Source organism: Legionella moravica DSM 19234 (assembly GCF_000423305.1).
GTDB lineage: Bacteria > Pseudomonadota > Gammaproteobacteria > Legionellales > Legionellaceae > Legionella > Legionella moravica.
In genome coordinates this window covers 57,672-156,729 of sequence record NZ_AUHS01000018.1, presented here as the reverse complement: position 1 = coordinate 156,729, position 99,058 = coordinate 57,672, and the positions used below count along the sequence as shown (strand labels likewise).

Below are 99,058 nucleotides of genomic sequence, written 5' to 3'. Positions count from 1 at the left end.
AAGCTTTCAACATGCACTGACCGTTATACCAGTCTGTGCGCTTGTTGGCAGTGTGCTTATCTATCTGATTCATGTACGTGTGAAAAATCGAATATCCAACCACTCTCTCAATTTGGATACTCTTTCTGGAACTTAATTGAGAGAAACGTGCTCTGCGGAATAAAGTCCATGGATTCGAAATGGCGAATACAGCGCCAATTAAGATTCCCTGGACTCGCTAGGCGCAAATCAGGGTTTTAAATCATTCTCTGCGATTTGCACTATATTCAATTCAATCTTCCGGGCAATCACATCAAGGTTTAATCCGTTATCGCACACCTTAAAAGGATCCTCCAACTCCTCAGAGAGAATTTCCAAACCTAATAAAACATAAACGATCATGACCATCATGGGAATGATCAAAATCCCGAAGGTCTGGACCCATCCAAAAGGGAACATTAACGAATAAAACAACAATGCCTGTTTCACAAAAAAGGCAAAAGCAGGAGGAACCCGGGTGTTTGCTATACGTTCACAGCCTCCGGACATATCAATTAAAGCAGCTAAATGGTTTTCCAACTGATTGCATTGTTCCGCTCTGTCTCGAGTGCCATTGCGTGACGAGTTGATAATTCGATACCTTGGCAGAGTTACCAAAAGAACAGAATTTTTTTAATGAATAATTTTTGGGGGGAGCATTATAATTGGGGCAAGATTCGGTCCAACCATTTAGGTAAATACCAATTCCAGCTTTTGAACAGCGTCATGGTCGCTGGCACCAGAGCAGTCCGTATTAAAAAAGCATCGACAAATACCGCTACTGCAATGCCCAGACCAAAGGCTTTGACCATTAACACATGCGCCACCAGAAAGGAAATGCAAATAAAAATAACGATGATTGCGGCACTGGTAATAATTCGACTGCTTTTTTCTATACCAAAAATGATGCTTTTTTCATTGTCTCCAGTTTCTTCATAGGCTTCTTTGATGCGGGATAATAAAAACACCTCATAATCAATAGAAAAACCAAATAAAGCGCAAAATATAATAACCAGTAAGCTGATATCCAGCATTCCCTGAGGCTGAAAGTCCAGCAGTTGGTGTAAATATCCATCCTGAAATACCAGCACCAGGGCACCATAACAGGCGCTAAGGCTGAGAATGTTCATGATCAGCGCTTTTAATGGCAGAAATAAGGAACGAAGTAAAACCAGTAATATGAGGTAGGTCAGTACCATGATCCATAAAATAGCATAAGGCAGTAGTTTGGAAATCGTATTTAATACATCGATATTAATAACAGGAGTACCGGTTATCTGCATTGTCATTCCATAGCCAACCGGAGTATGACGAATTTCATCGACCAGATTTGTTGTTTGAGGTGAATTAATCGAGTATTTGCTGATGATGGTCATGATGGTTAGATATTGACGGGTTGAGGTATCCAGCATTTTTTTGATGTCTGCGTTCATATCCTCTTTGGGCTGATGATATAAATTGTAATATTGTTTTTTATTGAGCTTTGAGTTGGTTGTGACGATGCTGATTACCTTTTTGATTAAAGGATTGTCATTCAAATTTTGTGCTAAATCATACAGACGGGCGATGTTTTTGGGGGACAGTATCGGGCTGGGTTTCGATTGTATTAAAACGAGAATGGGGCTGAGTTCATTGACATTAAACTGTTTTGCATAGGCATCATAAAAATCTCTGTGTTTTGAATGTTCGGGTAGAATATGAAAATCGGATACTCCAAATTTTGCAGACAGGAAGGGATAACCTAGTGACAATAAAAAGATAAGCGTAACAATAAAGGTCAGATGGGGCCTTCTGACAATTTTTTCAGCGATCCAGTGCCAGTAACTAAAGCGTTTATCTTTGTTTTTTGTTGAGAGTGTTACAGGAATTCGATTGATGTTGTTTTTAAGCAGGGAGAGAATCGCGGGTAAAATAATAATGGCAGTTAAAACAGCAACAAAAACGGCGGTCAGCCCTCCTACAGCAACGGAAAACAGTATATTGACTGGAAATAATAATAAAGCGCTCAGGCTGGCAAAAACCGCCAATCCACCAAAAAATATCGCTTTTCCAGCAGTGGCTTGAGTTACTGCAATGGCCTGGATAATATCCTGATTTTTATCCAGTTCATCACGAAAACGGTAAATAATAAACAATGAATAATCAAGACTAAGGCAAAGCCCCAGAAGTAGGGCAATATTTAAGGTAAAAATGGAAAGAGTAAACAGATGTCCTAGAAAATAGAGTGCCGTCAGTATAATTAATGCGCATCCTCCGCCCAGGATAATGGGAATCACTGCCGCAACCAACGAGCCGAAGACAAGAATTAGAATAATAATTGCTAAAGGAGTGGCGATAAAGTCAGCTCTATAGAGATCCGTTTGAGTTTGTTTATTGACGCTTTCCACAAAGACTGGTTCTCCACCGAGATGCATGGTCATGTTCTCGGGGGTTTTTATCGAGCCTTGAAATTGTTCCAGTAATTGGTTATTGACGGGATCTTTATTTTTGATGATGACTACAACATAAGCGGTGTGTTTGTCCTTTGATATTTGGTTTTTATTGTTTTCAGGATAAATTATTTCGAGATCCAGGGGAAAATTGTCGAGAGCTTCCAGGGATTTTTTTATCTTGTTTTTATAAAGCTGGCTTGTCGCCAAAAGATTGTTGCTGTGGTACAGGATCATAAATTTATTTTTATTATTATAACCCAGTTTGTTATTCATCAATTCTTCTGCTTTGGCACTTTCCGAGTATTCATCAATAAAGCCGGTAGTCTTAAAGGGACTGATAATATTAGGGAGAAAAGGAAGACAGGATAAAATGATTAGAACCCATAATACGAGGAGTACCCATCGGCAGTGATAAATCAATGAACCTAATCGGTAGAATTTGGTTTCTTGCATGAACAAACCTTCCTGGTTAAGCCAATTGAATAGCTATTATTCATTTTAGACTTAAAAAAGGCGAATTGCTTTATTTTTATTGATTTGTGAGGATTTCCCTGGGATGACGTTTCAATTCTGAGAACGTTAACCTGAATGTAGTGCTGTGCTGGCTTAAAAAGAGCCATCGCTGTGCTCAGGATGACTTCATGATGGGGTAATGAGCTTAATTTCTATTTAAAATAAATAAGCCAGTCGCAGAGAGACAGAATACAGAAAGGGAATGTAAGTGTTTGTTGGTTCTAATTGAGACTCACCAAATCCGGCAGTGTAATTTGCCCCCAACTCAGTCATAAAATGCTCTGAGACGTGAAAATTGATACCAGCCCCAAAAGTTGGGCTCATAAGCCATTGATTAACCAAAAGATCATTTCTGTGCACGTCGGCAATTCCCGCACTTGAATAAACGCGAAAATTGGAATTGGGGAGGATGAGCATTATCTTTCCCATCAGATTGACCGTTTCTGTTTCAGTTTTAAATTCACGTTGGCCATCATTGTTAAAACTGAATAAACTCATGGAGTCAAAATAGATTTTTGCATCAGGGTAGCGCATATAACTTGTTTCAATAGCAAAATAAGGGCTTAATTCATAGCCGGCCAGAATCCCCCATACGCTACCCCCTTCTCTAACCTCTATCGGAGTTGACATCATCAAAGCCATATTCTGATTTTTTGAATCAGGAACCAATCCTTTCCAGGTTGTCGAGCCAAAACCGCCCAGAACGCCAGCATAAACTGGGTGGCGGTTTTGGACAGTTTCCATTGAACCTGCATCACAACCTGATGATAAAAAAAGGAACGCGGCAACCAAAATAAACGGAAACTGTTTTTTAAACACAATAAAGTACTCTAGGTTAAATGGGTTATCGACAGGCTTGACGGGTAGAGCTGCATAATCTGCCACGTGAGTCCACACCACCAAACAGATAGCAATTCCAATTATCCAGGCAATCCTGGGTACTTGTATACCGCTGGAATTCGCACGCTTTTTGTAAGGAACCAAAAGTACTTAACATGCGATTGTATAAAGCGTTCATGTCCTGACACATACCAGCAGGAAGACCCGATGACGTACAATAACAGGTTGCTACAGATTTGAATGAAGTACAAAACCCGGGGTGGTCTGTTGGTAAAGCGTTGGAACAGGTAAATCCGGTTACACTAAAAAAGCACAGAACTATAACTAAAATCTTTTTCATCATTCCTTGACCTTATAGTTTACATATACAGGGTATCTGACTGTATCAGAAAAAATGCCATTAAAAAATACACGCTACATGAAAAATAAATTTTACTTTATTTTTCATTTGTAGAAGCTGCTAGACGTGAAAAATGATTTAAAAATTGGTGCAGGCAGTGGACGTTAAATTTGGTTGAACATCAAAGTTCAGAATGGCGTGGCCTATATGAAGAAATTTGCTTTTGATTCAGATCGCCTGGATGCCGCGAACAAGTCCTGAGAGATGGTCACAAATAGTGACCATCTCTCAGGAACAAGTCGCGGCACGTAGTCTGCGGAGTCGAATTGTAAACACGCTCTTTTGGTTAAAGAATTAAAGGAACTATTTTATAGGGAACCAGCTCACAATATCTCACCCAATCCTTGCCGTATTTTTGGGAACACCGTTTGTCATCACGAAAGGCTCTGTCTATGAGCAATATCGACAGAAAACAAACATAGAAATAGGGGGATAGATTGGTAAACAGGGCAGGAACAGACCAGAAGAAGGCCGCTGCAATTTCAGGAACATAGTGAAAATGACGCGCTATGCCCCACCAGCCTGAAGCCAGAAGCAAGGTTTTTTCGGCTTTACCAAGCTCGGTTGTATAATGAGCCTCCAGTGTTTTAGGTTTCTTACCCCAAATTCGACAATTACCCTGCGTTTCTCTGGCGATAATTCGTTGTTTGTCGGCCCAATAGTTTACCATAATGCAGGTCGTGCCCAGGACAAAGATCAGACTTGCCCATCCATAGCTTAAATGAATCGGATGAAGGACAAGGTACATGCTGGGGGATGTGTAGATACTGGGAACCCAAACCATGCAGCCCCAACAAATATAAAATCCAGCCCGATCATGCATGATGTCCAGAGAGCGTAAATAACCCGTCTCCCATGCGAAAAATTTGGCTATGTAAATCAATTGCAATCCAACGGATACCAACATCGAATTGGTTAAGCCACCCAGTTCTGCTTGTTTTGCGCAGTAGGAGAGCAGTAATATCCCCCAACTCATCATTCCGAATCTGCAGGTGATGAATTTTTTAATATTCCAGCCAAGGAATTGGGGGTAGAGTTCAGTACCCCAATAATAATCAAAAATGAGGTTATTGGTCGTACTTGCATCAGAAGAGGAAGGTGCGAATCTTCCTTTGAAATACAATATGATACAAAAGATCAGGCTGGATAGATTAAGGGCTGCAAACAGGCTTCCCAGATTATCGTAGAGTATTGAGGCCGGAAATAGATTGAGTCCAAAGCTGGCAATGGAGAATGTGACAATGCTGGTAACAAATGCCAAAACTCCATTAGCCTTGTAGACTGGAACATTTCCTTTAGGTGTGATGGGTCCATAGAATGTTTTTCCAGGCAGAATGCGCATTAAAGCCAGTTCAAATACAACGAAAACCCCAATAATAATCCAGGCGGTGCTGGAGCCCCAGAAGAGGGGTTGCCAAATGGTGTAAATCGTTGAAAAAAAACCGGTTTGATTCATCATGTTCCATAGATGGGTAAATGAACCATCCAGCTGAGTATTGGTATACCACATGAGCATGGCAAAAGGGGGACATACCAGGGTGAGAAATAATGGTCCCAGAGTATTACGAATTTTGACCCACATAATAAATCCTTATTTTAAGGGGTTAAGAAAGTGTCATCGGACAGGAGTCATTGCGATTAAGTTGAGGAGTGTTCCTCACCGGTTTACTTGAGTGGGCGAGCGATGATGCATATCAACTTAATGGCTTTGTGGACTGGAGTAGGCTCACACCTGATCCTGTTTACGGATAACGCGAATTATCTGGAAGTACTATACCATTTATTGGCAATTGATCCAGGGGTAGTTGGCATAAGCTCTATCACCTGAATGAGCGTGCTTTTCCGGGCAAGTATATAAACCCCACCTTAAACCCTCCCCCCAAGCTACGCGTGGGGTGGAGGGGATTTTATCGAAAGAAGATCGATTTTCCAGGGCAGAGTAGTTCGCTATCGCGAGGATGATGTTTCAACGCACAACTTCCTCCGGGGCAAATAATGTCACCTGATCGGAGATAGATGATCAAAACACTCTATTTTTTGCTATCAATCAACTGCTGTTGTACCTGTTTTATTTGATCCTGGAGTGTTGTTTGTATTTTTTGCATCTGATCCTGGGTCTGGGCGTTTACTTTTTGAATTTGATCCTGCAGCTGTGTTTGCATTTGTTTGATTTGATTTTGTAATTGGGTGTTCAGGGCATCGACTTGCTGTTTTTGTGTGGTCTGAATTTGCAGTAATTGTGCTTGTAATTGCGAATTTAATTGTTGAATTTGTTCGCTTGGGGTTCCAGTTAATTGTTTCGGACCGGCATCGTCAGCAAAAGCCAGATTAAAAAAGGAACCGAGCATAAAAACTGAGAGTATGGATAGGATGGCCTTGTTCATTGTGTACTCCGTTGGTTAATAAAATCCTACTCTTTACTGTAGCTAATTTTATGTTGATTGCAACTCAGTGTTATCCCATTCGACTTGAACTGGTACTAACTCATGATTGAATGGGAGGGCTGACAATTGAATTTATTCATGTATTGATTTATGGGGAGTTAATATGTATTAATGGTTAATAAGGTGCCAATTATTCTGAAATCTAAGGTCAACTCATGAAACTGGAAATTCATAAAACAGGATGCAACGAAACCATAACCTTGAATATTGAACCAACAGCGACAGTTTGTGATTTAATGCGGCAATTATACGACAGTCGAGATGCCTTATTAGAACCAGTACCCTTTGATGCTTTTCAACAAGTGATTTCAGTGAGTAGCGTCAATCTTTATTCTGAACACTTTGCGACAAAACTGGTTCCGGGAACACCGTTGGCTGATTATGCTTTAGATGAATCGAGTTACATCATCCTGGATAATTTTAGTGTGGATAATTTTTATTCCATTCTGAATCAATTAAAATCACGCCATCATTCTATGGATTCAGCCATTCTGACAACGCGAACCCGATCTCATTTTTTTGGAGACGGTACTACTACAGAAGCCTGTCAGGAGCATGAAGACAATAAAGCGTTATTTGAAATGAATGCAGGAAGTTAATGAATTCCAGTTACTGCATTGAGTTTCCTATTGGGTAGAAAACAATTCATTCTGATGAGAAGCCCTGGAGCGCCAAGGTTTCTGCTTCTAAAAATCCAGGTTTTTCTTCATTCCATGATCTTTTTTATTGGGATGTGATTTTTTAATATCGTTCCTGGTTTTATGTCACTCAATCCTCGTTTATGTTTAATACGCGCACTGAATATAAAAGATCTGTTATGGGATAGCTCCTTTTTAATAAATTCTCATGAAATTTTCCCCATTTTTATGTCCCTTTTTGCTCTCGATACTATTATTTGTGAGGCAATCCGAAAGATCTTTACGGGATTGTATTTTAGTTGTAATTGATTTAAAATTAAACAATATGGCTTTTGTATGGGTTTTCTTGGTTCCATAAATGCATTGTATCAGTTCAGTACTTTGATTAAGTGTATCCAAGGGTATAGATGTAATCAGGGATGTGGGCTTTTTGGTAGAACTGCCTTGAGCGCTCTTCAGGCCAACCATGTTTTTTAGTGAGGAATAAGTATGATTAATGACGTGTCTACCAAAGAAGAGGTTCTTAAGGCTATTAAAGCTGATCCTTGGATGTTCATCTATGCCAGCAAAGACCTTCAAAATGATCCCGAAGTTGCTATTGAGGCATTTAAGGGTGCTGGAATCTTGCTCCAATATGCAGCAGAAACTTTAAAAAGTGACGCAGTAGTTGTTCTTGCTGCGGTCCAGCAAAATGGTTTGGCCCTTCAATACGCTGATAAAACTTTAAAAGAAAACGAATCAATTGTTCGTGCTGCGGTGCAGCAGAATGGCCTGGCGCTTCAATACGCTGATAAAACGTTTAAAGAAAATGAATCAATAGTTCGTGATGCGGTACAGCAAGATGGCTTGGCACTTCAATACGCTGATAAAACATTTAAAGAAAATGAATCAATTGTTCGTGCTGCGGTACTACAGAATGGATTTGCTCTTCAGTATGCACATGAACGGTTCAAAGAGGATAGAGATATTGTTCTTGCAGCGGTAGAGCAAAATGGAGCGTTCATTAGACTTTTAAACAGAAAGTTCCATGATGACAGAGAGGTTGTTCTTACTGCAGCAAAAACATTTTCTGAAGCGCCTAGATTTGCAACTAGCCAATTACGAGAAAATCGGCAGTTCCAGCTTGAAGCAGCCAAGATAAATTCAGGTGTTACAAAATATTTAAGTCATCAACGGATTTTAGAATCTTTACTGAAAGTGCATGCTCTGGTTAATTCCCTGAAAGAACCTGCGAAGAGTTCAGCGACCAAGTTGGTTGATCAGCTGGAAATTTATTTTACACACATAACCGATAATGCACTCAATGCAACTTTAAATGAAATATTAAATGCCACAGTGCTTTTATTAGATCGAAATATTTGGGCTCCTTCTAATCAAGAGGACTTTATTGAACTTACTATAAAATTATTAAGGAACTCGTCACCTGAACTGCAGTCAGTAGGTCGTGCGATGATGGACCTGTTAACACTTAATAACAACCCTGAGGCGATTAGCAAACACATCTGGGCATTGGAGTTTGTTGCTGATGAATTGAAAAAAGATAAAGATTTTATTATTTCAGTCGTACAACTTAATGGTTTTGCCCTTCAATTTGCTGACATAGAATTAAAAAATAATTCTGAGGTTGTACTTGCAGCAGTAGGAAATAATGGAGAGGCGCTGCAGTTTGCAGGTGAAGACCCTAAAAATGATTACCAGGTTGTCCTGGCAGCCGTGTCGCAAAATGGGGAAGCATTGCGTTATGCGAATAAAGCATTTAAAAACAATCGTGAGATTTTACTTGCGGCAATGAAAAGTAATCCTAATAGTATAAGTGATGTCGGGTTCTTTCCGACAAAGTATTATGCCTATTTTTCTGAATTAAATGCAAAGGTAGAAGAACTGGATAAACCCCGGAAAAATGAATTATATCAATTTCTTGAACACGTTGAAGAACTGTTTAAGAGCCCTGATTCCGAGTTGGAGCAGCTTGCAGGAGCATTAAGTTCAGTAAGTGAATTACTGGGCAAGGAACCAGGTAAGCAATTAACGTTACAACAAATTTCTTCGATTCAAAAGTTATTAAGAAATCCTTCTTTGGAAATGAAGTCCTTAGGGCATTTTGTACTGAAGCTGATTGTTCCTGTAATTGATAAAGAGGCGATAGAACAACACGGTTGGCTGCTTGAATTTGCTGATCATGAGTTGAAAAAGGACAGAGAGGTTGTTCTTGCAGCGGTACAACAGGATGGTTTGGCGTTGCGATTTGCCGAGCTGGAGCTTAAAAAGGACAGAGAGATTGCTCTTGCCGCAGTAAAACAAAAAGGCGCAGCCGTATTTCAAACAGATCAAAGTTTACAGCCGTTTTTAGATTGTTATTTGCTTTTTAGGGCTAAGAAAGATGAGCTAAAAGATGCTAAAGCCTTGGAACATGCGAATAGTCTTCTTAGCCAGGTTGAAGAGTTTTTTAAAGACGGTAGTGTGGGTCTTGATCAACTCAAACGAGTGCTGGATAAAACCCATGCGTTTATGAGCAATAAACCAAGTGAACAACAGACAAAAGATTATACCTCGTTCATTCAATCTTCTTTAAAAAGCCCCTCTACAGGCCTGCAAATCCTGGGTAAGTTGATGATGGCACTCGCAGTTGCTCTTGCTGGAGCGTCTATTGTTCTGGGAGCAACCGGTGTGGGTGTAGTACCTGCTGTTGGAACAGGTTTACTGGCAGTTGGATTGTTTGGTGCGGGAGCAGCCCTTGCTACAAAGCAATCAAAGGAGGCAAAAGAAAACAACGAGCTTATTAACACCTTTACACCAAAATCTTAAAGGTACAAACGAAGGGGGTTGTTCCTTTTAGTGAATATTTTCTATCGGACTGGCAGTAACTGGAATTGCTCTACATGACAAAAAACCTGCCATGTGCAGAGCTAGAATCAAAAAATAGTCTATAATTTAAACAGAGCATTATCATATGGGTTGTTCTTACATGACTACACTGCAATATCCCTCCCAACTCTATAAAAAGCAAATGCAAGAGAAGGCCTCTTCTCAAGAAGCAACAGAAGTCAGAGAAGCTCGAGTTCAGGACAGTATAGAGACGACTTATGATCCTAATGACATGCCTTTAGAGGTTAAGAAAAATCTGGAAAGTAATTTGGGGCCAATTGATACTGAAGGCGAAATCAAAGCTCATGGACTTGATGAAGATCCCGAAGAAGAGCTCTATGACAGTCCTCATCCTTGATGAATTTAGTTTTTAGGGCCTACGAAAAACGCTCTATTTCTTGGTTTCAACGAAGGACCCCTTTCCAAAACGAGTTTATGGCTGATTTGTAAGGAGATCGTGTGCCCTCAGTTTCTGAAGGCTGTTCTGCCAGTACCCAGTCGTTGTCATTTTAAAAGAACGAAAGGGTTAGGGGTGCTTCTAAAATGCTTCCGAAATCATGAATCGGTTTAATGCGTTGAGTTCAGGCAACCCTGACAACATGCTTTAATCGTTTCCATGAAGGTGGCATTATCACTTTGTGTTGAAATTCCCAAGCCACAACCTACCAGGCATTGTACTCTGTCTTTTGCAGTGCCTTGGCTAGTATATTGAGCAATACAACTCTCGATACAGTTTTTATCTCCTTTGCAAAATACCATGCATTGGGACAGGCCATTAATGTTTTGAGCAGCTTGAATTGGAGTTGTTATGAGCAATAGCCCACTCAGCATGGATAAAATAGTGACTAACCTGTTATGTGTACTCATTACTTTTCCTCCTTATTCAATCCATTTTATTAACTAAAACTAACTGCTTATTGATTTATAACAGGGTGTGCAGGAGCGAATGAAATTGCTCGTTCGCGAGGGCTGACCTCTTTTTAATAATTAAAAATGGTGTGCCTCCAATATAAGTTATTATAGACCAGCTTTATGATCTGGGACCAGGCGGTTCATACAGCTCGATTCTGTTTTTACCTAACATTTTAGCTTTATAGAGTGCTTGGTCTGCGGCCTGGATTAGTTCATCCATTGAGGTTCCATGCCTGGGAGCTATGGCCAAACCTATAGAAACAGTGACCACAGGTAAAATCTGGTTATTGAAAAATACCGATTTACTTTTAATTGCTTTCTGAAACTCCTCTAATCGTTGGATGCAATCATTCAATTCGATATGAACCATTGTGATTAAAAATTCTTCGCCGCCAAAGCGACACGCTGTATCACCGACTCTGAACTTCTGGTTGATGATTTGTCCAATTAATTTCAAGACTTCGTCACCGGCTTCATGACCATAATTGTCGTTAAATTTTTTAAAATTATCCAAATCCATCATGATGACATTCAAAGTGCTTTTTTCGCGCATCATTTTTGCCAGTTCATTAGGCAGATATTCATTAATATAACGTCGGTTGTATAAGCCGGTCAGTGCATCGCGTAATGACTGCTCCCGTAGCTTTTCACGCAATTTAATATTTGATAAGGCGATTTTAACCATATTACTAAATGTTAGTGCCGTATCCTGAAGATGTTTGGGTATAGGAATGGCGGATTGTGCAGAAAGATGGATTACTCCTAATAAATCATTTTGCACGAATAATGGCAAGACCATATATCCACCCACTGGAGGATTCAGGTAATGAGGGCAAGCTACCCATGTTTCAGGATCATCAATAATGGTGATGCTGCCTTCGCGAATTGAAAAACAGTCTTCTGGCGAAAATATGTTGCGTAATATTTTATCCTTTCCCCATTGGATGACCGTTTCCAAACTGTTGTTGGATTTATTGAGTACAGACAGGGCGCCATTAAAACCTGAAAAAAGCTCTTGAGCAATCAAATTGATCCTTGGATAGGTTTCATCCATGGTGATGCACAGTTGCAGCATCCCATTCAGTTTATTGACAAGCTTTTCATTTTTTTCAAGAAGGGTTAATTCATTTAGGGTCGAAATGGTTTTATTGTTAAGATCAAGGATTTTATGTTCATTTGCTACACGATCGCTGATATCAACTATCTGAGTAAGGAATACTTTAAGGTTATCGTATTGATGAATTATCGTTCCACTGCTAATGGCCGTAATAATGCTTCCGTTTTTATGAATGTATCTTTTTTCTAATCTAACAACAGATGTTTCTCCGTTAATTAATTTATGAACGGCATGGAGTGAGTTTTCAAGATCATCAGGATGAGTAATTTGCTGATAACTTAATTTGCTTAATTCTTCCTTGGTGTAGCCAAGTAGCTCCAACACCACATGATTGGCATCCAGATATTTCCCATCAAGAGATAAGAAAGCCATCCCTATAGGAGCATTTTCTATGATGTTACGAAAGTTGTCTTCACTGATTTTTAACTCATCAATAAGGAGATTATTTTCCAGAGTTTTTAATATGGAATTTCTTAAAGTTTGATGAGCGGATAAAGAGCCATAACTTAAAAGTACCAGTAATATGATTACCCCCAGAAATAACTCTAAACTGACTGAAGGAGAGATGGATAGGGATACCAAAAAAAGCATGATGCCTATTGGCACTTCAAATGCGATGAATGCATATTTTATTGCTATCATTTTAAGAGCAGGAGCCGTTAATATGGCTATTAAAACAAGGAAAATGATGCAACGGTGCAAAGGATCATCAACGTAAATAAAAATCAATCCACCAATTGCCCAGAAGATGCCGGCAACAAACGAAGTTGCTATATAATAGAAATTCCAGAATTTCAGATTTTGAGGTTTTGAATTCTTGAGTTGATTATGGTAAAACCATAAAAAAATTATCCTGATGACATCATTAATGATAATTTCAGAGACGAGCCAGTAGATTAAAACGGTTCTATTGGATACGTAATCCCATAATACGCTGAAGTAAATTACTGCGGCTGCAATATCACTGATTACAAGAAATATATAATCCTTATAGCATTCGATAACCAATCTTTGGTTTAACTGTTTACTGATCTCGTTATCTATAAGCATTAAGATGGCTCCTCTTCATCTAAATGAAGTGGTAATTCTAATAAAAGTGCTCTTACTGACTCAGGGATTTCCATGTGCCCCCAATGTGATGGATAAATGACACCAGTTTGATTCAGTCTCATTAGTTCTTACAAGAACAATGAGGCGAATTAACTTCAGCTTATTTTATGATTATAGTCTATTTAAGTGAGAGTATTTTGAGGTAGTCATTACCAACGTCACTAGCTCAGGTGATTGTCGCCGATCACCTGAGCCAGATTAAAAGTTAATGAATCACGCAATCCTGCGATTTTTTTGAAAAAATTACTTTGAATTTAACCATGAAGTCATAGGCCATTAGCACGGCAGCAAGGGCAAAGACAACATCTCCTGGTATGCGTAACCATTGCCAAAGCAGGGTGGTGTCATAAAATTCAAGGCTGCGCGCATAAGTGAGCCCTTGTTCATAAACTGCCTGTAATTGTGGCCAACCTATGGGGAAGAAATTCAAAACTATCCATAAAACAAGTCCCAGATTATAAAGCCAGAAAGCCCATGTTCCCAATCGATCACTCCATTGGAATCGATCTCCGGCTGCATAACGAAGGCAAAAGTAGACCATCCCCAGCGCAAGCAGGCCAAAGGCGCCAAACAAGGCGGTATGGGCGTGATTTAATGTTAAAAAAGTACCGTGTTCGTAATAATTGACCAAGGGGGCGTTTAAAGTGCCTCCGCCAAACACTCCGGCACCAACAAAATTCCAAAATGCAGCACCCAGAATATAACGATAGGCCAGGGACTGTTTAAAATCTTTATGCCGTTTAATTTTTTGTTGTTCCTGAATGGCATTGATGATCAGCAAAGCAATCGGCAACACTTCAATAAAAGAAAACATGGATCCTAAAGGTACCCACATATCTGGGCCTCCAGTCCAATACCAATGATGGCCAGTACCTATGACACCGCCTAAAAAGATGAGAATCGCTTCAAAGAATACGGTACGTTCGGCTAAAGGCCTGGATACCAAACCGACTCCCATGAGTAAATAGGCCGTAGCACAGGCAGCAAAAAACTCAAAAGACTGTTCTACCCAGAGATGGACTACCCACCAACGCCAAAAATCAGTGATGGTAAATGATTTTTCAATACCAGTTAAAGGAATCATGCCAAAACAGTATAAAACTGCGATGTTTATAGTGCTCGCCCAAAAGAGATGTTCCAGTTGAATTTTGCCGGTCCAAAATTGGATGGATGCTGTTTTGAGTCTGTCCCATGTTGGCCACATTCCCCTGAATACAATGTAACTCCATAAAAAGAGTCCTGCGCAAAAACCAATTTGCCAGAGTCGACCCAGTTGCAGGTACGATAATCCCTGATTACCAATCCAGAACCAGGCTGTATCAATCACTCCCATGATCCCCAAATAATCACCGATTATGGCTCCAGCGACGATAAACAAGGTGACCCAAAATAATACATCGACCAGAACGCCCTGCCATTTTGCTTCTTTACCACTGATGATGGGGGCCAAAAATACCGCCGAACTGATCCAGGATAGAGCGATCCAGACTATTGGTGTCTGGGTGTGCACGTCACGCAGGAAATTAAAGGGGAGGTAGTCGTTAATCTTGATTCCATAAAACCCGGTTCGTTCCGTGTAGTAGTGGGCCAGTAATACCCCAACTGCAATTTGAGTTAACAATACTACAGCGACGATTAGAAAATATTTACCTACTTTTCGCTGACTTGAAGTCAGTGAAGAAAACGCTAATAACACAGGGGTCATTGGTGCTGTATCCGGATCGTTCAGATAACGATGGTAGAGGTACAGAACAGCCCCAAAACCAAAGAACACAAAGCAAAAGGAAACCCAGGTCCAATAAAAAGTAGAAGGTGTCGGGGTATTGCCCATGGTGGGTTCATAGGGCCAATTATTGGTATATGAAAACTCTGTTCCAGGACGATGAGCGATTGTGGTCAACGATGAGTAAATAAAAAAATCAGCAACCTTCAATGCACTGTCTTGATTCAGACTGTATGCTTTTGTCCATCCTTTGATTGGATTATGTTGAAGTAGCTCGGCTGCAATTTCTGTTTGCATCTGAGTTATTGCTGTGGCAACAGCGTCAGGTATGGTTGTGGATTCGTGAGACAAATCAATGTGTTGAAGCATGTTTTGCATGGCTTTGCGCGTGGTGTATTGTTCGCTCTCCGATAATTCGGCAAATGGTTTATTAAATTGCATTTGAGCGATGTTATTTTCAGTTTTTCGACCTAAATCCAACAGATATAGTGAAGTAAAATCCTCGCCAAAATAAGAGCCCATTCCATAAAGGCTGCCATAATCCATCAGATCTGCTTTTTGAAACCCCGCTTTTCCAGAAACGATGTCCTCATCGGTCATGAGGATTGCTCCGGAAGAAGTGAGAAATTGATGAGGCAGTGGGGGAGCTAATTGATAGGTTTTGACAGTTCCCCAAATCATTACAATAAAGCATAGGATTGCTGTAATTAACAATACCCATTTTAAAACATTAGACACTGGATCTACCAGGATTGGAGTTCCCTTCATTTCTTTACTTACGTCCATTTTAATCCTTTAAACACGTTTAATAGTTAGGGTCTGTTGACAATTCAAGTTTCGACGTCCCGCGACTTGTTCACGGGATCCAATTCACTCTTTATAGGCGCAATATATTCTTGTTTTGCGCACGATCTATCGATTCCGCGAACAAGTCGCGGAAAGTAGGCTTGAACATAATGAAATATCAACAGCCCCTAGTGAATGAATTGATTTTAAATGAAACATCAGTTTTGCTGTGTCATGATAAAACCAGCAAGCCTGTATGTTCGAGGAATTACTATATCATGAATACCTTAATTGACATCAAAGTATGCTATTGTAATTTTTTTGTTAGACGGACTATGGCATACTGTTTTTATGATTGGTTCAATCGTTTTGCATGTGATAAAACACCCTGCATAAGGACATGATTATTAAAACAATTTTATCGGGTTTATTATGAGCGAAACGTATTCCACTTTGACGCTTAAATATCTAGGTATCAATACCTTTAAAGATCCCATCATTTACATGAGAGAGGATTGTTATATCTGTAAATCGGAAGGATTTACGGCTCAGACACGGGTGAGGGTGACTTTGAAGGATCGTTCTATTATTGCTACTGTGAATACTGTTGAAACCAAATTGCTGCGACATAATGAAGCAAGCCTTTCTCGTTATGCCTGGGACTTATTGGCAGCTCAAGTAGGTGATGAAGTGACGGTTACTCACCCAAAACCTCTTGATTCATTGAGTTATATACGTTCTAAAATTTATGGTCATGAATTGAAAGCCAATGAAACCCGACAAATCATAGAAGATCTCATATCCGGACAATTATCAGACATTAATATTGCCATGTTTATCGCGGCCAGTTCTGATGATCGAATGTCCAAAAAAGAAGTGATTGATTTAACTAAAGCAATGATAGAAACAGGCCAACGGATTACTTGGCCATCACCCATTATCGTTGATAAACATTGTGTTGGGGGGCTTCCTGGAAATCGAACGACACCCATAGTGGTTTCTATTGTTGCTGCATACGGTTTGATGATCCCTAAGACCTCATCAAGAGCGATTACCTCCCCAGCCGGAACAGCGGATACTATGGAGGTATTTACTTGTGTGGATCTGGATTTACCTGCAATGCGAAAGGTGGTAGAGAAGGAGAACGGATGTCTGGTCTGGGGAGGATCCATGGCTTTGAGCCCAGCAGACGATTTATTGATCAGAATTGAGCGAACGGTCAATATCGACAGTGAAGGGCAAATGGTCGCCTCCATTTTGTCAAAAAAAATTGCTGCTGGATCAACCCATATTGTTATTGATATGCCGATTGGAACGACTGCTAAAGTCCGTTCAATAGAGCGAGCAAGAAGGCTCAAAAATTTTCTTGAAGCAGTTGCCCATGAATTTGGTCTGCACATAAAAATTGTATTTTCTGATGGGGCGCAACCTGTGGGCCGAGGTATCGGTCCGGCTTTGGAAGCCGTTGATGTGCTCTCTGTTCTTAATCGCGATGCTGATGCGCCACAAAGCCTGAGAGAACATGCATTGTTACTCGCAGGGCAAGTCATTGAATTCGCTCAGGGCATTGTTCCAGGCCAGGGGCTAGCCATTGCAACGGAACTGCTTGATAGTGGTAAAGCTTTAGCCAAGTTTAAAGCGATTTGTGAAGCTCAAGGTGGTTTTAGAACCATTCCAATTGCTCCTTTTTCTCATACTATAGAATCCACTGTGTCGGGTACGATAGTCAATATTGATAATCGCCATATTGCCCGTGTTGCTAAATTGGCCGGGGCGCCTGAAGAAAAATCTGCGGGTGTTGAATTATTTGTACCTCTCCATAGTGTGGTCGCCAAATCCCAACCTTTATTCAAAGTCCATGCGCAGACCAAAGGACAGTTGAATTATGCGCTTGATTTTTTGAAACAGGAACATGATATATTTCAGATTGAGGTCAGTTAATGAACAACAAACCCATTCTATTCCCTTTATTTGACTATGATGAGTTGGCTCATAAAATTCAAAAAAACTGCGATTATGAATCAGGCATAATCAAGCAACATCAGTTTCCCGATGGGGAAACCGTTATTAAAATTGAATCAGAGGTATCAAATCGAACTGTACTCTTACTCACTAGCCTGGATGCACCAAACCCTAAAATTATGCCATTAATATTTGCTGCTGAAACAGCAAGAATCTTGGGTGCTTCCCAGGTGTTTCTGATTGCCCCTTACCTAGCATACATGCGTCAGGATAAAGTATTTGAACCAGGCCAGGGGATTACATCACAATTTTTTGCCAAACTGATTTCGGCGTACTTTGATGGCTTAATTACTTTAGATCCTCATTTACATCGTTGGCATGCCTTAAATGAAGTTTATGAGATTCCCTCCCAAGTGTTGCACGCAACCCGACCTATTGCGCACTGGATCCAAAATAACATTAATGAGCCATTACTTGTAGGGCCTGATGAGGAAAGCATGCAATGGGTCCAAAATATTGCGGATGAAGCACAGGCGCCATTTGTGATTTTAGAAAAACACAGAAGGGGGGACCATTCTGTTGAGGTATCGATCCCCAATCTGGATCGTTACCCTGGTTACACGCCCATTTTAATTGATGATATTATTTCTACAGGCATGACAATGGTTGAAACGGTGAAACATTTGAAGGCGCTGAAAGTACCTTCACCAGTGTGCATCGGTGTGCATGCGATCTTTGCCGGAGATGCCTATCAAAATTTAATGGCTGTTGGTGCCAAAGAAATCATTACGTGCAATACGGTTAGGCATCCTTCTAATGCAGTAGATATAAGTCAGGAAATAGTTGAGTTTTTAAAAACAACGTCATGGTTTCATCACGATTAAAAGCAGGTGCATAAAGAACGATTACAGTCCTCCTGGTTGAAGTTTAAGCTGTTCAACTGCCTTTGCAAGGTTTTATTTCATTTGAAACGATACTCTCGTTTAACTGCTCCACAAGTTTTACACTGTCTGTTTTATTAAAGAACGTATAATGACCGGTTACTTGTTTGTTAATTAAAATAGCAGCAGCATAACCGATTCCAAGCAGCAGTATTCCAACAGTGACATTGGCCAGTATGTATTTCCATTCTTCCCTATGATGATTTAATACACCTTTGGAGGCATTAATGTGTTGGCCTGCCTTGATTTTAAAATCGTTCAAAGCAATCAGTTCATTGGGCTCTTTATTTTCTGCATAGAGTTTCATTTCAGTGCGTATTTGAGAGGCGAGAGTGAATGCGGCATTGGCTGCCTTGGTTTCATTTCTTTTTGCCAACCTGGCCGCTTTCATTTCGATATTCTTGATTTGAATTAAGACTGGAGCTATTCGCTCCAGGCGGGCAAAATGAAGGGACTTATTCTGTTCCATGGCAATTTCATATCTTTGTTGTGCCTTGGCATCTTCTTGAATCAACTCCGCTAATGGATTTGCTGTTGTTTTACGTTTTTTCAGTTCATTTTGAAATAGAGTTATTTCTGTTTTGAGTTGGCGCTGGATTGCATCATCTTGTTCATTTTGCTTTATCGATTGAGGCGAATGGTGTTCCTCTGTGCTCAGAATAGATGTAACTGCGTTTTGCTGCTGCAGTTCTGAAATAGCTCGGTCTTGTTCAGCCAATTGCAGGTGCAGTTGCTCTATTTGCCTTTTTTGCAGTTCGAGTTCTTCTGACAGCTTTTGAGCAGACTGTTCTGCGTCAATTTTAGCTAGTTGCTCTTTTTTAACTTCTGATTGAAGTTCAGTGTTTGCTGTTTGCAGGGTGAGAATCTGTTCATTTAATTGGGTACTGTGCGATTCCTGTTCATTTATCTGCTGCATTAGCGAATTTATTTTTTCGGGGTCTTCGCTTGGTAAGGCTTCAAATAATTGCCTCCATTCGTGGGCTTTTGTGATTTTTTCCACGGGATTATCAAGTCTTGGGTTAAAGACAGCAGTATTAAAAGACTGACTCATGCGTAGCCACAAGGCATCGTTTTTTATGATCCGGATGACTAATGGGCTTGGAACAAAACCATTCATCTCTTCCAGGTAGATTGTGGCCAGTTGATCGCCAGTCATTTGATTTAATTCCATATCGTCTATGGGATAAAAAAAGTGGCTTTCTTGAACAGGTTTCTCTAAAAAAGGTGATTGTGGATTGTCCAGAAGTTCACGAACCTCAGCTTCGGCCTTAAGGAACTCAGTCAGATTCGTTTTAAAAAGCAGAATGTTTTGGCTGATTTCTTCATCCATTCCAAATTTTTGGATCTGGTTTGCTATATTCAGGAGCATGATTAATTCTTGACCCAGTCCTAGCAGGGTTTGAATTTTTGTCCATGCCGAACCGTTATGTTCTTTGGTATATTGCTCTATGGTTTGCTCAAAGGCAGTAAATCTTGGTGTATTAAGAGTATGAGAATCAATGGAAAATAAACGGCGCACTATTGTGCTTTCTTTGTATTGAGGAATAAAAGCATGTCCGTGGATTTGTTCTCCTTGTCCTTTATAATAGGGCTGGAATATATTGGCATTATTGGTGTGAGAGTGCGCCCATTGGTTCGTTGCTTCGCATTTGATGGCGAGATCTGAAACGTACTGATTAAATATATGTGCCAGATTTGAGAGATTTAGTCCAGAGAGATCAATTGGAGCATCGGGTTTTATTGTGCTACTCCAATGTTTTATTATTTCAGGGAAGGAGGTAAACCCTTCAGCGGTCAGTGCATAGGGTAGAACATGTATCACGCTTGCATACATATGTTCTGGAATTTCCTGAGCAACAAAATCTTTTAATGCGCTGATTTTATTCATGCGCTGCTCGAGTATTTGGGCCATTTCTGTAGCGAATTGGTCAACATGAGCCTCTGGGCCAAGCTGAACTTCTTTAAAGGATGGCATAAACATATAACCTGCTAATTGATTTTTGGTTGTTTGATCAAGGAGATCGGCAGGGATTTTTTTCAATGCACTGACTACAATATCAAGGAGGATATCTTCCGGCAATTTAGGGATTAAGGTTTTGGCTTTTTCAGCCATGGCAGGAAACAGGCCATTGATTTTTTTGAAATTGAGGAAATAGTCTTTGGTAAATCGTCTGTAATTGAATATGCCTCGATTTTCATAGGCGTAAAGAATATTCGAATTATTGTCCTTATGAGCAAAATTGCGAAATGCGTCGCCCCAGTCGATTCGGCCGAATTGCGTGCTGGTACTGTTTTCATTTCCTTTGAGCACGACTATGTTACCGCTGTGAACGCTGTGGGCTCCGAGTAATAGGGAAAACATCAATGCCATCGATAAACCAAAGGATTCTCCCAGTTTGGTTACTGTTGTATAGTAATCAGGTCCGGAAAGGGCTTCTTTTAACGGATCTCGATCGCTTCCATCACGATAGCTGGTCCCAATAATTTTATGCAACTCGTCAAAATCCACCAAAGGCTGGATCAATCCGTAGGACTGGTCCTCAAATTGAATGACATCGGCACAAATAAGCGAAGGATAATAAATTTCGCTGATTATTTGGCGGCTTTTAAATTCATTGAGTAATAATCCGGCAAATAACTCTGCAAACAATTCACTCTTATCTGCAGGTTTTTTTATAAAAAATAGTTCTTTATCTGTGTTTTTATAAAAGCCATCGACGTTGCTATTGTTTTTTCCACCGGACTTTTCTTTATAGCGAGTTAATTCTTTACCTTGATAGAGTATAGGCATTTGCTTGATGTTCCTATTTCACATTCGAGCAATTATAGCAATGGAGTGTTAAGGTATTATTAAGTTTGTGCTAATTTTCGTTTAACAGAAATTAAAATATGTGACTTCAATAACATTAAGGCGGGAAAGAGACAGTTACTCGTAACCAGTATTTTATGAGCACTAGATGAGCTTCGATTTTGAATCTTTAGAAAACAGCCCTCTGTTTGCAAGCAACTGTCTCTTGATCACATCTTTGCCGAAGGCCAGCGGATTTAATCGCGGAACCAGGATGGCTGTGCTAAAACATTGGATCCCGCGATCACAGCCGCGGGAATTCGCTTGATATGTGAGTACATGCTGTATTTCGAATTTCCACGGCCCTGACTGCGGAATTCGAAAAATGGTAATTGCTAATATCTAAACCGAATTCCCGCGGCATCGACCGCGGGTTCCAATGGGTTTATTTTGTGTAGGTAGTGCCATTGGGCCTTGGTCCAATCTACGCTTAAAAAGCGAAGATCGTTCAGGTATAAGCCACGGGGCGTAGGTGGAAGGTGAAATGTCATTAGACTTTAATGGAATACCTTTTTGGGTAGCTTCTTGGCTTCCTCTATCCAGTGAATTACCTGAGGAAGTCCTGGGATGTGTCGTACTAAATGGCCGTCTTCATTTTTCTCTTTCAAAACGGAATAAAGGTCTTCAGGATTGCGATGAGCCAGTTCGGGGATGGAGTCCACCCCTGCTTTTTCCAATAATTCTGCATACTCTTCGCTGATGCCGTTGACACGTGCCAAATCTGCCTGATTCGTCCATTTCAGAATCAATTTATGACTAATTCCTGTTTGTTCTGCTAACTTGAGACGTCCTCTTCGGCTGCTGCAGATGTGTAATAAATCTTCCTGATCTTCAATTCCTGCTTGTTTGAGCATTGCCGCAAATTTGGGACCTATACCTTCAATTTGAATTAACTTGTACATATGATCTCCGAACTTTAATGCAGGTACATTTAAAAATTATAGTGCATTTTGATTTTTTTTTTATCAGTCGCTGCATCAAAAAAGACGTTTGGAAAAATAAACGGGATCATAACGATACCGATTTTTTATTCCGAACATCAGGCGAGATGAACTGTAACCTTTAGGCCGCATGAACTCTTAGACTCTTTGTGTATTATGATACACAGACTGAAGTGTCTGAAGTTGATGAGGATATTTTGCACCTAACTCATTGATTATCAAATATCAAGTGATTACAATTAAATCAATAAGAACTGCTTTTGTTTGTAAGGAACTACTGTGCGTCTTTTTCTGGCTATATTTTTACCCTTTACGGTCTTTTTCACTATCGGACGACCTATTCAGGGTATTATCTGTCTGCTGCTACAAATCACACTCATAGGATGGGTCCCTGCAGCTCTTTGGGCTGTTTATTCACTGTCCCAATACACTACGGATAAAAAAATTCGTCAATCCCGCCAAAAATAAAAGAGGTGTTTGGTTTCTGTCCGTAAGCGGTCAGAGCCTGTTAAAAAGCGCTCTATAAATTCCAAAAATAAAAAAGAAGGTGAATGTTATGATGAAGAACAAGAGCTCTGCGCGAAAAGTTTGTGCAATTGTGCTGGGTGTGCTTGTCTGTTCCGTCAGTCAGGCCTGGAATGGGGGTGCGGTCCGCGTTGGTTTTGGCGGCGGAAATGTCCATTATCACGGCGAAGACATAACCGTATATAACCCTGGAGGTCATCCCTATCCAGGGGGCTATCCATACTACAATCGCGGTTATTATTATGGTGTTGGTCCAACGTTTGTTGTTCCTAATGTTATCATTAATGTTCCAGTTCAACGATACTACGCTCCGGTTTGTGAGGAAGTTGAAGTATGCGATTCTTATGGAGAGTGTTGGCTGGATCAATACTGCAAATAGGTCTATATTTTTAAATCATCATGGGTTTGAGTCGGTTTATGATGACCAGGTCAATTTATTAATTCAGTTTAGTGTAAGGACAGATTATGTCAGCAACTATTGGTTATGCCGCCCTGCATAAAGGCGCTCCCCTGGAACGTTTTAGTTTTGAACGCCGTGAGCCTAATGCACAAGACGTCGCTATTGATATTTTATATTGTGGTATTTGTCATTCCGATATCCATCAGGTAAACAATGATTGGGGATTCTCTCAATATCCTATGGTTCCTGGACATGAGATTGTTGGACGGGTTACTGCAGTCGGTGCAGATGTTACTCGCTTTGCTGTGGGTGATTTGGTAGGGGTTGGATGCATGGTTGATTCCTGTCGCCATTGTACAAACTGCCAACATCATGAGGAACAATATTGCGTGGCAGGTAGCACACAGACCTACAACTCTAAAGATGCTCATTCTGGAGGAGTGACATACGGTGGTTATTCTAAAAAGATTGTAGTCACCCAGGACTTCGTATTACGCATCAATCAATCGATGGATCCTGCTGCTGCAGCGCCATTATTGTGTGCCGGTATTACTACATACACGCCATTGAAAAAAGCTCAGGTTGGAAAGGGCAGTAAAATAGGGGTAGTAGGATTAGGTGGTCTGGGACATATGGCGGTTAAATTGGCCCATGCCATGGGTGCCTACGTCACAGTCTTCACTACTTCGGTAAATAAAGTGGATGCAGCAAAACAATTGGGTGCTTCCGATGTAGTACTCTCTACAGATGAACAAGCCATGAATGCTCTGGCCAATCAATATGATTTTATTCTGGATACGGTATCAGCCCAGCATGATATGAACCGTTATCTGAACCTTCTTAAGGTTGGTGGGCAATTTACTCAGGTGGGCTTGCCGGCTGAACCAATGGAACTGCCTTTATTACCTATGATTTTCAAGCGCTTGAATGTTAGCGGTTCGTTAATCGGTGGAATAAAAGATACGCAGGAGATGTTGGATTTTTGTGCCGAACATCACATTACTGCCGATATTGAGCTGATACGGATAGATGAAATTAATACGGCATTCAAACGCATGGAACAAGGTGATGTAAAATATCGATTTGTTATTGATATGTCTACACTCGCTTAAATCACGATCCAGTTAATGGATAATCCTCTCTTCATGGGGCATCTCGTACACCAGATATCATTTATTTGATGATATCTGGGTGTATATTCTCTGTTTTGGGGATTATTTTAATTTTTATAATGGATGAATCCTGAACCTGTTCAACCAATGCATCAAACTCAGTAAATGGAATTATCTCCCCCTCTTTGGGCAATTTTCCATGACGAGTGATGATAAGACCGTATAAGGTATTCAGCTCTTCCTCTTCAGAAGACAGAGTGATATCGCAATCCAGAGCTCTCTCGAGCGAATACAGAGAGCAGTCTCCTTTGGTACTGATCGAACCGTCTGGATTTTTTACCCAATCATCATGGGTTTTATGAAACTCATCTTTAATACGACCAATCATTACGTGCAACAGATTATCCAATGTTACAAATCCAATTAAAGTCGATTTATTCTTGTATACCAAGGCAAAATGCGGCATACCTGCACGAAATTTACGGAGTAAATCCATTGCCGGGAGCTTATGGGTTACCTTTAAAATAGGTCGTATGTAAGGTGTCACTGTGTTTATTTTGTTTTGCATTAATAAATCAGCAAACAGGTCTTTGACATGGATGACTCCAACCATTTCCTTTTTTGCCGTGTCATATACAGGATAGCGGCTGAATCTGTTTTTCAGGATTTTTTGAGCAATGATTGCAAAGGGCTCATCAATATTTAACGCGACCATTTCATCGGCAGGTCGCATGACTTCAGTCACATTAAGCTCGGCTAAATCCAGGGTATGTTCGAGGATTTCACGCTCATCCTTATCCAATTCTCCATGAAGATGACTACCACTCAAGATTAATTTGAGCTCATCACTGGAGTACGTTCCTTCATGATGGCTTGAGCTGTTTAATCCCAGGATTGAAAGAAAGAAATTGGAACAACTGTTTAACGCCCAGATTGCTGGATACATTAACCAGTAAAATGCGTATAACGGTATCGCCGTCCAGATTGAAATAATCATTGATTGTCTGATGGCAAGGGACTTTGGCATTAATTCACCAACAACAATATGAAGAAAAGAGATAATGCTAAAGGCAACCAGGAATGAGGTGAAGGTAATGATTTTGGGTGATGTGATTCCGGCAAATAGAAATAATGGCTCCAACAATTGAGCAAATGCGGGCTCCCCAATCCACCCAAGTCCTAATGAGGCAAGGGTAATCCCTAACTGACAGGCAGATAAATAGGCGTCTAACTGACGATGCACTTGTTCTAAAATACGTCCTCGGAGTCCGTAACGGTCTTTTATGGCTTGTATCTTGGTAGCCCTTATTTTAACCATTCCAAATTCTGCGGCAACGAAAAACGCATTAAGTAAAACCAGCAGGAACGCTAAAAAAATTAACATCAAATTATGCATTGATGATATCCATTATCAGTAGGTATTCTTTCATCACTCAATGAGCCTTAGTTTAATCATAACAGAAACTGGCATTAATGTAGTCTTATTACAGGGAGTCAGATGGTACAATGCTCATCAAGCCAATCAAAAATAATTCGTTCAAATTGAGCGCTGGCATCGACCTCACAATGTGAGCCAGCACCTGTTTGGGCTGAAAATACAACGTAGGTCTTTTCGCAGGTTAAGGCATCATAAAATGCTTTGCTGGAGCTCGCGATACGGTCATGAGGATTATCGCAAACCAGGGTGGGGCATCTAATTCCCTCAATATGATCTTCAAAAGTATATTCTTTAAGGCAATTCAGGTAATCGAATACAGAATGCAAGCCATGGGCAGACATTCGTGAATAAAAATAAAATGCTTTCATCGGATCTTTGCTGAATTGTGCCGAAAAAAAGAGATCCACTTGTTCTTTATTGCCCGTGTTCAGCCAGTCAAGAACTTCAGGATTAAGCATCTTTTGGAGATTGGTACCCAGGTTCATTTGAGCAGGATCGCAGATTAATCCAGACAAACGTTGTTCGCTGCATGCTGCACGTGGTACCAGATATCCTCCAAAGCTGCGTCCGATGCCAATATATCGATGATTGCGTGCATTGATATCCATCCAGTTCAGGATTGGAGAGCATGCTTTTTCAAAATCAGGACGCATGGTTAATCCGTATCTTCTAAGCACATGCCCTTGCCCGGGACCATCAAAGGTCAGAACATCATAACCTCTTGATAAGGCCGCGTTCACTAATGGGTATTGCTCTTCAACTGTACTGTCATACCCCCCGGGTATGAGCAAAGTGGCTTTAGGTGTGTTTGGCGTTGTAAAATAATAACCATCCAGACTGTGATGGTCAAAAGGCACTCTTACTTTTATCGCGTTGGGATGCAGGTGATGAAGCGCTCGTTCATAACAGGATTGCAGCTGATCATAGATAACCATGATTCGTGGATCTTCGAGGTTAGCCCTTAAAAAGAATTCACTGGCACGATGATATTCTGCAGCACGGAGGAAGGCTTTTCCGGCACTGTAAACATGCCCTGATTGTTCACTTTCCTTACCCATTTCGGCTACTGTTTCAGCCATATCATGCCAGGCCTTGTACCAGCTGTTAAACTCTTTATCTTTTATCTGATGCAAAGTAACAAAACATTCTCCAATATCTGCGCATTGAGCATGAGTTTTTCCCAGTGTTCTTATAAACTGGCTGTAAAACTCAGATGAGAAAACGGGATTTTTTTGATAAAAATCATAGTAATTAGCAGTCATTGCTGAAACACCTACGTTTTGTAATTCCGATTGCATGGAATAATAGGATTCATGATCATCATTATAGGGCAATCCTTAATTAGTGGATACAAGGAACGAATGAGCTCTTTGTAAATAAGTAGTCGTTGTAAATGAAGTGAAGCAGTAGAGTATGCGAGCAAAGATTCGATCTGCTTCGCTAACGTTCGTAATGATGCATTTTTTATGAGATAAATAAATTTTGTTCACAAAACCAGGTGCTTCGTTCTTAATTTCAGTTGCAATGCTGTTCAATAGGGTAGGCCACAAATCGTGTCTTATAAATTGAGTGAAGATAAACCTAATTCTCGTTTATACATCAAACGAAACAGAAGTTTGATTGAGTAATCCTGTTTCTATTAGATGTCGAACTAATTGGATTTTATTTTTGCTGCCAAAGCGATTTTTCAGTCGATTAAAATAGACTTCTACTGTTCTGGGGGAGAGATTCAGTAAATGTGCAATTTCCATGGATGTTTTTCCTTCGAGCAAATATAAAGCACATTGCAGTTCACGTCGTGATAATTCTAAAACGGGTTGAGCCAAATTTGATTTTACCTGAATACTGTTCAGGTAGTCCCTAATAGTCACTGATGTGAGTGAACTCGAAAAATCTACTTTGATGATGTGTGATCCTGTAGTGTTATTAATTTTGTAAGGTAATTTATAAGCTCGATTCAGTCTGTCGTTAAGTAGCACGGAATGTTTGTAGTAGGCAATGAATTGTTCCAATAAATCAATATGTCTGAAATAAAATTCATTCATATAATCTTTATGTGATTTAGCTGCAAAATGATAATAGTTTTGTTCATTCCCTGCCCGTTCAATGACAGTAAAAATGTAGAAAAGGCCAAATTCTATCCCTGATTGGTAGAGTTCCTCTGCTTTTCCTTCTCGTTTGACCAAATGCCAGAGTACATAACGCTGCGGTATGTCAAAGTGTGCTGTATGCAGATCCGATTGATGGAAGCCTTGCTCAAAATAAAAACGAAAATACTCGGGATTACTTGCATTGGCTGTCATTTCATTCTGCGAATTGATCATAACGTGACTGAAATAATCAATGCCTAATTTAAAAAGGGGTTGGCAAATCGTTTTCATGTCTTCAGCAAAGAGCAGGGTAGGGTGGTTTTTTAAGAATGAATTGAGATCCATCATAGTTAAGGGTTGTTGAGTTGATAATTGATTAAAATTTGGATTGGTGATAATATTTTGTCCATTTTTAGGGGGATTCTATATTGCCCTCGTAATGGAGTCAATTAGAATGTCTGTTTCTGGTGGTTTAGTGCGTGGTTTTTTGAGTACGCTTAAAAGTGCAGGATCCAGTAGTAGCTCCGTCGAAACGCGTGCTCTTTGGGAATACAGCCGCTTAAGAAATTCAACTAATTATTTAAACAATATAGCACCTCCAAATAATGATGAGGTGGATCTGAGAAGAACGCCCTCCTGGATCATGCGCTTTAATAATGTCCATTTTCGATCACCCTTAAAGGAATTGGTTTTTGCTTATCATCCTGAAGGATATTTATCCTCTATTGTTTATCCCCGACCGTTTGTAGCGAGAAAGGTGTATTCCCATTTTAAAGGCAAAGGCCCTCATTTTATTTTTTTTGACAGAAGTGTTGATGCCAATCCACGATTGGGAATTACCAAAGATTTATTTGATATTGAAGAGCGGACGGAAGCAAGGCGCTTCATAGAAACTATTGATAGTCTGGCTCCATTTAGTTCTGTTGAACAGTCTCTTTTTGAATTAATGCTCGATCCAAGCCCGGAAAATCTCCAAAAAATAAATGAGATTGAGTGTGATACAACCACAGACAGACCTTATTTTGGATCTTTGAATACCTTGGCCTTTGGCGGTGCTGTTCAGCAATTCGATGAGCGTTATGATCGGGTTGTTCCTGACGGCATTCCGGACATTCATCAAGCCATTCTTGACGTTGATGAAGAACGAGTACGTCAGTTATTAGAGGAAGATCCACACAGGGCTAATGTCAAAGATCCCAAGGGAATGCCAGCACATGAGCTGGCTGCTTATCTTGGTGTGTTGAGCATTGAAAAACTCTGTTTTGAGGCTCGGCAACATGAAGGAGTGATGACGGGACGGATGGATTTTAATCAACAGAAAAAATATGAGTTTATTTTAAAGGTTGCGGAGCGGGATGGAATTTTGCAATTACCGTGGATAGAACAGGTAAGACAAAAAAGTTATTCCATGATTATTTGTATTCCCAGAGTAGTGTTAGACGATCCTATGGCTCACTTTTTAGATTTGCGTCAACAGTATCTTGCTGAAGTAGAGCAAGCGCTGAGACATCCTCGCTCTTTAATGCATCAGAGCTGCATTGACGGTCATTTGGATGTGGTGCAGGGGGAGTTGAAGAAGGAGCCGGGGCTTCTGGAGAGTAAAGATCCATTCGGGTTTAGTCCTTTATTGTTAGCCATTGCGAATGGTCATTCAGCCATAACAGAGTATTTAATTAGCCAAGGTGCTTCGTTGAGTAACTACTCTCATGAATATAGGAAGGGTTCCTTATACTTCAGACCGATTGATAATGCTAAAACTCCTGAAATCATGGAAACGCTTCTTTATCGAGGTGTTACGCTCGATGAGGTGAACAGTCGCTTGGCTGATGCTGTGCGAATGAATGATTTTGCTATGGTGCGCATTATCTTGTTTTATCTGAAAACCTTGCCAGAAAATAAAGTTGGCCTTACTCCTTTTGAACTGGCTGTTAAATGGGCCAAGCCAGATGATTTGAGAATTTTGGAGTTCTTTTTAAAATATTGGACCAGACATGTTCCTGATGGCCCTTATGATCAGGAACGATTTCCTGAAGTGCCTAGTGATCCGATAGTCACCTCTGAAATGGAAGACTTGTTCGTAGCCCATAACAAGCGTTTGGATGCTAGGGCGCAACGTAAACGAGTAGGGCAAACAAGGATTGAGCAACCTGATTTTTCATTGGATAGGGTCGTGATTGAAACTCCGATTATTTTGGATGGGCAAAATTATCGTTCAATGATTAAACCGGCTCATTTGTTAGCTCAGGAAGAACTGGATGAGTTGATAAAAAAACCGGATATTTTTAAATTTTTAGGTGGTGAACAGGCCAGAAATCAGGCTGATTATTTCAGAGCCATGTTATTGCCTCAGCAGACGGATGCAGATCGTCAGTTTTATGTGGATGTTTGGAAGTCAGAAGACAATTCAATAACGAATTTTTTTGCTTTTGATGTGGAACGCATGTCCCATCCTAAATATGGTGATTTAATTTTGTTTCATGGCAAGTTGGCCTGTAATTTCAGTCCGATCGGTGTTGCTGATTTGAATTTTCATAGAATATCGCTAAGTCTGGCTGAGAATAATCCTAAAGCAACAGTTTTTGTATTTTTCAGAGCCATACCACCGGGATATGGAATGAGTTATGTCCCTCCGGGAATGACTTTTTACCCTAAAAATCATTTGCCTGACGAACTGGTAACCAGTATTTTCGCAACGAAGGGGATTAAAATTGAGCATCGTATCGTTGGTACTGATGTTAATGCGAAAACATTGCCTCCATTTTTTCAGCTCCCTCAAGAATATCATCGGTATCTCACGAGTGGGTTGTCCGATAAAGCATTACCAGTATGCTATCGTCTTGGTAGCGATAATGTTCAATTGGTTTATGCCAAACTGGCCAGTTATGGTTTTCATGATAACCGTGAATTTGCTCGATGTTGGGAGGAGTTGGAATCATTAGAGAACGCAGAGCAATCAAAGCTCCGGGTGAACAGATAAATTGTCACTATGCCTGTTTGTCTATTACCTAATGGGTAGTGTTTGAATTAGATGATCTTTAAACAATACCAAAACGGTATAGACAACAGCAAAATACCCAGTTTCAGCAGCGCTAAACAGGAATTAAAGCGTAAAAGAGGTTTAAGCTGGAAATTTTTTTTCTTGTTGAGTAACTCTTCAAAGCACAGATAGTAATTGGATTGATAGGGAAATATCCATGCTTCAGTAGCCATCAGGATAATAAAGGCAACAAGCCAACTATTAATCCCTGCTTTTTGAGTCACTGGCATGATTACTGCAAACAGCAATGCAGGGGCGGTCATAGTACCCAGTATTAATCCGCACAACCAGCTTATCAGATAAATACCGGTGATGATGAACATAATGTTGCTATCAGCAATGTTTGAGATCAAGATTAATCGGTTGCTGAGCCATAAATCAATACCGGTATTTTGTATGTAACGCATGATCCCAATGATGGCTCCGAGGTAGAATAGAAATGACCAGTTAATTTTGGTTTTAAATTCATGCAGTTCTATGGCTCCGGTAAGGAACAGAACAAAAAACACAACACTACAAATAAAGAACCCGGGAATGGGATGCCAGGCATTTAAGAAGAGTCCGATAAGCAACGTTGCTATTCCTGTAATTGCTGCCCATTCTTCGACAGTTAATGTGCCTAAAGAGAGTAACTCCTTCTTCAGTCTGAATTTGTTGATGCTTATAGAGTGATTTATTCGAAACAAACGGGATTGGACAATAAAATATAACCCAGTCAGTAATACTCCGGGAAAGGAGGCAGCCAATAACCAGTCAAACCAGCTAAACTGTCCCATCTGCTGTTGGGAAAGCATGGCATAGAGTATTGAGTTGCTTGATTTTCCTGTAAGAAATACAGTTGATAATAAAATACATCCATTAAAACTGGCACAAGCTAATGCATTTGCTGAAGCACTGCGTGGGTTTATTTTGCTGCTGGTTACGAGGTCATCCAGTAAGGGAGCCATAAGAGTAACTCGAGCACTTTGGACGCTGATAACCGGGGTCATTAATGCTCCCATAGTAAAAAGTGTTTTTTGCAACAAGGATTGACTGGGTGGCAGGCGATACAGTAAAAATAGGGAAAATCGATAAAATAATTGAGATTTGATTAACACACAGCTAATACCGAATAGACTTAAAGTAAGAAAGAAACTATCGGAAATAAAGCCAGAAAGAATAATATATTGTGGGTTAAAATTAAAAAATAATGTGCTTAAAATAATACAAACAGCTGGGATACTTTCGGGAACAAGGCGAAAAATCCACATCCCCAAAGCAGCACAAAAAACGACTGCAAAATGAGACAGATTGGCATTTAATGCCGTATTGTGAACCATGATTTGCATGATAAGCGTGCAGATGATGGTGGTACTCCATCCCAAAATGGTGCGAAATACTGTTTTGTCATTAATGTATGACAGCATGTGCAATCGTAGAATTTGTTTAGAATACATCCTAATGTTCCATAAATAAGCCATTAAAAAGAGCGGCGATTATTCTCTAAAAGGACTTATCAGTCATGTCAGTAAAATTACTTATTTTGATGTATGGATTGCTCTTTAAGGGCTGAGTGTTTCTGTCCCTATAGGTAATAATGGGCGTATTGGATCCACATTTGTGTGCACAAGTGTTCGGTGAAGTGGAGCTTCTTTCGCTCCAACACACCGCGCGTAGCGTGAGGGAGGGCTAGGGACACTGCCATTAAGTTAAGAAAAATTCACTTTAAAAGGTTGGGCCTTGGCCCAACATTGAGGCCTGGCTTGATTCAGAGCCCGTTTTGGGCCAAGGCCCAACCTACAAATATACCTTAACTTAATGGCAGTTAGGGTTTAGGCTGAGGGGGTTAAAATAGTAGGAATTTGAGAGTTATGGCTAATAGAGCCAGAAGAATTAACCTTGGTTTTTAATGGCACAAAAACAATCAATAGTGTGATCATTTACCAGACCAACTGCCTGCATGTAAGCATACATTATTGTTGATCCAACAAAAGTCATCCCTCTTTTTTTAAGGTCTTTGGACAAGGCATCTGACTCAGGTGTGTTGGCAGGGATATCCTGTAGGGTTTTTGGGCGATTGATTTTAGGTGTACCACCAACGAAGCGCCAAATATAGGCATCAAAGGAACCGAATTCTTGTTGAATTGCCAAAAAAACACGTGCATTTTTTCTCGTTGAGTAGATTTTAAGTCTGTTACGAATAATTTGAGGGTTCATCATCTGTTGTTCCAGCTCTTCATCGGACATTTGTGCAACGTGGTCTGGGTTGAATTGTTTAAATGCTTCTCGATAACCTTCTCGCCTTTTTAAGATAGTCTCCCAGTTCAAGCCGGCCTGTGCTCCCTCAAGCAATAGCATTTCAAAATGCTTTAGATCATCATGTATTGGAACACCCCATTCGGAGTCATGATAGTGTTCATAATGTGGCTTATTTAGTCCTACCCAGCCACACCGTTTTAAAGGGGTCATTTTGTTCATAGTGCTCTTGGTTCGTAATGTCTTTAAAATTAAGACATTATACTGTAACGATGTGGTTTTTAAATAAAATCCTGTCATAATTATAAGCAACAAACAGGATGAGGTCGACGTTTCATGGAGCAATTGATACCTAAAGGTTATTTAAGCTATTTCGTTCACACAGACAAGATGGTAAATATTATCTATGCGTTGTGTTTATTTGTAATTGGTTATTTTTTTGCAAAACGATTAGGCATATTGGCTGAACGAACATTTATTAAACGGTTTTCTCGCCATCAGACCATGCTCATCAGAAGAGTTGTTTTTTATGCTGTGTTCACTATATTTGCAGTGACCAGCTTGCAGCATATTGGATTTAAGCTGAGTGTGTTACTGGGGGCGGCAGGAGTATTTACCGTAGCAATCAGTTTTGCTTCACAAACCGCAGCTTCGAATTTAATCAGCGGCATATTTTTGCTATTTGAACATCCATTTAAGGTGGGCGATACTGTAGAGGTCAAAGGCATAACAGGCGTTGTGGATTCAATAGATTTACTTTCTACGAAGCTTAAAACATCCGACAATAAATTAGTCAGAATACCCAATGAGGCCATGATAAAATCGGAGATTACCAATCTGAGTTATTTCTCAACTCGACGTCTTGATATTATTGTTGCAGTTGCTTATGACTGTGATATTAGCCAGGTTAAATCCATGCTCTTGGATATAGCACAACACTGCGAACAGGTATTAAAAGATCCTGAACCTATGGTAAGCATTAATAATTTTGCCAATTCTGCTGTAGAACTCAAATTTATGGTATGGGTTAGTACTAGCGAACTATCGGCTGCACGGAATATTTTGCAGGAACGCATAAAACAGCAATTTGACCGCGCGGGTATCGAGACTCCTTTACCACAATATATGGTACCAGCTTTAAAGGTGTAAGCTGCTTTGTGATGAAGGGTCATCCATTGATTTTATTGGGGCATTAGCGATTATGTGATTTAAACTTCCATGCCTGCTCACTAAATTCCCTAATCTTCCTTCTTTCAGTGCCTTTATTTCTGCTTTGTTTAAAGGCTCTGGTTTGGGTTGATCGGGGTCAAGAATTTGTTCCAGCTTTGATGCCGCACTGATTTTTATTTCCCGATTTTTTGTATTGAAATGATCGGTACCCAACAGCATATCCTGGATAAAATACAGTACAGAGACAATTCCTAAAAAATTATAATGAAATTCCCATTCATTTTTCCTTAGCTTTTGATATTCCGCCAATTCATGGGCCAAGGAAACAGGTTTGGATTTGGCATGGGCAAACTGTTCCTGTCGGGTTAATACGACAGAAGCATGGGTGTTGTTGTATTTAATATTTTGCCCGGGTCTATTTAACTCAGCGAGAGTCGCTTTGCATGGCGGATAGCCCTGGCTTGTAATGAACTGAAATATTCGGGCACATCTTTGTTCAAGTCCAGCATAATCATGTTGGGTTAGGTGGTTTGCAGAACTCAGAAACGATGCTGCTGCTTGAAACAACGTTAAGCTGGAGGCCAGTTTTCTCGCGTCAGTAGTGCCTCCCATCAGTGTTTCAACGGGGATTTTTTGTAGTTGACGTTCGATAAGGCTGACAGTCTCATTATAACGTTTAAAAAGAAGGGGATCTCTTAAATAGTCACAGGCTTCTTTAAAATCTGCTATACCATAGCGTTTGGCAAATTCACTATATCCCAGTGATTGGAGTTGCGGAATTATATACCAAATCCAATGGCTGGTTTTTCTACCTTTCTGTAGTTCCGATTTGGCTTTATCATAGCCTGGTTGTCCTTTTTGTGCTTCATGATATCGCTTCAGGCTCATAGATGCGCTCTCGTAATTATTGTATTTTTGTATCATAAATAAACAAATGAGCTTTGTCATTCATGGCTTTACTGCGGAGTCATATTTTCATAAGCGATGGGATCTTTATCTGCCTGATCACTGTTTTCAAGTTGCTCCGCGGTGACATTCAGTCCAGGGCCAAAGAACGTCGCGTGTTCCTTAGGGAGGGGAGCATTGATGATTGCAGGTTTTGGTTCCTCTGTGAAGGTTTGTTGAAGATTTAAAAGATCTTGCATGTGTTTGGAGTGACTTGAATTTCCTTTTGAAGCAGAATTATCGTTTTTAAGATTCTGCTCATGCATGTACAGAGATTCATCCAGAATGGTTTCTTTTTGGTGCTCTTCTTTTTTTCTCATATAGGTTCGTTCATCGTATTGCGTTACCTTTTCAGCTATCCATCGTATCAAGCCGGCAACGGCAAGGCTTATACCTACACCTACCATAATAGGAACAAATACATGAGGCGCTGCTATAACACCTATTCCCAGAAGTAAACCCATAAATGAAACCAGAGTTGCGGCAGCGTTTAACATAAAGGTACTAAACGATATACTAAGCTTATCGGAAGCCAGGTTATTTTCAAAATTAAGCTCTTGGATAGGTTTGGTAATAAGGGAAATTTCTTCTTCTGTAGTTAATATATCTTTTTGAATTTTTTGAATTTCGTCAAGAATTTCATCATGTCCTTCCAGTTTGGTTACTTCAGTAATTAAAGACAGCTTTTCTGCCAATTCTCTCAATTGCTCTTTATGAATTTTGTAGAGCTCAGAGAGTTGAGATGCTGTATTTTCCGGATTTTGGCCGATGATTATTTCTTTCTTGTTGAGAATACCTTTTATGAATCCTAGTTCATCCTTTAATTTTCTTTTGGTTTCTTTTTTTAATTGATTACCAGCAACTAGATGTTCCAGTTCTACCGCACGAACTTCTAATTGTTCATTGTATTTATCCGTTTCAGGATATCTGCGTTCTTGAATCAGAGTCACAAATTCCTTGCTTTCATTATAGCGGTTTGATTTTTTAAATTTATCAATCACTCTGGTAGTGAAATTATAACCCTCCAACAAAGTGAAGATCGAGGAAAAAACAGTTCCTAAAATCAGGGTAGCTATACTTCCAAGCATAAATGCAGCAAGGGCAATGCCACCAACTACCAAAAGAACCAAGCCAGTGATTGCTTTTTGGGTAAATGTGATTTTTGGATCAGCAATGAAGGATATAGCTTGTGGTATTGCTGCAATGGTTTGGAATACACTGCCAATAATTGGTATTGTTTTAAAGGAGCTTAAAAATGATGCAATTACATTAAATACATTGCTAATACCTGTAGTGACTAAGGAGGCAAATCTGCTGCCTTCGTACACCTGTTCCATAAGGGTTTTTCTTTCTAAAAGCAGAGCAAGTATGTTCTCTTTTAATCTCTGCATTTTATCAGATAATCTGGATTGTTTGTTTGAACCCTTAGCCATAAAGATACATTCTTATCTTAATAAATTGAAGATGAGTTCTATTTTACTACATTTTTGGCTTAAATAAACCTTTTTTTTCTAATTTTACACAATCGGTTATTTTTTTTGTTTAAAGACCAGTTAAAAAAGGAAGTAGTGTGCACATCGTTAGAGAGTATGAATATTTTTAAAAAGAATTGCATATTCCTTATTCCAATGATTTGAATCATGGGAACCTGAAGTTAGAGAGATTGATTTAACTTTTTTATTATCCAAAAAATGATTCTGAGTGAACATTAATCCAAACTCAGCAGTTTCTTCAATTAATGGGGAGACTAAGAATCCTGATTTTGCCATATTGGCAATCAAACGGAACTGTCTTTTACTGCCATTGTTCAATTCAACAGTGACTTGGAGAGGGTGGGGTTTAAATAAAATTGCTGCAATCGATCCCCAAATGGTTGGTTTTACAATGATTTCAGCAAATACGGGGAGCTTTGATTGAGGTACTTGGACCTTTTCTCCCAAAACATGTTGCTCCTTGTTTATCAAGTGCAGTGGTTTGGCGATTTTATGATGTTCATTTTTTTTAAGAATTAAAAAATCATTAACTAATTGAACGGGGTGGTAATTATTCAGTAGCTCGGGCCAACTGGCACCATCATCAAGAGAGGGTATTCGTTCATCTATAGCCTGTATTTTAAACAGAATATTATCTGGCCGGCGGTCACTTAACAGGTGATTTTTATTTTTTTCAGCCATAACTGGAGTAAAAACGGAATAACTTTGAAAGATTGGACGAGGAGACCAGAGTGCATCCGAGGCCAATAATAAGCTTTGATCATAAGAATAGATGTCTGCAGTTCCTTCTAGCTGTGGAAGGGGGCATTGATTATGCAGATAGATCATGCTGACACGATAATTTTCCTTTACCCATTGGGGATCTTGAACCCGGCTTTTCAAACCATACCATGAGGCTGAATAAGTAGAGATAAAATTATTCAGTAAGGAAATTTTAGTGTGCTGACCGTCAATATAACTGGTTGTATATAATGAAAAAATAAGAGTGACTATGACCCATTTTGAACGAAACAAAAAAGGCAGAAGCAGTGCTGCAATCAAAATAGAGGTACCGGTAATAAATGAGTGGCCAAAATGTCGGGTGAAACCAGCCTTGAAAGAAAGAAATAGAAAAATTATAAAAATAGTGAAGTAAAAGACTCGGGTAACAACAGATGGTTGTTTTTGTTTAATAATGGTGAAGAGAACAAAAGCCGAAGAGATCAAATAAAGCGTTATTTCTTTATTATCTCCATCTAATGCCATAGCCTCCGTAAATCCTGAGGCCAGAACAATTGAGTTGATGACGTAATAGGGGAAATCGATAATCGATTGACCTGATATACTCCAAAACAAAATGCTCGCACTCAGTGGAGAAAGAAGACATACAGCAGACATGATTTTTTGTTTGTGCAGGGCAAAAAACACGGCACACAGGAAAGAAACAACACCGCTTATTATGAGCAGGGAACCCTTAATTAAGGCTAATAAGCCAAGTGGAGCAAACAATAAGCTCAATATAATGCAGGTGATTTTATTTGAATAAGGGATGCGAGTTTGAGGGTTTAGATTTTTGAAGCATATCAGACTGATCATTAATGGATAGGAGAACAATAAGGAGTCCCTGGCATAAATCATCCCAAAAATAAGGACTGCAAAAGAAATACTCCAGCGCCATTTAGTGTCCTGCATCAATAAAATAATACAAAGCCAGAAGGATAAAGCCAGATAGATACTACCGCCTACCATCATCGAATCCGTGACTGGGTGATAAAATTTGGTGTATATCGAAGAATAGGGGCCTAAGGTAAAAATAACCTCTTTGCCAAATGAGAGTCCCTGGGCTACAGCCTGGTTAAGTCCCATGGACCAGGATGCATCAAGTCCAGGTGCCGGCATTTTTGGGGAAAATGGAACGATGACCAAAAGCAAAATCATGAGAAAAACGAGTTTGAGCAACCAGTCGATTAGAGAGTGTAGACTAAAGAACTTATAGCCATGACCTGCAGTACTCGTTAAGAACATCCTGACTTCCTGACTCCATATGAGTTATGTGTGGGGGCATGCATTATTGGGTTATTTAATATCACCGATCCCGATAATCTGAAAGCCCTCTTGATTTGCCACGTTATAATACATTATCTCTGATTTAATTCATGCATTTTGATGCGTCAGATCTCTGTACATGACCCAAAAGCTGTCTTGCCCGCACAGGCGGGCAACTATTTGGCATTTGGCACCGCAGTATGTTGAGATAACTCGTTGCTATAGAATAAAAATCATATCATCTCGAACGCCAAAAATAGGTGATATGGAGTGTATCAGAGGGTTGAAAGAGAGTTTAAACGTGGAGAAAATAGTCCTTACTGGCTCTTTGACATCGATTTATCTTGATGAATGGTTGCCCGCCTGTGCGGGCAAGACAGTTTTTTCTCATGTACAGAGGCGTCAGATTGTAAATAGAATCAAGCCGTGATTTTAAGGATCACGGCTTCAGGTGGATGTTATTAAATTAAAGGGTAATAAACATGGAACAATAAGAACAGGCCTACCAATAGGGATACAACTGCGGCAATTTTCATTTTTACTGGATTATTCAGGAAAGATTGCCTCATTTTATTGGCCGTATCAGGGCAGAACATACGAATTAATCCACTGATTAAGACCAGCCAGCTAAAAATAGTAATCACTACAGGCCAACTCATGACCCATATGTTGTGGCTTGTCACCAGAAGCAATCCTAAAATTAATGTCATAATTGCTAAAACAAAAAACAATCCGCGTTGTCCCATAATTTCAGCTGCAACTGATTTTAGCTGTTCGTATTGAAATAAAGAATAAAGGCTAACAATGACAAGATACCACCCAATCACCGTTGCCAAAAACAGGGTAGTCATGATAAATCTCCTAATCATCTTCCTTACTTTAATTATAGTACTTTTAACGAGGTATTATTGAATAACTTCATGTTTCTTTTTTATTTTATTCAGTGCCAATAAAGATACAATCCAAATTTATCTGGTACTATAATGACCGTATTGTTATTTATGGAATGAGTATCATGAACAGATATTTTAGGACTGTTTTAATCGGGTTATTGATAAGCCCATTGAGCTCTTTGTATGCTGAAGAACAAGCAACAAAACGTATAGATCAATTCACCAATAGTCAAGTTAAGGTATGGCAAACCACTATATATCCTTCGTCTGCTAAAGTGCTTCCCATGCACAGACACGATCATGATCGCGTTTTGGTTGCATTGACTGATGGTGTATTAAAAATTACGAATAATAATGGCGCAGTGCATTATTTAAAGCTGAAAAAAGATAGTGCCTATTTCCTGACTAAAGACGTTCCAGGTGAATTGCATAATGATGAAAATATGAGTAAACATCCCATAAAAGTTATGGTTGTGGAATTAAATTAACCTGTTTTGTTTGTTATCAGCGTTCAAGGTTACTTCCTTCTCTTATCCCTCATCCTCTGACTATCTGTGCTATCATTAATTCAGTGGTGAACCATTATTCTGGTCAGTTATGTATTCGCACAGAGGGTTAGCCGTCACGACCCATTCAAATGAAGTGATGGAATGTATTAACTCCTTTCATCAACAAATAGTAGGATCAGGCCCTAATGCAGGATTAATCATTAATGCTGCAGAACTATATCCTGATACTGTCCTGATTCAACTCTATGCTGCAGTTTATTATTTATATGCTCAAGAGGATGGGGCAAATGGAGTTGCGAAAATGCATCTTCTGGCAGCTGAACAGTATTTATCCGGCGCGAATAGCCGAGAGCGTTTATTATACAATGCACTACTTAATTGGTCCAATTTAAAATACCATGAAGCGATCAATCTGTTAGAGCAGTTAATACAACTTTATCCTCGTGATACCTTGGCCATGAAATTGTTGGAGTGGCTTTTCTATTGTACTGGTCAGGCATATCAAGCCGAACATTTTTTGCGTGTTTGCACCAAGTGTGCTGCAGAGAATCAGGATGAATCTCATTTCCTTGCGATTCATTCATTTGCCTTGGAGCTGTGTGGTCATTATGCGCAAGCCAGGGAAATGGCTGAAGCCGCAATCCATATGGAATTAGTTACTCCTTGGGCGCACCATACTTTGGCGCATGTTGCATTATTAACTCATGATTTGGATGGAGGAATTCAACGCTTACATGGCTTGCAAAGTAGTTGGCAGACGATTCATCCTTTACTCAAGGGGCATAATACCTGGCATTTGGCTTTATTTTATCTGGCTAATCGCAATGAGAACGAGGTGCTCCAACTGTACCCCGGTATTTCCGGTGCTATGCCTGATACCGTTCTTGAACAAATAGACGCAATATCTTTATTATGGCGTATGGACATGGCGGGGATGCCTCAAATTCAGCAATTAGGCAAGATTGCAGAGCACTTGGGTACCCATCCTTCAGAACATTATATTGGGTTTAATAATGCTCATTTTATTTATTGTCTTGTCAGAACAGGGCAAAAAAAGAAAGCAATCGAATCGTTGAATAAAATGAAGCACTACGCGGATTCAACCACTGATTCATTGTGGGCCAAGGTCATTTTGCCACTAAGTCAGGGTATTTATGCGTTTGCTGAAGAAGATTACGGTAGAGCTTACTCCCTTTTGACTCCAGTCATGGACCAATACATGCAGGTAGGAGGCAGTGATGCTCAGGTAGAGTTGTTTGCTCAGACTTATTTGCAGACTTTGTTGCATACAAAACAAATACACAAAGCTCAGCATTATTTTTCTCATCATCTTTTTCATTATCAAAACACGCCTTTGGGAGATTACTGGTTAATGCCATGTAACACGATTGGGGGTTTTTGACCCTATATCTTGCTGCTTGAATGTATTTTTTAATGATTTTATTTATGGTGATATGGAAAAAATCAGATATGCTAACTCTGAGGCCTGTTGATATTTCATTCTTTTCAGTTCGACTTCCCGCAACCTGGCCTCGGGAAGTCGAAACCTGATTTGTCAACAGAGTCTATTTATTCTATTAATTAAGCTAAAATAACGATATGAATACGACAAAATTTGATGCACATGATTTTGAAGCGGTTGAATTTCACAATCAGCTTCATCCTCGCCTGAAGGTCGAGCCGGTCTATTTTAATTTGGGGTTTAGTCCTCAACCTCGAATATATGGCCGATCTATAGTACTGCGCAGCATCTTTAAAGTTCTTGACCATTTGCCTGCTGGATATGGCATTCTGGTGTGGGATGTTTATAGGACAAGGGCTACTCAAGCCTCTCTCTTTGAATGGATGCGTGGAGAAATCAAGAAAAAAATGCCGCATCTGAGCGATGAAGACAATTTTACTGAAACTCTTAAATTTGTCGCCCTTCCCTCTGCACCAAATGATGATTATTGTGCGCCCCATTTAAGCGGAGGAGCAATAGATCTGACTTTATTTGATAGACAAACCGACCTCCCTCTCGACATGGGAACCCCATTCGATGAGTGTTCTGATCGGGCCCACAGGGATTACTTTGACGCACTCAGAACGTTAACCCCTGAAGATAAACGAATCAGGGATAATCGAAAGCTCCTGAGGAGCGCAATGGAGCATGCGGGATTCACCTCTTATCAATATGAGTGGTGGCATTATGATATGGGCAATCTTTTCTGGAGTCTTAGTCTGAATCAACCTGCTGTCTTTGGGCCATTATTTGGGGATAAGGAATGGCCCGAATAACATTCAGAATCTGTTCTGTTTTATTTAATGGCTCTAGCTGCAATTTTTCGCCCTTTGATCAGAGTACCATTTTTCAAAGCGGTAAGTGCCTTTTCTGCCTGACTGTGGTGAATAGCAACGTAGGAGTTGAATAATGAAATATCAATTTTTCCTATTTTACTACCATCCAGTCCAGCATCTTTTGTGAGTGCACCTAAAATATCCCCCGCTCGAATTTTATCTTTTTTTCCAGATGCGATGCATAAAGTGATCATCTCTGGTGAAATGATGCGATCATTGCTGTTGGACAATTCATTGGTATTTCCCCAGGTTAATGGACGGTGCAGTTGATCTTCAATAGCACAAATACGTGGTGCATCTGCTGGGGTGGTAATACTTAAAGCCAATCCCTTATTTCCTGCTCTTCCAGTTCTCCCAATACGATGGATGTGGACATCGTGTTCAAAAGCAAGATCATAATTAATTACAGCTGGAAGTTCTTTTATATCAAGCCCGCGGGCAGCGACATCTGTTGCAACCAAAATGGAGCAGCTTTGGTTCGCAAAGCGCAGAACCGCCAGATCGCGATCGACTTGCTCCATATCACCATTTAAGGCTACAGCGCTAAAGCCTTCTTCAATCAGTTGCTCGGTTACATCTGCAGTTTGTTGTTTGGTGTTGCAGAAAATCAAGGCCGATCCGGGTTTGTAATGCAATAGCAGGGATTTTAGTAAGGGGAATTTATTCGCCGGTTTACTTACTTCATAAAATCGTTGCTCGATATCAAATTCAGCGTGAGGTGTTTCAATCAGTACTTCATGAGGATTTCGCATGAATTTTTTTGATATTAATTTGATTTCTTCAGGGTATGTTGCTGAGAACAGCAGAGTTTGTCGAGAGCCTGGGCAGGATGAAATGATGGTTTTAATGTCATCCAGAAATCCCATATCAAGCATTCTGTCTGCTTCGTCTAAAACCAGCGTTTTTATTTTTGATAGATTCAGTGATTCTTTATTTAAATGTTTTAGAATTCGCCCGGGTGTGCCAACAATAATATGAGCCCCATGGCGTAAAGAATCCAGTTGAGGTTTCATGGGGATACCACCTGATAGATTAATAATCTTTACATTGGGCATCATACAGGCAATTTTTCTTAAAGCCTGGCTGACTTGTTCTGCAAGTTCACGGGTAGGGCAAAGAATGAGGGCTTGCGCGCCAAAAAATTCTACTTTTAAATTATTGAGTAGCGCCAAACCAAAGGCGGCCGTTTTTCCACTTCCAGTCTTTGCCTGTGCAATGACGTCTATATTGTTGAGCATCATAGGCAGAGTGTGGCTCTGAATAGGGGTCATGATTTCATAATTCAGGGTCGCTATACTTTTGAGTAATTCCTGCCTTATAGGTAATTGAGAGAATGATTGTGGTAATTCATTATTGTGATTTATGGATTGAGTTGATTTCATTGCATCGCTTAAGCTTTAAAATTAGTGGGTAGATTAGCACGAATCAGTTCAAATTTAAATCAGTTGTAGTGATTTATAAACCTGAACATCTACTTAGCTAGTCTGTAGACAATTCAAGTTTCTACGTCCCGCGACTTGTTCGCGGGATCCAATTCACTCTTTATAGGCGCAATATATTCTTGTTTTGCGCATGATCTATCGATTCCGCGAACAAGTCGCGGAAAGTAGGCTTGAACATAATGAAATGTCAACAGCCCCTAGCTTAACGTATAGTTTTGTGAGTATTTCTTTTCACCAATAAGGGCATCGTTTACAACGACCAGGGATACTTGATAGGTACCATTGGGTAAGTCTTTACGTAGAATTGTTCCAGAAAAGCCCGCCATATTGAGATGCATGCCATCATGTTTAAATGCAAGATTAACACTCTGTCTCTGGAGTTTGGTCATACTAAAAAAATAGCTCTGTTTCCCATCGGTGAATTTTAAATATACTTCATTAAGACCTGCATCCTGATTGGGTAAATACGCCCAACCATAGGTAGTAATTCGGTCTGATGATATATTGAATTGTTCCAGTTCACCCTGAGCGTCTGCTGTATTTTCAGGTACACTGAGTTGAACTGGCTCGGAATATAATTGAAAATTCGGCATTGGGAAGATTAAATCGCGCTGTACTTTTTCATAGACAATAACATCTGGATGATACATTTCGATAAGAGTTGCTAAACTCCATATTTTGTTTCCTGGATGAATTCTTATTGTATTATAAAAATCGTTATGAAAATAAAATCCCAGTGCTTCAGAAAAACTGTCTCCGATTAACAGGCAGGTCTGTTTCGTGTCGAGTGCTTTATTAATTATCTGATAAGGAGCATTCAGGATATTGGGGCTGCCTGCCAGCGGCTCTATTTTGACTTCAGACCCGTTAAATTCTTTTCCTGTTAAATCGATTTTAAGCGAAGAGGTATCAGGAAGGGGATTATTGGATTTAATATGAGTCAGTTGGAGAAAATTGGTCAGATCGGAGGAGGTCGTTTGTTGAGGAATAAATTTAAAACTAATGGGATTAATCTTAATTCCCATTTGCTGCATTTGTTCTGATATGGCTTGATAGGCAACATAAGCGCCCAGATAATTCCAATGACTGTCTCCTTTTAGGTATAAATCACCGTATTGTTTGCCAAGGGTATTTTTTGCTGCTAATTCCTTTTGTTTTAAACTGACAAAATCGATTCCATTGGCCTTCATCCCTTCTTCTAAAAGCTCAAGTCGATTTTTGTTCCTTCCTTTTTGGATGTTATCAGGTAAATATTCTGGGTAAATCTCGTGCTTGTCGGGAGCAAGTGCGACCAGAAAAGGCACTGAGTATTGACTGGCTATTTTGCTCATGTGCTTTAAAATGGACAATTGGGTATAAATTTCTTCTTCAGTTGGCTGATTTTTTCCGGTGTATTGATCGATGGTTGCAGAAAAATCATTGCCTAAAAACAGCCAATCGTCTTTACCCAATAAAGCCTGGCCAGGCTTGATACTGGTACCCAGTTTATACACAATATTACTTGTAATCTTGCTTAGGGTCGTAATGAGTAAAGCGCGGTCGATAAACCAGTTTTCAATTCCTTTAAAATCAGTTCGTCCCAGTTTAGTTATATTAAAAGGGGGGAGGGGGTAGGGATCACGATTAAACAACACCCTGATTTCATCAGCCTGTTTTTCAAAAAATAGCCCAATACCGGGTATGGATATAATGAGAATAAAAGCAATAATTAAAAATCGGTCGGAATATCTGCTCAACACGTTCATGATCAAAACCTGAAATAAAGAAATGGGTTATATGAATTGGTACTTAAGAACAGGATTGAGATCAGTAATACCGATAAACCGAGGATACTGCTCAACTGTTTGTAGGCGATAATCTGTGTTCTATCTCGATGAGTTATCAGGTAATCCTTTATGGAGCGATTAGCACCCAGTGCCAGGATAGTACCCATACTCATTGCACATACGGTCAGTATGTTCACACAGTTGGATAGCCCGGATACATTTAAATCACCGGGAATGAGCATGGTTTTGATAAAACTCAATGCTGAATCGAGATGCTCCTCTCTAAAAAATACCCATCCAATCGTCACAACAAAGAGAACATAAACATGGCGAATGACATGGGGCAGCCTGGCCATAAACTTGCCAAATCCAGTGCGCTCCAGAATCAGGAATACACCGTGATATAAACCCCACAGTACAAAGGTATAATTGGCACCGTGCCATAAACCGCATAGAGTGAAGATGATGATTAAATTGAGTTTAGTTCGTATATCGGATTTGTAACTTCCCCCTAAAGGGATGTAGATGTAGTCTCTAAACCAGCTGGACAAAGAAATGTGCCATTTTCTCCAGAATTCCTGTATTGATAATGAACCGTAAGGGAAATTGAAATTTTCTTTGTATTTAAAGCCGAACATTAAACCAAGTCCGATGGCCATATCAGAGTAACCCGAGAAATCAAAATAGATTTGCAGTGCATAGGCTATGGCACCAAGCCAGGCTGTGGCAAAAGTCAAATCACCTGGAGGAAGATAAAAAACATAGTCAGCCAGTTTGGCTACTTCATTGGCAATTAATACTTTTTTGGCCAGGCCAAAACAAAATCGCAAAATACCGTTTCGCACACCAGCCCGGGTTATATAACGATAATAGAATGAGTGCTTGATATCGATATAGCGAACAATAGGGCCTGCTACCAATTGGGGAAAAAATGAAACATAACAGACGAAGGTGACGAAATTACGTTCAGCGTTTACTTTCTTCCAATACACATCAATGACATAACTCAAGGCATGGAAGGTATAAAAGCTGATCCCTAAAGGTAAGGCAATGCGTTTAAAGCCCGAGAGGTTCAAATTAAATGCATCACTCATCGTGTTGAGGAAAAAATTAAAATATTTGAAATAGATTAAAAGGGCTAAAGAGGCAGTAATGGAGGTGATGAGATACATTGTACGTTGTCGTGGGTTTTTGCTTTCCTCTATAAAAATACCGCAGAGATAATTGACAAAAATACACCCCAACATAATGAAAATATGATCTTTTTCACCCCAATAATAAAAAGAGAGGCTGAACACCATTAAAATAAAATTTTGCCACTTTATTCGTTTTAAACAAATTAAATAGGTTAAGTTAAGACTTGGGAGAAATAAAAAAAGAAATGCTAAAGAAGAAAAAACCATTCTATCTCCGTGAAGGTTATTCGTTAGATTAACCTAACTCATTTAATCGGTTAAAAAGCCCGGTTTGACTGGATTTTGCATTATAGGGAAGTGTAATTCAGAGTGCAAATTTAAGGACACATCCTCACAGCAATTCAATTTAAATAATATAAAAAAACACTATTTTTTCCTATCGACCATGGACAGAGTGGGGAAGAGGATCAGGGGCGGGGTATCCATGTATCGTGAAAGCGAATCTACTCCATTTAGTTAGTAGAGACAGGAGTTCCATCGCCTTCTTGCGATGTTCTTAATGAGCAGGAGGAACAGGATTATTCATATTCTCGTCAACTAATTTATCCATAGCTCCCAGAACTTTGTTTACGGTATTCATGCTGGAAGTACGTGCTTCGAATAGTCTCCAGCTACCATTTCTAAACAGTGCCGTTACAGCGAATACGACGTTGATAATATCGAGAACTATTTGTTTGTATCCACGATGCTCCTGCAAAACGGGTTTTGCCTTGTTCATGGCGTCCATGCAATTGTTTTTAAATACAAAGGCATTATCTTTGGGGTTCGTTAATAAGGTTTTAACTTCCCCACGTAAGGTCTGATAGAGTTCGAAGGCAATTCGAGCAGGCTGGTCGTATTTGGGGTTGCTCGTCGCTTTGATGGCATGCTCGAGGGATTTTAATTTTAACTCTTCCAGAATACAGAGGAATTTATTTTCAATGCTGTTTGATGCTAAATTTAATTTAATTGACTCTTTGTGTTCCTCACGTTTATTTTCTAACCATTCCATTTGTGTCGACTGAGAGATTAGCCCACCGTGGGTCAGGGCTAGAGCCAGACTGTCATAGTTGCTGGTATTATCAAGGGTACTCAGCAGTTGCTCTTTAGTTAACCAGTTCCATGCTTTAATGGTTCCGCTGTATTCAGAATTTTTAAATAAAAGATCGGCAACACTACTGTTCATTTGAGGATGGTCAAGTAAGGTGTCTATCTGTTCGGTGCTCAGATTTTTCTCGGTAAGCAGGATTAATTCATCTTGAGAGAATTTTTTGTCCAGAATGAGCAGTGCATCCAGTTCTTCATTATTAGCGCTCATAATCATGGGGATTAGATTTGTATGATCCAAAGCTTCTTTGCCCAACTGATTTAATAGTTTAAGTGCCACATGGGGAGGCATTTGGGAAAAATGATTTGCAATTATCTCGCTCACACGAACTGCCGCATTGTGGATTTTAGCTTGTTCAATCAATTTGTCGAAACATTGCTCCCATCGATCATCGTGATTTTTAAAGTCATATATTTTGGTTGTCAGTTCAATTAATAAATTCAGTGGAAGCTGTTTGTTCAGGATTAGTAATGCCGCCTCTGTATCAAATGATTGATGCCTTAAGATTAAGGCTAGAACTCTGTCATTTACTGAGGGGTGCTGAATAATTTCTAAAAGAACTCCCTGAGCAGTCAGGTGCTTGTGGTTCAGTACTGCTTGTATGATTTTTTCATCTTCGGCATACGGATGATTTAAAATAATTAATAGCTGTTTTGTAGTGAGTTGTTGGTTGTTAATTAAAAACAACATCCCTTCTATATTAAGAAATGGGTGATTGAGCATAGTATCTATCAGGTGTTCTGTGATAGACGGATAACGTGCTGCAAGCGATACCGTATTTTCATCTTGTGCACGGATTAATATGGAGTTGAGCTGGAACTCATTGAGTGAGGGTACTTCCAGCATTTTACAAAGCACTTCCTCATCCAGGCCTTCCAGTTTGAGTATTCGGTTGATAACTGATTCTGTGCCGCACGCATTAATGATTGCCATTAATAGCATCTTATGGATGTCTTTTTGGGTTTCAAGAATCTCCAGGATAAGCGATTCATCATATTTTTTGTGGTGCAGGATGTGAGCTATCAGTGGGGTTTTATTCATACATGAATGAAGTAATGGACGTACTAAATCCACACTCGTCGCATTGGCGATAAACTGCTCCAAATATCGATTAAACAGCTTTTTGCCTTTAAAGGCAGGAGCTGTGTCTAGTATATTAATAAGATCTATGCTGTATTTGGAAATGTCGGTGAGCCTTCTACCTAGCGGTTGTTCTAAAGGTTTAAGTGGTTCACAATGCCGTAATTGGTAAAACTGTTCTATGGTCATTCCCAGACAGTGTTCAATAGGTTCTTTTTCCTCGGCAGTCATTGAATTAATGATGACTAATAAAGGAATCGACTCTTTATTTGCCTCAAAATGCTTCAACGTATTCTTTAATGCCATAAGATGGTTTAAATGCTTGTCCACATAGATGAAACTGTTCATGGGGAGATTGAACTGAATTTGCAGGTCTTCAAGTTTGATAGACTTTTTATTCCAGTTTTGATTGATGTACACAAAAGCTTCGGCTAATTTGCGGTACTCATTTTCTTGTGAGGGGATGACATTAGGCAGTAAATCAACCCATTTGAATTCAGTCAAGTCTTCGTAAGGATGGTTGGCAATGTAAGCATATCCCTCTGATTTAGCTTGAGTCAGCGTTTCTTTAAGTTGATGAAGACTTGCTTGGCATCCAGGGCGATAGGGTAGTAAGCTGTGCTCAAAAAAATTGATTTTTTCTTCAGGTTGGCTTTGCAACCATAATAAAGGGCTTTCCTGATTTAACAGACTGGTAAATTCTCCATTAAAAAAGCGGATTTGTTCGCGTAATTGCTGATACTCTTCGGTATGAATTACTTCTTCTGGTCGTGTACCAGCAACGACCGTGTCCATCGTGGTCGAAATCCAGCTTTTAGAGTTATTTGCCAACACTTTTTCTTTCAGATCCCGGGCTTCCTGCGGGGTGATGATCATTGCAGTGAGTTGGCCATCATTGTTCTGGTGGTACCAGATTAAAAACACTGGTTTAATATACGCGTTAACACATTCAGTTTGTCCTTGATAGGTATAGGTGTAGTTAGCACTGGCCATGAGATTTTCTGAAAAGAAAGCGGGATGCTGATCACCTTGCGCACACAGCGTATTTAAGGTTAAAGCCCATTTGCTCTGGAACGGTTTATTTTGAAAAAAATCATCGGCATCGATTATATCGAACCATGGTATTATTGGTTGTTCACTTAATTTGCCGCTGTAAAATTCATTCAGGGTCAACACTTCAATTTGCACTTCTTTTTCAACTTCTGTCTGCACCTCAACTTCCGTATTAAAAGAATTATCAAGGGCGTCATATTCAGGTAAACAGAATGGGAGTGCTTTATTGATAATGGATTCCAGCTCTTGGGACATTTGCCCAATGTCTTCTGCAAAAGGAGGAGTCTCTGCTAATTTTAATCGGGATTCCCAAAGATTCTTTATTTGTTTTTTGTAGTGTTTGAGGATATCTCCAATGGCTTGTTTTTTATTGATACCCCCATAAAGGGCAAAAAGGTCCAGAGCCTGAGACTCTTCAAAAAGCGGTCTGAAGTGTTGCATTAAAGCGGCTTTTTTATCGGCCTGTTCTGATGGGATGTCTTGAATCAGGGTAAGGAATTTTCTTCTGATATGATTCCTCATTTGTCCTTGAGCTGCGGCAGGGGCATCCATGAAAACAGCCATTTTATCATTGTGTTTGAATTTTTCATCCAGTTGTTCCAATGAAAGTTCTTTCATCCGAGTGGGTGTAATCAGTTCATTAGTTTGATCTTGATCCAGTTCTCTTTCGCGCATGACACCTTGCAATAATTCCTGTTTGGATGTTTTATCATCAACTAAAACCAACGCATGTGCCTGAGCGAATTGTTTTATATCAATACCTGTAGTGTGAATTTGATCGTATAAGGTGAAGCGCTCTTCAGGGGTAGAGTCGAGCAGACGATTGATTTCATCCGCATTTGTAGTGCCCAGAATGATGGGTTTATCAGGTGTATTAACGTTTAGAGCACATAAAACCTGGTCTTCATTAAAATACAGAACGTGTTTAAGAGGGGTACTAAAATGATCGGAATTCGAGCTAATATAACGCACCAGCTCTTTAGCAACTCCCAAATTACTGACACCAGTGAATGTTCCTTTAATATCAATGATGCAGCGTGTTCGGTCGCGGGAGCTTGAACGAGAGAGGATGTCGGTTATAAATTGGGCCGCATTTTCAAAATCACAGCTTGAAATAGAGGTTTTATTCCGAAGCACTTCAAAAATATACCCATCAGATCCTAGAGATGAACTTTTATCATAATGAAGTCGTTGATGATAAACTGCCTCATTCAAGGAGGGAGTGCCTGATACCCCCTGTACGCTTCGGTATTGGTCGGTATGATTGAAGTTATCGCTGGAGAGAATGGTACTGTCTTGTTTGATTTGCTTTAATGAATATTCACGTAAAAAATCAAAAATGAGTGCAGTATTCGATTGAAGCCGACGATGAAGCTCAGTCATTTGATCTTCGTTTTTAATATCAAGCTGACTTAATTTGATGCCTAATCCACTGGTCAACAAGGTAAAGCCTTGTGCTGTAGGGGTATCATCGATTGAGCGGACCGTGTCAGAGTCAGCAGTTGTCTGGAATTGTAATAGCTCTTGTCGGGCCAGGGATTCCCATTCTGTAATTCGTTCAATCAGTTGTTCTTTGCTGATTCCTTTGAGGAGCATCATTTGGATGGTTTTGTTGATCGCTTCCAATTCTTCCTTGTAACGATTTCTTTCGTTAGGCGTGTCAACTCCTGCATAGGGTATTGCCAGAGTTTTCTCCAAAGCAGTTAAATCTTTACGATGTGACTCACCGTAGTGTTTGCCCAGTTTTTGGGTCAGTGTTTGTTGAAGACGTACATTGATTTCCTGTTTAAAAAATGCCAATGACGCTTGAACCTCGTTGCTTGCGGCACTAACTGCCAGAGGGATTGAGAGGGAGTTATGGGTGAGATAGTTAATCAGTTCAGCCTGAACATGTGCTCCGTATTTGAGTTTTGCCTCAGTGACGAACCCGATTAATGGGCTGGTTGGATCAGTTATGAGTTTGACGGCTAATTCAGTTTTAAAAGGAGTCCAATCATGAGCGTCGTCGTAGGATGGGGCTTCCTGGATGATTTTCTGATCAATAAAACTGAACAGGGAGATTGCATTTTTGATGAGCGATGTGCTGATGGGTTTCGAGTCACCCAGGGTATAGTTGAGCTTTTTCTTATTGGACAAGCCTTGATGGACCTCATCAATAAGACAATCCGCGTGATTCCGGAATAGGTTGGTGATTTTATCACACCAATAGACTTGTTTTTCCCATGTCGCATCGTGCTCGACGTTTGAAAGCAACAGCTCAATGTACTTTAATTCCAGTGATTGGATGGATTCCCCTGTGGTTACCAGGTAGCCTCGAGTCGTCATGACCTCAATCATTAATTGATATATTCGCTCGAACCGTTCAGGAGAACAGTCGCTGTCTCGATTGAATTCAAAGCGGTATGCTCTTTTGCCAAAAAGACGTTGTGAGGTGCGGTTTAAATCGACGTGATTGGTTGCTAACAGTGCTTGGGGAACCTCAATCACCACCAGATTATCGCCTTGTGCTTTTTTTTCAGCCAGAATAGGGAGAATTACCTTGGATTTACCACCGCCCATAATGATTTTTTCAATGGTTTCATTAAAGCGTCCTCCATCTTTTGGTTCTTTGAGCAGGGATTCGAGAGCGCTTACCTGCCGTTTACGCAATACGATATGATCCTCATGTTGCAGTATCACTATGGATGGGTCATCAAGTCCTGGTATTTCAGTGCGAGCGAGCAGATCAAGAGCTTGAGCGGCACTATTCGCATTACCCGTAGCTAATGAGTGCATCAGATCGGTCTTTATTTTTTTCAGGGAGTGATGTTTTATGCCTTCCATCAAGGATTGATGGATTAAGTCGTGCAAGCGTTGTGCATTTGCGAGACTTAGACCGGTTTTTTCTATGCTGTAAGCAAAATCTGCGCGCGAGTACAGGGACAGCAAATCGGATTGGGTTAGAGCGGCTCTAGCTCTGGATTTTTTTTCAATAGCCCATATCCTGTGTTTTTGAGGATCATCAGGACCTTGATTGGCAAGCTCCAGTGCTTCCGACCAGGAGTGCTCTATCTGCTGAACCAGCAAGGGTTCCGCAGCTTCGGTGGCAGCGAGAAGATTTTGGGATAACACAGGAGAGTCGATTAATTCCCTGGCGGCCATTCTCTTTTGATGCTCAAGGGTAAAAAGAATTTGCCCCGCCTGTTCTTCAATGGAGAAATTGTGATCCAAATCAGTGTTCAAACGGTTACTTAGTAAAGAAATGGCTTCATTTGCCCTTTCTTCCAGTTCTTTGTACTGTGTGAGCACTCGGTTTAGCGCTTCTTTTGATTCTTGAGATTGTTGGTCCAGTAAGGGGGTAATTCCCATTTGGTCGATTAATGGCGGTAATGCCGTTCTGGTTACTTTTAAAGGTGCATGATTCGGACGCTCATGATGTACTAACAAATCTTCAGGTTTTGCTAAAATGTCCTGGTATATGTCTTTGGCTTGATATACAGATAAAGGGGGAACCTGTAACTCACTTAAGTGGGTGACTAATTGATTAAATGTATAGGTTCTGTATCTGAATGTATTCTGGCTTGGAGTGGTTAATAATCGATACAATAGATTACATAACAAGGGAATATTGGATTCCTGATGTTCTAGTTTGATATGGCGTGCAGCAATTAATGTCTTTGAGCAGAAGTCCAATAGTTCTTGACGTTCTTTTGAATTTAAGGAACAGGCTATTTGTAAATAGGCTGGAAAATACTTAACGAACTGATCATCACTTATTACAGAAGACAGGGAGCTCAATGCTTCTTGTTTCAGTAGAGAACTGGCATCATTACCAGGTAATCGATACTGCCACAATTCCATTTGAGATAATGTATCGCTTTGTAACAGGTTATTTTTAATGCTGCTGGATGCAGGAAGGCTTAAATCCAGGGGGATTAATTCCAGGATGGTTGATTGGGCAACAACAGGTTTAAGGCGTGCCAGATTTTCATTAATAAAGTTTAATCGCTCTTCTTCAGCAGGTGATAATGAGTGATCGGCAGTTTGTCGCGCCAGTATCCCATCCCGCTCTTTAACCAGTTCTTCAAGACTTAACGTCATCCATTCATAACCTAAAGCTCCTTTAGGTGCATAGTCTTTAGGTTGTGATTGATGATAATAAGATAATAATTTTTTGCGTTCCAGTGGAGAGAGAATATATGTGTGCTCTAAATGGCGACGCATGGTTTGTAAACGAGAAAATGAGCGATATATTTGTTCCGGAAGCCCATTTTGAAAAGCATTTAATTCTTCTACTCTCAATGATTCATACACTGCATTTGCAGAGCCCTCTGGAGTTTTAACCTCGTTTATTTTGATTGGACCATTTTGGATGAGGTAATCACTTAACAAACTCATTGCTTTAAGTCGGCAGGCGACATAGGGAGGAGTATTTCTTTTGGGTTTATCTTTTTGGTGCGCACTGTGAAGGCCAGGTAGTGTGTGCGGCATTTCATCGCATATCCAGCGGATGAATTGTAACTCCTCTGCACTTCCTGTAAGTCCACCTAAACGGGTATTGCATTGTTCCAGAATGTTCCAGGCTTTTTCAGTTTGATTGGTTGCCATATAAGTATAGGCAAGATATAAGGCGTCAGCGACAGTATCTGCTATGGGCTCACCATTCTGAAGCCGAAAACTGATGTAGCGTTCACTGTTCTGGTAGTGCCACATTGGTATTTGCAAGGGTCGATTATTGCTCCAATGAGTTTCTAGCTTCGCCGCTGCTATTTTTCCATCAATGTCGTGTTGTACCGGATAGAAATCGCTTTTTTGCGCTCCTGCTTCTATCGCATAAAATCGCGCTACTGGAACCAGATAACGTTGTTGATCTTTTGATGCCAGGACAAGGCCGGCTACTGAGGGATGAATTGGCGAAGGAGAGTCTGTAACCAGCTCTCCAGTTTCTTGATGGATAAGTGTTGAATTTCTAAGCTGAAAGCGCAGGTTATACCTTGGGAGTGTTACATAAGAATCGGATGATTTGCTGGTATGGGATAATATATATTGACGACTTTCAAATTGTTTCAGTATGGGCGTATTAATGTTTGATAACTGGGCACTCGTTTTGTTTCCCTGGGCATCAAGAGCCAGGATTTTGCCATCGTTCACTGAATAGAGTGGAATGTTATTGCACACCAATATCCCATTGTTGGGATTGTTCACATCGCGCCAATAATTCATGGTCCCATCAGTCAAAATTTTGGGTAGGCCTGAAAGTACGATTTGTATCTGTTTATTGGCATGGAAGGCCTTATGATATGTCGATAATGCTTGCAATTCATAATCGCCTTCAATTTGTTGAATAGTCCATTTTTTTCGAACAGTTAATTGGTTTTTTTGATGATACAGATAAGCTTCCTGTCCCTTTTCTGATAAAATCATATAGCTTTGATCGGAGTTCATCAGGCATTCTTTAACGTCAGCTAGTCCCAATTCTTTGACTAATGGGTGATTTTGTATGACCAGCGGTACACCGCTTCGCGCAAGTCCGCGCTCAAATAATTTTCCTTGAATCGCATTGAAGTCATACGATTTGTGAGTTACTTGATTTTCTATATGAAAAACAGGAAATCGGCCGGTGATAATGAGATTCTGTTCTGAGATGTTCTCGATTTCTTGTACAGTAGTTTTTATTGTGTGCTCTAACAGGTTGTCGTATTGTTTCCGGATGATCGCTTTAAATTGGGCAACGGCACAATCTACGCTGAGCCGATGAGCCTTATCCTCAAGAATCAGGGGATTAGTATGACTATTCAAGTAATTATAGGCTTTATATGCCAGGGTAAACAGCTCATCTGATTGCTCGCCCAGTTCCATACGCGTTACAAGACTCAAAAAAAGATATTGTTGTACTGCATAGATGATCTCGGGTTCATTATCCAGAGATAATTGTTTTTCCAGATCATGCTGAATCGCCTGAAGTCTTTCTATACCAACTGGATTATTATCCAGGGCCATATAACGGCTGACCAGAAAATTGAGGCGTAAAAATTGAAGGGAATTGCGAGTATGTTGTCCATTGTGAGTAAAATATCGCATTCCTGTTTTTAAGTAGGTATCAAATTGGGAGATAAATTGAGAGTCTTCCCTCTTATCAAGCAGCAGTCCTGGTTGGAACAAATTCGCTTCAACATAGCGTTGGTTAGACTCGTCAAACAGGAGTTCAATATGTCGGGTAAAATAGTCAAGAGTCAGTGCAATTTGCCATTTCGGATCACTTCTCAGATGGAAATAATCTCTGGCCTGAATGTCAGCTTGAGTGATATGCCTGGGGCCTTGAGAATCATCTACAGGTTTTGCCGGGTTTAATTGAATAGAGTTGGAACTTTTGCTTTGTATTTTTTTTGAGTAGGACGTATCTTCTGAAATATCTGCTTCAAGTGCATCTTTAGCCGCTGAATCTTTTAAATTGTATTTGGACTGAGTTAATGACGTTAATAACTTTTCACCGGATATATAACCTGGAAATAAAGGTGATAAGACTGCAAATTGGGTATTATTCATACCCGGTCTAAACCAGACATGATCAGCATATTCTTGCTTAAAGAATGGATTGATTGCTTTTCTGAGGATGGACTCATGCTCCATGTGATTTACAACTTTCGTGATAAGGGGATTAAATTTTGCATCCAGACGTTTGCTGTTATTATGATGTAGTGCGATCATGTAAAATGATTTTAGTCCATTACGCCGGATTTCCTCATGCAGTTGAGTATTATCTTGACCAAATTCTTTATCATATAAATCAGCTAATTCACGGTCTAATTCAGGTTCGGACCAGATTAAAAATTTAACAAATAAATTATAGTCATTAATATTTTTATCGAATGCATGTTGGTAGTGCCTTTGCATTTGTTTCAATCTTTTGTCAAGGACAGGATTATTCGTGGCATAAAATGGGTTTCGATCCTGATTTCCGATGAGGGAATTCATCAGTGTTTGGGAGAAAGGCTGAAAAGAGGGCATATTGCTGTTTGAGGGAACCACTCCATAGGCATCTGTTTGTAAACTGATGATGCTTAGTAGCATCAAATTGATGGCCGGATCCTGTTCCTTATTTATCCAGTTGGATTTTAGTTCGAGAATTAAGGTTTGAATTTGCTCCAACTGAGCTTTAAATTGCTTAAAATCATTCAGGCTGATGAGTTCACGATAAAAACTGGGATCATTGGGGAACTGAGGAAAAAGGGGCATTTCCAAAATCAGGTGTTCAAGATAATTATATTGAGTCGCGGGATCCTTAATAAGATTGATGTTTTGTATGGCCTTTTTGAGGTTATCAAGCAGATTGGTACCATCCTTTAATGCAATCATAGCAGGAATGGGAGCATCTCGTGCCTGCTGCTCGAGTTGGATTGGGGGAGCGATAGTGGGTTGTAATGATACAGTTAATGAGAACATCTGCTCCTGTAGGGCTGGTAATACTGCTGGGGCGTCAAATGGTGTTGTGCTTAATTGGTGTTCCAGAGCAATGATTTTGTCGTGCTCTTCTTTAATTTCAATCTCGTTGAATAAATCGGGGCTGCTTAATATTTTTAAATTATTATCAATAGCCAATCGTATTTGATCCAGTACCGCTGGTGTATAAGGCTGCTGTTTTTGAATGCAGGCATTGACGTAATCAAACAGTGCATACTGTTTGAAATGGAACATGAATCGTTGATATTCCTTTAGCGATGGAGTGTTAATCTTCAGCATTTGATGAGGGGCGCGTTGAGAGCACGTTCCTGATAGCTGACCACCTGTATAGGCATGCTCTGAGAGCTCAGCGCTTGCATCGATTTCTTCACCGTAAATGTAGCTGATGCTGGGTAAAATTTCTTCATAAAGTACTTTTGCATTCAAAGGTTTTTTTTGGGCGCTCATTGCCTGCGGTAATCTGGCTTTTAGTAGTTTTGCTATAAAATGAGCGAGCTCTTCTTTTTCTTTGGGGGACTGTGGGCTGGGGACTCGCCAGGATTTTCTTGGGTTAAATAATTCCTTTTCGGTAGCCGATTTTTTTGCATGGTATTCTATACCCGCTCCAGCGTTTATTGCACTGAACGTGAAACCGTCGGGTAGCGGAGTAAATTCGTAGACCATGGAGTGACCGCCATCATTGTCATACCAACCCCCAGGAAGCAGAATTTTACCATCACCTGGCATGTTCATAATGTCTTCAGCGATTGAAGTGGCCAGTTGCTTTATTTCTTCGTCGAATAGAGGAGCCTGAGTCATATTGGTTGTCTTTTGTTCAATACTGCTGATGTATTTCATTTGTTCGACTAAAATATGGTACTCGGCCGGAACAGGTTGATTCGTTTGGATAAGATGATCCAGGTATTGACTTAAATACTCTACCGTTCTGGAAAAGTGATGTCCTTGAAGTTGATAGGTTCCGGTCAGAGAGGAGTCGTTTTCAATGTGGGCAAATAGAGAGGCATCAATAATCATTTTTGTCCAAATAATATCACCATGATTTAATTATAGTTCATTGTGTTTTTTATTGAAATTTTTTGTTCAAATGTATAGCAATAGTGCTTGCTTCGTCAAGCACTATTCACTATGAGAATTTAGTTGGAAATGGCGCTCTCAGCCGGGTATTTTCTTTTGCTTCGATGTGAGGTGAATGCGTCAATCATTTTGGCAAATGCTCCATTTCCCAATACATTTGCACTGGTGATGATCGGATCAAAAAGAATGTAGAGCGCAGTAATTAAAGACATCATGGATGAGTTAAAGCCAAGGTACGTTTCAAGAATAGGAAGCATCACAATGATTCCTCCACCAGGTATGGCTGCTACTGAAAATTTGGCTAGAACAAAATAGAACGTAAATTGAAGATAGGTCAATAAAGAAGGCTCATCCATCCCAAAACTTTTTAGGACTGCATAAGCAAATATAGGTATGGCAAAGCAATCACCAACCAGATGGATGTTCACTGTGGCGGGAATCACTGCGCCGGACAGCTCTTTATTGCGTGTGCAGTTTTCTACACCCATAATAGTAAGAGGCATACTGGCTGCGCTTGACATGGTGCTGAAACCGCTAATAACAGCGGGCAGCATATTTTTAAGATCTTTGAATAATCCGCCAATTCGAAATTGGTTAAGACTGAATAAGACAAATGCAATATAAACAAATTGGGCCAGGCCTATAAGGAGAAAAATGGGGGCATACTCTTTGATGATGATGGATACAACGCCATCATAGTGCAATTTGATAAGAAAACCTGCAACAAAAAGCGGGATAAGACAGACAATAACAGATAAAACAATGTTCATCACTTTATCTATTTTGTGCACAAGACTGAATGACTTATTCGGGCTAAGTCTGGACAGGATGAAACCAAGAATAATTCCCGCAAACATCGCTTTATCGTTTGCAATTAATTTGGGTGGGGAAAACGTCCATAAAGGCAGCAGCTCCATAGTTTTAGGAGGAACAATCATTGAGAAGCCAAGATGATAAACCCCTATTCCTACATAATGACTGAGAAAAGTGGATATAAAATTGGAACAGCAGACAAAGAAGAGGATCAAACCGATAATTGTGGTCGCTTTATTGGATAAAGTAAGTACTGTTTTTAGCAGGAGAGTGAAAATAATAAAGGGCAAGGCAAGAACAATAATGGATTTTATGCTCAGGCTTATTGAGTATAAAAATTGTTTTAGCGCGTAGGGCATGAAAGGGGCAAAGCATAGAACAGCCAGGATAATGGCTAATAAAATAAATGGCATTTTACGAAACATAAGAACTCCCTGGAGGGGTTAAATAAAAAATAATTAAATGATGTGAATAGCAGATAAGTACCGGACTAGCCGGTGGTCTTGGTGGTGTGAATTGTTACGTACTGTTTTATGAACATCATTTTGATAAAGCCATAAGGAAATTAGCCATTAATACCATACATCATAACCCTAACACATGTTCTTTTTTTTGGCAATACTGACAGGGCAATGATTACTTGCACCATAAAGGTGCAAGTAATGGGCTTCAGTGACTGTTCGACTTTAGAGTAAATTTTGAATGGCTATGGCAGCACCAGCTACCGCAATGGCCCCTAGTGTCATCCTACTCGGCATATATTGTTTAAAAAAACCATGATTGGAACTTATTCTTAGTGATTGTACATCCGATTCTATTTCGGGGTTTGAGGCTGTTACTTTTTGGCTTGGCCTGTCTTCGTCACTGAATTCATCTTGCTCTGATTCAAAAGTTTGTAACTCACGCTCACCGAATATATCAGAATTTGATGAGTCATTTTTTAATAATTCCTTTAGTATTTCTTGTTGTTTAATTGCGTTTTGCCTTGCTAACTCTTCCTGCCTCAATTGTTCTTGCTTTAATTGTTCTTGTTTTAATGCGTCCAGTTTTAATTGTTCTATTTCGATTTGTTGATCAATTTTCTCTCCAATACTTCCTATGGAAGAGTTCAGTTGTGTTAATTCGATGCTTAATTCTCCAAGATAAGAATCTGCAGTTTTTCCTGAAGGAATTTCGTGATTGAGAGAGTCCTCTTGTTCACTTAATTTCTGCTCTGCGATTTTTATGTTTTTAAGTAATGGAAATTCAAAAGCCCAGGAAAATAACCAATAAAAAACTTTGCTAATGAACCATGTATTGTTCCATTCATCCTTTAATTTGACATGTTGTTCCCTGGCTTCATCCAACTGATTTTTTTTGAATGAAAATGCATCAATTTTCAGCTGTAATAGCGCTTTCTGCTGGTTCAGATCATCAAGGGACAGGCGCAGAATAGTCAGCTCCTCTATATCTTCTGCTGTATTGTCTAATTTCTTAAGTGGCAATTCAGTGAGAGTCAGATGTTCTACTTCTTCAGATATGTTTTTTCGTTCTTCAGGGGGCGACTGGGTTGCAGTCAGATTCACCTGTTCTTCTGAGGCGCTTTCGATATCCTGAATGGGGCTTGGGCTTTCGAGCGGTGCCACCGGCTCATCAGGGCTGGGTTCACTTTGCAATGGCATATAAGTACTGACTAATTTGGACACATAATCTTCGGCTTTTTCTTTGTTTGTATTGAGAAGCTGAGTTTCATCAAGGGCAATATTGTGGCTTTCACAGTATTTTTTAATCTCGCCCAGCATTGCATTGGCTTGATGCGCCGTAGGCTTCTTTTTTTCGTTAACCGCGCTAGTGACCATGCCTTTAAAGAGAAAGCTAATGGACCCCTGATAACTGACGTTCGCGTAATTGGATAGGTGTTGATAATACAGGATTGCAAAAATCAAACTTTGGGAATTCGTTATCTGGGGTAGACTGAATTTATATTCTTTATCCGGAACTTGATAGACGACCTCGTGCTTAAATTCCTTGGCTGTTGTATGCAGTCTGTTTACTACTTGTTTGATTTCAGTTACGCCTAATTTTTCTATGGTTAAGCCAATGTCAATCATCGTTTTTGCAGTAGCAATTTGTCTTGAATACTCTTCGTTTTCAGGTAAAGCCTCAGGAAGATTGTCAATAAAGTTCTTATATTGTTGCCAATAGGTGGTCATTGAAATCATGTCGGTCCTTTGTTTGAAAAAAATTATTCCAAATGTATACTGATTGTCCGAAAAAATCTACTATTTGATTAAAAATTGAGTAAAAAAATAGTAAGGCTTGGTTAAATTTATGTCATTTGATGCAGGCTAATTTGCTCATCAAATGCGTTATTGCTTGCCATTATCGAGGTGTTACAGTATCTGGAATTGTACTTTTTATTCCGTGCAGATAACTTTCAATTCCTGTGCCTGGGTTATTGGGTTATATACCAACGTCGGAGGGCAGGCAGTTTTCATCGGGGCAATACCTGGCGCGGCCGCAGGACATACCCCTGGACATGGGTTATCCAGATCATAGGAACTGGCGCAAATGGTCAGGTCGGTGAAGTTACAATTGCACTTGCATGACGCCTGTAATTGAAAGGGCACGAAACAAATTATTATCATGATGATTGTTTTCATCTGAAAATCCTTTTACGAATGGTGAGAATCTACCATGTTAATTGTGGGTTAATTAATGATCTTTATGGTTGATATTATAGCATATCCAGTGGTTTTCTGATGGATGAAGAATTGATGAATAATCATCAATTAAAGCCAAGAAGATTTTAATGGGGGAGTTAAAAAGAACCATTGATGATTTTATAATGCTGATAGAGAGTATCAATAGCGCTTATCCCTTTCTCTTGATATTAAACCCTGACTGGTTTAATTTAACATGTTTAGACCATCGCAAAGGAATGTTTGTTTTTATGCTCACTCAAAAACTGTTAAGAGCCATCTGCAATCGAAGTGTCAATTTGCTTCTCGGCGCTTATCTGACTTGTGGTTTTAGCGCTTCATTTGCTGGTTTATCTACCCCGGTACCCTCATGGCATCCCGTCTTAAGTCTCGGAGCAGGAAGCTCTGTAGCGAAACCAGGTGTTGCGCAGGGGTTCCCCGTTGTGAATGAGGTAACGGATGAATTTTACTATTACTCAGGAACTCAAAAAACTCAATCTTCGGGATTTTTGGATATTCTGCTGAATGCGGAGCGGGGTTTTAGTCCGGACTGGTTGATTCAGGCTGGTCTCGATTACAATCGAACTGAGCCTTTTTTTGCCCATGGTCTTTTTTTACAAGGGGCAGATGAACAATCAGCAGACACTTATTTTTACGGTTACAAAGTATTAACCAATCAGATCTTATTAAACTCTAAATTGCTTTATACATTGAAGCATCGTTATCACCCTTATCTCTTTGGAGGCGTTGGCGTTGCATTTAATAAAGCATATAACTATACAGTAAATGTACCAAGATTCATCACTTTTACCCGTAATTACTTGGACAATAGCCATATTGATTTTAGTTACGCTTTAGGGGTAGGTGTTGATGTGGATCTCACTTCCAATATGCGTGTTGGAATCGGTTATCGTTATGCTGATTTGGGAAAAATGCAATTGGGTACTGCCATTATCGATACAACTGTTGTCGCAGGTACGTTAACTCAAAACACTCTTCATGCGAATGAATTTTTGGTCCAGCTTAGTTGGCTTATTTGAGCGAATCCCAGCTTTTTAAGATAAATAGCAGGCCTTGGTCATTCAGCCTCTATTTAATGAAGTTGGGATAAAGCGGATTTTTACACCCGCTCATGTCTATATTGTTGGAATGCTGAACATGAGTTTGGCTGTATCAGATTCCAAATTGTCTTTAAATGGATTATAAGTTGAAGATGGGGCTAGCAATCCATTACCGAGCAGGCTTTGTATAGGCCATAGTATTTGTTGATGCTCTGTAAGTTTGCTGTTGCATGCACTGAGGATGAGTCTTCCTTTTTCGTTAAAAATGACAAAATTGGTATCATCGGGTAGATTATTAATTGCATCATCGGATAATGAAGCCCTTCTGGGGTTGGAAATGAGTCCTGCATAAAGTAAGTCCATACGACTTTCTAAAGGTTCATCGTGCAAGAGATCGAAATAGTTTTGGGCGCACTGCGCCAGGGAGGATGCACTTCCGGCCAGTGTCCTTACTTCGCCTGGTTCGCCTGAGGGTAATGTGCCCATTTTCATCTTAAAATGACCTTCTTCATCCACCAAATAAAAATTGTTTTTGTCTTTACGGATATCCAGAGCTCCTAATTTGTATAGACCGTCTTTACAGCCCGTAGGGCCCAGAGCATCCGTTACCAGCATAATTTTGTTTTTAATGGCATGGTGTATAAGGGTACTGAATGACGAAGAGAGATGAGCTCCGTCCAGGATCAATTCAACAGCTGAAGGGCACTGATCTGGATTTTCGAGTACCCATTTTACTACATTACTCGTTGCATCTTCTGATGAAAGGCTTCTATTGTCTCGACTGCAGGACTCCTGGCATGCATTTCCCAAATGAGTAAAACCTGCTGCACCAGCTGAAATTGCCCGACCAATAGCTTCCTTTTCTTCTGGATTAGCATGACCGATAAACACTTTGATACTTAGGCCTTCTGCCTCAAGAGTTTTTGTTTGCTTGATAAACTCTTCAGCACCAATCAAATCAGGAGCCAGAGTAATCTTCCATTGCTTAATATCGGGAGCCGCATTAATAATTTCTCTGAACTTCTCCATGCTGATTTCCTCTTGCAATGCTTCTTCGCTATGAGCGCCTTTGCAACTTTTGGAGATGAAGGGACCTTCAAGATGGACTCCAACAAGTGTTGTGAATCCAGGAGTAAGATTGATTTTCTGATTCTTCATAAACTCATTGATAATCATCAACGATTGTTTTAATGAACCCACTGGCATGGACACCAGGGTCGGTACAGCATAGGATAATCCGGTTTTCCCCAATTGTTTGACTATGACCTCCAGTTCTTTTTCACCATCTTCCACACTGAGGCTGGCAAAATCAAAACCGCCCTGACCATGGATGTGGGAGTCCATCATTCCTGGCATCAGGAAGTAGGTTCCCTTGCTGTCTATGGTGTTCTCCTCGTGTTGTTCCAGAGCAGATAAATCATCGTCTGTATTATGGATAATTCTCGAACCAGTTTTTGTTAACTGAACGTGTTTAAGTTGTTTCAGTCCCTTATCATCGTAAACATAAATATTTTTAATTAACATCGAATTCTCTCGTTCGGATAGGTTCCTTGTGTGCCCCGGGAAAGTATAAATGAGTTAAACGAGATTAGTCTAATTTAAATTAAAACATCAGGAGAGTAAGGAAGCCTTAGTGTTAATCGTGACACGTTCAGGAGGTATCGAACCTCCCTGGTTCATGTCTGGATGCGAAGTTTATTCGGGATTTAACGAAGATATATACACGTTATCATGCTCAAGTGAGTCTGTTGGTTTGGCCTGCAGAAAGAAATTGGGCTTAAATGGACTTAATGTCTCAATGGCGACTCCAACCAATTGCCCCATTACATCCATATCCGCGAAACGATATAACGTGGTGCCATTTTGACTGGTACCAATCAATACTTTGTTAATGTAACTAAAACAGTCATTATCGCCAGCTTTCATTTTTGAGATTATATAAGCCGGTGTGGGGGCATTGGTTTCCTGAAGCTTTCTGTGATAAGCCAGCATTTCAATTAATTTTTTACCACGTACGGTTCGGGATTCACTTTGGGCCGGCTCTTCGCTTGTGTCTGCGGGTTCTGGCGATAGTTCGATTAAGTATTCTGAATTTTTAATGTCCATTTTGATGTAGGCATGATGACCGACACAACCGTGCAGCAAGGAAACGCCAATAAAACTTGCCAAAAAAGTGTTGATTCTATATTCAACCTGCTGTTCCAGGAATTCTTCAAAGTCCTCATCAGTATCGAAAAGTGTTTTAATTTCTTCTTCTACTTCTTTAAGGTAATACGAAAAGGGCTGTGCTTTCTTTTGTGCAAATAATGTGGGCACATATTCTTTTTTGATGTGCTCCAAACACTCATCCAGGCCATCCAGACCAAATTTGAATTGTCGTATCAAACTGTCTTTAAATATTTTTTTGGGGGTTCTAAAACCAAAAGCACCAGCTATGACGTTACCAACAAATGCTCCAGAGAGCATGCCGATAAACGGCTTGTAATTCCATACTCCTCGAGCTAAACCAATAAGTGCTCCTACGAATCCACCAATAATTCCGAGAGTAACACCAGCAAACACTCCGGTTATGTGCAGTAATACAATTTTAGTTTGAGCGGGAAAGGTATGGGTACCTGCAATGTGTTGAAGCTGGTCCAAATGATTGTTGATGGTTTCCAATAAGTCCAATGACCTGGATTCGATGTCACTGTTTGTACTGTCTGGTTCGTTCGTTTCATGTAACTGATGCAAAGCCTCTACAAGTGAGATCAGTTCAACTAAAAATGAGCGGGTGATACCACAATTTTTATCTTTGATTGATTCCAACAAGATGTACAGATAGTATTTAATTTCGCTGGCAGGTAGAGCAAGAATGCGGTTTATTGTCTGCTGTGTTGTCGTCAGAAAATTATGTTCAGTTACCATTGGCGTAGTGCTCGATGTCTTATTGTTTGCTCCTTGTGTTCGCATTTTATACATTGTCGAGTCTTTGTCAACAGATGAACTGGGTGATTTTTATTCAGGTACAATGATTCAGCGTCGAGCTTGAGTGTTTTTTTTTAAGATAAGATGAAGAGTTACAGCAACTGGACTGAGGTGTAAAAAGACAGCTGCTGTATTCGATCTTGATTGTTCTTTATTTAGTGGCAGAGGTGTTAACCTGGGAGCGCGAAATGCCAATTCATTGCTTTAGACAGACCTTCCAGCATCAGTTCGCCACGGATGCTGTTCCCTTTTGCATTGACTCTTGGGCTTAATGCTACTATGCCTGCTTTACCTGGAACTGTACCAATAATATAACCTGATACACCGCTTTTTGCGGGTATCCCGGTTTTTACCATGTGTGTTCCTGTTTCATCATACAAGCCACAGGTCGCCATAATGGCCAGAGTAATTTTACAGGTTTCTTTAGAAAAGATGCATTCATTGGTCAAGGGATCGGTGCCGCCATTGGCCAGTAATAACGGAAGGTAAAGCATTTGTTCCAGCGTTGCTTCGTAGGAACATAAGGCAAAGTACAAATCCAGCGTTTCATTAACATCAGCACCCAGGTTATTTCGGCTTTTCAATAAATAAGCCAGAGAACGGTTACGGTCGCCAGTTCTTTTTTCTGATGCATAGACCAGGGGATTAATGCTCAGTTTTTCTTTAAATAATTTTTTTACCCAATGTTCGAGCCAGCCAAACTGATGTTCACCAGTACCAGGGATATGAGAGCATAAGGTAATAGCCCCTGCATTAAGCATTGGATTTGAGGGTTTGGGGCCAAATTGTTCCAGTCGGGTAATGGAGGCAAAATCATCTCCGGAAGGCTCCACTTTAACCCATTCAAAAAGTTGTTCTGCTCCTACTTCTTCCAATAAACCAATGAGCGGGATTAATTTGCTAGTGCTTTGCAGCGTGACAGGGTTTAACTCGGCATTAGTCCAGGATATGGGTTGTTCACCGACTTGCTGAACTGCCAGAGCGGTAAGATCCTGATTCACATTTGCTAGTTCAGGTATGTAAGACGCTGTATTTCCTGCCTTATTGGTTTCAGCAGATTCGACTAATTCTTTTAACAAATTGATAGATAATAATTTTTCTGTCATAAGGGCCTGCTTGAGAAAATCGACCATTATGCTAATTCTAGCACATCAATGCAATATGTTTTGACAGACTGCTACTCAATTGAGCTTCGCGGCTTGTGATGTTAAGATGTTTACTAGAGTCTATATCAGCCGAATAGAGTCCTTTGGAGTTAATCTGTATCTGCTATACTTTTAATTACGCTGAGGATGACATTTAAATCATGCAAGATAACGATAACGATCTACCGGGCGCATCTGATCTGGAGTATAATACTTTTAAAGGAGCTGCCCCCGAGTCGGGTTCAAATCAGGATCCCTATGCAGAGTTAGTGGCATTAATCAATAGTGGGAAATTTATTGAACCAGGAATCAAATTCAAGGAACAATTGTATCCCAATTTAAAAGCTTTGCTAAAAGCTCTTGAAAATAAAGAAGAATTAATTGAGCTTCAGTTTATTGCAATTAAAGGAATGGAAAAAAACAATGAAGTACAAGAAGAACATCCTAACCGTGATCTTACCCAAAATGCTTATCGATTAATCCTGTTTGAATCTATTTTTTATGCTCAATCGCTTGAAGAAGCAGTACAATTAATAAAAAGAAGGTTACCCTTCAGAGGCTGACAGGAACAATTTCTGTAAATTAGCACAATGCTCTATGATTCAATAAAGCGGACTCCTAACAATTCTATTTGATGCCTTTAAAGTCCGATCGTTGATTCAGGAGTGTCGATTCATGAACTGGCTTGCATTATTTAAGCGAAGTATGACTGCAGTTCCCTGGCCTGGTTCGCTCTCTATCTCAATCTGACCGCTATGGATGGTCATAATGGATTGAGCGATTGCCAATCCCAAACCCAGGCCGGAGTATTTATCATGGGTTGAGTGATTCACTCGATAAAATCCCTGGCACAATAAAGGAAGATGTTCTTTTGCTATGCCAATCCCTGTGTCCTTTATGGTGATTTGAATAAGATGAGTTTCAGTTTCTTCAATTTTAATAAGTATCGTTCCACCTTGTTGCGTATACTTTAGGCTGTTATCGATTAGATTTGAAATGACCCGTTTAAATAATGGCTCATCTACTACTATTCTGGTATCACCAGTGACTTGAATTTCTACGCCCTGTTCTAAAGCAGTAGCGTTATAATATTCGACTATAGAATGGATCATCTTTTTTGCTGACATGGGCTTTGGATTTAACGGAATTTGCCCATGCTCACTTCGCGTTAAAAACAGGAGGTTATCAATAAGCCGGGTTAAATGGTGATATTCTTCCAGATGTGAGTGCAACAGGTTTTGGTAGGTTTCAATCGATTGTGGCTTCGCCAGAGTAATTTCCGTAGCCGTTTGGAGGTAGTGAACGGGATTACGTAATTCATGGGCCATGCTGGCAGAAAATTGTTTGATGTGAAGAACAGCATGTTCGATTCGCAACAGCATGGCGTTGCATGTGGCTGCCAATTGTCTTAGTTCCTGAGGATGCCCCTCATCTTTTAATCGTTTATCTAATGATGAGGCATTAATTGAGGCAAGTTCTTCCGAAAAGTTATAAACAGGACTCATGCTTTTTTTAGCAACCCAATAACTGGCGCAAATTAATATTAATGCGGAAACCCATAGGCCGATAAAAAAATTTTTGATGCAGATTTGTGCTAATACAAAGTGGTATTGCTCCTGATTGATTTGCGCCAGATGGAGCAACTCCTTCAATGGCGGGTATATTAAAACGGTAATGACGGTCAAAATCAGCAAAATCGTGGTGACAAATATCAGTAACAACCGATTAACTATCGACATCGAATTAGCGAATTTCCAGGACATATCCTACTCCTCTGACGGTATGGATTAATTTTCTGGAGTATTCATTGTCTACTTTTTCTCTTAATCGTTTGATGGCAACATCAATGACGTTGGTGTTGCAGTCAAAATGGATATCCCAAACCTGTTCCGCAATAACGGTTCGAGAGAGTACTTCGCCGCTTCTTCTTAACATCAAGGCCAGAAGCATAAATTCCTTTGCGGTTAACAAGAGCTTTTTACCGCCTCGTTCTGCGGTATGCTTCATTAAATCCAGTTTCAAATCATCAATGCTTAACACGATGGGATTGTTGTTGGGTTTTCTGCGTAACAATGACCTGACGCGAGCCAGCAGTTCATTAAATGAAAACGGTTTTATCAAGTAGTCATGAGCCCCGGATTCTAACCCTCTGATTCGACTTTCTACATCATCACATGCTGAAAGCATTAAAATGGGTAAGTCGGGTTTTGTTTCACGAATTTTTTCAAGTACAGTCCATCCGTCCATAATGGGTAAGAGGACGTCCAAAACAACGAGATCGTAGTGTATTTCAGACAGTTGGTATAGTGCTTCCGCACCATCGTATACTGCGTCGGCCTGAAACTGATATTCTCTGAATCCTTTGCAGATAAAATCAGCGGTTCTTTTTTGATCTTCAACAATTAATATTCGCATACGGGCAAAATGAATAAATATTGCTCAATTTTAACATAAATAGTGGATGAAGTTAATTCAAGAAAGATTACAAGTTTGTAATTTAACCGTCACGTTTAAGACAGGAGCTCATTATTATCATAGCTTCATAGTGAGTTTCCTATGGATGCAGATGAACAAAGACAATCAGGCTCTTAAGGAAAATAAGCCAATCCTTAAATCAACCTTAACGTTTTTTAATAGCCAACTAACCTACTTGAACACCCAAAGGCTTCAGTTGAACCGGAGTAAAGGTTTTGCCAAATATCTTGCGCAGCCACAAAAAAGTCTAAGGAATCTGACCCCGTTGGATTCCACTTTGGGCGTCATGAGTTTTGCGCTTTATATGGCGCGTTTTTCAGTCAATCTTGGTTTATTAGCACATATTCTCATTGCAGAGCAGCGGGATAAAACCAATGATAATTCACTTAGGGATTTATATTATAATCTTTGGAATGACAGTTTGTGGGGCGTTGTTAATCTGACGCAGTTTTTTTGGTTGTCATTTAGTACGTCACAATCTGCCGGATTCTACGGCATACAATTGGAAGTTATAGCACAACTGATCGATGTGCTCGTTATGATTCTTCGTTTTCAAGAAAGTAGGGAGGAATATGAGTTAAAACTCAGGCTGATTCCAGAAGCGGATCACAAGTATCTGATTGGCGAGTGGCGGCACAGAGAGTTACATTTTATTCGCTCTTTGATCACCGTGTCGTCGATAATGGTGGTCTTGGGCTTATTCGCTTTTTCCATTGCTTCAATACCGGTATCGGCTGCAATTTCTGCCATTCTGTTAATCAGTGCTTTATCACGTGTTTTAATTGATTCAAAGCACGATCAGCAATTATTGAGTCAATTAAAACTTGAAGGGAAGGATCCAAACTCTTTAGACCAAGAGGAGACCAATTTAACCCGTAATCGTCTCAATGATCTGAATCAAATTATTCTTTATCATGTTTTTATACCCGTTGGGTTATTCTTGTTCCTGACCACTCCGCTTTCTCTTCTTTTAGCCAGTGTGTTATTGATGACTTTTATTCATGGTTTCACTTCGTATTTAATCAACACACCCCATAAACAGAGGCTAACAGACTATCCAGTAAGCTCCTGCACCTTGAAGTGACTTATTGTATCCAGCCGAATAATTTTCTCACATTATCAGTGAATACCACCCGATCTCTTCATTAAAAGCCATTGGAGTTTTTCGTAAGTCCTCATTATTTGGTGGCGTTCTGGTAAGCATGCGCATGCTTGCTTATCTGGTGGGGCAGGACAAATGGCTTTTTCAGGCTCGGTAGGGAAGGCCTAAAGATATTGGATATTTCTACGTCACTGCTGGGAAATGTGCAGTAACGCAGAAAACAGACGAGGCAGACTAGAGGACAGACGCCATATGGCCGCCAGCCGCAACAATGTCAAAGGGGCCGTAATTGCAAATGTATAAACCTTTCTCCAGTTCATAGGCGTATTCATTGTTTAAGTATTTACTGTTTGCAACGATAGTGATCCCCTTGATGATTGCATCATCCGAAGATTGTGCCATAACCATATTAACTCCAATTATCCATTGTAAATCACCGTTAGTAAAATAGCTGGTGGAGCGAACGGAATAACCGAATATATCTTTTTCAACAGCATCAATTTTAGTGGCATGTTGTTGGATGGTATCAAGAGAAGGGCAGGCTACTTGATCGCTTATTACTTGTCCCTGGACAATCGTTGCAGCGGCCAGAAGCGATACTGCTAGTCCAAACTGTTGTAAAATTTTTATATCCATTTAATTAAAACTCCTTATCATCTTTGGTCTTGCCGATCATTCAAGCATGGAGCCTGTTTTATTTCCATGTAAGAATGTTGGGCGGGTTGTGAGGAGGTGCAATGGTTTCTCCTCTTGGCCATCCCATGATCACTGCTGCCTGAGCTGTCATGTTCTCGGGGATTTCCAATTCGTGTTTCCACTCGGGCAAATTCAAACCAGAAAGCGCAAACCCAATTACGCATGAGCCAAGTCCTTTTGCATAGGCGGCAAGCATTAAATTTTCAGCTGCGAGCCAACATTCAGCGCTTACAAATGGGCCTGGATATGTGCTGTATATAACGATTAATGTGCTGGCATTGTAAAACACGTTATAGTCGGGTTGTTTTATTACCTCGAGTATGTGTTTTGTTTGCTCTGTTTTGTATTTTTCTTTTTCATTAAGCAAAACCTTTTTGCAATCATTAGATAAACGATCCAATCGTTCTTTTTTTTGAATCACAGCAAATGCTCTGGGTTCTTCATGCAGAGCCGTAGGCGCTTGTACTGCTGCATCTAGTACAGTATGAATCAGCTCGGAGTCTACTTTTGTAGAAAGGTAATCTCGAACAGCTCGACGATTATAAAGAGCATCCATAACATCTACTGCTTTATTTTCAATACTTGATGAATTTTTCATGATTTAATCCATTAATTTGCTCAATGATTTATATAGTATAGTCTTCCTTTTTTATTAAAATTAAAAGAGTAATATAAAACTATTTTGTAACTACCTACGTCATCCCTAACGCAGTGAGGGATCTCCTGTCGGATGGCACAATTTTAAAGAATCAGTTGGCACAAGTCGCTCCACTATATCCATTTCCACATTAATTTTCTTTTAATTCGCTCAACCAGGAACAGATAGGTTATTGTTGCGGTGATCAAAAACAGGAAATAGCTTGCTGGTAAAGGTACAAATCCTAAAAACGATGCCATGGGTGTAAAAGGCAATAGAACACCAAGAATAACACAGAGAAGCACTGTACATACCAAGGGGATACTGGGTTTGCTTTGCCAAGGATTTTTAACAGAACGAATAACAAAAACCACTAGAGTTTGGGTTGCCAAAGACTCTACAAACCAACCGGTTTGAAATAATGGTTCCGTGGCGGCAAAAACCTTTAGCATGATGAAAAAGGTTAGGAAGTCAAAAATAGAGCTGATGGGGCCGATATAAAACATAAATTTCCTAATAATATCGATATCCCAATGCTTCGGTTTGTGTGTAAAACTGGGGTCAACATTATCAGTGGGAATTGCTATTTGAGAACAATCGTACAGAAGGTTATTTAAAAGTATTTGCGAGGGTAACATGGGTAAAAATGGTAAAAAGAGAATAGCAACAGCCATACTTAACATATTTCCAAAGTTAGAGCTGGTACCCATCATCAGATATTTCATCACATTTCCGAAGGATTTACGTCCCTCAATGATTCCATCCAGCAATACCTTTAAGCGACGTTTCAATAAAATGATGTCTGCTGCTTCTCGTGCCACATCTACAGCACCAGCAACTGAAATACCTACATCTGCAATGTGCAGAGAGGGGACATCATTAATTCCATCGCCAATATAACCTACAACATGGCCACGAGAGCGTAATGCGCTAATAATCCGTTGCTTTTGAATCGGAGAAATGCGTGCAAAAACATCCACTTGCTCTGCAATAGCTCCTAATGCGAAGTCATTGATATGATCTATTTCATTACCCAGTACTATGGTCGCAGAACCCAGAGATACTTCGTTGCAGACGTGGCGAGTCACTAACTCGTTATCTCCGGTAATAATTTTTATCTTAATTCCTTCCTTGTGCAGTTCTTTGATAACGGCAGGGATGTCGTCAAGTGGTGGATCAAAAAAAGCTAGAAATCCAGCTAAAACCAGATCTTTTTCGTCTTGTGCATGATAAGAGGGCTGTTGGGCTATAGTGCGGTAAGCAACAGCCAATACCCTGTAGCCCTGTTCGCTCAATGACAAAAATGTCGCTTCAAACATTTTGCGATGCTCATCATCCAACATCTGGTTGTTGCTTTCGCTGTCATAACGGGTACATGTTTTTATCACGTACTCTGGTGCTCCTTTGGTGATGAGAATATGGGTGTCATTTTTTTCAATGACGACGCTGGAACGACGTCGCTCAAAATCAAATGGAATTTCATCGATTTTGTTGTATGGTTGTACGTCCGGGTGATCGTGTTTCAATATCGCCCTATCAAGCGGGTTGATGTTTGCTTTTTTTAATACGGCAATATTGAAAGGACTGGGTATTTCAGTACCAAAAAGACTGTTTAAATAAGCCAGCAACATTACTTGTTCAGACGCCTTTCCAAAAGGATCAAGGTGTTGCTCTAATACCATTTCCCCACTGGTTAAGGTCCCTGTCTTATCGCTGCAAAGAATGTCAATACTGCCAAAATTCTGAATGGCTGAAAGGTTTTTGACAATGACGTTTTTTTTGGCCATATGAAGGGCACCTGCGGCGAGTGTTACTGTTGTGATCATCGGTAATAATTCAGGGGTGAGGCCTACTGCCAAGGCCACTGAAAACAATAGGGATTCGAGCAGCGATCGCTTAAGGTAAATATTGACTGAGAAGACAAAAATCACCAGAAAAAACACTACTTTCATAATAAACATGCCAAACCGACTAATTCCTTTTTCGAATTCTGTTGGCGGTGTTGTTTTTGAAAGTGTTTCAACTATTTGACCAAATTGAGTGTTTTGTCCGGTAGTAATAACAACAGCCATTGCCGTCCCACTAACAACAGATGAACCAGAAAAAAGGACATTACTTGCTTCTGATGGGTTTTTAAGTGTGGCTTTTTGTGGAATCGCTTCTTTTTCTACAGGGAGTGATTCGCCAGTAAGAGCGGCTTGCTGAATATGCAGATCTCTGGCTTTGATCAACAACGAATCCGCTGGAACTACATCCCCTGCAATGAGCTGAATAATATCCCCAGGGACCAACTCTCGACAAACGATTTCTTGCCATTGATTATCACGCAGGACATTGGCTTTGGTTGCAATGTGTGTTTGCAGTTTTTTAATGGCAAGTAGCGATTTATGACTTTGAAAATAATCAAGGCCAATACTCATGATAACCATTGTACCAATGATGATTGAATTGATCATATTACCCGTAAATGCTGAAATCAGGGCAGCAATTAATAATATAGCGACTAAAGGATTTATGGAGTGAGAGATGGCTTCAAAAATAAGCAAGCGATAGTTTTTTCGGGCAAACTCATTCAGACCAGATATTTTTTGTCGCTTCTGTGCTTCAAGCCGTGTCAGTCCTTTCAGGGAGCTGTCCATTTGAGTTAGCACTTCTTCGGGACTAAGAGTGATTAGTGTCGATAGATCTTTATTCATCGAATTCATCCTGAATATACGTTGTGAAGGTATCCAAAAATCACCTTGAGAAGAAGCTTTTATTAACACAGTACACTATAGTGTAAATAGACCATGTTGAGTAGCCAGAAAGTCCTATGTTCAGTATTTTTAATAAGATAATTCAACTCTATAATGCTGGCTTTCGTCAGGAACATGAGGCAACCTGCGGTCCTGCTTCCCTTATTCTTGCAACCTTGGCTCTGGATCTTCTCTTTCACTAATCGTGTCGTGTTGGACTGTTCTTGAATTAAGAATAATTAATCGAAACAAACGTTCTATAAAATGAGGTTCCAGTGCGCAGGATTTTGCAAGAGTCTCATAAAACGCAAAATTCTTTTTTTCTTGATTGATATCCGTAATCGGTTTGCCATCTTGCTGCTTCAATTGAGCAATCTGTTGACACATGTTTTGACGAAGCGCTAAACACTGGATGATCACGGAATCGATTTCTTGAATTTGCTTTCTTAAGTATTCCATTGTTGACATAGATGTTCCCATGATTAAACCTCACTCCAATGACGAATTAAATAACCATGTTCCAACTGACTGTCGTCTTCGATACAGGCTGGAATGCACACCACATGCCCACTGCCTGGAGCACGGTTTATTGAGTGTCCTTCTGTACTTTCGATGGTTTCAAGCGAGGTCATCTGATTACCGCCCGGCAGCATGACTTCAAGGGTATCGCCGATTGAAAATTGATTTTTTACCAGCACTTTTAAGAGTTGTTTGCTGCTGTCATAGTCCAGTAACTCTCCTACAACTTGCTGTTTTATACCGGTTTCATTTCGATCTTTATAACTTTGATATTCTTCAGGAACGTGACGTCGATAAAACCCTTCTGTATATCCTCGCAGTGATAATCCTTCGAGGGCATCCATCAATGTCCAATCGAATGGCTTACCGGAAACTGCATCGTCTATTGCTTTTCGATACAACTGAGTCACTCGTGCCACATAAAAATCGGATTTGGTTCGTCCTTCAATTTTCAAGCAATCAATCCCCATCTGGGTCAGTGCTTCAACATGCTGAATTGCCCTTAGGTCTTTGGAGTTAAAAAGATAGGTTCCATGCTCATCTTCTTCCATGAGGTTCATTTCTCCCTCGCGTTGGGGCGCTTGTTCAAATAGAGCCGTTTTTGTTTCTATATGGGCATTGCCCCATTCATCTTCGGTGCTTTCTTTAACATCATATTTCCATCGACATGCATTCGTGCAGGCACCTTGATTGGGATCCCGGTGGTTAAAATAACCGGATAAAAGACAACGGCCGGAATGGGCCATACATAAGGCCCCGTGAACAAATACTTCCAATTCAATATCAGGACAATATTCTCGAATCGCCTGAATCTCTTTTAGAGACAACTCCCGCGACAAAATGACACGTTCAAGACCCAGTGTTTGCCAAAATTTAACTGCAGCAAAATTCATTACATTCGATTGGACGGACAAATGCACGGGCTGATCTGGCCATTGTTCTCTAACCATCATAATAAGGCCCGGATCGGCCATAATTAAAGCGTCTGGTCCGGCTTCAATTACTGGCGCCAGATCATCAAGGTACGTATTAATTTTATTGTTCTGGGCAATAATATTACTCGCGACAAAAAATAACTTGCCTTGGGCATGCGCTTCATGAATGCCTAAAACCAGTTTTTCATGAGAAAACTCGTTATTTCGGGCGCGAAGACTATATCGAGGTTGACCGGCATAGACCGCATCTGCGCCATAGGCGAAGGCACGTCTCATTCTTTTTAGCGAGCCTGCGGGTGATAATAATTCTGGGGAGTTCATCTGAATCTTTTAACCTATATAAAAATCATTCAACGATTTGTTGAGTAAAAGTGAACCAATATTTGTTTTCAAAATTATACAATGTGCATTTTCTGAAAATGCTGAGTAGGGGACAATAATTGATGTGCCGTTCGAGTGATCGTAGCCATACCCTATCAATCGGCGAACATGATGTGCTTGGCTGGATTTCATCAGTCATTACTTTTTTACTTTATCCTCGTTTATATTCGTCATCCCTGCGAAGCATGGATCGACATAACAATGTGGAACTGTACTAACTTGTACAACAGATCATCCTGTTGATGAGGAGGAACATTTCATAATTCAAGATAGTTTAAATGGATTTTTATAGAAGACATTGATCTAGATCATGGAAATGCAAATAAAACGGTTTTTCATGCTCAGGATTTACTCAAAGTAACCTGATTCTTCATGACGGAGTAATGTTCTGTACCTGCAATCAGTTTTAATTGCTCCGGTTGCAGGAATTGAATGTGCTTGTGATCAATCGCAATAATTTTATTTTTTTTTAACTGGGCAAGAAGACGGCTAATGGTTTCGGCTGTTAGTCTTAAATAATTACCTATATCTTGACGAGACATCGGCAGATGAAAGCGCAGTTGCATTTCTGAGGGGTGCAGTCGATTGGCTATATCAATAAGAAAAGCCGCCAGGCGTTGTTCCGCAGTGATGGAACATAAATAGGAGCCTGTATTCAGTTGTTGGCTCATTATATATAAACTGTGTTTTTGCAGAGAGGGATTTAGTTGCATTAATTCAAGAAAATTATCATAGGGAATTTCACAAACTAAAGTATCAGACAAAGCAACGGCTGAACACAGGTAGTGTCGTGAATAAATTGCTTCAAAACCCAGGACTTCGCCTGCAAAATAAAAACCTTGAATTAATTCATTTCCATTAGCATCTACTTGATATGTTTTTAAATTTCCGTGCTGAATTGCATACAAGTTTCGAAACATATTCTGCGGAAGATATAAGGTTTCATTTTTTTTTAGATGATGGTGTTGTTTAACTGCATGATTATTTTGATTTATCCAGTCCAATGAGTGTTTTTCTGCACTGCAAAAAGGGGCGAGGGTACAGTAGTTGCACGCTTGCTGCTTTGTATCATAGTCTGTCATGTGTGACTCATCAAAAAGTGCTTCAATGTCTTCATTGCATCATGTAAAGAACACAAGGTTTTTTAGTATATCATTTTTTTCCATGATGTAGATCAAGGCTATGCCGCAATACGGCCTATAGAATCCTCTATAAGCACTAATTGAGGCGGAAATGAACATGAATTACATCACACAAGTTCAATCTTATTTATCCGAATTACAGAGTTCAATTTGTCAGGAATTACTCCTGATTGATGGGAAGGCCAACTTTATATCAGACCGATGGGAGGATCCCAATTTGGGATATGGGGTGAGTTGTGTGATTGCAAATGGTGATGTTTTTGAAAAAGCCGGAGTCAATTTTTCCCATGTTAAAGGGAAGCATCTACCTGGCTCCGCTACAGAAAAAAGGCCTGAACTCAGTGGTTATCAGTTTGAGGCGCTAGGAGTTTCGCTCGTTATTCATCCGGTCAATCCTTACGTTCCAACAACACATGCGAATTTTAGATTGTTCATGGCCACGAAGGAGGGGGCTGAACCTGTCTGGTGGTTTGGGGGCGGTTTTGATTTAACGCCATATTATGGATTTGAAGAGGATTGTGTCTTTTGGCACACAATGGCAAAAGAAGCCTGTGATCCTTTTGGCGATGAGGTGTATTTACACTATAAAAAATGGTGTGATGATTATTTTTACCTCAAACATCGTCAAGAGCCCCGAGGGATAGGCGGGTTGTTTTTTGATGATCTGAATCAGTGGGACTTTGAAACATGCTTTAATTTTTTACAGTCAGTTGGAAATCAATTTATGAAAGCCTATGTTCCAATCGTCATGCGTCGATACAACATCCCCTATTTTGAGCGACAAAAAGATTTTCAGCTGTATCGACGGGGTCGATATGCGGAATTTAACCTTGTTTACGATCGTGGAACGGCTTTTGGCTTGCAGACGGGAGGCAGAATTGAGTCGATACTCATGTCATTACCGCCAAAAGCAACCTGGGTTTACAATTGGCATCCCCATTCCGGAACTGAAGAAGCAAAACTGTATACCCATTTTTTGATTCATAAAAATTGGCTTGAACCCGCCAGGAATTAAGGTTCAAGGTCTTTAGGGGCTTACAGGAATTTATTGTGTGGGTATAGGGAGGTACCCAGGTGATAACTATTATTTAATCTGACAAAATATCAAAACATTAAAAATCAAGGTTTTGGGGGTATGTGCCACTGATTGAGGTGAATTTTAAGTGATATTTAAAATTCTATTTGACTCGAATAGTTTCTATTGATTAATATGGCGACGGCTCGGAAATGCCTAATGGAAACTATGGAGTTGTATCATGAAGAAAGAAATTAAAATCCAACCAAGTAAATTAACGGAATACTTCGTCCCTTTTATTATCAAACACCAGGTTGTGCTCGTTGCTTTCCTTTTATTTTACATAATTTATTCTAATTTTGCTTTTGAGACTTAGTTTACTCTTGAGTTTTGAATTAAGAATTTCTGAATTATCAGAATGATGAATTATGTTTGTAAAGGATTATGTTGTGAATAAATTTTTGTTTTTGCTTTTGATGTCTTTGTGCTCTTGCGCGTTGAGTTTTGAGGAACCATCTGTATCAATTACATTTAATGGAACTGTTCCATCCACTGTGGTTTCAGGTGAGTTGGCTCGTATACCTGTTCAAATGACTTATTCAGCTCTTAGATTTTATAAAAGTTGGTCTGTTCCAGCAGGAAGTTATTTAGAATTCGTAGCAGGCTCTTGCCCTGCGATACCTTATGATGAGGGAAGTTATTGGAGAGGAACATGCTATATGAATATAGTAATACCTGGGGGACGTCCTGGTAGTGTCATCTCTGGGGCTTTGAGCTATGGTGTTTATTTGAAGGAGGGGCGTTTTCCTAATAAGCATGAATTGTCTTTAACTTTTTTCTCCCCAGCCTTTTCGGTTAGGGTAATTCCTCATAGCATATCGATGTTGACGATCCCAATTCAAGAAGCGACTGCTAATACCTCTTTTTCTTATAATCTTAAATCTGCTGTCAAATTTTATGATGAAAACGCACAGGCAGGTTATCCCCCTAAAGTAATAGTGAGCCAGGAAAAACTAGATGGATTATTCTTTAATCCGACTACTTTTTGTATCGAGGGAAAGCCCACTCGTACTGGAACGTACAAGTTTAGTGTAGGAGCTGTAAACAGTTATGGCACAGCAGCTTTTACCGATTTTAAAGTGCAGGTACGGGTCAATGAAAAAGACAAGCCTGTTTTTAAGCAGAACTATCCAATACCTGGTGCTTCACCTGGCGAAAAATACAGTTTAAACCTTATGGATTTGATTGAACCGCAAGCTGGGTTCATGGAGACTAACCAGATTTCGTTTCGAATCGATCCCAATAAGAGTCATCCTGAATGGTTACTCATTTCAAAGGAACATCCGACTTTTTTGGAAGGTGAGGTACCTGTTGGAGAAGCAGGAAAAGAAGTAGATGTCACTCTGATTGCTTCCTCGAATACAGGCGGTGATTGCCTTCGTCCTTTGACGATAAAAATTCCTGTTGCTATTGACCCAACCAAAAAGCCGACAATTAACTCGTTTAAGCTGGAGAAACTGGCGGGGGCGAATATTTATGAAGAATTGTCAGGCTACATCAGCGATCCCGCTCACGATCCTGCTATTCAATTAATCTTGGAGAAGGTAGAGCCTACTGCAACCTGGCTTAAAATGTCTTCGCTTCATCCAACGATATTGGAAGGTACTGTTCCTGATCAAGCTACAGGGCAAAAATACTTACTTACCTTAAGAGCAAATACTCTAATTGGAGGTAATTCTGATCCGGTAACTATTCCATTAAACATTAGTGTTGATAAAAAACAGATGCCACGGTTCAAATCAGATAAACCTATATTACCCATCCTTTATCCAGGGCAGCCTTATTTATATGATTTTGTAGAAAATAATGACGTTTATCCTGAGTATCACGATGCTCCTTATGAGATTCAATTTGCTGAAGGCTTTAATCCTCCAGACTGGTTACGTTTGGAACAAAACCAATTAATTGCTGATATGGTTCCTCCAGAGATTGTTAATGAGGATTTAGAAATAAAAATAATGATAAAAAATATTCCGGGTGGTTTATCCAATGAATATATATTGAGTTTAACTATTATGAATTAATTTAGGGTCTGTATAGAAAAATTGACCAAGCATCAGGATGTATTATGACACAAATATTCACAGGAGAAGGCTTAGGTTTGCAAGGTTCCTCTTTAGGGCTGGGTAGTTATGGACCCAAAGGGGTTGCTGCATTGGGACAAAGCGGCGAGTCTGTTTACGTCAACGCCGCAAATGGAAATTTGGTTTTGCGCCAATCCGATGGGTTTTTAGCGGATATCGGGTTTGGTCTGGATTTATTTCAAACCTATAATTCCATGGGGGAATCCGGATCCAATTGGCGCTTCAATATGCAATCCAGATTGGAGATCTCCGGTGAGCCTAATGCTTTGGGTTCAACTGTAACTCGGGTTGCTGAAGACGGCCATAGAAGTCGTTTTATTTTTGATGTCAGAAAACAATGCTATATACCCGAAGAGGGCGGAACGGCTCGTCTTACTTACAGTCAAAATGGCTGGATGTATCGTGAGGGTGCTCAAAAGACAGGCTATCATTACAGTCAGGAAGGCCAACTAAGTGACATTAGCGATTTGGATGGTCATAGTGTTTCATTTTCCTATGATCATGGGCAATTGATCAGCATAACCGACAGGAGCGGCAAACAAACCATAAGTTGGTCATTTCAAAATGGTTTATTACGTGAAGTGAAAACCATTAGTGATGGAGTTACGGTACATGATTTGCATTATGAATATGATGAACAGCAACGTTTACATAAGGTAAGTCGTGATTTAGGTCAAGGAAAGACCTTCTGGATTACTTACAATTATGCTGGCGATTCCAACAGAATTAGTGACATCAAACAATCAGATGGCACAGCTCTTCATATCGAGTACGATGCTCAAGGCAGAGTAAAAAAACTGGTTGATGGTGAAGGCCGTGTTACTCTTTACGATTATCAAGCAGGAAAAACAACAGTAACCAACGGCTTGGGAGAGTCCTGGACTTATTATTATGATGAACACAATAAATTAACCGGTATTGATGGTCCAGAGCACTATCGGATTCGTTATTACTATGACGGAGCTTTATTAAGTTCTATTGTTCAGGGCAATCAGGTCTGGAATTTTCGTTATAATGACGAGGGCGATTGCATCTGGGTTGAAGAACCATCAGGTCAGGTGACGCAACGAGTTTATGATTCAGCGCATCATGTAATTTCTGAAACCAAATACCAACGTTTTGATGGGAATCACCATCCAATAAAACCACAAACAACCCGATACATCTATGATGAACGAGGTCATTTACGATTTACAATTGCCACTGACGGTACGGTTACCGAACGGCGTTATGATGAAGAAGGACAGTTAATCAGTACTCGTTGTTATTTACGTGCTGGTTATGATGTGGGCTCCGTGGGACAGGATGAGCTTCTTGGAATGCTGGAATTAGAATCCTGGGTGGCCAGGCAAAATCCCAAGGACGTCAGTTTGATTGATTATCGTTACGATTGGCGTGGTCAACTCGTTGAAGAACTGCACTACGCTCAGGTAGATTCACAAGGGTACGGTATAAATGCTGGCGCACTCAGTACTCGTTGCCGTTATGATGCCGCAGGGCGGTTAGTTGAAAAAAGCACTCCTGTTAATGGAGAGTGGTGCATTACCCAATACCTCTATGATGATTTGGGGCGTCTCATCCAAACCATAGATAATCAAAACCACAGCCAACGTTTTGAATACGATGATGCACATCAGCGAGTCATTCAAACCGATGCCAACGGCTTGCAAACCGTTCGTCTGTATGACAGAAGTGGTTTACTGCTTTCCGTCATGCGCCTGGACAGCGGCCATGCTTATGGCAGTACGACTTATAAATACGATGCAGCCGGTCGTTTGATTGCTGAAACAGGTGTGGATGGTCTGACTACCTATACCTTTTATGATCACCAGGGGCGGGTACAGGCGCAAGTGAGTTCCAGCGGTCAAGTGACCGAAACTTTTTATAATGATGAAGGTTTCATTATTAAAACCCGCCAATACGAACAGCGAGTTTCAACTTCTGGGTGGTTGGAACAGATCCCGACCTTTGAATCGATAAAACCACGAAACAGCAGCAATGATCGGATTTCTCAGATTGTCTATAACCAGTACAATCAAATCGCATATCGCATTGACTCTCAGGGCGCGGTCATTGGATATGAATACAATGCTATGGGGCAGGTGATTGCTACAACTGCTTACGCAAGAAGGCTCAGTGCGTTTAATCCCGATCACTTACTGACTTGGGACAGCATTCATTTGGATTTAGATGGCGCAGATCGGAGCGTGTATTATTATTATGATGCTTTGGGGCAGTTGGAGGCTAAGCTTGATGGTGAGGGATATGCTACAGAGTATCATTACGATCGTCTGGGGCATTTGATTGAAACCATTCGTTATTCTCATTCCATTTCCAATCGTTTGGATGGGACGTGGTTACAAGATAAACCTACTGCTTCAGTAAAGGACATACACACTTATAGCCTTTATGATGCACGAGGCCTTAAGGTGGCAGATATTGATGGTGAAGGTTATCTCACGGAATATCGCTATGACTCCAGTGGGTTATTAGTAGAAAAGTGTGCTTACGAGAAGGCTATTGATCAAAGAATTTTAATTAATGAAACAACGACGGTTGAGCAAATCCGGCCGCAAGCACACAATAATGATCACCGTACCACATATCAATACAATGATTTGGGTTTACTTATTCAGGAAAGAGGTCATAACGGTTTAATAACCACTTTTGTCTATGATGAAATGAACCAGTTAGTGGTAAAAACCTTAACGGATGAACCAACTCATTTGGCAAGGCAACAACGCTATCGCTACGATGCTTTGGGGAGAGTCATTCAAAGCCTGAATGAAGTTGGGTGCGTTTTGTTGGAGAAAGGATATCCTTCTCAAGAGCAAATCGAGTTGATTTGGCAAAATCACAGCAATTATTTTGAGTACGATAATTCCGGTTTATTGCTGAGTAAAACCAATGCCCTGAAACAGACAACTCGTTATTTTTACGATGAAGCGCGGGAGCTGAAGTATACCGTGAACGCTGACGGTGGCGTGATGGAAAACGGCTATAACTCTTTTGGTCAGGTAGCTTTCACCAGAGCGTACAGTGCTTGTTTAAAAATTAATCCAATGGGATTGAGCTGCGAGGAACTGAGTCAGCATGTTCAATTGTTGAAAGATGATCGTTATGATGAGTTGACTCGCTATGAATACAATACGATTGGTCAGGTCATCGCGCAATACAGCGGTAAGCGAGGGCTTGTTACTACCCGTTATAATGCTTTTGGAGAAGTTGATTTCACCAGTCAACGCATTAATTCCAATAGATCAACGGATACAGTATTTGAATACGATAAACGCGGCTTGTTCACCCGGCGTATCGACGATGTTGGCGGAATATCAAGGAGTACAGAGCTTCGTTATGATGCCTTTGGTTGGGTGACCGGGAAGATTGATGGCAAACTGAATCAAATCAATTATGTTCTTAATAAACGTGGTGAGCAGATAAGAATCTTTGATGCAACGAATCAATTTAAAAAAATAAGTTATGATGCGTTTGGTCGAGTGTTAACAGAAACAGATTATACCCATACAAACACAATCAAGATCTTTAGTTACGACGATAAAAACAGGACTATTACTTTATCTAATCCTAAGGAAAACACACTGGTCATAACACAGTTTAATTCCTTTGGAGATAAGGTTTCAATAAAAGACGCTAATGGTTATACCACGGAGTTTCATTACGATGAACAAGGGCAACTTGCTCGGGTGGATTCTCCTGAAGGGGCTTTTAAAGAATATCGGTATGATGAAGCAGGACATCTTATTTGGCAGCATGATGCTGGTGGACAAGTTATTGAGTATTGTTATGATGCGGCAGGCCATCTCTTGTCAAAAACAGTAGATCCCAATCAATTAAAAATAACGACCCTTTATCAATATGATGCCCTGGGCAGACAATTGCAAATCTCGGATGCTAATGGTTGCGTTAAGCGATTTGCATATGACGATCAAGGCAATTTAATACGAACTTGTGTTGATCCGGACGGATTGAATTTAGTTACCGAGTTTTCCTATGATGATCGCGGATTGTTACTCAGGCAAACAGAAATTAATTCACAGGGAGTGAACAAATCTATCGCCTATGAATGGGATAATCTCGGGCGACGAACAGCAACTATAAACGATCCCGACGGTTTGAAACTGACTACGACCTACCAGTACGATGCTAATGACAATCTGGTAAGTCAGACTGATGCCAATCACCACAGCACTCATTATCTTTATGATGCATTGAATCGTTGCCGTTATCAAATCGATGCTCGAGGCGTAGTTACTGAACATATTTACGATGTAAATGGCAATGAAAAACAAACAGTGACTTATGCCAAACCCATACCTCAACTGCTACATTACGATGAAGCCAGTTTAAAATCTGTTTTAAAAAAAGACGAGCAGCACGATCATAATCAGTTTCGCGTATTTAATACAACGGGCCAGCTGCTTGCGGCTTATGATGGCTTGGGCTATCTGACTACTTATAATTATGACGGCAATGGTAATCTGATCCATACGCGCCAGTATGCCAGCGCTGTTTCTCTTGACGATCTCAAAAAAGGGAACAGACCTCAACCATCAAAGGATGGGGGGAGAGAAATTCATTACGTGTACGACGGATTAAATCAACTCCGTTTTACCTGCACTAGTGATGGATACGTTACCGAATCCCGTTATGATAGGAATGGGCAATTAATCAGTACTACCAGGTACTCTGAGCAATTAAGTCTGGGTGATAATGTTAGCTACACTTTGGATCATGTTATTGAAAAATTAAAGCCCAATCCACTACGCGATCAAACCATCCATTATACCTACGATAAGGCTGGGCGTCTTTCCGTTGAGCTCAGCGCAGAAGGCATCGCCAAATCGTATCAATACGATAATCTGGGGCATGTTATTTCCAGTACCGTTCATGCTGAACGGGCCACGTTTTCCAACGATACATTGAATTTAAACACCAGCGTCAATGATCGAACCAATCATTTTGTGTATGATGCCGCGGGTCGTGAAGTCTATCGGATCAGCAGTGCAGGCAAGGTAGTTGAACGACGCTACGATGGAGTCGGTAACGTAATTGCCGAATTAACTCATTCAATACCCGTTCATCTGGCTCAATATAATGAAGAGGCTATCAAAAATACGATGGCTCAGGACCAACGAGCCCGAGTGACTGCATATGAATACGATGCTGTTGGAAGGCTTATCACTCAAGTCAATGCGGAACATGCGGCCACTCATTACACTTATGACGCCGAAGGTAATGTATTAACTAAAGCAGAGGCTAATCAGGCCGTATGGACTTATCAGTATGATGAAGCCAATCAGCTTGTAGAAACCCGATCACCCAGTATCAAAGTCTCTACAGCACGTGGTCAGGAATGGCGTTCTATACTAACTCGCAACAGTTATGACAGCTTTGGTAATTTGATTGGGGTTATTCGAGACGCCGAAGGTCAAAAGCAAACAGTGCTTTATGAATATGATAATGCCAATCACAAAATAAAAACGCTTTATCCGGATGCCAAAGTCAATTCCTCTGCCGCTCAAGCGTCCAACCAGAGACAGGAAGTCACTCTGACTTTGGTTGAGGAAATCCAATACAATGCTTTTGGTGAAGTCATCGCAAGCAGTGATAAAGCGGGCAATTGGAAACACTATGTTTATGATAACCAGGGGTTATTGGTTTATAGCATCGATACTCAAGGTGGTTTAACTTATTTTGAGCAGAACGCTCTAGGTCAACTCATTAGTAAAACAGTTTATGCCAATCGACTGGTGGTCAGCAATGACTTTGAATACACCAAAGGTACTATCAGCAAAGCATTAAGTATAAGCCGTTATGACAGGCATGAATTATATGATTATAATTTGGACAATAAGCTCATCGAAGTCAGCCGCGATCCGGTTCTAATGTATAATCCCAAAACCGGCCGTTATGATAAAACAATTAGTCCCACCACAAAAAATAGTTACAATGCCTTTGGTGAAGTCATTAAAACTGCTGTTCGAATCAATGAGTCCGAATGGGCTGAGACCTATACCTATTATGATAAAGAGGGGCATACTACGGCAGTTATTGATCCCGAAGGCTACTTGACTGCATATCAATATACCGTGTTCGGTGAAGTTGATACCATGACTGAATATGCTTTGGCTGCCCGTGATTGGAATACAGAGCATTTCACTCCAGGTCAAACCAGTACTAAAGATAGAACAGTCACTTACACTTATGATGCTTTAGGTCAACTAACTGCTAAAACATTAAAACAAGTGCGTTATGAGCGTTTAAAAGCCGGCACTAATTCTTATGAAACTCTTACAGGTGATCTCACCACAACGTACAGTTATGATGCACTTGGTCACTTAACATCGACTACTGACGCAAAGGGCAATATTGCCTATTGCTATTATGATGAGCTAGGGCAATTGATTGCCAAGGTAGCTCCTCAGACTCGTGAGGGCCGAGGAGCAACTACTTATTCTTATGATGCCTTGGGGCACTTGGTAGAAACACGTCGATGGGCACAGGGTGTTACAGAAGCCGATGTGACCCACTTTGTATTAAAGGGAGCTACCAGTCAGGACGTTGTTACGAGACAGGAATACGATAATCAAGGACAACTCATCATTGAAACGGATGGATCAAACCATCAGGTTAATTACAGTTATGACGCTAATGGCAATCTGGCGCGCAGTTGGCAGACCTTAAAACAGGCCGATGGCAGCACTTTGATTCAAGATAAACGATACACCTATGACACAGAACATCATCTTCTTCAAACTGCAACCTTTAAAAGTTCAGGTGCTTTGCATACTGAAGACGCACAATACAACACCTTTGGTGAGGTGGTAGCCAAAGGCAATAACGGCCAATACAGGACTCATTTCGATTATGACAGTTTAGGGCGCGTTTGGCGGTCAAACAGTCAGGGTTATTATCAGATTTTTGTTTACGATCTAACTGATAAAGTTACTCAAGTGGTGAGTTCGAGCAATATTTTTAGTGCTGAGAAGAACCGACATGGGGTAGATTTATCAAATGAATCTTTCGAACTAGAGGATAGTTTTGATCGGGATCGTTTTGAGTATGAATTACAAAGGCAGAGCAATATCTACGATAAATCAGGTCGTTTGATAGGTCAAAGAAAGGAATACTGCGTTAATTCCTCTGAACAGGGAAGAGACGTTTATTTACAAAATGCCACGCAATCACAAGCATTAGATAGATGGGGCAATATGTTGACTCATACTAATGCTCTGGGTCAGGTCACCCGATATGAATACAATGCCTTTAACCAGGTGATTCGACAAGAGTTACCTGAGGTAAGAGCGGTTGATGAGCATGGTGTGGGGAGGATGTTAAATCCGGTTAATATATATGCCTATGATGAACTGGGTCAGGCTATAGCTATGATTGATGCGAACGGCCATGCAGTAAGCAAAGAGTATGATGCCTTGGGACGGGTGATTTTAGAGCGTGATGCCAAGGGGAATACGCGTACCCGCCAATACAATTTGTTGGAACAATTGACTTCCTTGACCAATGAACTGGGAGGGGTAACAAGTTACACCTACGACCAGTCTAATCGTTTGATTGCAGTGCACACCCCAAAAACGCATCAGCAGTATGAATATGACGAAGCGGGTGAATTAATTAAACAAATTAATGGCGCTAACGAGACGAGCAGTTTTTGGTATGACGCTGTAGGGAATCAAATAAAACGTCGAGATGCGCGTGGTCTGGAAACCCATTATGAATATGATGATGCGGGCCATAAAACCAAAGAAACCGATGCTAATGGGCGCAGCCAGTCATGGATTTATGACGATCAGGGCCGGTTAAAGCAACATACTGATTTAGGTGGGCATACCACGTCTTATGACTACAATACGAATGGGTTATTAATTGAAGAGAGTTCCACTACAGGAAAGCACATCAAATACCACTATCAGGGCGATGGGGCACTGTTTCAATACGCTGATGAAGGGCTCAAAGAAACAGTCACGTATTCCTATGATGTTGATGGCCAGATGACCAGCAAGGAATCTTCGCGTGGAGACACCCTTAATGACGGTTGGATTCGAGAAACCGATCATTATCAATATGACACTTTGGGAAGATTGGTACAGGTACGACGCCGTCATCCTGATGATACCGATAAGCGTTTTCCAGATAAAGACCATGCCTTATTGTCTATTGATTATGAGTATGACAATGTGGGGAATATCCGTCATACCCACGTCCGAGCCAATTATACGGGAACTAATGCAGTTGAGAGTGATGATTATTATCTGTTTGATGAAAACAATCGCATGACGGTGAACAAGGGGCAATTAGTCAATGGTCAGATCATGATGACCAGCAGCCAAGGCAGTACATCAACCTATGATGCAGCTGGCAATATCAAGACCGCTTCGAAGTATGAGCATGGTGAATTACAAAATTATCATTATGTTTATAACAACGACAACCAACTCGAGTTGATTCAAAGAAATAACGTGAATCTTCAATCCAGGTTTTATGATGAAGCAGGCAGGGTTGTTCAGGAGAACAGTTTCGATGCGGCAGGAAATTTATCGCAAAAAAACATCATGTCCTATGATAAGGGTTTATTAAAGGCGCAAAGTACTTTGAATGGGAGCGGCGTTGAAGTATCCAAAACGAACTTTGAGCACGATAATGTGGGTAATGTGACCGAAATGAAGACACGCACTCATGCTCAGGGTAGTTCTTTGGGCAGTACACTGACTCATCAATACAGTTATGAACTTTGGGATAACTATTTGCAAAGTCAGGATACAGCCACTCATAGTGTTGATCAGGGTGGAATGACCACAGGGAAGAGTACTAAAATCTATGATATCAATGGCCAGTTAAAAGAATCTCAGGATGAGCAAAGCAGCAACAACACCTATTATCTGAACAGTGGCGTTGAAGGGATTAAGGGACGAAAGGACAAAGAGGGCCAAACCAGTTATTTGACTGTTGCAGGAAAAACCATAGGTGATTTACGTCTGGATAATTCAGGCAAACAGCACCTCACTGTTTATGGAGGTTTTACTCCTTCGGGAGCTCAGCAAAAAGCAGCAGAGGAGACTTCTGCTCAATACTCATGGCAACGTGATACAGGCTCGCGCACGACCAGCAATTTTTTAGATCGCGCGCCAGGAGACAATGCGGATGGCACTTTGCCTGAGGCACCGCAAGATAATCTAGGAGCCTACACGGTACAAACGGGCGATACTTTGGAGCGTATTGCCTTGCAAGTATATGGAGACAGCAGCTTGTGGTATGTGCTTGCTGACGCCAACGGCATTAGCGATAAAAGTGCTCAGGCTGGAAGCAGCAGCCAACTTCACGTAGGTCAACGCTTGAACATTCCTCCCGTTGCTACGGGCCAGCAGCACACGAATGGCACACAAAAGATACTCAATGCCAATCAAGTTCTGGGCAACACCAGCGCAACAACTGCAAGTCCAGTTGTAGCGGCAGCTCCGCCACCCTTACCGAAAAGACACGGCGGACTCTTTTCAAAGATTGTGGTGGGCATTATCGGTATAGTAGCTACGGTGATGACTGCAGGGATATTAGGCTCACTAGCAGGCGCGTCACTGGCAAGTACATCACTAGCAAGCTCAGGCGGGTTATTTACACTTGGTTCGGCAGTATTGTCAGGCACGGCGACAGCTACCGCAGGAGTCACCCTTGCCGCCGGTTTTGCTGCAGGCTTTGTCGGCAGTATAGCCAGTCAAAGTGTCGCCAAGGCAATGGGAATGCAAGAGCAGATGAATTTCAAAGGAGCCTTAATCTCAGGCCTGGCTACCGCAGCGACAGGAGGATTTTTACGAGGAATAAACAACAACACATCCTACGGTAACTGGGTAAGCGATATGGATAAATTATCGGTTTCCAAAACATTCAGCATCTCAAGTGCCGCCCAAATGATGGAACAAAACACAATAAGCCAAAGCATCAGCCTCACCCTCCAAAAACACCAACACTTTGACTGGGCCCAACTAGGAGCAGCCGGACTAACCGGAGGATTAGCGGGAAGCACAGCCGGAAAAAATGTAACCCAAAAACTCAACACACTCGATAAAGGCACAGGGATCCTCTCTTCAGAAGCCAAGGCAATAACTCATGCCGGAGCCGAAGCCGCGGTAACAGGTGCTCATTTCAACGCCGTAGATGTTGTATCCAATAACCTGGGCAACGCAATGGGGGACGCACTCGTTGGTTTAGCAGGAGCACTTGAATTACCTGAGTCCAAGAAAAAAGAATTTCCGGATGAGCAGTACTTAACAGATACTGTTCTTAATATGATTCATCCAGAGAGGACTGAGAATGAAATTATTAACGATTATTTGGCAAAACAATCGAAGCAAGGAAGAGAATTAAAAGAGTCTAACGCTGATGTTTCAATAGCCACTGAAGGCTATTATTATATCCAATATCCTGGTCGTGTAGGTGATGTTATCAGTAGCCAATGGTCATCCGGGTTTAAGCAAGGAGAAGGTGCTCTTGAGCAAAGTTTCTTGTTTGGTTCGGAATTGACTGCATTAGAGAGTAATGGAAATGATAATATTAGTTTTGAGAGAAAGGGGTATTGGAATTTCATAGAGAATGGGGTGAAGGAGTTTATCGGTGAATCTAGTAATGGTTTTGAAAATACCGGACTTTCTATAATCGATCCCATTTTAAGTTTATCTGCAGAGGAAATATGGAATATCAGAGCTTTTCAAGGAACCATTAATCAAGTTAAAAAAGTAGGACGAATTGATGCCATCGAAAAACTTGTTGGATATGATAGAAAGAAATTGTATATATTATCGGAAAAACAGGTAGCTGCCAATTTAGATAATTTGCAACAACATGTTTTGAATGCTCACAATAGATACCCCAATGTGCCTGTTGAATTAATCAATGCGGTTATTTACCACGAAAGCAAGGGGGTATGGAATGCGGTATCCTATACTGGTGCTTTAGGAGTGATGCAACTTACAGCAGATAATTACTATAAAGGGCCAAATGCAAATTTTAACCCATTTGATGTGGGTAAGTCTATTAACTATGGGGTAGGAATGCTAAGTAAATATTTAAATAAATTTGGTTCAACTCAAGATGGAATAAATAAGACACTTGCCGCATACAACCAAGGGGAAGGTCATGTTTCGAATTCTATAAAAAAATATAATACTGATTGGGTGAACCATATTCATAAAGATGGAAGGGATTATATACATAAAATTGAGCGTATCCGGAATAATAATGACAAAATACCGGGGTATTTTGGAGAAAAAAGATGAGGGTTTGCTGTTTATTAATTGCATTTATTTTTAATATCAAACTTTATGCAGGTTATACCAAGCCATGTGAGGTTGTCGGTTTTGATAAGCTGGTTGGATATATTACTCTTTCAGATGGCCATATGGCTGCCTCATTATCTTATGAGCAGCAAGAATATGAACTAATTGAATTGTTTAAAAAGTGCACCCATACTGCGGCTGTTTGCATGGTAGATATTGATTGGGAAAGAAGAAAAGGAACGACAAATTGGATAAGTGAGCAATTGATACCACCAGTTGATGGAGATTTTGATACTTCAAAAAGAGAACTTATTTTTGCTTTGTTACAATATATTGATAAAAAGAGTGGCGCTGGAGTTTGTATAGTAGCTAAAAATAATTTTGCTCAAGTTCTTCCCTGGTATGGTAGAAGTTGGGTAGTTACTGATCAAGATATTAAGGATTATGAAATTTATGGCTCCCAGTTTCATATTTCAATGACACCTAATAGTTTGTATGAAGCACTATTAGACGTACATAATGAGGCGGTATGGATGGCTGAACATATGAAAAAACCAGCGTAGCCTGGGAGAAGGCCCCAAGGGCCGAATCCCAGGTTTTCATTTTATTTCGAAGGCACGATAAATCCCTATAATATTCGACTAACAGGAAATCGAACTTCACAAACAATTATGGTTCATGTTCGCAGAGATTTTACGCCGGGCGGTACATATTTTTTCACTCTTGCTTTGAGAAATCGGAAATCACAATTATTAACTCATCATATTGATTTGTTGGGTGAAGCATTCCGGAAAATAAAACAAAAATATCCTTTTTGTATGGAGGCTATAGTCGTATTGCCTGATCATATACATACAGTGTGGAAACTGCCTGCCAATGATTTTAATTACTCTTTACGCTGGCACCAAATTAAATCTTATTTTACAAAAAGTTTAATAAAGGAACGCGTAAAAATAACAAAAGATCACCGAGGAGAGTATTTTCTCTGGCAACGTCGTTTTTGGGAACATCGAATACGTGATGAATCAGACTTACAAGCGCATATCGATTATATTCACTTTAACCCGGTTAAACATGGATATGTATCCTCAGCAAAAGAATGGCCATATTCCAGTTTTCATCGTTATGTTCAGAATGGAGTATTGCCAGAAAATTGGGGGGCTGATGGAGTTCAAGGGGAGTTTGGAGAGTGAATGAATGTGAATGTAAACCTGGGATACGGCCCTTTGGGCCTACTCCCAGGCTACGCTGGCTGGACGTAGAGTCGATTCATTTACAAATAATCATGATTTAATATTTTATTATGCTGTGATTGGCGATATTAATCCAACAAAGAAAAAGTATGATGTAAAGATTGTTTGTGTTGATTACAAAGGCACCCCCATATTGCAGGGTAGCGTTAAAAGATCTCTTATTGGATTTACATGCCACATAGGTGGGGATATTGTCAAAGGATATACGCAAACATTGGGTTTGAACCCTAAACTTGGCGCAATGGTAAAAGATCAGGTTGTCCCATTAAAAGATGGAGATTATTGCATTAAGTTATATTTTGAAAATAAATTAATTGGTATTACAAAATTTAATTATTATGTCATCAAGAATAAATTGTGAGTGGTCATTTCTATAGTCATATTAATCATGGTGCGATAAAATTATTCATTATTGCAATATATATTATGTTTATTAATAATTCACTAGTATAAAGAAATGACATTTACTATCGCTATAATCGGTTTAGGGCAAATGGGCACTTCTTATGCCAAGTATGCTTCAAGCATTGCAAATAAAGTTATCTGCTATGATAAGGATACAAACCAAAGCTCTACCTTTAAAAAAAGGGTATTGAAGGACAATAACCCGTTTGATGTCAGTAACAATATATCAATAAATATCGATAAAATTGAAATTGTTGATACTCTAAATACAGTGTGGGAACATAATCCTACTTTAACCATTGTAACCACTCACAAAGATTCTCATTGCTATTATTCTAGTCTGGCAATGCGCAACAACAGTCATGTTTTAACTGAAAAACCTATGTGTATTAATTTAGAAGAAGCTGAACAACTCAAGCAAGTTTCGTTTATAACCCAAAAGAAACTTTTTGTTGGTTTTTCATTGCACGGAACCCCTGCGTTTTTAAAGCTAAAAGAATTAGTCCATAGGAATGACCCAAAGTTATTTAAAAGATATCGGGTTTATAGAATTGGAGCTGTTCCAGAAAATTACATGGACAGGGTTTCTGCACGATTTGATTTGTTGTCGCATGATACTGACTTTTGTTTACAACTCTTTAGCATGCCCAAGCACACCTTGGTTGACGAAATAAGCGCACGAAAATGCAGTAAATTATGGAGTTATTCTGAATTTGAAGTACAAATGGAAGGCTTCATGCCCTTAACTCACCCGAATGGCTTTGAATATGGGTTTGAATTAATTTATGCCAATCAATCAAAACTCATTTTTTCAAGTAAAGATTTAAATCATCTAATTATAAAAGATTCAGATGAAAAAATTATGGAAATTATTTCTCTCACCACATGCTCTCCATGTCAAAAAATCTTGGAAAAAGCAATAAACTCTATAATTAATGATGATTATGATCAGTATCTTCTCAATGAATTATCCATCCAGAATGGTGTTAACTGCATGAGCATGTTAATTAATGATCATAGGTCTGGACTGGATGATTAATCTATTTTCAGCACTGTTACTTTTATTACCTACATTATTTATTTTGCTGGCAAAAAATGCAAAGAATCAATCAGAGTATGTAACCGCTGGAAAAAACACCAATTTATTTTCTTTAATTTCTTGTTCATCTTGATCCGCTTAAAATGTAATTCGTGATCGATATCACCGGCATCTGTGATCGGCATGGAGTGGTATATGCAATTTTAACACAAAGACCATGATTGCCATTGACATAGGTAAATACCATAAGTATAATAAATGAGCATTTAAAGCATTTTTAATGCTAAATTTGATTGATGTGCGACTTATCTTCTCCATCTAGACAATTGGAGGACTGGTTTTAGGACCTAATTATTGATTTTATAATGGGTTTGTCGCTGAGATTAAGTAGAATTGAATCCGCATGCACTATGCATTCTTTGAGACTTATAATTCAGCGAATAGCTAGTGCTCTACTCTCTTGAACAGGTTTCATTTGTACTCTTTCTCTCATTTAAAAACTATTGCTGAATACGGCCATGATTTATTTGGAGTTAAAAATGAAACACTTTGTATTTTTAGACGTAGACCAAACGTTGCTTTACAATACTGATGATCTGAATCAGGAGCTATTAACCTCTTTACGGGGTCAGGGCGTCACTGATATCTACCTTTTTACTAATATGGATTTGACCGACTTGCGCACCGTTGGCTTGGGTGTAGGCCTGGCTCGTCATGAAATTATTCAATGGATTAAAGAACAGGGTTTTACAGTTCATGATGTAATTACACCCGCAGATACAGGTAACTACGATGATCACGGTCAACTAAAACGCATTGGTACAGCGTATACTGAATTATATTCAAATCTGATGATGCGAATACAACAAAACGGCTCTCTTGATTTACAGCGTTACAATTCAAACCCAGAGGATTTGGCTGACTATTTTATTAATAATAATCAATGGCTTATGGCATCATCAATTACACGCCATAAAATAAATAATCTTCCAATCAACGACATATCTATTCCAACTTTGCGAGTTTGCTTAGTGGATAGTAGAAATGGAGCATTTGTGAAATGGCTTGATAGAGACAGTTTAATTGAATTTTTTAATAGCGATGCCGAAGCGAAACAGCAATTCAGGATTGATCATCAGGAAGATCCTTTAAATACGATCCAGTTTAAGGGAGGCATGTCTTCAAATAATAAAGCATTAATGATGCAGCTTGCTGCTGGTGAATTAATCAAACAACACGGCCCCATAGTTATTTCCTTTTTTGATGATGAGGAAAAACACCTTTTACACTCAAAAGAACTTATGGAGGGTTATGAAAGATCTGGTTTGCTACAACTGAATACCTGCCATATGCCAGCCGATTTCGAGACATCCCAAAGTGATGACGCCAAGCAAGCTTATCAAGCAACGCTTGCACAATCAATAATTGCACAGAGAAATGAAATTGTCCTGGAGTCGTCTTTGCGCGTGCTGGATGGATGGATAAAAACAAAACAGCAGAGAACTCAGGCAATTAGCCAAGTACGCGAACAAATGGCCTTTGCTACTAGTTCACAAATGCTTAAAATTGCAAACATGGCACATATGGGGTATGGAGTATTCAGTGAAGTCTCTTTAAAAACTGCATATAAATGCTTGATTATTGCTTATTTAAAAGCGAAAAATCATGAAGAGCTAAATGATACAAAAATGGCTATTCTTGGCTTTTTAAATAAATATGGCATTGAACATATAAATTCAGATCGAGTTACTGATGAGCAAGTTGGCTCAATTTTTGATCTTTTAACTAATATTCCTCACCATGAATCCAAAGTCTCACCAGCAGCGAAAATGCTTCTTAATCGTCTTATTTCTTTACAATTATTAAAATTAAGTAGCTTCAATGAATTAGATTCGCCTGGGTTTCAAGACGAAATAGGAACGTTGTCCTGGCTTCGAGAGACAAAGGCAACAGCCGAACAATCTCAGCTTATCCGCATCAGCCAGTCAGCGCCCGGAGCACCTGAATCAACGCTCCCTGTTGAAAACAACTATGCGGGAACCTCGTCTTCAGAAGCAAGCTCTTCCTGCAGAACAGAACCCAGTTCATCAAGCTTGGCGAGAGCCATGCAACCCAATGGCGACGCACGTAGCAGGCTTTCACGTGGAATCAGCTTCTTTGGAAGTAAAGTAGATGAAGCCGAAAGCGCTGGATTAACAGCCAGTCTTGGCTCACCGTCAGCATAAGCCTTTGCTTAAATTCCCTCATAATAAAGTTGAGTTATCCTAAGGCAACGTTAAGTTGCCTTTATTTATGCAAAATTGAATCACCAGAGATCAAATGCTGACTTAATCTGAATATTAGCCAGCCAGCGTAGCCTGGGAGTAGGTCCAAAGGGCCGAATCCGGGGTTTTCATTTTACAATAAATCCCTATATAAAATTCGATTCACGGGAAATCCAACTTTACAAACAATTATGGTTAATTTTCGCAGAAACTTTTATACCGTATTCTCTTGGTCTAATAATAGGGTGTATTTATTTTATTTTTGAACAAATTGACTTATAATGGCCACTTTTAAATACACATCAAAAGTAGCCAATGCCTGTACAAGAAAACGCGACGCTAAATACCTTCTCTTCTCATTTGATTTTTTGGAGCATGTAGGTTTAATTTCCGTGCCCCATACAGCCAAAGATAGAAATCTAATGGCGCTTCTGAAGCATCCAGCATCAGATCATTTAGAGCTAACACTGGAACTGTTAAGCAACTCTTCATTGTTAACAGGCGCATTGAAACAAGAAAATTTCAACAGAATTATCAGCCATTCCAATCTGGAACAGGTCAATACCGTTATCATGTTTTTGCTTTCAGATAAATCAATGGGCGCGAATTCAGAACAGGAATATTTTGATTGCGTAGTCAATCACAATAATTTACTTGAAGTTACAAGAGTATTAGCGAAAAGGAATACATTAGCGGTTAAAAATCGGCTTGTTTATACCAAGCTGCTTTTAGGTGCTATATCTCCTGAACAAGCCATTCGGGCCTTAGCTATTCTTGAGATGTATGGATTAACCAATTCCTCCTGGTTATCCAGAATTATAAAAGTTCTTTTAAGTCATCGTCATCCCGTCGATTTTATTAATTCCTTTTTATCTTTGTTGCGAGGGAAGTTATTAGACTCGACGTCAGCTGAGAGTTATTTTCAAAGCATCGCATTACACGAAAAACCATTACTTATTGCTAATGTAATCAGGATCTTGGATGGAATCGGTATATTGATGATGCCAGAGACTTATCGTCTGCTGACCCGTCATCCAAATATCGAAGAACTAGTAAACGCTTTGCAGGATCCCAAAGTAATGCATTACCTTTATCAAACCTCAGGCCAGGATGTTCTTGAAATGCTCCTGAAGCATTCTTCACCGCTTCTTATCGTCGCAATTATCCAGCATCTGGACGAAGAATTACTGACAAACTATCATGCAAAAACGAACATAAAAGTCATTACCCGATTTAAAAATCCTGTTTTATTAAAACAAATGCTAGTTGCACTTAAAAGCGCAAATTTGCCAAAAAATCCTGATTGTAGCCAAGCCTGCTTTGATGTAATAACGCAACATGAATACCCTAAGGAAATGATTGATTTAATATCCTATTTGAACATTAGTGGATTACTTCAGTCTCTTCCTTCCAGTAATATCAGAGCCCTTGACAGAAATACAAATCCATGGGTTGTGATACACATTTTTAATAAATTACTTCAGCTAGGCTTCATCCCAGAGCAGGAAA

63 protein-coding genes (1 of these 63 running past the window's edge) are annotated in these 99,058 nt (G+C 40.0%); 26 read left to right on the top strand and 37 right to left on the bottom strand.

All coding sequences use genetic code 11. The annotated features are described in order from the left end of the window. Window positions 1-228: 228 nt before the first annotated feature. The 5 genes from G543_RS17150 to G543_RS0105255 all read right to left on the bottom strand — a co-directional run bounded on the left by G543_RS17150 (window position 229) and on the right by G543_RS0105255 (window position 5,785). Entirely contained in the window at window positions 229-636 is a 408-nt protein-coding gene (locus G543_RS17150; RefSeq protein ID WP_081675617.1) for a bestrophin family protein, read from the bottom strand. Window positions 637-677: 41 nt separating this feature from the next. After that, window positions 678-2,903 (bottom strand): MMPL family transporter, encoded by a 2,226-nt coding sequence (locus G543_RS0105265; RefSeq protein WP_035921453.1) that lies wholly within the window; start codon window positions 2,901-2,903, stop codon window positions 678-680. A 216-nt stretch (window positions 2,904-3,119) separates the two neighbouring features. Then, window positions 3,120-3,848, bottom strand: coding sequence for an outer membrane beta-barrel protein (locus G543_RS0105260; protein ID WP_238584753.1), 729 nt, complete (start codon window positions 3,846-3,848; stop codon window positions 3,120-3,122). Continuing rightward, window positions 3,808-4,146, bottom strand: coding sequence for a hypothetical protein (locus G543_RS18655; RefSeq protein WP_081675616.1), 339 nt, complete (start codon window positions 4,144-4,146; stop codon window positions 3,808-3,810). The genes G543_RS0105260 and G543_RS18655 overlap by 41 nt, the downstream gene beginning before the upstream one ends. A gap of 343 nt (window positions 4,147-4,489) precedes the next feature. Continuing rightward, window positions 4,490-5,785: a phosphatidylethanolamine N-methyltransferase family domain-containing protein gene (locus G543_RS0105255; RefSeq protein WP_028383602.1), complete on the bottom strand. Its 1,296-nt coding sequence runs from the start codon at window positions 5,783-5,785 to the stop codon at window positions 4,490-4,492. Between the two features lie 102 nt (window positions 5,786-5,887). Between G543_RS0105255 and G543_RS18945 the strand changes: the two genes are divergently transcribed. Next, window positions 5,888-6,031, top strand: a complete 144-nt coding sequence (locus G543_RS18945; RefSeq protein ID WP_155824910.1) for a hypothetical protein — start codon at window positions 5,888-5,890, stop codon at window positions 6,029-6,031. Between the two features lie 202 nt (window positions 6,032-6,233). On the opposite strand, the gene G543_RS0105250 is transcribed toward G543_RS18945, so the two are convergent. Then, window positions 6,234-6,587 (bottom strand): hypothetical protein, encoded by a 354-nt coding sequence (locus G543_RS0105250; RefSeq protein WP_028383601.1) that lies wholly within the window; start codon window positions 6,585-6,587, stop codon window positions 6,234-6,236. A gap of 215 nt (window positions 6,588-6,802) precedes the next feature. On the opposite strand from G543_RS0105250, the gene G543_RS18340 reads away from it, so the two are divergent. From G543_RS18340 to G543_RS0105230, 3 genes are all read left to right on the top strand, one after another. After that, window positions 6,803-7,246, top strand: a complete 444-nt coding sequence (locus G543_RS18340) for a hypothetical protein (protein WP_051190590.1) — start codon at window positions 6,803-6,805, stop codon at window positions 7,244-7,246. 528 nt (window positions 7,247-7,774) lie between these two features. After that, window positions 7,775-10,090 carry a DUF4116 domain-containing protein gene (locus tag G543_RS0105235; protein WP_028383599.1) on the top strand — a complete coding sequence of 772 codons (2,316 nt, stop codon included), beginning with the start codon at window positions 7,775-7,777 and terminating at the stop codon, window positions 10,088-10,090. A gap of 160 nt (window positions 10,091-10,250) precedes the next feature. Beyond that, a complete protein-coding gene (locus G543_RS0105230; RefSeq protein ID WP_028383598.1) occupies window positions 10,251-10,508 on the top strand; it encodes a hypothetical protein in 258 nt (85 codons plus the stop codon). A gap of 209 nt (window positions 10,509-10,717) precedes the next feature. Here the strand turns inward: G543_RS0105230 and G543_RS0105225 are convergent, their stop codons facing one another. The 3 genes from G543_RS0105225 to G543_RS0105215 all read right to left on the bottom strand — a co-directional run bounded on the left by G543_RS0105225 (window position 10,718) and on the right by G543_RS0105215 (window position 15,798). Then, entirely contained in the window at window positions 10,718-11,017 is a 300-nt protein-coding gene (locus tag G543_RS0105225) for a hypothetical protein (RefSeq protein ID WP_028383597.1), read from the bottom strand. Between the two features lie 163 nt (window positions 11,018-11,180). Then, window positions 11,181-13,229: a GGDEF domain-containing protein gene (locus tag G543_RS0105220; protein WP_035921451.1), complete on the bottom strand. Its 2,049-nt coding sequence runs from the start codon at window positions 13,227-13,229 to the stop codon at window positions 11,181-11,183. 265 nt (window positions 13,230-13,494) lie between these two features. Then, the gene (locus G543_RS0105215; protein WP_028383595.1) at window positions 13,495-15,798 is read right to left on the bottom strand and encodes a nitric-oxide reductase large subunit; all 2,304 of its coding nucleotides are present in this window, start codon (window positions 15,796-15,798) and stop codon (window positions 13,495-13,497) included. A 432-nt stretch (window positions 15,799-16,230) separates the two neighbouring features. Here G543_RS0105215 and G543_RS0105210 point away from each other — a divergent pair, with 432 nt between their 5' ends. Next, window positions 16,231-17,739, top strand: a complete 1,509-nt coding sequence (locus G543_RS0105210) for a thymidine phosphorylase family protein (RefSeq protein WP_028383594.1) — start codon at window positions 16,231-16,233, stop codon at window positions 17,737-17,739. Beyond that, window positions 17,739-18,644 (top strand): ribose-phosphate pyrophosphokinase, encoded by a 906-nt coding sequence (locus G543_RS0105205; RefSeq protein WP_028383593.1) that lies wholly within the window; start codon window positions 17,739-17,741, stop codon window positions 18,642-18,644. The genes G543_RS0105210 and G543_RS0105205 overlap by 1 nt, the downstream gene beginning before the upstream one ends. 52 nt (window positions 18,645-18,696) lie before the next feature. On the opposite strand, the gene G543_RS0105200 is transcribed toward G543_RS0105205, so the two are convergent. Then, complete coding sequence (locus tag G543_RS0105200; RefSeq protein WP_028383592.1) at window positions 18,697-21,492, bottom strand: LepB GTPase-activating domain-containing protein; 2,796 nt, start codon at window positions 21,490-21,492, stop codon at window positions 18,697-18,699. A 554-nt stretch (window positions 21,493-22,046) separates the two neighbouring features. Beyond that, entirely contained in the window at window positions 22,047-22,451 is a 405-nt protein-coding gene (locus G543_RS0105190) for a DUF4332 domain-containing protein (RefSeq protein ID WP_028383591.1), read from the bottom strand. Window positions 22,452-22,769: 318 nt separating this feature from the next. Between G543_RS0105190 and G543_RS18645 the strand changes: the two genes are divergently transcribed. From G543_RS18645 to G543_RS0105180, 3 genes are all read left to right on the top strand, one after another. Beyond that, window positions 22,770-22,958, top strand: coding sequence for a YqaE/Pmp3 family membrane protein (locus G543_RS18645; RefSeq protein WP_081675615.1), 189 nt, complete (start codon window positions 22,770-22,772; stop codon window positions 22,956-22,958). An 88-nt stretch (window positions 22,959-23,046) separates the two neighbouring features. After that, the gene (locus G543_RS0105185; protein WP_028383590.1) at window positions 23,047-23,394 is read left to right on the top strand and encodes a hypothetical protein; all 348 of its coding nucleotides are present in this window, start codon (window positions 23,047-23,049) and stop codon (window positions 23,392-23,394) included. 86 nt (window positions 23,395-23,480) lie between these two features. Continuing rightward, the gene (locus tag G543_RS0105180; RefSeq protein ID WP_028383589.1) at window positions 23,481-24,527 is read left to right on the top strand and encodes an NAD(P)-dependent alcohol dehydrogenase; all 1,047 of its coding nucleotides are present in this window, start codon (window positions 23,481-23,483) and stop codon (window positions 24,525-24,527) included. A gap of 61 nt (window positions 24,528-24,588) precedes the next feature. Here G543_RS0105180 and G543_RS0105175 read toward each other — a convergent pair whose 3' ends face one another. From G543_RS0105175 to G543_RS0105165, 3 genes are all read right to left on the bottom strand, one after another. Further along, window positions 24,589-25,923, bottom strand: a complete 1,335-nt coding sequence (locus G543_RS0105175; protein WP_028383588.1) for a hemolysin family protein — start codon at window positions 25,921-25,923, stop codon at window positions 24,589-24,591. 98 nt (window positions 25,924-26,021) lie between these two features. Beyond that, window positions 26,022-27,227, bottom strand: a complete 1,206-nt coding sequence (locus G543_RS0105170; RefSeq protein WP_028383587.1) for an alpha/beta hydrolase family protein — start codon at window positions 27,225-27,227, stop codon at window positions 26,022-26,024. A 330-nt stretch (window positions 27,228-27,557) separates the two neighbouring features. After that, on the bottom strand, window positions 27,558-28,403 hold the full coding sequence (locus G543_RS0105165) for a helix-turn-helix transcriptional regulator (protein WP_028383586.1): 846 nt from the start codon (window positions 28,401-28,403) through the stop codon (window positions 27,558-27,560). Window positions 28,404-28,509: 106 nt separating this feature from the next. On the opposite strand from G543_RS0105165, the gene G543_RS0105160 reads away from it, so the two are divergent. Continuing rightward, complete coding sequence (locus G543_RS0105160) at window positions 28,510-31,032, top strand: ankyrin repeat domain-containing protein (protein ID WP_028383585.1); 2,523 nt, start codon at window positions 28,510-28,512, stop codon at window positions 31,030-31,032. 47 nt (window positions 31,033-31,079) lie between these two features. Here the strand turns inward: G543_RS0105160 and G543_RS0105155 are convergent, their stop codons facing one another. Together G543_RS0105155 and G543_RS0105150 are read right to left on the bottom strand one after the other, a co-directional pair. Beyond that, complete coding sequence (locus tag G543_RS0105155) at window positions 31,080-32,528, bottom strand: SLC13 family permease (protein ID WP_028383584.1); 1,449 nt, start codon at window positions 32,526-32,528, stop codon at window positions 31,080-31,082. A 436-nt stretch (window positions 32,529-32,964) separates the two neighbouring features. Then, entirely contained in the window at window positions 32,965-33,540 is a 576-nt protein-coding gene (locus G543_RS0105150; RefSeq protein WP_420795228.1) for a DNA-3-methyladenine glycosylase I, read from the bottom strand. 123 nt (window positions 33,541-33,663) lie between these two features. Here G543_RS0105150 and G543_RS0105145 point away from each other — a divergent pair, with 123 nt between their 5' ends. Then, entirely contained in the window at window positions 33,664-34,476 is an 813-nt protein-coding gene (locus G543_RS0105145) for a mechanosensitive ion channel family protein (RefSeq protein WP_028383582.1), read from the top strand. Here G543_RS0105145 and G543_RS18335 read toward each other — a convergent pair. The 4 genes from G543_RS18335 to G543_RS0105125 form a co-directional block, all read right to left on the bottom strand. Beyond that, the gene (locus tag G543_RS18335) at window positions 34,465-35,385 is read right to left on the bottom strand and encodes a DUF1810 family protein (protein WP_081675613.1); all 921 of its coding nucleotides are present in this window, start codon (window positions 35,383-35,385) and stop codon (window positions 34,465-34,467) included. The two genes, G543_RS0105145 and G543_RS18335, sit on opposite strands and share 12 nt — an antisense overlap. Window positions 35,386-35,453: 68 nt before the next feature. Next, a complete protein-coding gene (locus G543_RS0105135; RefSeq protein WP_028383581.1) occupies window positions 35,454-36,875 on the bottom strand; it encodes a T4SS effector SidA family protein in 1,422 nt (473 codons plus the stop codon). A 147-nt stretch (window positions 36,876-37,022) separates the two neighbouring features. Next, complete coding sequence (locus G543_RS17135; protein ID WP_051190588.1) at window positions 37,023-38,939, bottom strand: hypothetical protein; 1,917 nt, start codon at window positions 38,937-38,939, stop codon at window positions 37,023-37,025. 482 nt (window positions 38,940-39,421) lie between these two features. Next, window positions 39,422-39,811 carry a hypothetical protein gene (locus G543_RS0105125; protein ID WP_028383580.1) on the bottom strand — a complete coding sequence of 130 codons (390 nt, stop codon included), beginning with the start codon at window positions 39,809-39,811 and terminating at the stop codon, window positions 39,422-39,424. Window positions 39,812-39,975: 164 nt separating this feature from the next. Here G543_RS0105125 and G543_RS0105120 point away from each other — a divergent pair, with 164 nt between their 5' ends. The 3 genes from G543_RS0105120 to G543_RS17130 all read left to right on the top strand — a co-directional run bounded on the left by G543_RS0105120 (window position 39,976) and on the right by G543_RS17130 (window position 42,639). After that, the gene (locus G543_RS0105120; protein WP_028383579.1) at window positions 39,976-40,341 is read left to right on the top strand and encodes a cupin domain-containing protein; all 366 of its coding nucleotides are present in this window, start codon (window positions 39,976-39,978) and stop codon (window positions 40,339-40,341) included. 109 nt (window positions 40,342-40,450) lie between these two features. Further along, window positions 40,451-41,764, top strand: a complete 1,314-nt coding sequence (locus G543_RS0105115; RefSeq protein ID WP_028383578.1) for a tetratricopeptide repeat protein — start codon at window positions 40,451-40,453, stop codon at window positions 41,762-41,764. Window positions 41,765-41,961: 197 nt separating this feature from the next. Beyond that, window positions 41,962-42,639 (top strand): M15 family metallopeptidase, encoded by a 678-nt coding sequence (locus G543_RS17130; RefSeq protein WP_051190587.1) that lies wholly within the window; start codon window positions 41,962-41,964, stop codon window positions 42,637-42,639. Window positions 42,640-42,659: 20 nt separating this feature from the next. Here the strand turns inward: G543_RS17130 and dbpA are convergent, their stop codons facing one another. From dbpA to G543_RS0105080, 6 genes are all read right to left on the bottom strand, one after another. After that, window positions 42,660-44,081 (bottom strand): ATP-dependent RNA helicase DbpA, encoded by a 1,422-nt coding sequence (gene dbpA / locus G543_RS0105105; RefSeq protein ID WP_035921448.1) that lies wholly within the window; start codon window positions 44,079-44,081, stop codon window positions 42,660-42,662. Window positions 44,082-44,338: 257 nt separating this feature from the next. Then, window positions 44,339-45,886 (bottom strand): alginate O-acetyltransferase AlgX-related protein, encoded by a 1,548-nt coding sequence (locus tag G543_RS0105100; RefSeq protein ID WP_028383576.1) that lies wholly within the window; start codon window positions 45,884-45,886, stop codon window positions 44,339-44,341. Window positions 45,887-45,888: 2 nt separating this feature from the next. Next, window positions 45,889-47,310 (bottom strand): MBOAT family O-acyltransferase, encoded by a 1,422-nt coding sequence (locus G543_RS0105095; RefSeq protein ID WP_028383575.1) that lies wholly within the window; start codon window positions 47,308-47,310, stop codon window positions 45,889-45,891. A 289-nt stretch (window positions 47,311-47,599) separates the two neighbouring features. Further along, a complete protein-coding gene (locus tag G543_RS0105090; protein WP_028383574.1) occupies window positions 47,600-58,777 on the bottom strand; it encodes a DUF3638 domain-containing protein in 11,178 nt (3,725 codons plus the stop codon). 119 nt (window positions 58,778-58,896) lie between these two features. Then, a complete protein-coding gene (locus G543_RS17125) occupies window positions 58,897-60,075 on the bottom strand; it encodes a cation:dicarboxylate symporter family transporter (RefSeq protein WP_051190586.1) in 1,179 nt (392 codons plus the stop codon). Between the two features lie 261 nt (window positions 60,076-60,336). After that, window positions 60,337-61,851 (bottom strand): hypothetical protein, encoded by a 1,515-nt coding sequence (locus G543_RS0105080; RefSeq protein ID WP_028383573.1) that lies wholly within the window; start codon window positions 61,849-61,851, stop codon window positions 60,337-60,339. 590 nt (window positions 61,852-62,441) lie between these two features. Here G543_RS0105080 and G543_RS0105070 point away from each other — a divergent pair. Beyond that, window positions 62,442-63,371, top strand: a complete 930-nt coding sequence (locus tag G543_RS0105070) for an outer membrane protein (RefSeq protein ID WP_028383572.1) — start codon at window positions 62,442-62,444, stop codon at window positions 63,369-63,371. 96 nt (window positions 63,372-63,467) lie between these two features. Here G543_RS0105070 and G543_RS17115 read toward each other — a convergent pair whose 3' ends face one another. The 3 genes from G543_RS17115 to glsA form a co-directional block, all read right to left on the bottom strand. Continuing rightward, window positions 63,468-64,916, bottom strand: coding sequence for an N-acetylglucosamine-6-phosphate deacetylase (locus G543_RS17115; protein ID WP_065236039.1), 1,449 nt, complete (start codon window positions 64,914-64,916; stop codon window positions 63,468-63,470). A 171-nt stretch (window positions 64,917-65,087) separates the two neighbouring features. After that, the gene (locus G543_RS0105060; RefSeq protein WP_238584701.1) at window positions 65,088-66,353 is read right to left on the bottom strand and encodes a hypothetical protein; all 1,266 of its coding nucleotides are present in this window, start codon (window positions 66,351-66,353) and stop codon (window positions 65,088-65,090) included. Between the two features lie 176 nt (window positions 66,354-66,529). Beyond that, complete coding sequence (gene glsA / locus G543_RS0105055; RefSeq protein ID WP_028383570.1) at window positions 66,530-67,465, bottom strand: glutaminase A; 936 nt, start codon at window positions 67,463-67,465, stop codon at window positions 66,530-66,532. Window positions 67,466-67,665: 200 nt separating this feature from the next. Here glsA and G543_RS0105050 point away from each other — a divergent pair, with 200 nt between their 5' ends. Further along, window positions 67,666-68,067 carry a PEX14-like KPWE domain-containing protein gene (locus G543_RS0105050; protein ID WP_028383569.1) on the top strand — a complete coding sequence of 134 codons (402 nt, stop codon included), beginning with the start codon at window positions 67,666-67,668 and terminating at the stop codon, window positions 68,065-68,067. 96 nt (window positions 68,068-68,163) lie between these two features. On the opposite strand, the gene lciS is transcribed toward G543_RS0105050, so the two are convergent. Beyond that, window positions 68,164-69,267, bottom strand: coding sequence for a copper-responsive two-component system sensor histidine kinase LciS (gene lciS / locus G543_RS0105045; RefSeq protein ID WP_028383568.1), 1,104 nt, complete (start codon window positions 69,265-69,267; stop codon window positions 68,164-68,166). Next, window positions 69,248-69,919: a copper-responsive two-component system response regulator LciR gene (lciR, locus tag G543_RS0105040; protein ID WP_028383567.1), complete on the bottom strand. Its 672-nt coding sequence runs from the start codon at window positions 69,917-69,919 to the stop codon at window positions 69,248-69,250. Before lciR ends, lciS begins: the two co-directional genes overlap by 20 nt. A gap of 151 nt (window positions 69,920-70,070) precedes the next feature. On the opposite strand from lciR, the gene G543_RS17110 reads away from it, so the two are divergent. Continuing rightward, window positions 70,071-71,063, top strand: a complete 993-nt coding sequence (locus G543_RS17110; protein ID WP_051190584.1) for a hypothetical protein — start codon at window positions 70,071-70,073, stop codon at window positions 71,061-71,063. Between the two features lie 252 nt (window positions 71,064-71,315). Here the strand turns inward: G543_RS17110 and G543_RS0105030 are convergent, their stop codons facing one another. The 6 genes from G543_RS0105030 to G543_RS17100 all read right to left on the bottom strand — a co-directional run bounded on the left by G543_RS0105030 (window position 71,316) and on the right by G543_RS17100 (window position 78,066). Continuing rightward, window positions 71,316-71,717 carry a hypothetical protein gene (locus G543_RS0105030; protein ID WP_028383566.1) on the bottom strand — a complete coding sequence of 134 codons (402 nt, stop codon included), beginning with the start codon at window positions 71,715-71,717 and terminating at the stop codon, window positions 71,316-71,318. 58 nt (window positions 71,718-71,775) lie between these two features. Then, window positions 71,776-72,375: a nitroreductase family protein gene (locus G543_RS0105025; RefSeq protein ID WP_028383565.1), complete on the bottom strand. Its 600-nt coding sequence runs from the start codon at window positions 72,373-72,375 to the stop codon at window positions 71,776-71,778. Between the two features lie 173 nt (window positions 72,376-72,548). Next, window positions 72,549-75,110, bottom strand: coding sequence for a magnesium-translocating P-type ATPase (gene mgtA / locus G543_RS0105020; protein ID WP_028383564.1), 2,562 nt, complete (start codon window positions 75,108-75,110; stop codon window positions 72,549-72,551). A 201-nt stretch (window positions 75,111-75,311) separates the two neighbouring features. After that, on the bottom strand, window positions 75,312-75,617 hold the full coding sequence (locus tag G543_RS17105) for a chorismate mutase (protein ID WP_081675620.1): 306 nt from the start codon (window positions 75,615-75,617) through the stop codon (window positions 75,312-75,314). Window positions 75,618-75,631: 14 nt separating this feature from the next. After that, window positions 75,632-76,924: a prephenate-dependent tRNA uridine(34) hydroxylase TrhP gene (gene trhP / locus G543_RS0105010; RefSeq protein ID WP_028383563.1), complete on the bottom strand. Its 1,293-nt coding sequence runs from the start codon at window positions 76,922-76,924 to the stop codon at window positions 75,632-75,634. Between the two features lie 401 nt (window positions 76,925-77,325). Beyond that, window positions 77,326-78,066: a Crp/Fnr family transcriptional regulator gene (locus tag G543_RS17100; RefSeq protein ID WP_051190583.1), complete on the bottom strand. Its 741-nt coding sequence runs from the start codon at window positions 78,064-78,066 to the stop codon at window positions 77,326-77,328. Window positions 78,067-78,217: 151 nt separating this feature from the next. Between G543_RS17100 and hemF the strand changes: the two genes are divergently transcribed. From hemF to G543_RS0104950, 9 genes are all read left to right on the top strand, one after another. Then, complete coding sequence (hemF, locus tag G543_RS0105000) at window positions 78,218-79,141, top strand: oxygen-dependent coproporphyrinogen oxidase (protein WP_028383562.1); 924 nt, start codon at window positions 78,218-78,220, stop codon at window positions 79,139-79,141. A 449-nt stretch (window positions 79,142-79,590) separates the two neighbouring features. Further along, a complete protein-coding gene (locus tag G543_RS0104990) occupies window positions 79,591-81,225 on the top strand; it encodes an Ig domain-containing protein (protein ID WP_133141313.1) in 1,635 nt (544 codons plus the stop codon). Between the two features lie 44 nt (window positions 81,226-81,269). Further along, window positions 81,270-92,588, top strand: a complete 11,319-nt coding sequence (locus G543_RS0104985) for a transglycosylase SLT domain-containing protein (protein ID WP_028383560.1) — start codon at window positions 81,270-81,272, stop codon at window positions 92,586-92,588. After that, complete coding sequence (locus tag G543_RS0104980) at window positions 92,585-93,151, top strand: hypothetical protein (RefSeq protein WP_028383559.1); 567 nt, start codon at window positions 92,585-92,587, stop codon at window positions 93,149-93,151. The genes G543_RS0104985 and G543_RS0104980 overlap by 4 nt, the downstream gene beginning before the upstream one ends. 108 nt (window positions 93,152-93,259) lie before the next feature. Continuing rightward, the gene (locus G543_RS0104975) at window positions 93,260-93,781 is read left to right on the top strand and encodes an REP-associated tyrosine transposase (RefSeq protein ID WP_028383558.1); all 522 of its coding nucleotides are present in this window, start codon (window positions 93,260-93,262) and stop codon (window positions 93,779-93,781) included. Window positions 93,782-93,896: 115 nt separating this feature from the next. Continuing rightward, a complete protein-coding gene (locus tag G543_RS0104970) occupies window positions 93,897-94,202 on the top strand; it encodes a hypothetical protein (RefSeq protein WP_028383557.1) in 306 nt (101 codons plus the stop codon). A gap of 96 nt (window positions 94,203-94,298) precedes the next feature. Next, window positions 94,299-95,285: a Gfo/Idh/MocA family protein gene (locus G543_RS0104965; RefSeq protein ID WP_028383556.1), complete on the top strand. Its 987-nt coding sequence runs from the start codon at window positions 94,299-94,301 to the stop codon at window positions 95,283-95,285. 539 nt (window positions 95,286-95,824) lie between these two features. Further along, on the top strand, window positions 95,825-97,510 hold the full coding sequence (locus tag G543_RS0104955) for a hypothetical protein (protein WP_028383555.1): 1,686 nt from the start codon (window positions 95,825-95,827) through the stop codon (window positions 97,508-97,510). A 320-nt stretch (window positions 97,511-97,830) separates the two neighbouring features. Next, window positions 97,831-99,058: the beginning of a hypothetical protein gene (locus G543_RS0104950; RefSeq protein ID WP_028383554.1), read on the top strand. It continues 2,576 nt past the right edge of the window; the window shows 1,228 of its 3,804 coding nt (coding positions 1-1,228); the start codon lies at window positions 97,831-97,833; its stop codon lies beyond the right edge, outside the window.

Excerpts from the sequence above, each read along its gene's own strand:
- G543_RS0105265 (WP_035921453.1), bottom strand. The coding sequence starts at position 2,903 with ATGCAAGAAACCAAATTCTACCGATTAGGTTCATTGATTTATCACTGC.
- G543_RS18655 (WP_081675616.1), bottom strand. The coding sequence starts at position 4,146 with ATGATGAAAAAGATTTTAGTTATAGTTCTGTGCTTTTTTAGTGTAACC.
- G543_RS0105255 (WP_028383602.1), bottom strand. The coding sequence starts at position 5,785 with ATGTGGGTCAAAATTCGTAATACTCTGGGACCATTATTTCTCACCCTG.
- G543_RS18945 (WP_155824910.1), top strand. The coding sequence starts at position 5,888 with ATGATGCATATCAACTTAATGGCTTTGTGGACTGGAGTAGGCTCACAC.
- G543_RS0105250 (WP_028383601.1), bottom strand. The coding sequence starts at position 6,587 with ATGAACAAGGCCATCCTATCCATACTCTCAGTTTTTATGCTCGGTTCC.
- G543_RS18340 (WP_051190590.1), top strand. The coding sequence starts at position 6,803 with ATGAAACTGGAAATTCATAAAACAGGATGCAACGAAACCATAACCTTG.
- G543_RS0105235 (WP_028383599.1), top strand. The coding sequence starts at position 7,775 with ATGATTAATGACGTGTCTACCAAAGAAGAGGTTCTTAAGGCTATTAAA.
- G543_RS0105230 (WP_028383598.1), top strand. The coding sequence starts at position 10,251 with ATGACTACACTGCAATATCCCTCCCAACTCTATAAAAAGCAAATGCAA.
- G543_RS0105225 (WP_028383597.1), bottom strand. The coding sequence starts at position 11,017 with ATGAGTACACATAACAGGTTAGTCACTATTTTATCCATGCTGAGTGGG.
- G543_RS0105220 (WP_035921451.1), bottom strand. The coding sequence starts at position 13,229 with ATGCTTATAGATAACGAGATCAGTAAACAGTTAAACCAAAGATTGGTT.
- G543_RS0105215 (WP_028383595.1), bottom strand. The coding sequence starts at position 15,798 with ATGGACGTAAGTAAAGAAATGAAGGGAACTCCAATCCTGGTAGATCCA.
- G543_RS0105210 (WP_028383594.1), top strand. The coding sequence starts at position 16,231 with ATGAGCGAAACGTATTCCACTTTGACGCTTAAATATCTAGGTATCAAT.
- G543_RS0105205 (WP_028383593.1), top strand. The coding sequence starts at position 17,739 with ATGAACAACAAACCCATTCTATTCCCTTTATTTGACTATGATGAGTTG.
- G543_RS0105200 (WP_028383592.1), bottom strand. The coding sequence starts at position 21,492 with ATGCCTATACTCTATCAAGGTAAAGAATTAACTCGCTATAAAGAAAAG.
- G543_RS0105190 (WP_028383591.1), bottom strand. The coding sequence starts at position 22,451 with ATGTACAAGTTAATTCAAATTGAAGGTATAGGTCCCAAATTTGCGGCA.
- G543_RS0105185 (WP_028383590.1), top strand. The coding sequence starts at position 23,047 with ATGATGAAGAACAAGAGCTCTGCGCGAAAAGTTTGTGCAATTGTGCTG.
- G543_RS0105180 (WP_028383589.1), top strand. The coding sequence starts at position 23,481 with ATGTCAGCAACTATTGGTTATGCCGCCCTGCATAAAGGCGCTCCCCTG.
- G543_RS0105175 (WP_028383588.1), bottom strand. The coding sequence starts at position 25,923 with ATGCATAATTTGATGTTAATTTTTTTAGCGTTCCTGCTGGTTTTACTT.
- G543_RS0105170 (WP_028383587.1), bottom strand. The coding sequence starts at position 27,227 with ATGACTGCTAATTACTATGATTTTTATCAAAAAAATCCCGTTTTCTCA.
- G543_RS0105165 (WP_028383586.1), bottom strand. The coding sequence starts at position 28,403 with ATGATGGATCTCAATTCATTCTTAAAAAACCACCCTACCCTGCTCTTT.
- G543_RS0105160 (WP_028383585.1), top strand. The coding sequence starts at position 28,510 with ATGTCTGTTTCTGGTGGTTTAGTGCGTGGTTTTTTGAGTACGCTTAAA.
- G543_RS0105155 (WP_028383584.1), bottom strand. The coding sequence starts at position 32,528 with ATGTATTCTAAACAAATTCTACGATTGCACATGCTGTCATACATTAAT.
- G543_RS0105150 (WP_420795228.1), bottom strand. The coding sequence starts at position 33,540 with ATGACCCCTTTAAAACGGTGTGGCTGGGTAGGACTAAATAAGCCACAT.
- G543_RS0105145 (WP_028383582.1), top strand. The coding sequence starts at position 33,664 with ATGGAGCAATTGATACCTAAAGGTTATTTAAGCTATTTCGTTCACACA.
- G543_RS18335 (WP_081675613.1), bottom strand. The coding sequence starts at position 35,385 with ATGAGCCTGAAGCGATATCATGAAGCACAAAAAGGACAACCAGGCTAT.
- G543_RS0105135 (WP_028383581.1), bottom strand. The coding sequence starts at position 36,875 with ATGGCTAAGGGTTCAAACAAACAATCCAGATTATCTGATAAAATGCAG.
- G543_RS17135 (WP_051190588.1), bottom strand. The coding sequence starts at position 38,939 with ATGTTCTTAACGAGTACTGCAGGTCATGGCTATAAGTTCTTTAGTCTA.
- G543_RS0105125 (WP_028383580.1), bottom strand. The coding sequence starts at position 39,811 with ATGACTACCCTGTTTTTGGCAACGGTGATTGGGTGGTATCTTGTCATT.
- G543_RS0105120 (WP_028383579.1), top strand. The coding sequence starts at position 39,976 with ATGAACAGATATTTTAGGACTGTTTTAATCGGGTTATTGATAAGCCCA.
- G543_RS0105115 (WP_028383578.1), top strand. The coding sequence starts at position 40,451 with ATGTATTCGCACAGAGGGTTAGCCGTCACGACCCATTCAAATGAAGTG.
- G543_RS17130 (WP_051190587.1), top strand. The coding sequence starts at position 41,962 with ATGAATACGACAAAATTTGATGCACATGATTTTGAAGCGGTTGAATTT.
- dbpA (WP_035921448.1), bottom strand. The coding sequence starts at position 44,081 with ATGAAATCAACTCAATCCATAAATCACAATAATGAATTACCACAATCA.
- G543_RS0105100 (WP_028383576.1), bottom strand. The coding sequence starts at position 45,886 with ATGAACGTGTTGAGCAGATATTCCGACCGATTTTTAATTATTGCTTTT.
- G543_RS0105095 (WP_028383575.1), bottom strand. The coding sequence starts at position 47,310 with ATGGTTTTTTCTTCTTTAGCATTTCTTTTTTTATTTCTCCCAAGTCTT.
- G543_RS0105090 (WP_028383574.1), bottom strand. The coding sequence starts at position 58,777 with ATGATTATTGATGCCTCTCTATTTGCCCACATTGAAAACGACTCCTCT.
- G543_RS17125 (WP_051190586.1), bottom strand. The coding sequence starts at position 60,075 with ATGTTTCGTAAAATGCCATTTATTTTATTAGCCATTATCCTGGCTGTT.
- G543_RS0105080 (WP_028383573.1), bottom strand. The coding sequence starts at position 61,851 with ATGATTTCAATGACCACCTATTGGCAACAATATAAGAACTTTATTGAC.
- G543_RS0105070 (WP_028383572.1), top strand. The coding sequence starts at position 62,442 with ATGGGGGAGTTAAAAAGAACCATTGATGATTTTATAATGCTGATAGAG.
- G543_RS17115 (WP_065236039.1), bottom strand. The coding sequence starts at position 64,916 with ATGTTAATTAAAAATATTTATGTTTACGATGATAAGGGACTGAAACAA.
- G543_RS0105060 (WP_238584701.1), bottom strand. The coding sequence starts at position 66,353 with ATGTATAAAATGCGAACACAAGGAGCAAACAATAAGACATCGAGCACT.
- glsA (WP_028383570.1), bottom strand. The coding sequence starts at position 67,465 with ATGACAGAAAAATTATTATCTATCAATTTGTTAAAAGAATTAGTCGAA.
- G543_RS0105050 (WP_028383569.1), top strand. The coding sequence starts at position 67,666 with ATGCAAGATAACGATAACGATCTACCGGGCGCATCTGATCTGGAGTAT.
- lciS (WP_028383568.1), bottom strand. The coding sequence starts at position 69,267 with ATGTCCTGGAAATTCGCTAATTCGATGTCGATAGTTAATCGGTTGTTA.
- lciR (WP_028383567.1), bottom strand. The coding sequence starts at position 69,919 with ATGCGAATATTAATTGTTGAAGATCAAAAAAGAACCGCTGATTTTATC.
- G543_RS17110 (WP_051190584.1), top strand. The coding sequence starts at position 70,071 with ATGAACAAAGACAATCAGGCTCTTAAGGAAAATAAGCCAATCCTTAAA.
- G543_RS0105030 (WP_028383566.1), bottom strand. The coding sequence starts at position 71,717 with ATGGATATAAAAATTTTACAACAGTTTGGACTAGCAGTATCGCTTCTG.
- G543_RS0105025 (WP_028383565.1), bottom strand. The coding sequence starts at position 72,375 with ATGAAAAATTCATCAAGTATTGAAAATAAAGCAGTAGATGTTATGGAT.
- mgtA (WP_028383564.1), bottom strand. The coding sequence starts at position 75,110 with ATGAATAAAGATCTATCGACACTAATCACTCTTAGTCCCGAAGAAGTG.
- G543_RS17105 (WP_081675620.1), bottom strand. The coding sequence starts at position 75,617 with ATGTCAACAATGGAATACTTAAGAAAGCAAATTCAAGAAATCGATTCC.
- trhP (WP_028383563.1), bottom strand. The coding sequence starts at position 76,924 with ATGAACTCCCCAGAATTATTATCACCCGCAGGCTCGCTAAAAAGAATG.
- G543_RS17100 (WP_051190583.1), bottom strand. The coding sequence starts at position 78,066 with ATGACAGACTATGATACAAAGCAGCAAGCGTGCAACTACTGTACCCTC.
- hemF (WP_028383562.1), top strand. The coding sequence starts at position 78,218 with ATGAACATGAATTACATCACACAAGTTCAATCTTATTTATCCGAATTA.
- G543_RS0104985 (WP_028383560.1), top strand. The coding sequence starts at position 81,270 with ATGACACAAATATTCACAGGAGAAGGCTTAGGTTTGCAAGGTTCCTCT.
- G543_RS0104980 (WP_028383559.1), top strand. The coding sequence starts at position 92,585 with ATGAGGGTTTGCTGTTTATTAATTGCATTTATTTTTAATATCAAACTT.
- G543_RS0104975 (WP_028383558.1), top strand. The coding sequence starts at position 93,260 with ATGGTTCATGTTCGCAGAGATTTTACGCCGGGCGGTACATATTTTTTC.
- G543_RS0104965 (WP_028383556.1), top strand. The coding sequence starts at position 94,299 with ATGACATTTACTATCGCTATAATCGGTTTAGGGCAAATGGGCACTTCT.
- G543_RS0104955 (WP_028383555.1), top strand. The coding sequence starts at position 95,825 with ATGAAACACTTTGTATTTTTAGACGTAGACCAAACGTTGCTTTACAAT.